General features: G+C 63.1%; 103 protein-coding genes, 2 tRNA genes and 2 pseudogenes (2 of these 107 only partly in view). 51 read left to right on the top strand and 56 right to left on the bottom strand.

All coding sequences use genetic code 11. From position 1 onward, the window contains the following. Positions 1–219 carry the final stretch of a purine-nucleoside phosphorylase gene (locus tag X730_RS161600; protein WP_023698753.1) on the top strand. 600 nt of this gene lie to the left of the window's left edge, so only the last 219 of its 819 coding nucleotides appear in the window; its start codon lies beyond the left edge, outside the window; the stop codon is at positions 217–219. After that, complete coding sequence (deoA, locus tag X730_RS161605) at positions 219–1,538, top strand: thymidine phosphorylase (RefSeq protein WP_023825481.1); 1,320 nt, start codon at positions 219–221, stop codon at positions 1,536–1,538. The genes X730_RS161600 and deoA overlap by 1 nt, the downstream gene beginning before the upstream one ends. A 9-nt stretch (positions 1,539–1,547) precedes the next feature. Here the strand turns inward: deoA and X730_RS161610 are convergent, their stop codons facing one another. The 3 genes from X730_RS161610 to X730_RS161620 form a co-directional block, all read right to left on the bottom strand. Further along, positions 1,548–2,111: a TIGR02281 family clan AA aspartic protease gene (locus X730_RS161610; RefSeq protein WP_023825480.1), complete on the bottom strand. Its 564-nt coding sequence runs from the start codon at positions 2,109–2,111 to the stop codon at positions 1,548–1,550. A 129-nt stretch (positions 2,112–2,240) separates the two neighbouring features. Beyond that, the gene (upp, locus tag X730_RS161615; RefSeq protein WP_023671129.1) at positions 2,241–2,870 is read right to left on the bottom strand and encodes a uracil phosphoribosyltransferase; all 630 of its coding nucleotides are present in this window, start codon (positions 2,868–2,870) and stop codon (positions 2,241–2,243) included. Positions 2,871–3,005: 135 nt separating this feature from the next. Continuing rightward, positions 3,006–3,977: an adenosine deaminase gene (locus tag X730_RS161620; RefSeq protein WP_023825479.1), complete on the bottom strand. Its 972-nt coding sequence runs from the start codon at positions 3,975–3,977 to the stop codon at positions 3,006–3,008. 133 nt (positions 3,978–4,110) lie between these two features. Here X730_RS161620 and ubiE point away from each other — a divergent pair, with 133 nt between their 5' ends. The 3 genes from ubiE (at position 4,111) to coaBC (ending at position 8,027) form a co-directional block, all read left to right on the top strand. Further along, positions 4,111–4,887, top strand: coding sequence for a bifunctional demethylmenaquinone methyltransferase/2-methoxy-6-polyprenyl-1,4-benzoquinol methylase UbiE (gene ubiE, locus X730_RS161625; protein WP_023737606.1), 777 nt, complete (start codon positions 4,111–4,113; stop codon positions 4,885–4,887). 31 nt (positions 4,888–4,918) lie between these two features. Continuing rightward, a complete protein-coding gene (gene ubiB / locus X730_RS161630) occupies positions 4,919–6,493 on the top strand; it encodes a 2-polyprenylphenol 6-hydroxylase (protein ID WP_023755055.1) in 1,575 nt (524 codons plus the stop codon). 67 nt (positions 6,494–6,560) lie between these two features. Then, positions 6,561–8,027, top strand: coding sequence for a bifunctional phosphopantothenoylcysteine decarboxylase/phosphopantothenate--cysteine ligase CoaBC (gene coaBC / locus X730_RS161635; protein WP_023825478.1), 1,467 nt, complete (start codon positions 6,561–6,563; stop codon positions 8,025–8,027). 120 nt (positions 8,028–8,147) lie between these two features. Here the strand turns inward: coaBC and X730_RS161640 are convergent, their stop codons facing one another. The 8 genes from X730_RS161640 to X730_RS1000000168460 form a co-directional block, all read right to left on the bottom strand. Next, positions 8,148–9,584 (bottom strand): MFS transporter, encoded by a 1,437-nt coding sequence (locus X730_RS161640; protein ID WP_023825477.1) that lies wholly within the window; start codon positions 9,582–9,584, stop codon positions 8,148–8,150. Positions 9,585–9,777: 193 nt separating this feature from the next. Further along, a complete protein-coding gene (locus tag X730_RS161645) occupies positions 9,778–10,257 on the bottom strand; it encodes a DUF992 domain-containing protein (protein WP_023683192.1) in 480 nt (159 codons plus the stop codon). Positions 10,258–10,346: 89 nt separating this feature from the next. Further along, positions 10,347–10,820: a DUF992 domain-containing protein gene (locus X730_RS161650; protein ID WP_023671136.1), complete on the bottom strand. Its 474-nt coding sequence runs from the start codon at positions 10,818–10,820 to the stop codon at positions 10,347–10,349. A 258-nt stretch (positions 10,821–11,078) separates the two neighbouring features. Then, positions 11,079–11,933, bottom strand: coding sequence for a tetratricopeptide repeat protein (locus X730_RS161655; protein WP_023825476.1), 855 nt, complete (start codon positions 11,931–11,933; stop codon positions 11,079–11,081). A 203-nt stretch (positions 11,934–12,136) separates the two neighbouring features. Continuing rightward, the gene (gene rpsU / locus X730_RS161660) at positions 12,137–12,415 is read right to left on the bottom strand and encodes a 30S ribosomal protein S21 (RefSeq protein ID WP_023671138.1); all 279 of its coding nucleotides are present in this window, start codon (positions 12,413–12,415) and stop codon (positions 12,137–12,139) included. A gap of 176 nt (positions 12,416–12,591) precedes the next feature. Further along, complete coding sequence (locus X730_RS161665; protein ID WP_023671139.1) at positions 12,592–12,978, bottom strand: SET domain-containing protein-lysine N-methyltransferase; 387 nt, start codon at positions 12,976–12,978, stop codon at positions 12,592–12,594. A gap of 105 nt (positions 12,979–13,083) precedes the next feature. Beyond that, positions 13,084–13,842, bottom strand: a complete 759-nt coding sequence (locus X730_RS161670; RefSeq protein ID WP_023671140.1) for an SDR family oxidoreductase — start codon at positions 13,840–13,842, stop codon at positions 13,084–13,086. A gap of 133 nt (positions 13,843–13,975) precedes the next feature. Further along, entirely contained in the window at positions 13,976–14,572 is a 597-nt protein-coding gene (locus X730_RS1000000168460) for a YrdB family protein (RefSeq protein ID WP_245261282.1), read from the bottom strand. On the opposite strand from X730_RS1000000168460, the gene X730_RS161680 reads away from it, so the two are divergent. Genes X730_RS161680 through X730_RS161705 form a run of 6 tightly spaced genes read left to right on the top strand, consistent with a single transcriptional unit; the run spans position 14,547 to position 20,393 of the window. Further along, positions 14,547–15,800 carry a sarcosine oxidase subunit beta gene (locus tag X730_RS161680; RefSeq protein WP_023825475.1) on the top strand — a complete coding sequence of 418 codons (1,254 nt, stop codon included), beginning with the start codon at positions 14,547–14,549 and terminating at the stop codon, positions 15,798–15,800. The genes X730_RS1000000168460 and X730_RS161680 overlap by 26 nt on opposite strands. Further along, positions 15,800–16,222 carry a hypothetical protein gene (locus X730_RS161685; RefSeq protein ID WP_023671143.1) on the top strand — a complete coding sequence of 141 codons (423 nt, stop codon included), beginning with the start codon at positions 15,800–15,802 and terminating at the stop codon, positions 16,220–16,222. The genes X730_RS161680 and X730_RS161685 overlap by 1 nt, the downstream gene beginning before the upstream one ends. A 12-nt stretch (positions 16,223–16,234) precedes the next feature. Continuing rightward, positions 16,235–16,546, top strand: a complete 312-nt coding sequence (locus tag X730_RS161690; protein WP_023725215.1) for a sarcosine oxidase subunit delta — start codon at positions 16,235–16,237, stop codon at positions 16,544–16,546. Continuing rightward, on the top strand, positions 16,543–19,536 hold the full coding sequence (locus X730_RS161695; protein WP_023825474.1) for a sarcosine oxidase subunit alpha: 2,994 nt from the start codon (positions 16,543–16,545) through the stop codon (positions 19,534–19,536). Before X730_RS161690 ends, X730_RS161695 begins: the two co-directional genes overlap by 4 nt. Continuing rightward, positions 19,529–20,113: a sarcosine oxidase subunit gamma gene (locus X730_RS161700; protein WP_023671146.1), complete on the top strand. Its 585-nt coding sequence runs from the start codon at positions 19,529–19,531 to the stop codon at positions 20,111–20,113. Before X730_RS161695 ends, X730_RS161700 begins: the two co-directional genes overlap by 8 nt. 52 nt (positions 20,114–20,165) lie before the next feature. Next, positions 20,166–20,393, top strand: a complete 228-nt coding sequence (locus X730_RS161705; protein ID WP_023671147.1) for a hypothetical protein — start codon at positions 20,166–20,168, stop codon at positions 20,391–20,393. 123 nt (positions 20,394–20,516) lie between these two features. Here the strand turns inward: X730_RS161705 and X730_RS161710 are convergent, their stop codons facing one another. The 6 genes from X730_RS161710 to X730_RS161735 all read right to left on the bottom strand — a co-directional run bounded on the left by X730_RS161710 (position 20,517) and on the right by X730_RS161735 (position 24,870). Further along, positions 20,517–20,750 carry a DUF680 domain-containing protein gene (locus tag X730_RS161710; RefSeq protein WP_023671148.1) on the bottom strand — a complete coding sequence of 78 codons (234 nt, stop codon included), beginning with the start codon at positions 20,748–20,750 and terminating at the stop codon, positions 20,517–20,519. 186 nt (positions 20,751–20,936) lie between these two features. Then, positions 20,937–21,581 (bottom strand): TetR/AcrR family transcriptional regulator, encoded by a 645-nt coding sequence (locus X730_RS161715; RefSeq protein WP_023825473.1) that lies wholly within the window; start codon positions 21,579–21,581, stop codon positions 20,937–20,939. Positions 21,582–21,719: 138 nt separating this feature from the next. Continuing rightward, positions 21,720–22,496, bottom strand: coding sequence for an SDR family oxidoreductase (locus tag X730_RS161720; RefSeq protein ID WP_023695622.1), 777 nt, complete (start codon positions 22,494–22,496; stop codon positions 21,720–21,722). 12 nt (positions 22,497–22,508) lie between these two features. Beyond that, positions 22,509–23,546 carry a phosphotransferase family protein gene (locus X730_RS161725; protein WP_023825472.1) on the bottom strand — a complete coding sequence of 346 codons (1,038 nt, stop codon included), beginning with the start codon at positions 23,544–23,546 and terminating at the stop codon, positions 22,509–22,511. After that, complete coding sequence (locus X730_RS161730; RefSeq protein ID WP_280790513.1) at positions 23,543–24,058, bottom strand: MaoC family dehydratase; 516 nt, start codon at positions 24,056–24,058, stop codon at positions 23,543–23,545. The genes X730_RS161725 and X730_RS161730 overlap by 4 nt, the downstream gene beginning before the upstream one ends. Then, entirely contained in the window at positions 24,055–24,870 is an 816-nt protein-coding gene (locus X730_RS161735) for an SDR family oxidoreductase (RefSeq protein ID WP_023825471.1), read from the bottom strand. The genes X730_RS161730 and X730_RS161735 overlap by 4 nt, the downstream gene beginning before the upstream one ends. A 126-nt stretch (positions 24,871–24,996) precedes the next feature. On the opposite strand from X730_RS161735, the gene X730_RS161740 reads away from it, so the two are divergent. Both X730_RS161740 and X730_RS161745 read left to right on the top strand, forming a co-directional pair. Continuing rightward, a complete protein-coding gene (locus tag X730_RS161740) occupies positions 24,997–26,238 on the top strand; it encodes an acyl-CoA dehydrogenase family protein (RefSeq protein WP_023825470.1) in 1,242 nt (413 codons plus the stop codon). Positions 26,239–26,453: 215 nt separating this feature from the next. Further along, positions 26,454–27,491, top strand: coding sequence for a zinc-binding dehydrogenase (locus X730_RS161745; RefSeq protein ID WP_023825469.1), 1,038 nt, complete (start codon positions 26,454–26,456; stop codon positions 27,489–27,491). Positions 27,492–27,672: 181 nt separating this feature from the next. Here X730_RS161745 and X730_RS161750 read toward each other — a convergent pair whose 3' ends face one another. The 3 genes from X730_RS161750 to X730_RS161760 all read right to left on the bottom strand — a co-directional run bounded on the left by X730_RS161750 (position 27,673) and on the right by X730_RS161760 (position 32,963). Continuing rightward, complete coding sequence (locus X730_RS161750) at positions 27,673–30,804, bottom strand: efflux RND transporter permease subunit (RefSeq protein ID WP_023728436.1); 3,132 nt, start codon at positions 30,802–30,804, stop codon at positions 27,673–27,675. Continuing rightward, positions 30,801–31,964 carry an efflux RND transporter periplasmic adaptor subunit gene (locus X730_RS161755; protein ID WP_023825468.1) on the bottom strand — a complete coding sequence of 388 codons (1,164 nt, stop codon included), beginning with the start codon at positions 31,962–31,964 and terminating at the stop codon, positions 30,801–30,803. The genes X730_RS161750 and X730_RS161755 overlap by 4 nt, the downstream gene beginning before the upstream one ends. 171 nt (positions 31,965–32,135) lie before the next feature. Next, positions 32,136–32,963, bottom strand: coding sequence for a MurR/RpiR family transcriptional regulator (locus X730_RS161760; protein ID WP_023740936.1), 828 nt, complete (start codon positions 32,961–32,963; stop codon positions 32,136–32,138). Positions 32,964–33,110: 147 nt separating this feature from the next. On the opposite strand from X730_RS161760, the gene X730_RS161765 reads away from it, so the two are divergent. The 15 genes from X730_RS161765 (at position 33,111) to X730_RS161835 (ending at position 49,889) form a co-directional block, all read left to right on the top strand. Further along, the gene (locus X730_RS161765) at positions 33,111–33,929 is read left to right on the top strand and encodes an N-formylglutamate amidohydrolase (protein WP_023686445.1); all 819 of its coding nucleotides are present in this window, start codon (positions 33,111–33,113) and stop codon (positions 33,927–33,929) included. A gap of 17 nt (positions 33,930–33,946) precedes the next feature. Continuing rightward, positions 33,947–35,491: an amino acid permease gene (locus tag X730_RS161770; protein WP_023691842.1), complete on the top strand. Its 1,545-nt coding sequence runs from the start codon at positions 33,947–33,949 to the stop codon at positions 35,489–35,491. Between the two features lie 78 nt (positions 35,492–35,569). Then, positions 35,570–37,126: an amino acid permease gene (locus X730_RS161775; protein ID WP_023691841.1), complete on the top strand. Its 1,557-nt coding sequence runs from the start codon at positions 35,570–35,572 to the stop codon at positions 37,124–37,126. An 80-nt stretch (positions 37,127–37,206) separates the two neighbouring features. After that, complete coding sequence (locus tag X730_RS161780) at positions 37,207–38,577, top strand: glutamine synthetase family protein (RefSeq protein WP_023825467.1); 1,371 nt, start codon at positions 37,207–37,209, stop codon at positions 38,575–38,577. A gap of 90 nt (positions 38,578–38,667) precedes the next feature. Continuing rightward, on the top strand, positions 38,668–39,123 hold the full coding sequence (locus X730_RS161785) for a hypothetical protein (RefSeq protein WP_023695631.1): 456 nt from the start codon (positions 38,668–38,670) through the stop codon (positions 39,121–39,123). After that, entirely contained in the window at positions 39,120–39,539 is a 420-nt protein-coding gene (locus X730_RS161790; protein WP_031196520.1) for a type II toxin-antitoxin system VapC family toxin, read from the top strand. Before X730_RS161785 ends, X730_RS161790 begins: the two co-directional genes overlap by 4 nt. Positions 39,540–39,552: 13 nt before the next feature. Next, positions 39,553–40,938: an aldehyde dehydrogenase family protein gene (locus X730_RS161795; RefSeq protein ID WP_023701010.1), complete on the top strand. Its 1,386-nt coding sequence runs from the start codon at positions 39,553–39,555 to the stop codon at positions 40,936–40,938. Positions 40,939–40,956: 18 nt separating this feature from the next. After that, positions 40,957–42,129, top strand: coding sequence for an iron-containing alcohol dehydrogenase (locus tag X730_RS161800; RefSeq protein ID WP_023683212.1), 1,173 nt, complete (start codon positions 40,957–40,959; stop codon positions 42,127–42,129). A 239-nt stretch (positions 42,130–42,368) separates the two neighbouring features. Then, positions 42,369–43,475, top strand: coding sequence for an ABC transporter substrate-binding protein (locus X730_RS161805; protein ID WP_023671169.1), 1,107 nt, complete (start codon positions 42,369–42,371; stop codon positions 43,473–43,475). 63 nt (positions 43,476–43,538) lie between these two features. Continuing rightward, positions 43,539–44,453, top strand: a complete 915-nt coding sequence (locus X730_RS161810; protein ID WP_023671170.1) for an ABC transporter permease subunit — start codon at positions 43,539–43,541, stop codon at positions 44,451–44,453. Further along, positions 44,450–45,241 carry an ABC transporter permease gene (locus X730_RS161815; RefSeq protein WP_023825466.1) on the top strand — a complete coding sequence of 264 codons (792 nt, stop codon included), beginning with the start codon at positions 44,450–44,452 and terminating at the stop codon, positions 45,239–45,241. The genes X730_RS161810 and X730_RS161815 overlap by 4 nt, the downstream gene beginning before the upstream one ends. A gap of 30 nt (positions 45,242–45,271) precedes the next feature. Further along, a complete protein-coding gene (locus tag X730_RS161820) occupies positions 45,272–46,336 on the top strand; it encodes an ABC transporter ATP-binding protein (protein WP_023686439.1) in 1,065 nt (354 codons plus the stop codon). Positions 46,337–46,485: 149 nt separating this feature from the next. Further along, entirely contained in the window at positions 46,486–48,039 is a 1,554-nt protein-coding gene (locus X730_RS161825) for a sodium:proton antiporter (RefSeq protein WP_023695635.1), read from the top strand. 88 nt (positions 48,040–48,127) lie between these two features. Next, positions 48,128–49,036: an endonuclease/exonuclease/phosphatase family protein gene (locus X730_RS161830; RefSeq protein WP_023825465.1), complete on the top strand. Its 909-nt coding sequence runs from the start codon at positions 48,128–48,130 to the stop codon at positions 49,034–49,036. A gap of 7 nt (positions 49,037–49,043) precedes the next feature. Further along, positions 49,044–49,889, top strand: coding sequence for an EamA family transporter (locus X730_RS161835; RefSeq protein WP_023701015.1), 846 nt, complete (start codon positions 49,044–49,046; stop codon positions 49,887–49,889). A gap of 29 nt (positions 49,890–49,918) precedes the next feature. On the opposite strand, the gene X730_RS161840 is transcribed toward X730_RS161835, so the two are convergent. From X730_RS161840 to X730_RS161905, 14 genes are all read right to left on the bottom strand, one after another. After that, entirely contained in the window at positions 49,919–50,299 is a 381-nt protein-coding gene (locus X730_RS161840; RefSeq protein WP_023825464.1) for an MFS transporter, read from the bottom strand. A gap of 89 nt (positions 50,300–50,388) precedes the next feature. After that, complete coding sequence (locus X730_RS161845) at positions 50,389–50,706, bottom strand: Dabb family protein (RefSeq protein WP_023825463.1); 318 nt, start codon at positions 50,704–50,706, stop codon at positions 50,389–50,391. A gap of 20 nt (positions 50,707–50,726) precedes the next feature. Further along, entirely contained in the window at positions 50,727–52,355 is a 1,629-nt protein-coding gene (locus X730_RS161850; RefSeq protein WP_023825462.1) for a choline dehydrogenase, read from the bottom strand. Between the two features lie 12 nt (positions 52,356–52,367). After that, positions 52,368–53,129: a 3-ketoacyl-ACP reductase gene (locus tag X730_RS161855; protein ID WP_023825461.1), complete on the bottom strand. Its 762-nt coding sequence runs from the start codon at positions 53,127–53,129 to the stop codon at positions 52,368–52,370. Continuing rightward, complete coding sequence (locus X730_RS161860) at positions 53,126–54,628, bottom strand: GMC family oxidoreductase (protein ID WP_023825460.1); 1,503 nt, start codon at positions 54,626–54,628, stop codon at positions 53,126–53,128. The genes X730_RS161855 and X730_RS161860 overlap by 4 nt, the downstream gene beginning before the upstream one ends. A gap of 5 nt (positions 54,629–54,633) precedes the next feature. Continuing rightward, positions 54,634–55,749: an ABC transporter ATP-binding protein gene (locus X730_RS161865; RefSeq protein WP_023671180.1), complete on the bottom strand. Its 1,116-nt coding sequence runs from the start codon at positions 55,747–55,749 to the stop codon at positions 54,634–54,636. A 4-nt stretch (positions 55,750–55,753) separates the two neighbouring features. Continuing rightward, positions 55,754–56,698, bottom strand: coding sequence for a carbohydrate ABC transporter permease (locus X730_RS161870; protein ID WP_023704034.1), 945 nt, complete (start codon positions 56,696–56,698; stop codon positions 55,754–55,756). Beyond that, positions 56,695–57,645 (bottom strand): sugar ABC transporter permease, encoded by a 951-nt coding sequence (locus X730_RS161875; protein ID WP_023820636.1) that lies wholly within the window; start codon positions 57,643–57,645, stop codon positions 56,695–56,697. The genes X730_RS161870 and X730_RS161875 overlap by 4 nt, the downstream gene beginning before the upstream one ends. A gap of 255 nt (positions 57,646–57,900) precedes the next feature. Beyond that, a complete protein-coding gene (locus X730_RS161880) occupies positions 57,901–59,154 on the bottom strand; it encodes an ABC transporter substrate-binding protein (protein ID WP_032888198.1) in 1,254 nt (417 codons plus the stop codon). A 58-nt stretch (positions 59,155–59,212) separates the two neighbouring features. Beyond that, the gene (locus X730_RS161885; RefSeq protein ID WP_023701022.1) at positions 59,213–60,724 is read right to left on the bottom strand and encodes an aldehyde dehydrogenase family protein; all 1,512 of its coding nucleotides are present in this window, start codon (positions 60,722–60,724) and stop codon (positions 59,213–59,215) included. A gap of 10 nt (positions 60,725–60,734) precedes the next feature. After that, complete coding sequence (locus X730_RS161890; protein WP_023825459.1) at positions 60,735–61,511, bottom strand: enoyl-CoA hydratase/isomerase family protein; 777 nt, start codon at positions 61,509–61,511, stop codon at positions 60,735–60,737. Next, complete coding sequence (locus X730_RS161895) at positions 61,504–63,105, bottom strand: acyl CoA:acetate/3-ketoacid CoA transferase (RefSeq protein ID WP_023695641.1); 1,602 nt, start codon at positions 63,103–63,105, stop codon at positions 61,504–61,506. Before X730_RS161895 ends, X730_RS161890 begins: the two co-directional genes overlap by 8 nt. Then, positions 63,102–64,112 carry a Gfo/Idh/MocA family oxidoreductase gene (locus tag X730_RS161900; protein WP_023695642.1) on the bottom strand — a complete coding sequence of 337 codons (1,011 nt, stop codon included), beginning with the start codon at positions 64,110–64,112 and terminating at the stop codon, positions 63,102–63,104. Before X730_RS161900 ends, X730_RS161895 begins: the two co-directional genes overlap by 4 nt. Beyond that, entirely contained in the window at positions 64,109–65,167 is a 1,059-nt protein-coding gene (locus X730_RS161905; RefSeq protein WP_023695643.1) for a LacI family DNA-binding transcriptional regulator, read from the bottom strand. The genes X730_RS161900 and X730_RS161905 overlap by 4 nt, the downstream gene beginning before the upstream one ends. Positions 65,168–65,396: 229 nt before the next feature. On the opposite strand from X730_RS161905, the gene X730_RS161910 reads away from it, so the two are divergent. The 7 genes and pseudogenes from X730_RS161910 (at position 65,397) to X730_RS161930 (ending at position 70,838) form a co-directional block, all read left to right on the top strand. Then, the gene (locus X730_RS161910) at positions 65,397–66,551 is read left to right on the top strand and encodes a dihydrodipicolinate synthase family protein (RefSeq protein ID WP_023804702.1); all 1,155 of its coding nucleotides are present in this window, start codon (positions 65,397–65,399) and stop codon (positions 66,549–66,551) included. A 104-nt stretch (positions 66,552–66,655) separates the two neighbouring features. Continuing rightward, positions 66,656–67,726, top strand: coding sequence for a GDP-mannose 4,6-dehydratase (gene gmd / locus X730_RS161915; protein ID WP_023825458.1), 1,071 nt, complete (start codon positions 66,656–66,658; stop codon positions 67,724–67,726). Between the two features lie 9 nt (positions 67,727–67,735). After that, positions 67,736–68,704 (top strand): GDP-L-fucose synthase, encoded by a 969-nt coding sequence (locus X730_RS161920; RefSeq protein WP_023825457.1) that lies wholly within the window; start codon positions 67,736–67,738, stop codon positions 68,702–68,704. Between the two features lie 81 nt (positions 68,705–68,785). Beyond that, positions 68,786–68,992 carry a hypothetical protein gene (locus tag X730_RS1000000165700; protein WP_081731494.1) on the top strand — a complete coding sequence of 69 codons (207 nt, stop codon included), beginning with the start codon at positions 68,786–68,788 and terminating at the stop codon, positions 68,990–68,992. A gap of 406 nt (positions 68,993–69,398) precedes the next feature. After that, a pseudogene (locus X730_RS1000000168455) lies at positions 69,399–69,951 on the top strand (Hsp20 family protein). Positions 69,952–70,133: 182 nt separating this feature from the next. After that, positions 70,134–70,436 carry a DUF982 domain-containing protein gene (locus X730_RS161925; RefSeq protein ID WP_023683230.1) on the top strand — a complete coding sequence of 101 codons (303 nt, stop codon included), beginning with the start codon at positions 70,134–70,136 and terminating at the stop codon, positions 70,434–70,436. Between the two features lie 114 nt (positions 70,437–70,550). Continuing rightward, on the top strand, positions 70,551–70,838 hold the full coding sequence (locus X730_RS161930) for a DUF982 domain-containing protein (RefSeq protein ID WP_031197745.1): 288 nt from the start codon (positions 70,551–70,553) through the stop codon (positions 70,836–70,838). A 207-nt stretch (positions 70,839–71,045) separates the two neighbouring features. On the opposite strand, the gene X730_RS161935 is transcribed toward X730_RS161930, so the two are convergent. Continuing rightward, positions 71,046–71,120, bottom strand: a tRNA-Val gene (locus tag X730_RS161935). A 112-nt stretch (positions 71,121–71,232) separates the two neighbouring features. Next, positions 71,233–71,595, bottom strand: coding sequence for a response regulator (locus X730_RS161940; protein ID WP_023671195.1), 363 nt, complete (start codon positions 71,593–71,595; stop codon positions 71,233–71,235). A gap of 164 nt (positions 71,596–71,759) precedes the next feature. On the opposite strand from X730_RS161940, the gene X730_RS161945 reads away from it, so the two are divergent. Beyond that, positions 71,760–72,701, top strand: coding sequence for an N-formylglutamate amidohydrolase (locus tag X730_RS161945; protein ID WP_023733490.1), 942 nt, complete (start codon positions 71,760–71,762; stop codon positions 72,699–72,701). A gap of 337 nt (positions 72,702–73,038) precedes the next feature. Then, positions 73,039–73,812 carry a histidinol-phosphatase gene (hisN, locus tag X730_RS161950; RefSeq protein WP_023671197.1) on the top strand — a complete coding sequence of 258 codons (774 nt, stop codon included), beginning with the start codon at positions 73,039–73,041 and terminating at the stop codon, positions 73,810–73,812. 12 nt (positions 73,813–73,824) lie between these two features. Here the strand turns inward: hisN and X730_RS161955 are convergent, their stop codons facing one another. From X730_RS161955 to X730_RS161965, 4 genes are all read right to left on the bottom strand, one after another. Next, complete coding sequence (locus X730_RS161955; protein WP_023755027.1) at positions 73,825–74,655, bottom strand: AraC family transcriptional regulator; 831 nt, start codon at positions 74,653–74,655, stop codon at positions 73,825–73,827. Positions 74,656–74,781: 126 nt separating this feature from the next. Further along, the gene (locus X730_RS161960; RefSeq protein ID WP_023686421.1) at positions 74,782–75,021 is read right to left on the bottom strand and encodes a DUF1127 domain-containing protein; all 240 of its coding nucleotides are present in this window, start codon (positions 75,019–75,021) and stop codon (positions 74,782–74,784) included. 3 nt (positions 75,022–75,024) lie between these two features. Then, the gene (locus X730_RS1000000168040; protein ID WP_023683236.1) at positions 75,025–75,195 is read right to left on the bottom strand and encodes a hypothetical protein; all 171 of its coding nucleotides are present in this window, start codon (positions 75,193–75,195) and stop codon (positions 75,025–75,027) included. A 161-nt stretch (positions 75,196–75,356) separates the two neighbouring features. Beyond that, positions 75,357–76,316, bottom strand: a complete 960-nt coding sequence (locus X730_RS161965; RefSeq protein ID WP_023686420.1) for an alpha/beta hydrolase — start codon at positions 76,314–76,316, stop codon at positions 75,357–75,359. Between the two features lie 458 nt (positions 76,317–76,774). Between X730_RS161965 and X730_RS161970 the strand changes: the two genes are divergently transcribed. Then, on the top strand, positions 76,775–77,242 hold the full coding sequence (locus X730_RS161970) for an Hsp20 family protein (RefSeq protein ID WP_023671202.1): 468 nt from the start codon (positions 76,775–76,777) through the stop codon (positions 77,240–77,242). Positions 77,243–77,399: 157 nt separating this feature from the next. Continuing rightward, positions 77,400–78,164, top strand: coding sequence for a sulfite exporter TauE/SafE family protein (locus X730_RS161975; RefSeq protein ID WP_023825455.1), 765 nt, complete (start codon positions 77,400–77,402; stop codon positions 78,162–78,164). Here the strand turns inward: X730_RS161975 and X730_RS161980 are convergent. Together X730_RS161980 and X730_RS161985 are read right to left on the bottom strand one after the other, a co-directional pair. After that, positions 78,161–79,057, bottom strand: a complete 897-nt coding sequence (locus X730_RS161980) for an MBL fold metallo-hydrolase (protein ID WP_023747133.1) — start codon at positions 79,055–79,057, stop codon at positions 78,161–78,163. The two genes, X730_RS161975 and X730_RS161980, sit on opposite strands and share 4 nt — an antisense overlap. An 18-nt stretch (positions 79,058–79,075) precedes the next feature. Next, entirely contained in the window at positions 79,076–80,125 is a 1,050-nt protein-coding gene (locus X730_RS161985) for a low specificity L-threonine aldolase (RefSeq protein WP_023686416.1), read from the bottom strand. Positions 80,126–80,633: 508 nt separating this feature from the next. On the opposite strand from X730_RS161985, the gene gltB reads away from it, so the two are divergent. Together gltB and X730_RS161995 are read left to right on the top strand one after the other, a co-directional pair. Continuing rightward, complete coding sequence (gltB, locus tag X730_RS161990; protein ID WP_023825454.1) at positions 80,634–85,385, top strand: glutamate synthase large subunit; 4,752 nt, start codon at positions 80,634–80,636, stop codon at positions 85,383–85,385. Positions 85,386–85,524: 139 nt separating this feature from the next. Then, positions 85,525–86,979: a glutamate synthase subunit beta gene (locus X730_RS161995; protein ID WP_023683242.1), complete on the top strand. Its 1,455-nt coding sequence runs from the start codon at positions 85,525–85,527 to the stop codon at positions 86,977–86,979. Here the strand turns inward: X730_RS161995 and X730_RS162000 are convergent. Together X730_RS162000 and X730_RS162005 are read right to left on the bottom strand one after the other, a co-directional pair. Further along, on the bottom strand, positions 86,976–88,181 hold the full coding sequence (locus X730_RS162000; RefSeq protein ID WP_023704017.1) for a DUF459 domain-containing protein: 1,206 nt from the start codon (positions 88,179–88,181) through the stop codon (positions 86,976–86,978). The two genes, X730_RS161995 and X730_RS162000, sit on opposite strands and share 4 nt — an antisense overlap. A gap of 104 nt (positions 88,182–88,285) precedes the next feature. Then, positions 88,286–89,509, bottom strand: coding sequence for a lytic murein transglycosylase (locus X730_RS162005; protein ID WP_023825453.1), 1,224 nt, complete (start codon positions 89,507–89,509; stop codon positions 88,286–88,288). Between the two features lie 207 nt (positions 89,510–89,716). Between X730_RS162005 and galU the strand changes: the two genes are divergently transcribed. Continuing rightward, a complete protein-coding gene (gene galU / locus X730_RS162010; RefSeq protein ID WP_023671956.1) occupies positions 89,717–90,622 on the top strand; it encodes a UTP--glucose-1-phosphate uridylyltransferase GalU in 906 nt (301 codons plus the stop codon). On the opposite strand, the gene X730_RS162015 is transcribed toward galU, so the two are convergent. Then, positions 90,623–92,407, bottom strand: a complete 1,785-nt coding sequence (locus tag X730_RS162015; RefSeq protein ID WP_031196517.1) for an outer membrane beta-barrel protein — start codon at positions 92,405–92,407, stop codon at positions 90,623–90,625. A 150-nt stretch (positions 92,408–92,557) separates the two neighbouring features. Between X730_RS162015 and X730_RS162020 the strand changes: the two genes are divergently transcribed. After that, positions 92,558–93,553, top strand: a complete 996-nt coding sequence (locus tag X730_RS162020; protein ID WP_023825452.1) for a KpsF/GutQ family sugar-phosphate isomerase — start codon at positions 92,558–92,560, stop codon at positions 93,551–93,553. 87 nt (positions 93,554–93,640) lie between these two features. On the opposite strand, the gene X730_RS162025 is transcribed toward X730_RS162020, so the two are convergent. The 11 genes and pseudogenes from X730_RS162025 to X730_RS162070 all read right to left on the bottom strand — a co-directional run bounded on the left by X730_RS162025 (position 93,641) and on the right by X730_RS162070 (position 107,930). Beyond that, positions 93,641–94,105, bottom strand: coding sequence for an NfeD family protein (locus tag X730_RS162025; RefSeq protein ID WP_023671953.1), 465 nt, complete (start codon positions 94,103–94,105; stop codon positions 93,641–93,643). 37 nt (positions 94,106–94,142) lie between these two features. Beyond that, positions 94,143–95,093 (bottom strand): SPFH domain-containing protein, encoded by a 951-nt coding sequence (locus X730_RS162030; RefSeq protein ID WP_023671952.1) that lies wholly within the window; start codon positions 95,091–95,093, stop codon positions 94,143–94,145. A 158-nt stretch (positions 95,094–95,251) separates the two neighbouring features. After that, positions 95,252–96,316: a ferrochelatase gene (gene hemH, locus X730_RS162035; RefSeq protein ID WP_023686407.1), complete on the bottom strand. Its 1,065-nt coding sequence runs from the start codon at positions 96,314–96,316 to the stop codon at positions 95,252–95,254. Between the two features lie 155 nt (positions 96,317–96,471). Next, positions 96,472–98,499, bottom strand: coding sequence for a bifunctional UDP-sugar hydrolase/5'-nucleotidase (locus X730_RS162040; RefSeq protein WP_023744199.1), 2,028 nt, complete (start codon positions 98,497–98,499; stop codon positions 96,472–96,474). A 197-nt stretch (positions 98,500–98,696) separates the two neighbouring features. Next, on the bottom strand, positions 98,697–99,074 hold the full coding sequence (locus tag X730_RS162045) for a hypothetical protein (protein WP_023683250.1): 378 nt from the start codon (positions 99,072–99,074) through the stop codon (positions 98,697–98,699). Between the two features lie 188 nt (positions 99,075–99,262). Continuing rightward, positions 99,263–100,708 carry a homospermidine synthase gene (locus X730_RS162050; RefSeq protein ID WP_023751329.1) on the bottom strand — a complete coding sequence of 482 codons (1,446 nt, stop codon included), beginning with the start codon at positions 100,706–100,708 and terminating at the stop codon, positions 99,263–99,265. Positions 100,709–102,095: 1,387 nt separating this feature from the next. Beyond that, positions 102,096–102,989, bottom strand: a pseudogene (locus X730_RS0133015) (DUF3445 domain-containing protein); the annotation flags it as partial. 52 nt (positions 102,990–103,041) lie between these two features. Then, positions 103,042–103,704: an aminotransferase class IV family protein gene (locus X730_RS162055; RefSeq protein WP_031192935.1), complete on the bottom strand. Its 663-nt coding sequence runs from the start codon at positions 103,702–103,704 to the stop codon at positions 103,042–103,044. After that, positions 103,653–104,798 (bottom strand): aminodeoxychorismate synthase component I, encoded by a 1,146-nt coding sequence (locus X730_RS162060; protein ID WP_023751324.1) that lies wholly within the window; start codon positions 104,796–104,798, stop codon positions 103,653–103,655. The genes X730_RS162055 and X730_RS162060 overlap by 52 nt, the downstream gene beginning before the upstream one ends. 163 nt (positions 104,799–104,961) lie before the next feature. Continuing rightward, positions 104,962–105,678: a protein in NADH-ubiquinone oxidoreductase complex gene (locus X730_RS162065; RefSeq protein ID WP_023751323.1), complete on the bottom strand. Its 717-nt coding sequence runs from the start codon at positions 105,676–105,678 to the stop codon at positions 104,962–104,964. A 413-nt stretch (positions 105,679–106,091) separates the two neighbouring features. Next, on the bottom strand, positions 106,092–107,930 hold the full coding sequence (locus tag X730_RS162070; RefSeq protein WP_023686397.1) for a M3 family oligoendopeptidase: 1,839 nt from the start codon (positions 107,928–107,930) through the stop codon (positions 106,092–106,094). A 146-nt stretch (positions 107,931–108,076) separates the two neighbouring features. On the opposite strand from X730_RS162070, the gene X730_RS162075 reads away from it, so the two are divergent. From X730_RS162075 to brxF, 8 genes are all read left to right on the top strand, one after another. Further along, entirely contained in the window at positions 108,077–109,615 is a 1,539-nt protein-coding gene (locus X730_RS162075) for a sigma-54 dependent transcriptional regulator (protein ID WP_023825450.1), read from the top strand. 389 nt (positions 109,616–110,004) lie between these two features. After that, positions 110,005–111,831, top strand: a complete 1,827-nt coding sequence (locus X730_RS162080; protein WP_023817275.1) for a DUF882 domain-containing protein — start codon at positions 110,005–110,007, stop codon at positions 111,829–111,831. A 120-nt stretch (positions 111,832–111,951) separates the two neighbouring features. Next, a tRNA-Gln gene (locus X730_RS162085) sits at positions 111,952–112,025 on the top strand. A 654-nt stretch (positions 112,026–112,679) separates the two neighbouring features. Continuing rightward, positions 112,680–113,027: a hypothetical protein gene (locus tag X730_RS1000000167330; protein ID WP_196814786.1), complete on the top strand. Its 348-nt coding sequence runs from the start codon at positions 112,680–112,682 to the stop codon at positions 113,025–113,027. Positions 113,028–113,058: 31 nt separating this feature from the next. After that, positions 113,059–113,517, top strand: coding sequence for a hypothetical protein (locus X730_RS162090; protein WP_023825447.1), 459 nt, complete (start codon positions 113,059–113,061; stop codon positions 113,515–113,517). A 119-nt stretch (positions 113,518–113,636) separates the two neighbouring features. After that, positions 113,637–114,206, top strand: a complete 570-nt coding sequence (locus X730_RS162095; protein WP_023825446.1) for a hypothetical protein — start codon at positions 113,637–113,639, stop codon at positions 114,204–114,206. Between the two features lie 660 nt (positions 114,207–114,866). Then, positions 114,867–115,049, top strand: a complete 183-nt coding sequence (locus tag X730_RS162100) for a helix-turn-helix domain-containing protein (protein WP_023825445.1) — start codon at positions 114,867–114,869, stop codon at positions 115,047–115,049. A gap of 1 nt (position 115,050) precedes the next feature. Next, positions 115,051–115,343 carry the 5' portion of a BREX-3 system P-loop-containing protein BrxF gene (brxF, locus tag X730_RS162105; protein WP_023825444.1) on the top strand. It continues 226 nt past the right edge of the window, so only the first 293 of its 519 coding nucleotides appear in the window; its start codon is at positions 115,051–115,053; its stop codon lies off the right edge, out of view.

The following is a 115,343-nucleotide window of genomic DNA, read 5'->3' as shown; positions in this document are numbered from 1 at the left end:
GTAGGGATGTCGACCGTGCCGGAGGTCATTCTCGCCCGCTTCCTTGGGCTTCGCGTAGCCGCCTGTTCGGTGATCACCAATCTCGCCGCCGGGATGACCGGGGCGGAACTGTCGCACCAGGAGACCAAGGACATGGCGCCGATCGGCGGCGCACGGTTGGCGACGATCCTTGCGCATGTGTTCCAGGATGGGTTGCCGGAGCCGAAGGGCGACGCCTGATGCTTCCCCAGGAAATCATCCGCCGCAAGCGCGACGGCCAGAAACTGTCGGCGCAGGAGATTTCGGCCTTTGTCGCCGGCGTAACTTCGGGCAGCGTCTCGGACGGTCAGGTCGGCGCCTTTGCCATGGCGGTGTACTTCAACGGCATGAACCGCGACGAGGCGGTGGCGCTGACGCTCGCCATGCGCGATTCCGGCGATGTGCTCGACTGGTCGGATCTGCCGGGTCCGGTCACCGACAAACATTCGACCGGCGGCGTCGGCGACAATGTCTCGCTGATGCTGGCGCCGATCGTCGCCGCTTGCGGCGCCTATGTGCCGATGATCTCCGGCAGGGGCCTTGGGCATACCGGCGGCACGCTGGACAAGATGGATGCCATCCCAGGCTATATCAGCCAGCCGGATATCGCGTGCTTCCGCAAGACGGTGCTCGAGACCGGCTGTGCCATCATCGGACAGACCGCCGATCTCGCGCCCGCCGACCGTCGCCTCTATGCGATCCGTGATGTGACCGGAACGGTGGAATCGGTGCCGCTGATCACTGCCTCTATCCTGTCGAAGAAACTCGCGGCCGGCCTGCGGTCGCTGGTGCTCGACGTCAAGGTCGGCAATGGCGCCTTCATGGAGAAGTCGCGCGACGCGACAGCACTGGCCAACAGCCTGGTCGAGATCGCCAACGGCGCCGGCCTGAAGGCCTCGGCGCTGGTCACCGGTATGAACGAGCCGCTGGCGTCGGCGGCCGGCAACGCGGTCGAGGTGCGCAACGCCGTCGATTTCCTCACCGGAAGGTTCCGCGACAAGCGACTGGAGGATGTGACGCTGGCGCTGGCCGCCGAGATGCTGCAATCGGCAGGGCTGGCGTCGTCCAATCAGGACGGTCTCAGGCGCGCGGCCGAGACGCTGGCCGGCGGCCGCGCGGCGGCCGCCTTCGCGCGTATGGTCGCAGCCCTTGGCGGTCCCGCCGATTTCGTCGAGAAGCCGGAAAAATACCTGCCGAAAGCGGCGGTGGAGTTTGCGGTCAAGGCGACAGGCAACGGTTTTGCCACCGCTATTGCCACCCGCGATATCGGCCTTGCTGTGGTCGGGCTCGGTGGCGGGCGCACGCGGCCGGACGACAGGATCGACCATGCGGTCGGCATCACCAGGCTGCTGCCGCTCGGCGCCGAGGTGCGGGCCGGCGAGCCGCTGGCGCTGGTCCACGCCCGCACGCAAGTGGAGGCCGAAGCGGCCGCAGCCGCCGTGCTTTCGGCCTATACGATCGGGGCGTCGAAACCAGCCGCCGACAAGACTGTCATCCGGCGCGTGCTGCCGCGCGGGTAGCGGAACGCGCTACTGCACCAGTAACAGTGTGCCGTTTTCGACCTGGTATTTTGCCAGCCGCTGCAAAAAGCTCATGCCAATGAGGTTGGTGCGCAGAGCCTTGTCGTCGAGCACTACCGCCTGGACGTTGTCGACGCTGATCTTGCCGATCTGCAGGCGATCGATGTTGACCACGGCGGCCCTGATCGCGCCATTGGCGGTGTTGACCTGCTGGTTGAAGTCCGACGGGTTGAGCGAGATGCCGATGCGGCGCGCCGTCGAGGTGTTGATGGCGACCAAAGTGGCGCCGGTGTCGATCATGCCGTCGACCTGGCGGCCGTTGAGCTTGAAGGCGGAGGTGAAATGGCCGCGCTCGTCAGCCGCCACCAATACTTTGCGCCCAGTGGGCAGCGGTGCGGCCGGCTTGCCGGGAACCGAGGCCATGTTCAGTTCGGGCTGAGGCTGCGCGGACGGCTTGCCGGCGACGGTCGACTTCGACAGGTTGTCGAGAATCTGCGGATTCGACTGATAGACGATCGGGATCGATGCCGACGTTCCGGCGAACACGCCCAGAATGACAAGCTTGCGCAGCATGAATGGACCTTTGTGAAGGCCCATTCTTGCCCACGTATGGTGTGTGCCGCTTTAACGCCAACCCGAAACCGCGGCTTTGCGTAAACGGGCGGTAAACGACTGGATGTCAGCTGGCCTTGCCAGCCGCCGTCATTTGGTTCCGTACATGCGGTCGCCGGCATCGCCGAGGCCGGGCATGATGTAGCCCTTCTCGTTGAGCTGGCGGTCGATGGAAGCGGTAAAGACCGGGACATCCGGATGCGCCTTGGTGAAGCGCTCGATGCCTTCTGGCGCCGCCAGCAGGCAAAGGAAACGGATGTTGGTGGCTCCGCGCTCCTTCAGCTTGTCGATGGCCGCGATGGCCGAGTTCGCGGTCGCCAGCATCGGATCGACGACGATCACCAGCCGGTCGGCGAGATCGCTCGGCGCCTTGAAGAAATATTCCACCGCCTCCAGCGTTTCGTGATCGCGGTAGAGGCCGACATGCGCGACGCGGGCCGCCGGGACCAGGTCGAGCAGGCCTTCGAGCAGGCCATTGCCGGCGCGCAGCACCGAGGCGAAGACCAGCTTCTTGCCCTCCAGCGTCGGCGCTTCCATGGTTTCCATCGGCGTTTCGATGGTCGTCGTCGTCAGTTCGAGGTTGCGGGTGACCTCGTAGCCGAGCAGGAGCGAGATCTCGCGCAGCAGCCGCCGGAAACCAGCGGTCGACGTCTCCTTCTTGCGCATGATGGTGAGCTTGTGCTGGACAAGCGGGTGGTCGACGACGGTGACGCCCTGCATGGGTTGCTCCAGTGAATGGTGAATAGTGAATAGTGAATAGTGAGCAGGTTTGCGAGTCCCGATGGATCGATCATTGCCGTTGACAGGCCGAAGCGCCGGCAAACCAATCACCAATCACCAATCACCAATCACCAGTCACCTCTTCGCATCGAGCCGGGCAAGCAGCGCGCTTTTCGTCTTCCTGTCGACGAAAGCCGCCTCGATCGCGGTTCGGGTGATGGCGGCCAGCGCCTTTTCGTTCATGGCGAAATGCTCGGCGGCGATGTCGTATTCGCGCTTCAGCGAGGTCCAGAAATAGGGTGGGTCGTCGGAGTTCAGCGTCACCTTGCAGCCGGCCGCCTGCAGGGCAGGCAAAGGGTGATCGGCGAAACTGTCGTAGACTTTGAGCGCGATGTTGGAGCCGGGGCAGCATTCGAGCACGATGCCCTCATCGGCGATGCGGCGCACCAGGTCGGGATTTTCGATGGCGCGCACGCCATGGCCGATGCGCGAGGGGCGGATGTGGTCGAGTGCGGCCTGCACCGTCTCCCAGCCGGTCAACTCGCCGGCATGGATGGTGATACCAAGACCCGCTTCACGGGCGATCTCGAAGGCCCTGACATAATCCTCCATCTCGCCCATGCGTTCATCGCCGGCGACGCCGAAGCCGGTGACCAGCGGATTTCCGCAGCGCGCCGCAAAACGCGCCGCCTGCTCGATCGATTCGACGCCGACATGGCGTACGCCGGTGACGATCATGCGGCCCTCTATGCCGGTCTTGGCTTTGGCGCGCAGCATGCCTTCGCCGAGCGCATCGGTGTAGGCCTTGGGCGACAGGCCGGCCCTGACGGCATGGTCGGGCGAGGTGAAGACTTCGGAATAGATGGCGCCGTCGCGGGCAAGGCTGGTCAGATAATGGTCGGCGAGGCGGGCATAATCCTCCTCGGAGCGGAACAGGTCGGCGGAAAAGTCGTAAGCCGCGAGGAAAGAGGTGAAGTCGTGCCAGACGAACGAGCCGTTCTGGATATAAAGCGAGGTGTCCTTGCCGTATTTCTGCGCCTGGCGGACGACGAGTTCGGGCGCCGCTGCCCCCTCGATGTGGCAGTGCAGTTCCGCTTTCAAAGGCATGCAGTTATCCCGTCTCATCAGTCCAGGCCGTAAGCCCACCACCTGGAAGCGCGGCCGAACACCGCGCCTTAAACAATAGCGCCCGCACCATCGATCGGCTATGGTCCCGCCGGTTTTATGACGGATCAAAATAATGTCAGTTGAGAGAACCACGGCCGCGGGCGGCATGGAAACCTCCTATGGTTTCAAGAAGGTAGGGCCAGGCGACAAGCAGCCTCTGGTCAATGAGGTTTTCCACAAGGTGGCGAACCGCTACGACCTGATGAACGACCTGATGTCGGCCGGGCTGCACCGGCTGTGGAAGGATGCCATGGTGACATGGCTCAATCCGCCGAAACGTCCGGGCTGGAAAGTGCTCGACGTGGCGGGCGGCACCGGCGACATCGCCTTCCGCATCGTCGACGCCAGCCATGGCAACACGCATGCCACGGTGCTCGACGTCAACGGCTCGATGCTCAGCGTCGGCCGCGACCGGGCGGAAAAGAAGGGCCTGTCCGGGAATACCGATTTCGTCGAGGCCAATGCCGAGGAACTGCCTTTCACCGATAGCACCTTCGACGCCTACACCATCGCATTCGGCATCCGCAACGTGCCGCGCATCGATGTCGCGCTGACGGAAGCCTTTCGCGTGCTGAAGCCCGGCGGACGGTTCCTGTGCCTGGAGTTTTCCGAGGTCGAGATGCCGCTGCTCGACAAGGTCTACGAAGCCTGGTCGTTCAACGCCATTCCGCAGATCGGCAAGATGGTGACGGGCGACGGCGAGCCCTATTCCTACCTGGTCGAATCGATCCGCAAATTTCCCAACCAACAGAATTTTGCTGCCATGATCACCCGCGCCGGCTTCGAGCGCGTGTCGTTCCGCAACTATTCCGGCGGCATCGCAGCGCTTCATTCGGGCTGGAAGCTTTGAGGCCGGACAGTTTGCAGCAGCAGGGTAGACGATGAGCAGCGTCGGCGCCGCCTTTCGGCTCGCGCGGGCCGGCTGGGTGCTGGTCCGCGAGGGCGTGATCGCAGCACTGCCGGGGGACGAACTCAGCGGCCTGCCGAAATTCGGCTGGCGCATGGCCCGGCTGTTCACCCGCCGCCGCGCGCTCGCTTATGAGCGCAGCGACCGGCTGGCCAAGGCGGTGGTCCGGCTCGGACCCTCTTATGTCAAGCTCGGCCAGTTCCTGGCGACGCGGCCCGATGTCGTCGGCAACGACATGGCGCTCGACCTCGCCATGCTGCAGGACAAGATGCACACTTTTTCGCAGGCGGAAGCGGTGGCGGCGATCGAGGGCTCGCTCGGGCGCAAGATCGGCGAACTCTATACGCAGTTCGGCGGGCCGGTCGCGGCGGCCTCCATCGCCCAGGTCCATCCCGCGCAGGCCATGCATGACGGTGTCGATACCAAGGTGGCGGTGAAGGTGATCCGGCCTGGCGTGCGCCGCCGCTTCTTTCAGGATCTCGAAAGCTATTTCCTCGCCGCCCGGCTGCAGGAGAAATACATCCCGTCGTCGCGCCGGCTGCGGCCGGTCGAGGTGACCGAGACGCTGGCGCAGACCACCAAGATCGAGATGGATCTTCGCCTCGAGGCGGCCGCACTTTCGGAACTGGGCGAAAACACCAAGGACGATCCGGGCTTCCGCGTGCCGTCCGTCGACTGGGAGCGCACCGGGCGCGATGTGCTGACCATGGAATGGGTCGACGGCGTCAAGATGAACGACATCGCCGGCCTCGCTGCGGCGGGGCACGATCTGAAGGCGATCGCCACCAACCTGATCCAGTCGTTCCTGCGTCACACGCTGCGGGACGGCTTCTTCCATGCCGACATGCATCCAGGCAATCTGTTCGTCGAGGCCAATGGCAATATCGTCGCCGTCGATCTCGGCATTGCCGGACGGCTCGGCAAGAAGGAGCGCCGGTTCCTCGCCGAAATCCTCTACGGCTTCATCACCCGCGACTATTTGCGCGTCGCCGAGGTGCATTTCGAGGCCGGCTACGTGCCGCGCCAGCACAATGTCGCGGCTTTCGCGCAGGCGATCCGCGCCATCGGCGAGCCGATCCACGGCCAGCCGGCCGAGACCATTTCGATGGCCAAGCTTTTGACGCTGCTCTTCGAGGTCACCGAACTGTTCGATATGGCCACGCGGTCGGAACTGATCCTGTTGCAGAAGACCATGGTGGTGGTGGAGGGCGTCGCGCGTACGCTCGACCCGGCCTTCAACATGTGGAAGACGGCCGAGCCGGTGGTCGGCCAGTGGATCGCCGGCAATCTCGGGCCGAGCGGCCTGCTGATGGACGCGCGCGACGGCGCCAAGGCGCTGCTGGCGCTCGCCCGCCAAGCGCCGGACCTTGCCGCTCGCACCGAGCGGCTGTCACGCGAGATCGATTTTATGGCGGAGCACGGCCTCCGCTTCGACGAGGCGACATCGCGCGCCATCGGCAAGGCCGAAGCCCGCTACACCCGCTCGGGCCGGCTGGCGTTATGGGTGATCGCGCTGACGCTGGTTTACATCGCGTGGAAGCTGCTCTGATCGCTTGCAACGCTAGCAATTGTGGTGCTAGCGTTGCAGTCGCGCTATTGATGTCGCGGAGCAAGTCATGGGCACCATTACTGTCCGCAATCTAGCTGACGACGTGAAGCAGAAATTGCGTGAGCGCGCTGCGGCGCGCGGGGTGTCGATGGAGGAAGAGGCGCGTGATGCGCTTGCCAAAAGCGTGCTGTCGGCGGAAGCCGGCATGCCCGAGAGCGAAACCCTCTATGCAACAATCCGCCGCCTGGTTGAGCCTCATGGAGGTTTTGACATCGATCTGCCCGAGCGTGGTCAATCCACAAAAACGCACAAAACCCTCGACGGCAGGCGCATCCTGCTGATCATCGGCGGCGGCATCGCCGCCTACAAGGCGCTGGACCTGATCCGCCGGCTGCGCGAGCGCGGTGCGGCGGTGCGCGTCGTGATGACATCGGCGGCGCAGGAGTTCGTCACCACGCTTTCGGTCGGCGCGCTTTCGGCCGACCATGTCTTCAGCGAATTGTTCGACCGCAATGACGAGCACGATGTCGGCCATATCCGCCTGTCGCGCGAGGCCGACCTTCTGGTAGTGGCGCCGGCCACTGCCGATCTGATGGCCAAGCTCGCCAACGGCCATGCCAACGATCTGGCCTCGACGGTGCTGCTCGCCACCGACAAGAAGGTGCTGATGGCGCCGGCGATGAACCCGAAAATGTGGTCGCATGCCGCGACGAGCCGCAACCGGGCGACGCTCGCCAAGGATGGCATCGCCTTCGTCGGCCCGGCCAAGGGCGAGATGGCGGAAAGCAACGAGGCGGGCGAGGGCCGCATGGCCGAGCCGCTGGAGATCGTGGCAGTGATCGAGGCACTGCTCGACAGCAGGCCGAAGCCGCTGGCCGGCCGCAGGATCATCGTCACCTCGGGGCCGACGCATGAGCCGATCGACCCGGTGCGCTACATCGCCAACCGCTCTTCGGGCAAGCAGGGCCATGCGATTGCGGCAGCGCTGGCAAGACTGGGCGCGGATGTACGCCTGGTCTCCGGTCCGGTCGGCATTGCCGATCCGGCCGGCGTTGTGACGACGCATGTGGAGACCGCGGCCGAGATGAAAGCGGCCGTCGAACAGTTGTTGCCGGCGGACGCCGCGGTCTTCGTAGCTGCCGTCGCCGACTGGCGCACCGCTGGCACGGCCGGCGAGAAGATCAAGAAGGTGGCGGGCCAGGGCCCACCGGCGCTGCAAATGGTCGAAAACCCCGACATTCTCGCCAGTGTTGGTCATCACGGGCAACGGCCGGGGCTGGTTGTCGGCTTCGCCGCCGAGACGCAGGACCTGATTGCGAATGCCGAGGCCAAGCTGAAGAAGAAGGGCGCCGATTTCATTGTCGCCAACGATGTCTCGCATGAGAGCGGCGTCGGCCCCACCGGCGTCATGGGCGGCGACCGCAACAAGGTGCGCATCGTCTCGAAGGACGGTGTCGAGGAATGGCCTGAGATGGGCAAGGACGAGGTGGCGGCGCGGCTCGCCGCGTTCATCGCCGAGCGTTTGCAAGCCTGAGCGGCCGCCGGTTCCGCAATCGGGCAGGCCATGGTCTTGCAGGCAGCCTTGTGGCCGAGGGCATTTGACGCCGACAGCGCCGGCGGAATGCTGTCGCCAAATTCTCGATCGGCCGTGCCCTCAGCCTGGCGCCAGTTGCGGCCGGCGTGCCTCCAAAGCCATCTTCAACGCCGCCAGGCAACCGACAATGCCGAGTGGCACGAAGGCCAGGTACAGCCAGCCGGCGACGTGCGCTGCTGCCTCGCGGTTCAGTCCGTCCGAAAAGCCGCTGGCATTGGCGATGATGCCGGCCATGGCGGCGCCCACGGCGTAGCCGATGCGCTGCATGGTCGGCACGGCGGCCGAGGCGATCGTCTGCTCGCCGTCGCGGGCCGAGGCGACGATGATGCGGGTCAGGAAGGGCCATGACACGCCGAAGCCACCGCCTTGCAACAAAGCGCAGAGCAGGATCATCGGGATCGAGCCGGCGGGGATGGCATAGGCGAAACCCCCGAGGCCGGCTGCAATCATCAGCGCGCCGATGACGAGGATCTGCCGTTCGCGGTGCAGCGGCGCATTGGCGACGGCGATCGACAGGATCGACCAGGCGATCGATTCGGCGGCGATGATGTAGCCTGTGGTCAGGATCGGGATGCCGTGCAGCGTGGTAAGCAGAAGCGGCCCGTAGATGGAAAAAGAGACTGTCGCCACCGAGAAGGCGGCAACCATGGTCATGCCGCTGCCGACCGGCGAGCGCCATGAGAACAGGCCCGACGGGAACAGTCGCGATTGCGGCTTCATGGCGTCGACGAAAACGAACAGCGCCAGGCCGGCGAGGCCGAGGGCCAGCAGCAGCGACGAGCGCAGCAAGGCGACGTCGACGCCTGCGGTGGCGATCAGCACGACGGCGATGGCGAGGCAGCCAAGTGCTGCATAGGGGAAGGGCGGCGATGTGCCGGCGGCGGCCTGCGGCTTCGCCGCTTCCGGCGTGTTCAGGACGATGAAGCTTGCCGATGCCATGGCAATGCCACCCAGCACGAAGACGCCGAAGGCCCAGCGCCAGGACAGGAGCTCGACCATGATCGCGCCGAGCATCGGGCCGCTGAACGCGGCGACGCCCCAGATCGCCGACATTATGCCGAACAGCTGTGGCCAGATGTTGCGGTTAAACAGCCGCTCGACCGAGACGAAGGCCAGCGACACCAGCGCACCGCCGCCGAGCCCCTCGACCAGACGGCCGGCAAGAAACACCGGCATGGACGGCGCGGTGGCGCAGATCAGGGCGCCCACGGCATAGAGCAGGGCGGCGACCGTGACGTTGGAGCGTAGAGCGACATAGCTGACCAGCCGCCCCGCCGCAGCGCCGGCGACAATGGCGCCGAGCTCGTAGACGGCCAGCGACCAGCCGACGAACTGCACACCGGCGAGGTCCCCGACCATGGCCGGCATGACCGTCGCCACCATCGTCTCGTTGGTGGCGTGCAGCAGGATGCCGAGGCTGATGAAGCAGAAGCGCGCGAGGTCGCCGCTTGCCCACAATGCCCGCCAGTCGACCTTGTTGCTGGTGATTTCAGTCATTCTTTTACCCTGCCTTTGCATATCTCGATGCCGGCGCATGGCGCCAGAAGCCAGTCGGGCTTTCCGGCGGGGCCATGCGCGCTGTTTCAGTCAGGCGAGTTGTAAAACCTCAAGCGCAGTTGAGCTCAAGTGGCTTTTTATCGAAGTGCAAACGGTCGAGATTGGCCGGAAGCCTCTCCGCTTGATGCGCCGGTCAGTTCTCAATGCTGCGCAGCTGAAACTGGCTGACGCCGATGGCAATGTTGATACCGGTCTGCGTCTGCAGGCTGAGCGGCTGCAGGGTGAAGGCCTGCGAGGAGCCGCCGACCAGGAGATTGGCGCCGGCGCCGACCGCCGCCGTCACTTCGGCGCTGGCCCCGATATAGTCGCCGGCCAACGCGCCGGGCGCATAGATGTTCCTCAGCGGCGTCAGCACCAGCCATTGCATGACGGTCTGCTTGGTGGTGCCGATGTCGAGCCCGTATTTGTTGACGGCGCCGAAATAGGCTTCCGGCGAAAAGCTCTTGTCGGCCGGCGTGAAGGTGCAGCTCAGATCCTTGCTGGAGCCGAAGATGAAGCCGGTGCCGCCGCCGATGGCGCAATCGAGCACACCGAGTTCGATGCCCTGGTCTTGCGCTTGGGCCTGGGCGGTACAGATGATGGTGATAGCGGCGGCGATGGCTGGTTTCAGCACGGCGGATCCCCCAAAAAGCATGCGGCGCGAAACAGTAACCTGTTCCGCGCCGCGCGTAGAGGGATCAGTCGATACTTATTTGCCGATGCTTATTTGAACGAGTGGATCAGCTCCAGGGAGGTCACGGCGACCGCTACATTGACGCCGGTCTGCGCCTGGACGCTGAGCGGCTCCAGCACAAAGGCGCCGTCGAGCCCGCCGACCAGCAGATTGGCGCCGCCGCCGGTCACCACGCTCGCCTCGGCGTTGACGCCGTAATAATGGCCGGCAAGGTCGCCCTCGTCATGGCCGCGGGTGGCGGCCAGAACCGCCCACACCAGCTGGCCCTGATGCGTCTGGCCGAGATCGACCCCGAGCTTGGAGATCATCCCCGTGTATTTCTCGGACGGCCCATGGTGATAAGGGCGGAACGTGCAGTCGACGCCCTTGTTCGACGTGATGACGTAACCGACGCCGCCGTCGATGGTGCAATCGAGCGTGCCGAGCTGAAGCTTGCCGGCGCTGGCGGGAACGGCAAGCAGCGTCGTGGCAAGTGCCGCGGCACAGATGATTTTCTTGATCATGGGTCAGTCCTTTCGAAAATGCCTTCAACAACGGTTGAATGGCCCGGAGCGTTCCGCTGAAAACTTGGCGCGATCAAGGCAAGGGTTAGCGCTTTGCCCCCGGTGGTTAAGATTGGGTGATAGTGGGGTTTTCTGGATACGCAATCCCTAGGGGAAGGGCTCTGCGCTTTCCCTTGGGAGAAACCGCTCACGCGGCGCACTGCATCAGGAATGGAACGTTGTATAAAAGGCCGCCGATGGCGGCGCGCCGGCCGCATCTCAGCCGGCCGTGGCGCCCGATGTGCGAGACAGGCCGTCCTTGGCCGGCTGGTAGGTCGGGTCGAGATGGACGGCTTCGCGGTAGGCCTTCGAGGCCTTGACCTTGTCGCCGCGGCGCTCGTAGATCAGCGCCTGGTTGGACCAGGCTTCGGCGTTCTTGCCGTCGAGCTTGATGGCCATGTTGAAGTCGGAGAAGGCGTTGTCCTCGTCATTCATGGCGAGATAGGAGAGGCCGCGGCCGTTGTAGGGTTCGGCGGCGTCCGGCGCCAGCGAGATGGCGGTCGAGAAATCCTCGATGGCAAACTTGTGCTGGCCTTGGCTCTGATAGATCAGGCCGCGATTGTGATAGGCGCGGGCATCCGTGGTGTCGAGCTGGATCGCCTTCTGGAAATCGTTGAAGGCCTGCTGGGTCTGGCCAGCCTTGCGATAGAGGTTGCCGCGGCCGATATAGGCGGCGTCATAATTTGCATTGATCTGGATCGAGCGGTTGTAGTCGGCAAGGGCGGCCGCCTGGTTGCCGAGGAAGCGCTGGATCAGTGCCCGGTTCGAATAGGCCTGGTAGAAATTCGGGTTGAGCTGGATGGCGGTGTCGAAATCCTTCAGCGCCGCCTGGTACTGGCCGCCACGGCCATAGGCCGAGCCGCGCACATTGTAGCCTTCCGGATCCTGCGGATTGCGCTGGATCACCGCCGACAGCGAGGAGATGTTCTCGGTTGAGCCTTGCGCCTTGTCGATGTTGTTGAATTCGCCGGTCGGAACGCTCTGGCAACTGGCAAGCACCAGGCCGGACATCAGGGCTGCCGCCAGGGCCAAACCGCGCATTGTGGTTTTGCGCTCTACGCCGATTGCGTTCATGTCTGCCCTGTCCTCACTTCAGCCGCGCCGTCCAGGTCCCCCTCCGGGCCGGGTCACAGATTGTCGTAACAAAATCTAGAACGCCGTTTGCGCGTTCAAGGGAACGGCCTCCAACAGAATGGCGGCGCTCCAAACAAAAAGGTGGCGGCGATTCCGCATCGCGCCACCTCAGAGTATCCTTCGAAAAGGACGAAAAATTGGCGTCAGAACCGCGGCGGACGCGGAGCACCACCAGGACCACCGGCGGCGCCGGCAGCAACCGGGCGCGGCGTCATCGGCAGCAGGCCTTCGCGCTGGGCGCGCTTGCGGGCCAGCTTGCGGGCGCGGCGAACGGCTTCGGCCTTTTCACGGGCGCGCTTCTCGGAAGGCTTCTCGTAATGGCCGCGCATCTTCATTTCGCGGAAAATGCCTTCGCGCTGCATCTTCTTTTTGAGAGCGCGAAGCGCCTGATCAACGTTATTGTCGCGGACGAGTACCTGCACGGGCAATCCTGTCTTTCGGGTTTGATATCAACAGGCAAGTGACCATAGCCACATGCCTCCGCGGCGCTTTACACCACGAATTGTGGCGGCTGATAGCAGAATCAGGCCGCGCTGTCCACACTGGAAATGAAGGACAACCGCCAATTTGCCACGGCAGCCCCGAGATAGGGCGCCAACTAGGCGCTGGCCAGATGGAGCCGTGCGAAATCCTCGAAGAATTCGCCGTAATCGCAGGTAATTTCCTCGCCGGCTGATATATCTCGAGTGGCGGTGGCGCCGCCATATTGCGAAAAATCCGTGTTCGGCCGCTCGGCGTGGTTCATGAAGCGGCCATTATCGACTTCATAGACCATGAAGCCGGGACGGTCGGGGCTCGGATAGGCATAGCGGTCGAGCAATTCCTTGAGGTGCGGCGGCGCCGCCTCGTATTTGTCCATCGGGATCAGCCGGTCGAAATCCGGATCGAGCCGCCAGATCGAGGCGCCCTTCCTGATCGGCTCGGCGGCGAACACGCCGACGCCTTCGATTGCGCTCTGGGCGACATAGGTCCTGATCAGCAGCATGTCCGTCCTCCTCACCCGAAACCGAATCGCCAAATCGCGAGGAAAAAGCAAGTCCGGTTTCGGGTTCTATGGCTGATCGGCGCGGGCGATGACCCGCGAAATGCTTCACGTCCGGGTGATCGAGACGCCGCCATCGGCAAACAGCGCCGATCCTGTGGTGAAGCTCGACGCATCCGATGCCAGGAAGAGCGCAGCGCGGGCGATCTCTTCAGGCACAGCGACACGTTTCAAGGCATGCAGGTTTTCCACGAAAGCGCGTGATTCCGGCGTCTTGAATGTTGCCGACGGGGTGTCGGTGCCACCCGGCATCAGCGCGTTGACCCGCACGCCCCTGGGGCCGTATTCGGCGGCCAGCACCTGCGTCAGGCCGATCAGTCCGGCCTTGCTGGCGGCATAGCTGGTCATGCCCGGCATGCCGACTGTGTGACCGACGAAGGTCGAGGTGAAGATCAGCGATCCGCCGCCGCGTTCGACCATCGCCGGCACCTGGTATTTCGCGCCGAGAAAGGCGCTGGTCAGATTGGCGTCGAGCGTCTCGCGCCATCCGTCCAGCGACAGTTCCGAAATCGGACCCATCGTTCCGACGGAGCCGACATTGTTGAAGGCGATATCTAGCCCGCCGAATTTTTCGACGGCGAGATCGACGAGGGCTTTTGCATAGGCTTCGTCGCGGACATCGCCGGCAAGCGCGACTGCCGTGCCGTCGGCGTCCTCGATTTCGACGACCAGCGCATCGAGTTCGGCCTGGCGGCGGGCGGCGATGACGACCCTGGCGCCTTCTTCGGCGAAGAGTTTTGCGGTGGCGCGGCCGATGCCGGAACTGGCGCCGGTGACGATCGCTATTTTATTGGTGAGTGCGAACATTTTTTGCATCCTTTCATCGCGCCGGCTGTGCCGGCACCCGGGATGTTGATCGCAGTTCGGGACGGTGCTAGCCACCCGATACGTGCTCGACTTGCTGAATGGCTTCGCAGCGGCACAAGCGCCGCGCGCCGGACTATTGCTTCAGCAGCCAGCCGAGGCGATCGAGCGAAAATGCGTAGCTGATGGCGATGAGCAGCGTGATGACAACGCCCGTGGTTGTGTGACCGGCGGCATAGAATCCGGCTGCACCGCCAAACAGGATGGCCAGTTCAAGCACCAGCCTGACTGCGCCTGGTACAGGAACCGGCGCGCGTCCGGACCGGCTCGGATCGCCGCGCACCGCGAAGGTTCCCCACAGCGCAGCTGCAATGAACGGCAAGGCCAAGGCGAAGAGCCAGCGCCACCATCCGCCGGAGAGGCTCCAGCCGGCAAAGCCGAGGCCAAGCAAGGCGGCAAGTTCCAGCAGGAAACGCAAGGTTAGATTCCACCAGGCGTTGCCCATATCCGTCCTCCAGAGTCTCGCGATCGCCAGTGTGTCCGAACGCAGCCATGCCTGCCAGCCCGGGCAGGTCTTTTCCACCGCGGCGCAAAACGGCAAGCGCCGTCGCAAACAGCGCAAGGGTGGAAGCGCCGTTTCGCTAGTGATACACCTCGCGCGCCGGGGCTGCGTAAAATACCCCATCGCCATTTGCGAGGCTGGAACGTTGAAAAAATATTCGGTATTCGCCATCGCCCGCGAGGCCATGCGCGGCCACAAGGGCTGGGAGGAACAATGGTCCTCGCCGGAGCCGAAGAAGGAATATGACGTCATCATCGTCGGCGCCGGCGGTCATGGCCTGGCCACCGCCTACTATCTCGCCACCGTGCACGGCATCACCAATGTCGCGGTGCTGGAAAAGGGCTGGCTAGGCGGCGGCAACACCGGGCGCAACACCACCATCATCCGCTCCAACTACCTTTACGACGAGAGCGCCGGCATTTACGACCATGCGCTGAAGCTGTGGGATGGGCTCTCCCAGGAACTCAACTACAACGTCATGTATTCGGCGCGCGGCGTCATGATGCTGGCGCACAATGTGCACGACATCCAGGTGCTGAAGCGCCATGTCCATGCCAACCGTCTCAACGGCATCGACAATGAATGGCTGACGCCTGAGCAGGCGAAGGAATTCTGCCCGCCGCTCAACATTTCCAGGCAGGCGCGCTATCCCGTCGTCGGCGCCGCCTTGCAGCGGCGAGGCGGCACGGCGCGTCACGATGCGGTGGCCTGGGGCTATGCGCGCGGCGCTTCGGCGCGCGGCGTGCACATCATCCAGAATTGCGAGGTCACCGGCGTCAAGCGGGCGGCCAATGGCGCGGTCATGGGCGTCGACACGACGCGCGGCTTCATCGGCGCCAAGAAGGTCGGCGTGGTGGCTGCAGGCCACTCCTCGGTGATCATGAACATGGCGGGCGTGCGCATGCCGCTGGAAAGCTATCCGCTGCAGGCGCTGGTGTCGGAGCCGGTCAAGCCGGTGGTGCCTTGCGTGGTGATGTCGAACACGGTGCACGCCTACATCTCGCAGTCCGACAAGGGCGAGCTGGTGATCGGCGCCGGCACCGACCAGTATGTCTCCTATTCGCAGACCGGCGGCCTGCACATTTTGCAGCATACGCTGGACGCCATCTGCGAGATGTTCCCGATCTTCACCCGCATGAAGATGCTGCGCTCGTGGGGCGGCATCGTCGACGTGACGCCCGACCGTTCGCCGATCCTGGCCAAGACGCCGGTATCAGGCCTCTACGTCAATTGCGGCTGGGGCACGGGCGGCTTCAAGGCAACGCCCGGCTCAGGCCATGTCTTTGCCCACACGATTGCCAAGGACGATCCGCATCCTATCAACGCGCTCTTCACCATCGAGCGCTTCCGTACCGGCCGCCTCATCGACGAGGCAGCGGCGGCGGCGGTGGCGCACTGATGATGGTGGAGTTGGCTGTAGCGGTGCCGCTGGTGCTGGCGGGGGAGCAGGACCTGTTCCACTTTCCGTCACCGGACGAAGTGCGCACGCAGCCGATCAGCCGCGCCGGCAACGAAGCCAATTGGCCGTTTTCGATCGACGCCGGCATTCTGGGATGCGTGTGGAGTGGTGGCCAGAAGGTGGTCATCTTCATGGAGAACAGGCCCTCCGATCTCGGCGAGGACGACACATTCGAGCCGCGCAGCGTCATCGTGACGACCGATCCGTTTCAGCTCACGATCGGCAACATGGCGTATCGCGAGCTGTTTCGCCCCGCCGCAAGCGTGGAGGAGCGCATTCGGCTCGTCGCGCCTTTTGCTGCGATGGGCCAGAGGCTTTGCAACCAACCGGCCGGCGCGCATGTCGGCCACGGCGAATTGTAGGAACGAACGATAATGCTTCTCATCCGCTGCCCCTATTGCGAGGAAGAGCGCCCGGAGCTCGAGTTCCGTAACGCCGGCGAGGCGCATATTGCGCGCTCGGCCAACATGGCGGGCGAGAGCGACGACGATTTTGAAAAGTTCTTCTTCATCCGCTCGAACCCCAAGGGCATCATCTATGAGCGCTGGCGCCACATCCATGGCTGCGCACGCTTCTTCAATGCGGTGCGCGACACCGTCACCGACAAGTTCGTCATGACTTACAAAGCCGGCGAGCCGAAGCCGTCCAAGCTGCCCAAAAACTCCAACGAAGTGGCATCCAAATGAGCGGCGCGTTCCGCATTCAAAGCGCCGGCCGTCTCAGCCAGGCCAAGACCGCGCGGTTCTCTTTCGACGGCCAGTCTTACACCGGCATCGAAGGCGACACGCTGGCCTCGGCGCTGCTTGCCAATGGCGTGCATCTGGTGGGACGTTCGTTCAAGTATCACCGTCCGCGCGGCTTCCTGTCGGCCGGAGCGGAAGAGCCCAACGCGCTAGTCGAGGTCAAGCGCGACGCGGCACGCAAGGCGCCCAACATCCGCGCCACGGTGCAGGAGCTCTATGACGGGCTTGTTGCCAACTCGCAAAACCGCTGGCCGTCGCTCGCCTTTGACGTCGGCGCGGTCAACGACATTGCATCGCCGCTATTTTCGGCCGGCTTCTACTACAAGACCTTCATGTGGCCGAAGGCAGCCTGGAAGAGCCTCTACGAGCCGAAGATCCGCGCCGCGGCCGGCCTCGGCCTTTCGCCTGACAAGCCAGATCCCGACCATTATTCGTCGCGCTATGCGCATTGCGACGTACTGGTGCTGGGCGGCGGTGCGGCCGGCATTGCGGCAGCGCTCGCCGCTGCCGAAACCGGCGCGCGTGTCATCCTCGCCGATGAACAGGCCAGCTTCGGCGGCAGCCTGCGCTTCGAGAGCGGGGCGAAGATCGACGGCCAGGACGGTTATGCCTGGGCGCAAGGCGCGGTGGCCAAGCTCACCGCCATGGACAAGGTCCGCGTTTTGTCGCGCACGACGGCGTTCGGCTACTACGCGCAGAATTTCGTCGGCCTGGTCGAGCGCGTCAGCGACCATCTGCAGAACCCCGGCCGCGATCTGCCGCGCGAAAGGCTGTGGCAGGTACGCGCCAAGCGCGTGGTGCTGGCGACCGGCGCCATCGAACGCCACATGGTGTTTGCCGACAATGACCGGCCCGGCATCATGCTGGCCTCGGCGGCGCGCATCTATCTCAACCAGTACGGTGTCGCGGTCGGCAAAAATGTCGGCCTCTACACCGCCAATGACTCGGCGTACTCCGCTGCGATCGACCTGAAGAAGGCCGGCGTCAACGTGGCGGCGATCGTCGACCTGCGCGACCATCCGACCGGACCTGTGATCGACGAGGCGAGGGCGCTCGGGATCGAGGTCAATTTCGGCCGCGCGGTGATCCGCGCCGGCGGCAAGTTGCGCGTGACCTCGATGACGGTGCAGCCGAAAAATGGCGGCGGCGAGCGCACCATTCCGGTCGACGCCATCCTGATGTCGGCCGGCTGGACGCCGTCGGTGCATTTGTTCTCGCAGTCGCGCGGCAAGGTCGCCTTCAATGACGAGACCAAGCGCTTCGTGCCGGGCATCTATGCGCAGGACTGCGTTTCGGTCGGCGCCTGCAACGGCACGGATGGGCTCTCGGCGTCGATCGATGAGGCCTATGCGGCCGGCGCCAAGGCGGCGAAGGATGCGGGCGGCAAAGTGGCCAAGGGCGTTAAGCCGAAGGTCGACGCGTCGGAAAGCTGGTCGCGCGGCATGCTGGGCGCGGCGCCCGGCGCCGGGCCGGACAAGACGGTCAAGGCCTTCGTCGATTTCCAGAACGACGTCACCGCCAAGGACATCCGCCAGGCGGTGCATGAAGGCATGCGCTCGATCGAGCACGTCAAGCGCTTCACCACCAACGGCATGGCGACCGACCAGGGCAAGACGTCCAACATGCACGGCCTGGCGATTGCCGCCGAGACGCTTGGCAAGCCGATCCCCGAGGTCGGGCTGACCACGTTCCGCGCGCCCTATACGCCTGTCACTTTCGGCGCGATCGTCAGCCATTCGCGCGGTCCGCTGTTCGACCCGACACGGAAGACCGCGATGCATCCCTGGGCCGAAGCGCAAGGCGCCGTGTTCGAGGATGTCGGCCAGTGGAAGCGCGCCTGGTATTTCCCCAAACCCGGCGAGGACATGCACAAGGCGGTCGACCGCGAATGCGTCGCGGTGCGCAGCAATGCCGGTCTGTTCGACGCCTCGACGCTGGGCAAGATCGAAGTGGTAGGACCGGATGCGGCCAGGTTCATGGAACTGCTCTACACCAATCCGTGGGAGAAGCTGGAACCCGGCCGCTGCCGCTATGGCATCATGCTGCGCGAGGATGGTTTCATCTATGATGACGGCGTCGTCGGCAGGCTGGCGCCGGATCGTTTCCATGTGACGACGACAACCGGCGGCGCGCCGCGCGTCATGAACCACATGGAGGATTATCTCCAGACCGAGTTCCCGCATCTGAACGTCTGGCTGACCTCGATCACCGAACAGTGGGCGGTCATCGCCGTGCAGGGGCCGAAGTCGCGCGACACCATTGCACCGCTGGTCGAAGGAATCGACATGTCGGACGAGGCGCTGCCGCATATGTCGGTGCGCGAAGGCAAGATCTGCGGCGTGCCGACCAGGCTGTTTCGCATGTCGTTCACCGGCGAGCGCGGTTTTGAAGTCAACGTGCCGGCCGATCACGGCCAGGCCGTCTGGGAAGCGCTGTGGGCCGAAGGCCAAAAGCATGGCGCCGCCGCTTACGGCACCGAGGCGATGCACGTGCTGCGCGCCGAAAAGGGCTACATCATCGTCGGCCAGGACACGGACGGCACGGTGACGCCGAACGATGCCGGGCTCGACTGGGCGGTCGGCAAGAAGAAGACCGACTTCGTCGGCATCCGCGGCCTGACGCGGCCCGATCTGGTCGCCAAGGGCCGCAAGCAGCTGGTCGGCTTGAAGACCAAGGACCCGAAAGTGGTGCTTGAGGAAGGCGCGCAGATCGTCGCCGACCCGAAGCAGGCGATCCCGATGAAGATGATCGGTCACGTCACATCCAGCTACTGGTCGGAAAATTGCGGTCGCTCGATCGCGCTGGCGCTGGTTGCCGACGGCCGCGACCGGATGGGCGACACGCTCTATGTGCCGATGCCGAACGGGGTGATCGAAGTGGAGGTTACCGGCATGGTGTTCTTCGACGAGACGGGAGGGCGCCTCAATGGCTAAGGCTGCTGCAAAGAAGACGGCCCCAGCTGCAGCGGCGTCGGTCGAGCGCCGCCCGGCCCTGGCTGGACGCGTCGTTTCCGCAACGGATGTCAAGGTCGAGGTGCTGCCGCCGGCGGAGCGCATGTCGCTGCGCGCGCCGGAGGCTTCCGTGGCGGCGCTGTCGAAGGCGCTCGGCCTGACCTTGCCGAAGCAGCCGAAAACTTCGGCGTCGAAGACAGGGCGCACGGCGCTGTGGCTTGGCCCTGACGAGTGGCTGGTCATCGATGAGGCTGGCAAGGATCCGCTGGCCGATCGTGCTGGGGTTGCCGCATTGCATTCGGCGGTCGGCATCTCGCACCGCAACGTCGCCTTCGCCGTCACCGGCCCGGCGGCTGCCGCCGCGATCAATGCAGGCTGCCCGCAGGATTTGTCGCTCGAGGCTTTTCCGGTGGGCGCGGCGTCGCGCACCATTCTCGGCAAGTGCGAAATCCTGCTGTTGCGCACGGCAGCCGACGCTTTCCGGGTCGAGTGCTGGCGTTCCTTCTCGGACTATGTCTTTACTTTCCTGTCGGAAGCAGCCAGCGACGCGGCGGCGTAGGAACGTTTGACGGGTCAAGCCGTTCTGCTTCCCCCATCAGGGAGAACATACGATGCCGTCGAAAGCGCCGCCGAAGTCAGCTGGCAAGACGTCCGCCGTGCGCTCACTCGAACATGAGCAGCATCACGAGGTGACTGCCGAAGAGGAACTCGAGGAAGGCCTCGAGGACACGTTTCCGGCCAGCGATCCGGTGTCGATCACCTCGACCGCCATCCCAGGCGCGCCGGCAAGACCCGGCAAGGCCAAGACGGTGCCGGGTCGCAAACCGCGCAAGAAATAACCCGTTCGGCTACGCCAGGTTTGAACTCAGGAAAAGCCGGCTTGCGCTGAGGAAAAAACGGGCGGCCGGGATTATCCTGCCGCCCTTAAATTAGTCGTTGTGCTGTGGTCGAGCCCGATCAACTTAGAACGTGCTCGGCACGATCCATGGGTTGATCTCGATGCCGAGACGCGGGCTCTTGGCCTTGACGTCGGACTTTTCGACCGAGCCGGTCACGGCGCAATCGAGCTTGGCATTGGTCGTGGTGTCGACGCAGGTGGCGGCGGGGGCCTGCTTGGTCGAGTGTGTGTTGTTGGCGGCGAAAGCCGAGCCGGAGAGAGCCAGCACGGTGGCGAGAGCGAGAAGGGTCTTGTTCATGTCTGTCTCCATCGGTTAAATTTTTTTCGTACATGTACGATACAACGTACACATACGTCCACCGAGATGGGTTTTCAAGTCGGAAAACGTACGCGTACGAAAAATCTTTTTGAACGCCGAAAATTGCGGCGCACTGACACAGCCGAAGCTGTCAGGCCGGACGTTGAATTGGAGGGGCGGGGATGCTCAGCAGTCGGCCGGGGTCTCGGTCAGCGGCGGCACATTCTGAGTGCTGAGCGTGGCGAGTGTGAAATCGCACATCCGCGTCACGAAAGCCTGCGGGTCGCCGAAGGGGTAGAACGGGAACGTGATCAAAAGCGAGATGGTGCCGTGGCCGACTGCCCAAAGCATGGTGGCGATGGCGCGCGGATCGCCCTGCAGCTTGCCTGCAGCAACGCAGGCCTCGACCCTGGATATCAGCGCTTTCATCGCCGGGTTGGCCTCTTCCATGTCCTCATAGCTTCTGCCTTCCGGCAGCTTGGTCTTTTCGGTCATGAACACGGTGCGGTATTCGTTGGGGTTGCCGAGCCCGAAGGCGGCATATTCGGTCATCACCGCACGCAAGGCCTCGATCGGATCGTCGGAAGGATGCTCCTCGATGCGGCGGGCAAGTGTTTCGAAGGCATCCTCGGCCAGCGCAAACAGGATGTCTTGCTTGTCGGCGAAGTAGGAATAGACCGACATCGGAGCATAGCCGACCCGCTTGGCCAACTTGCGGATGGTCAGGCCTTCATAGCCCTCTTCCTTGACGAGCTTGTGGGCTGCGTCGAGCAGTTCGGAACGCAGTTCGGCCTTTTGTTTCTCGCGGCGTTTCTGGACGCTCAGCGGCACTTGAGTCTGCCTTCATGTGGTGGGTGTTGGCTAAATTATATACGCTGTACGGAAACGAACAAGGGCGCCGTAGGTTCCCCACCGGCAATGGTTACCAAATCGGGGGTTATCAAATCTGGGGTTGCCAAATCGGGGCTATCAAATTGCACCGACGCCGCCATCCACGGCCAGTGTGTGGCCAGTCATGAAGGAATTCGAGGGGTCGGCGGCAAACAGGATGGCGGTCACGACTTCGTCCACTTCCGCCACCCGCTTCATCGGCACGCCGCGCGTCAGTTCGGCCAGCGCTGCGGCTTCCGGCGCGCCGGACATGCGCACGAAACCGTCGACCATGGCGGTCCGCGTGTGCGCCGGGCACACGGCATTGATGCGGATGCCCTTGGTGGCGTATTCGGCGGCCGCCGATTTGGTCAGTCCGACCACGCCATGCTTGGCGGCGGCATAGACCGACAGTTTCGGCGCGCCGACCAGGCCGGCAACCGAGGCGATGTTGACGATGACGCCGCCCTTGCCCGTGGCCTTGAACTGCCGCTCCATCTGCGGAATCTGGTGCTTCATGGCGTAGAAGACGCCGAGCAGGTCGATTTCCAGCACGCGGCGCGCCTCGTCGGAGGCCACTTGCGGCAGGCGCACGGAACTCTGGACAATACCGGCATTGTTGATGGCGATATCCAGCCGGCTGAATTTCTCCGCCGCCAGTTTCACCAGATCCTCGGACAGTTTTTCATCGGCTATGTCGCCGGCACGGACGGCGGTTTCAGTCTGCAAAGAGCCGGCGAGCTCGGCCAGCGCCTTGTCATCGATGTCGGACAGCACGAGGCGGGCGCCTTCGGCGGCAAAGCCCTTGGCCGCGCTGCGACCGAGGCCGCCGGCGGCGCCGGTGATCAGCACGGTCGCTCCATCGAAACGGCCCATCATGCCTCCCCTTTATGCCTGCTTGTCGATCAGCTTGCTAGCGACATGCGACAGCAGTTTCACCGCCTCGCCATAGGTCTTGGCCTTCTCGGGATTGGAGGCGTTGCCGTCCAGCGCCCGCTTGTAGACGCCTTGGCAGATCGCTGCCAAACGGAAGAAGGAGAAGGCGAGGAAGAAACTCCAATTGTCGATGCCGACAAGCCCGCGCCGCCGGCAATACGCCGCGACATAGGCTTCCTCCAAGGGCAGGCCGAGGGCAGCGCGGTCGACGCCGCCAAGACCGCGAAAGCCCGAGGCGTGCGGCAAGCGCCATTGCATGCATTGATAGGCGATGTCGGCGAAGGGGTGGCCAAGCGTCGACAGTTCCCAGTCGAGCACCGCCAGCACTTTCGGCTCATTGTGCGCGAAGATCATGTTGTCCAGCCGGTAGTCGCCATGCACCAGCGAGACGCGACCGTCATCGGCCGGCATATGCGTCTCCAGCCAGGCGATCAGCCGGTCCATGTCGGCGACCGTGCCGGTCTCCGAGGCGCGGTACTGGCTGGTCCAGCGTGCCAGCTGGCGTTCGAAGTAATTGCCGGGTTTGCCGAAATCGCCGAGCCCGACCGCCTCGACATCGACATCGTGCAGGGCCGCCAGCGTGGCGTTCATGGCATTGTAGAGGGCGGCGCGCTCATCGTTGCCAGCGGCCTCCGGCACTGCCGGATCCCAGAAGATGCGGCCGTCGAGAAAATCCATGACGTAGAACATGCGGCCGATCGGCGTCGCCTCCGCCGACAGATGCAGCATCGCCGGCACCGGCACGGCGGTGCCGGCCAGCGCCTTCATGACCGTGAATTCGCGGTCGACCTGATGCGCCGATTTCAGCAACTGGCCCGGCGGCTTGGCGCGCAGGACATAGCGGCCGCTGGCTGCGGTCAGCAGATAGGTCGGGTTCGACTGGCCGGATTTGAATTTTTCGATGGAATGAAGCCCGGCAAAACCCGGGATGTGCGCCTCGAGATAGGGCGCTAGTGCCGTCTGGTCCAGCGCGTTGGCGTCGCCGCTCATGCGGTCTCCGGCTCACGCTCGATCAGCGTCAGCGTCAGCCAGCGCGCCGTCAGCGCCGGCTTCTTCGAGCCTTCGATCTCGATGGTCACGTCATGCGCCGTCTGCACCCAGCCCGACGGCCTGACCTTGACGTCGGCCAGCACGAAGCGGGTGCGGATGCGCGCGCCGGTCTTCACCGGCGCCAGGAAGCGCAGCGAATCGAAACCGTGGTTGACGCCCATCTTGCCCTTTTCCAGCGGCGGCATGGTCTCGAAGGTCATCGCCGAGAGCAGCGACAACGACAGGAAGCCATGCGCGATGGTGCCGCCGAACGGCGTCTCGTTTTTGGCCCGCTCGGGGTCGCAATGGATGAACTGGTGGTCGTCGGTGGCGTCGGCGAACTGGTCGATCATGGTCTGTGTGACCTCGCGCCATGGCGAGACGCCGACTTCCTTGCCGACGCTGGCCAGAAGCACATCGAGACTGATCGGTTCCACTGCGGTGTCCTCCCCTTGCCGCCGACCGCGGCTCATTCCTTGAACAATGTCAGCCCATGCTGCACCGACTGCCCGCCGTCGATCGGCAGGATGGCGCCGGTGACATAGGAACCGGCACGGCTGCACAAATAGAGCGTTGCGCCGCCGATGTCATCCGCCACGCCGATACGTCCGATCGGCACATGGCTGCCGACATGTCTGGCCTTTTCTTCGGTGCCGGTGGCAAAGGCGGTCATCCGGCTCTGGAAGGGACCGGGCGCGAAGGCGTTGACGGTGATGCGCCGCGCCGCGAGTTCGATCGCCAGCGTGCGCGTCAGGTGGTGAACGGCGCCTTTGGACGCGGTGTAGGAATAGGCATCGTCGGCCAGCGGCTGTGTGCCCATCACCGAGCCCAGATTGATGACGCGGGCCGGATCGGCATCGCTCGCGGCGCCTTCCAGCAGCGGCAGCAATTCGCGCGTCAGATGGAAGACGGCCGTGACGTTGACGGCGAACACCTTGGCCCAGCCGCTATAGGGAAAATCCTCCAGGGAGGCACCCCAGGATATGCCGGCATTGTTGACCAGAATATGCAGCTTCTCGGTGCGCGCCTTGACCTCGCCGACCAGCGCGGCAATGCCTGCTTCGCTCGAGACGTCACCGGCAAAGCCTTCCGCACTGCCGGAGCCGCCGAGCCCGTTCAACTCAGCGGCGACCTTGATGCAATCCTCGCCCTTGCGTGAAGCGATCATCACGGTGGCGCCGGCTTGGACCAAGGCGGTCGCCACCATGCGGCCGATGCCGGTCGCGGCTCCCGTCACCAGCGCTGTCTTTCCGGCGACTGAGAACAGTTCTTCCAGATAGCTCATCGCAATTCCTCCGCGCCTTTCTGCTCACGGTCCGGGGCGAAAGGGCTCGCGTTGACAAGGCTACCCGAAGTACGGTCATCCTTGCCACGGATAAAGTGCCCCAGATGCGTGAAAGGGTTGAGACCGATGAGCGACATGAATCTCGGCATGACCGAGCGGCTGAAGCCGATTCACGCCCGCGTCGCCACCATGGTGCGCGATGAGATCATGCCGCTCGATCATGAGTTTTTGAGCGAGGTCGGCAAGGGCGGCGACCGCTGGGTCTACACCGCGCGGCAGACCGAGATCCTCGAAGGGTTGAAGAAAACGGCCAAGGAGCGCGGCCTGTGGAATTTCTGGCTGACCGGCTCCGAGCGCGGCTATGGGCTGTCAACCGTCGAATATGCCTGTCTGGCCGAGGAGATGGGCAAGGCGCATCTCGGCGCGGAGACCTTCAATTGCTCAGCGCCCGACACCGGCAATATGGAGGTGCTGGAGCGCTATGGCTCGGAGGACCACAAGCAGGCATGGCTGGCGCCGCTGCTCGAGGGGAAAATCCGCTCGGCCTATCTGATGACGGAGCCGGATGTCGCCTCCTCCGACGCCACCAACATCGCCATGCGCTGCGAAAAGCAAGGCGACGACTATGCACTCAACGGCGAGAAATGGTGGGCGTCGGGGGCCGGGGACCCGCGCTGCGCCATCTACATTGTCATGGTTCGGACCGGCGGCGAAGCCGAGCCGCAGCACCGCCGCCATTCGATGATCTTGGTGCCGTCCGGTACCAAGGGCGTGACCAAGCTGCGGCCGATGCAGGTTTATGGCGACGACGACGCGCCGCATGGCCACATGCATCTTCGCTTCGACAATGTGCGGGTGCCGGCCGGAAACCTGATCCTCGGCGAGGGCAGGGGGTTCGAGATCGCCCAGGGGCGGCTCGGCCCCGGCCGCATCCACCATTGCATGCGCGCCATCGGCCAGGCCGAAATGGCGCTGGAGCTGCTGTGCCAGCGCTCGGTGCGCCGCGAGGCCTTCGGCCAGCCATTGGCCAAGCTCGGCGCCAATTTCGACATCATCGCCGAGTGCCGCATGGAGATCGAGATGGCGCGGCTGCTCTGCCTCAAGGCGGCGTGGATGATCGACCAGGGCGATGCGCGCGCAGCCGCGCCCTGGATCAGCCAGATTAAGGTCATCGCACCGCGCGTCGCGCTCAAGGTCACCGACGAGGCAGTGCAGATGTTCGGCGCGCAAGGCATCAGCCAGGACACGCCGCTGGCACGCTCGTGGACGCATCTGCGAACCCTGCGCCTCGCCGACGGGCCGGACGCCGTGCACCGCCGGCAGGTGGCGCGCATGGAGCTCAGGAAATACACGCAGGAAAAGGTCTGAGTGGATGAAAACCCTCATCGCCCGCGATCGCGCCGCTCGGCCACCTCGTCTATGCCGACAATCTGAAGGAGCTGGGTCGGCTGGCATCGCGCCGGCAAGGTTCGGCCGGTCATCGAAGGCACTTATCCGCTGGCCGATGCCTCCGCAGTGCTGACGCGCGTGCTTGGCCGTGGCGCATCCGGCAAGCTCATCCTCAAACGTTAAGGAGCCCCGCCATGGCGATACCTTCAGACATGAGAGCACTGCTGCTGACCGGCGACGGCTACACCAGGACGCCCTCCGGCAGCGTGCTGGAGGCGATGGAGCCGTATGTCAAGCTGGGCAGCATCGGCGTGCCGACGCCCGGACCGAGCCAGGTGCTGATCAAGGTCAGCCTCGCCTCGATCAACCCGTCCGACGTCATGTTCATCAAGGGCCAGTACGGTCAGCCGCGCGCCAAGGGCCAGCCGGCCGGCTTCGAGGGTGTCGGCACGGTCGTTGCCAGCGGCGACGAGCCCTATGCGAAAAGCCTGATCGGCAAGCGCATCGCCTTCACCACCGGCGTCACCAATTGGGGCGCGTGGGCGGACTATGCAGTTGCCGAAGCTGCCGGCTGCATTCCGCTGCTCGACACGGTCCGCGACGAGGATGGCGCGGCGATGATCGTCAACCCGCTCACGGCGCTCGCCATGTTCGACATCGTCAAGGAGACGGGCGAAAAAGCCTTCATCATGACCGCCGGCGCCAGCCAGCTTTGCAAGCTGATCGCGGGTCTCGCCAAGGAGGCTGGGTTCCGGCCGATCGTCACCGTGCGCCGCGACGAGCAGATTCCGCTGTTGAAGGAGATCGGGGCTGCCCATGTGCTCAACGAGAAGGCGCCGGATTTCAAGGCAGCACTACGCGATGTGGTCAAGGCCGAGCAGCCGCGCATCTTCCTCGATGCCGTGACCGGGCCGCTGGCCTCGGCGATCTTCGACGCCATGCCGAAGCGCTCGCGCTGGATCATCTATGGACGGCTCGATCCGGACACTACTGTCATCCGTGAGCCCGGCCAGATGATCTTCCAACACAAGCACATTGAAGGCTTCTGGCTGGTCGAATGGATGCGCCAGTTCCGCGACAAGCGCGGCCCGGCGATCATGGAAGCACAGAAGCGCTTTTCGGATGGGCGCTGGTCAACCGACGTGACGGCGGTGCTACCGCTGGATGAGGCGATGGCGAAGGCCCCGGCGGAGCTGGCCAAGCCGAACGGGAAGGTGTTTATTAGGCCGTGACTTTCTACCCTCCCCCTTGTGGGGAGGGTCGACGAAAGAGCAATTTTGCTCGTTCGTCGGGGTGGGGGTCTTGGCTCCACCTCTGTTATTCGCGGGAGCGCTGGACCGACGTTAGTTGGCGCTGCACCCCCACCCCGGACCCGCGGTCCGACCCTCCCCACAAGGGGGAGGGTAAGCGGAGCTACTCCGCCGGCTCGACATTGGCGTACGCCGCTTCCTCAAGCTCCCGCTTCAGCCTCGCTTCCTCATGCGCCTTCGGCGTCACGAAGCGGCCGAGCAGGAGGTAGGCGACCGGGGTCAGGAACAGCGTCGAGACGGTGGCGAGACCCAGCCCGCCGACGATGACCCAGCCGAGCGCGATGCGCGCTTCGGCACCGGCGCCGGCGGCCAGCACCAGCGGGACCCCGCCGAGGATGGTGCAGATCATCGTCATCATCACCGGCCGCAGGCGGATGATCGAGGCCTGCTCGATCGCCTCGCGCACGCCGAGGCCGCGGTCGCGCAGCTGGTTGGCGAATTCGACGATGAGGATGCCGTTCTTGGCCATGACGCCGACCAGAAGCACGAGGCCGATCTGGCTGTAGGCATTGAGGCTGGTGCCTGACAAAAGCAGCGCAAAGATTGCGCAGGCAAGGCCGAGCGGGACCGTCGCCATGATGATGACGGCGCTGACGAAGCTTTCGAACTGGGCGGCAAGCACCAGGAGGATGATGACCAGCGCGAAGCCGAAAATGGTGATCATGGCACTGTTGGTCTCGCCGAGCGTCGCGGCTTCGGCCAGCGGCAGGACGTGGCTGCCCGGCGGCAGCAGCGGGGCGGCGATCTGCTCGGCAACGCCGAGCGCGTCACCCAGTGCGAAATTGCCGTTCAGGTTCGAGGTGATCGCCACCGAAGGCTGCTGCTGTTCGCGGGTCAGCGACGGCGGCACGGCGCGCTCGGTCAGCGTGGCGATGGTCGACATCGGCACGAAGCGGCCGTCGGCGGTCTTCAGGAAGATGTTTTCCAGATCGGTCGGATCATTGATCGGGTTGGTGGTCGAGACCAGCTTCACGCCATAGCTGCGGTCGGCGATGTAGACATCGACGACATCGTTGCCGTCGAGCATCGCCTGCAAGGTGTTGGCGAGCCCCGATATGTCGATGCCGAGATCGGAGGCGCGCTCGCGGTCGATGGCCACCGCCAACTGCGGTTGCGTCGGGTCGATGGAAAGCCGCGGCGTCTGGAAGCGCGGATCGGCCTGCATCCGGGCGATGATCTTCACCGCCGCGTCGCCGAGCGCCTTGCGGTCGTTGCCGACCAGCGCGAATTGCAGGCCGTTGCCGGCGCCGCGAATGCCGAGGCTATTGGCCTGCACCGGGAAGATGCGCACGGATGGCACCTGCCGGGTCAGCTGGCTTATCTGCGCCATGATCTCCTGCTGGCTGCGCGTGCGCTCGTCCCACGGCGCCAGCGTCATAACCATGAAGCCTGAATTATAGGCGCCGTTCTGGCCGGCATTTTCGAAGGTCGAGACGATCTCGCCGGAATCGCGCAGCGGCTGGATCAGCCGCTCGATCTTCTGCATTTGCTGGGTGGTGTAGTCGAGGCTGACGCCTTGCGGCGCGTTGATGCGCAGAAGCACGACGGCGCGGTCCTCGCTCGGCGTCAGCTCCTGGCGGATGGTGCCGAACAGCATGAAGGCGATGCCTGCAAACAGCACCGCGACCAGCAGCACGATCCACGGCGCGCCAAGGCAGGCATGCAGGGCGCGTTTGTAGGCCGCGTTCAGCGCACCGCCGATGCGCGCGCCAATGTCGTGACCGCCTTCATGGTGGAGCGATGCGCCGGTCAACATGCGCGAGGCCAGCATCGGGCACAGCGTCAGCGCGACCACGCAGGAGAGCAGCACCGACATGGCGAGGACGAAGCCGAATTCGCGAAACAGGCCGCCGGTCTGTCCCGGCAGGAAGGAGATCGGCACGAAAACGGCAACGAGCGTCAGCGTCGTGGCGATGACGGCGAAGAACACTTCCTGGGCGCCGAGCACGGCGGCGGCACGAGGCCCCATGCCTTCGTTGCGCCGTCGCACGATGTTTTCCAGAACGACTATGGCGTCGTCGACGACAAGGCCGGTTGCCAGCACCAGCGCCAGAAGCGTCAGGATGTTGATCGAGAAGCCGGCGAGATAGATGGCGGCGATGGTGCCAATCATGGCGACCGGCATCGACAGACCAGGGATCAGCGTCGCGCGCCAGTCGAGCAGGAAGATGTAGATGACGATCAGCACCATGGAGATCGACAGGCCAAGCGCGATCTCGACCTCGTGCACGGCGCCGTTGACGAAGACGGCGTCGTCGCTGGTGATCTTGATCGACATGCCCTTGGGCAGGTTTTCCTGCAGCTTGGCGACGGCTGCCTTCACTCCGGTGGAAATATCCAGCGTGTTCGATTCCGCCTGGCGGATGATGCCAAGGCCAATGCCGGTCTTGCCGTCGGAGCGCAACGAGGTCTGGCCGATGTCGGGGCCGAGCGTGACGGTGGCGACGTCGCGGATGCGCGTCGTGCCGCCGATGATGATGTTTTCGAATTCTTCCGGCGTCGTCACATCGGCCGTGGTGCGGACGATGAGATCCTGGTTGGTGGTGGTGATCGAACCGGCCGGTGAATCGAAAGCCACCGAGGCAAGCGCTGCCCTCAGATCGGCGACAGTGAAGCCGAGGCTGGCGAGCTTGTTCTGGTCGACATCGATGCGGAAGATCTTGTCGCGGTCGCCATAGACCTGAACGTCGGCGACGCCGGGCACCGCGGCCAGTTCGTCCTCGATCTGGTCCTGGACGATCACCGTCATGTCCTGCACCGACATGGTGTCGGAGGTGACGGCCAGTCGCATCACGGCATCGGAATTGGCATCGGCCTTGACGATGCGCGGCGGATCGGCGGTCTCCGGTATCATGTTGGCGACACGGCCGACCGCGTCGCGCACGTCGGAAGCGGCGACGTTCAAATCGACGCCGTCGTTGAACTCGATGGTGACGCGGCTCTGGCCGAAGGACGAGGTCGACGAGATCGACTTGACACCGGAGACGCGGGCTACCGCACCCTCGATGGTGTCGGTCAGTTCACGGTCGACGGTTTCGGCAGCGGCGCCCTCGAAAGCCGTCGACACGGTGACCACGGCGCGGTCGACATCGGGCAGTTCGCGGATCTCGACGCCGTAGAAAGCGGCAAGGCCGGCCACTGCGATCAGCGTGTTCAGCACGAAGGCCATGACCGGCCTGCGGATGAAAAGGGCGGTGAAGCCGGTTTCGCTGGCGGTGCTGACAGGCGCGGTCATGAGCCTTCGGCCGCGTCCGCGGCGCGCTGATCCTGGCCGGCGATGCGGACCGCGCCGCCTTCGCTGACGCTCTGGGTGCCTTCCGTCACAACCATGTCGCCATCCTCGATCTCGGCGTCGATCAGCACCGTCTCGGTGTTGCGCTGGATGATGCGCACGGGAACGCGCCTGGCCTTGCCGTCCTCGACCTGCCAGACATAGGCGCCGTCGGAACCCCACAGGATCGCCAGCGGGCTGACGGCCGGATAGGTGTCGCCGGGGAAGCGCATGGTGATGCCGAATGACATGCCGGCGCGCAGCGAATCCGCCGGATTGGCGATTGCAGCCTTGACCAGCAGGGTGCGGCTCTTTTCGTCGATGTGGTTGTCGATGGCCGACACGGTGCCGGTATAGGCCTTGCTCGGATTGGCGATCGGCGTCGCCGACAGTTGCGCGCCGACCTTGACGGCGGCGGCGAAGCGCTCGGGCACCAGGAAATCGACCAGGATGGAGGAGCGGTCGTCAAGCGTGGCGATCGCCGACTGGCTGGTGACGTAATTGCCGGCCGATATCGGCAGGATGCCGACCGTGCCGGCGATAGGGGCGACGATCGAACGACGCTGCAAGGCGAGTTCGGCATCCTGCAGCGCCAGTTTGGCGCCGGCTAGCACCACTTGGGCATCGGCGACGGCGACCGGAGTCGCGGCGTTGGAGGCCCTCAATGATTTCACCCGCTCGAGCTTGTCATGGGCATCCTGCAAGGCAAGCTTGGCACGATCTTGCGAGATCACCTCGGTCTCGGAATCGAGAACAGCGATGATCTGCCCCTTGTCGACGCGGGTGCCGGATTGGACGAGAAATTCAACGAGGCGCCCAGAGCTGTATGGGTTGACCGTCACCGAGGCGTTGGCGCGGCCGGTGCCGATCGCCTGCAGGCGATCGTTGATGGTGGCGGTGGCCGCAGGCAAGGCGACGACATTTGCCGGGCGGCCGGCAGCGTTGCGGCCGCCTGCCTGTTTTGTCGTGTCGACCGCACCGGTTGTGGCGGGCGCCGAAGCATAGGTCCAGTCGATGCCCCAGCGTGCCAGAACCTCCGGCGCGCCCGGGAAGAATCGCGCCCAGGCGAGGACAGCCGCGACCAGGATCACAAGCGCAAAAACGATCTGTTTCCAGGCGACCATCGACACTCCGGTTGGCAAAACGTCTACCGGTTTCACCAAGCAAAAAAACGCGCAGCGACGCACCCGGTATGTGCGAAGCCGCCGCAATATCATGGCTTTATGGCAATTCTGCCGCTTCCATGCACATTAAATCTGCGTAATTCTGCGCACCTGCGGCCGGGATTGAGCGTGTCAGCGCAGGCTTTCCAGGTCGCGGATGCGCCTGGCGCTGTCGGCCTCGAGCTGCCTGGTGACGGCGCCGATCAGCGTCTCGGCGACAACGAACAGAGCGGCGGAAGAGTCCCACGCCGAAGGCACGGCGGTGCGTCCGGCAATGACATGGCGGGCGAAGCGGGCGATCGGCGATAGCCACTGGTCGGTGAACAGCACGATCTGAACGCCGCGCTGATGCGCGGTCTGGGCAAAGCGGACCAGACTGTCCTGGTAGCGCCTGATGTCGAAGATCACCAGCACGTCGCGCTTGCCCATGTCGATCAGCCGGTCGCGCCAGATGCTCTCCTGACCGGCGAGGTGATAAACGTCGGGCTGGATGATGGCGAGGTGGGCGGCCATGTAGCGCGCCAACGGATCGGTGAAGCGGCCGCCGATCAGGAATGTCTTGCCGCGCCGTTCGGCGAGCCTTTCGGCGATGTCGGCAAGCTGCCTGTCGGACAGATGCCTGAAGGTCTCGCGCATATTGTCCAGCGTCGCCTCCAGCATTGGCGACACGGCACTGCTGCCCGGTGAGGCCGGATTGAGCGTGCGCGATGCCGGCGACTGCAATTGCGCCGCCAGTTCGTCCTGCAGCGCCGACTGGAATTCGGGATAGTTCTGGAACCCCAGCCTGGAGACAAAGCGCAGGATGGTCGGCGACGATACGCCGGCGGCGGTCGAGAACTCGGCGACCGTCTTCAGCCCGATCAGCGGATAGTTGGCAATCAGCGTTTGCGCGGCGCGGCGCTCGCCGGCCGGCATCGTGCCGATGCGGTCCGAAATCAGTTCGGCAATGCTGGAAATCATCGTTTTCCCCACCCCTGAGCCCGTCCAGACCGCTTCCCCGAAATCGCGTTTGACAAAGCCGGACAAACTGTATGAAATCATCCACAGGGACGCAATGACGCAAAATACGTAACATAAGATACAGCGCTCCCCAGGGGACGGCAGACTATGGAGAGAGCACGGCCCGCCAGCCTTGCATCGTCTGATACCGTAGGGGTGACGAACCCCGGCGGGTCCAGCCCTTTCGTGCTGACCTGCGACCACGCTTCCAACTTCCTGCCATCCGAATTCGGCACGCTTGGCCTGCCGGCCGAAGATCTCTCCCGCCACATCGCCTGGGACCCCGGCGCGCTGCCGGTGGCCCGCCGCATCGCGACCGCCCTCGATGCGACGCTCATCGAAACCCGCATCTCGCGCCTGATCATCGACTGCAACCGTCCGCTCGACGCACCGGACCTGGTGCCGCCGGTCAGCGAGACGACGGCCATTCCGGGCAATGCCGGCCTGTCGGACAGTGAGCGCGCCGAGCGCATCGCTTTGTCGTGGCGGCCGTTCCACGACACGATCGCATCGATCATCGACGACCGGCAGGCGCGTGGGCAGGAGACCCGGCTGGTGTCGGTGCATTCCTTCACCCCGGTCTACAAGGGCAAGAACCGGCCCTGGCATATCGGCATCATCCACGATGACGACCGCCGGCTGGCGTCGCCGCTCATAGCGGCGCTGCAGCGGCTCTCCGGCGTCAGTGTCGGCATCAACGAGCCCTATTCGCCGGCCGACCGCGTCTATTTCACTTTGGAGCGCCATGCACGCTCGCGCGGCCTTGCCTGCGCAATGATCGAAATCCGCAACGACGAGATCTCCGGCGAGACCGGGCAGCGGAAATGGGCGGATCTGCTCACAGGCATTTTTTCTGACCTGGAACCCGAGGAGGCCAAGGGTTCCCGGCGACACGCAGTGGGAAAGTCAGTTCAATCGGCCAGCTAGAAAAACAGGGGACGAAAATGGCAGGACCGGACAAATCAGACGCTGAAAGATCGGAGGATGTAAAAACCCTCCATAGCATGGGCTATGCCCAGGAGTTGGCTCGCCGCATGAGCGGCTTCTCGAACTTCGCTATTTCCTTTTCGATCATTTGCATTCTGGCGGGCGGCATCACGTCCTTCCCGCTGGCCATGGCGACCGGCAGCGGCTTCGAGGCGACTGTCGGCTGGGTCATCGGCGGCGTCTTTGCACTTGTCGTTGCCGCGTCCCTTGGCCAGATCGGCTCGGCCTATCCGACGGCCGGCGGTCTCTACCACTGGTCGTCAATTCTCGGCGGGCGCGGCTGGGGCTGGGCCACGGCCTGGATCAACCTGCTCGGCCTGGTCTTCGTCGTCGCCTCGGTCAATGTCGGCGTCTACGCGCTGTTCAAGGACCTTGTCTGGTCCGGCGTGTTCGGTAACGACGTCTCCGCGTGGGGCTATCAGGAGCAGGTGATCGGCGTTGTGATCATCACGGTCGCGCAGGCGCTGATCAACCATTTCGGTATCAGGCTCACCACCATGCTGACGGATTTCTCGGGCTACCTCATTCTGGTCGTCGCCGTCGTGTTGACCGCGATGTTCCTGATCTGGGGCGCAAGCTGGGATTTCTCGCGGCTCACCACCTTCGTCAACAACACCGGTGATCCAGGCGCAGGCTACGTTCCGACCGCACGGACGGCACTCGTCGCCTTCCTGATCGGCCTGCTCTACCCACTCTACACCATCACCGGCTTCGACGCTTCGGCCCACACGTCCGAAGAGACCCACAATGCCCGCGTGGCGGTGCCGCGCGGCATGATCCATTCGGTTCTGTGGTCGCTGGTGTTCGGCTTCGTCATGGCCGTTTCGTTCGTACTGGCCAGCCCCGATCTGGCAGCGACGGCCAAGGATGGCGCCAATGCCTGGTTCAATCTCTTCAACAATCTGCCGGCGCCATTCCTGCTGAAGAGCATCATTGCCATCGCGATCGTGCTGGCGAACTTCATCTGCGCGCTCGCCGGACTGACGTCGACCTCGCGCATGATCTTTGCCTTCGCGCGTGACGGCGGCCTGCCGGGTTCGTCGGTGTGGAAAACCGTCAGCCCGACATGGCGCACGCCCGTGGCGGCGATCTGGCTCGGAGCGGTGCTCGCAGTCGCAGCGACATTGTACTCGCCGGCTTTTGCCGCACTGGCGGCCGGCTGTGCATTGTTCCTCTACGTGTCCTACGCCATGCCCGTGGCCGCCGGCCTGCTTGCCGAGGGCAAGAGCTGGACCGAATTCGGCCCGTTCCGCCTCGGCATCTGGTCCAAGCCGTTCGCCGTCATCACGGTGCTTGGCGTTCTGGTGCTGATGTATGCCGGCATCCAGCCGCCCTTCGACATCCTGATCAACTATGCCATCGGCCTGATCGTTCTGCTGGTGGTTCTGTGGTTCGGCATCGAATCGCGCCGCTTCAAAGGCCCGCCGATCGGCGCCGACATTGCTCGCCGCGCTTCCGAGATCGCGGCCGCGGAAGCAGCCGTCGGCCAGACGGCAGGCTAACAGCAAAGACTAGATGCTCCGGCCGGCGCAAGCCGACCGGGGCAGGGCCGGCCAGCTAAGAATGCAAAGGGGACTACAATGGCAGCACCGGGTTATTCAGACACAGACAAGGCGGAAGACGTAAAGCACCTCCATTCCATGGGCTACGCCCAGGAACTTGAGCGGCGGCTAAGCCGCTTCTCCAACTTCGCCGTTTCCTTCTCCATCATCTGCATCCTGTCGGGCGGCATCAATTCGCTGGCGCAGGCAACGTCGGGCGCCGGCGGTATCGGTATCGGCATCGGCTGGCTGGTCGGCTGCTTCGTTTCGCTCACCTTCGCGGTCGCCATGTCGCAGATCAGCTCGGCCTATCCGACGGCCGGCGGCCTCTATCACTGGGGTTCGATCCTTGGCAATCGCGGCACCGGCTGGGTGACGGCCTGGCTCAACCTGCTCGGCCTGATCACCGTGCTCGGCGCCATCAATGTCGGCACCTGGACGTTCTTCATCGGCGCCTTCGGGCCGACGCTCGGCATCGAGGGTACGCTGACCAATCAGATGATTTTCCTGGTCATCATCACCGGCGCCCAGGCCCTGATCAACCATCTCGGCATCAAGCTGACTGCGAAGTTGACCGACTTTTCGGGCTACCTGATCTTCTTCGGCTCGATCCTGATTGCTGTCGTCTGCCTGTTCTCCGCCGAGACCTGGGATTTCAGCCGGCTCTTCACCTTCCACAACTACTCGGGTGAGGCCGGCGCCAGCGTCTGGCCGTCCGTCTCGAACGCCTGGGTGTTCGCTCTCGGCCTTCTGCTGCCGATCTACACCATCACCGGCTACGATGCTTCGGCACACACTTCCGAGGAAACCATCAAGGCGGCCTCATCGGTGCCGCGTGCGATGGTGATGTCGGTTATCTGGTCGGCGGTCTTCGGCTATTTGTTCCTGGCCGCCTTCGTACTGATGATCCCCAACATGGACGACGCCGCCAAGCAGGGTTGGAACGTGTTCTTCTGGGCCTTCGACCAGCGCGTCAGTCCCGGCCTCAAGGAGTTCGTCTACCTCGTCGTGTTCATCGCCCAGCTGTTGTGCGGCCTCGCAACCGTCACCTCGGCTTCGCGCATGATCTTTGCCTTCTCGCGTGACGGCGGCCTGCCGGGCTCGTCTGCACTGGCCAAGGTCAGCCCGACCTATCGCACGCCGGTGGCGGCGATCTGGACGGCGTCGGTCCTGTCGGTGCTGTTCGTCTGGGGTTCGACGCTGGTTTCGGTCGCCGGCACCTCGGCCTACACCATCGTCGTGTCCTGCACCGTCATCTTCCTGTTCCTGTCCTTCACCGTGCCGATCGTGCTCGGCATGGTGGCCTGGGGAACGCCGAAGTGGGACAAGATGGGACCGTGGAACCTGGGCCGTGGCATCTTCATGCTGTTCGGCGTTCTCTCGATCGTGTCGATGATCCTGATCTTCATCATCGGCATCCAGCCGCCGAACGACTGGGCGCTGTACATCACCGTCGGCTTCTTCATCCTGACGGCGATTGTCTGGTTCGCCTTCGAGCGCAATCGCTTCCAGGGCCCGCCGCTGGGGGACATCATCGCGGCACGTCAGGCAGCGATCAAGGCCGCCGAACAGGCGGTCGGCGAAACCGGCCACTGACGTCACCATCATGGCCATGGCCGGCGTGCAGCCGGCTATGGTTTCGTCCTCAACGACCAAGCACTGGAGTGCCAAAGGAAATGGCCGGAATTTTCTCGTTCGATCAGTTGAAGAAAGCGGTCTCCAGTGGCGAGATCGACACGGTGCTGGCCTGCATCGTCGACATGCAGGGGCGGCTCGCGGGAAAGCGTTTCCTGGCGCAGTACTTTGTGGATTCTGCTCATGACGAGACGCATGGCTGCAACTATCTGCTCGCCGCCGACATCGATATGGAGCCGGTGCCGGGCTACAAGGCGGCAAGCTGGTCGAAGGGCTATGGCGACTTCGTCATGAAGCCGGACCTTGCGACGCTGCGGCGGATTCCGTGGCTGGAAAAGACCGCGCTGGTGATCTGCGACGTGCTCGACCACCACACCCATGACGACCTTCCGCATTCGCCGCGCGCGATGCTGAAAAAGCAGGTCAAGCGGCTCACCGAACGCGGCTATATCGGCTACTTCGCCTCCGAGCTCGAATTCTACCTGTTCAACGAGACCTATGATTCCGCCCGCAAGAAGCACTGGCAGGGCCTCGATACCGCTTCGCCCTATATTGGCGACTACCAGATCGGCATCACCACCAAGGAAGAAGGCGTCATGCGCCGGCTTCGCAACGAGATGGAAGCGGCCGGCATTCCGATCGAGAATTCCAAGGGCGAATGGGGCCCAGGCCAGGAAGAGATCAATGTGCGCTATGCCGAAGCGCTCGACATGGCCGACCGCCACGTCATCCTGAAGAACGGCGCCAAGGAGATTGCCGAGTCCGAAGGCAAGTCGATTTCCTTCATGTCGAAATACAATTACGGGCTCGCCGGTAATTCCAGCCACATCCACAATTCGCTGTGGAGCGCCGACGGCAAGACGCCATTGTTCTTCGACAAGAAGGCGGACTGGACTTTGTCCACGCTTGGCCAGCAATGGGCGGCTGGGCAGCTCAAATATGCCAGGGAGTTTACCTGGTTCCTGGCGCCCTACATCAACTCCTACAAGCGCTTCCAGGCCGGCACCTTCGCACCGACCAAGATCATGTGGAGCGAGGACAACCGCACCGCCGGCTTCCGCCTGTGCGGTGAGGGCACCAAGGGCATCCGCATGGAATGCCGCATCGGCGGCGCCGACCTGAACCCCTATCTCGCTTTCGCCGCGCTGATCGCCGCCGGCCTTGCCGGCATCGACGAGAAGCTCGAACTGCAGAAGCCGTTCGTCGGCGATGCCTACCAGGCCTCGCGCCTGCCAGAGATCCCGAAGACGCTTCGCGACGCCACCGAGACGCTGGCCAAGTCGAAGATGCTGAAGCAGGCGCTCGGCGATGACGTGCTCGAACATTATGTCCACACCGCAAAGTGGGAGCAGTTCGAATACGACCGCCGGATTACGGATTGGGAACTGCACAGGGGGTTCGAGCGGTATTAAAACTTTATACAGCTTTAATGTTGACAATGTAGTGAAGTTAGTACCATATGGTACCTGTAAATTGCAGTGCGCTACATTGAGGAGTTTGCAATGTCCAAATATGCGCCGCTCAAGGACTTCCTCATTGCCCAAAATGTCGATCGCGTTCCGATGTCATTCGCCGAAATCGAGAGAGTGCTCAATCTGCCGCTGCCCGCATCGAAGCAATACCCTGCATGGTGGAGCAACAATCCGAGCAACAATCCCATGACAAGGGAGTGGCTTGAGGCCGGGTTCGAGACCGAATCCGTCAATATAGGGAGTGGGAAACTGGTATTTCGCCGCGTTCGCAAAGTGCCCATTTCGGCGCCGCCCAGTGGTAGCGTGCCTGCCGCGCCAAAGGAGGCGCGCGCGGATCGCCACCCCGGTTTTGGTTTCATGAAGGGCCTGATAACAATCGAAGCCGGATTTGATATCACCAAACCTTTCGATGACGAGCCATGGGACCGGGGCTATCTGGGCGGTGAGGCTGACGCGCGCGACGGCAAACTTGCGGTGCGTAAATGAGCGAAGAGCCAAACCTGCTTCTGGATACATGTGCGATGATCTTTGTCGCCAACGATAGTCTGATCGATCCGCACGCAAGCCGGGAGATTTCGGAAGCGGCCTATGACGGCCGTCTGTATCTTTCGCCGATGTCGGCATGGGAGATCGGAATTGGCGTAGCCAAGGGCCGGCTCAATCTGCCATTGGCGCCACTCGACTTCGTGGAGCGATTCATCGAGCGAATGTCGGCAAAGCTCAGCGCTATCTCACCAGCCATTCTGATTGCGTCATCCAACCTGCCCGGTCCGCCTCATGGTGATCCCATGGATCGGATACTGATGGCAAGTGCGAGAGCGTTGGACATGGTTCTGGTGACGCGTGACGAGCCCATCCTTCGCTATGGCCGCAATGGCCATCTGCGCACCCTAGCCTGCTAACTTGGAGTATCCTTTGGAAACCGTAAAACTCAAATCGCCCATCGATGGTTCGATTTACGCCGAGCGGCCGATCGCGACCGACCAGGCGATCAATGCCGCGGTCGAGCGCGCCAAGGCGGCGCAGGAGAAGTGGGCGCTGACGCCGATCGTCGAGCGCGGCAAATTTATGCTGGCGATGCTCGAAGCGCTGGTCGCGATGACCGACGAGATCGTGCCGGAGATCGCCTGGCAGATGGGGCGACCGGTGCGCTATGGCGGCGAGTTCGGCGGCGTCAGGGAACGCACCAATTACATGGTCGAGATCGCTGAAGCCGCGCTGAAATCCGTGCCGGCATCCAACCCGAAGGACGGCTTCCGACGCTATGTGAAGAAGGATCCGCTCGGCGTCGTCATGGTGATCGCGCCGTGGAACTATCCCTATCTGACCGCCGTCAACACCATCGTGCCGGCACTGATGGCCGGCAATACCGTTATCCTCAAACATGCGGCGCAGACGCTGCTGGTTGGCGAACGGTTCCAGCAGGCGTTCGACAAGGTTGGGCTGCCCAAGGGCGTGTTCCAGAATGTCGTGCTGAACCATGCCCAGACCGAGAAGCTGCTCGGCTCGGGCAAGATCGACCATGTCAATTTCACCGGTTCGGTCGGCGGCGGCCGCGCCATCGAGAAGGCGGCGGCCGGCACCTTCATGACGCTCGGGCTCGAACTCGGCGGCAAGGACCCGGCCTATGTGCTGCCCGACGCCAAGCTCGACCATGCGGTGGCCAATCTGGTCGACGGCGCCTTCTACAATTCCGGCCAGTGCTGCTGCGGCATCGAGCGCGTCTATGTGCATGAGAAGGTCTACGACCAGTTCGTCGAAGGTTTCATCGCCGAGACGAAGAATTATGCCGTCGGCAATCCGCTGGAACAGGCGACGACAATGGGGCCGATGGCTCAGGCGCGCTTTGCCGACCTGATCCGCGAGCAGAAGGCCGAGGCGCTGCGCAAGGGTGCAATCGCACACATCAATATGAAGGTGGCTAACGACAAGGCCGGCTCGCCCTATCTGGCGCCGGAAGTGCTGACCGGCGTCGACCACCAGATGAGCGTCATGCGCGAGGAAAGTTTTGGCCCGATCGTCGGCATCATGAAGGTGCGTAACGACGAGGAGGCGATCGCGCTGATGAACGACAGCCCCTACGGGCTGACCGCTTCGATCTGGACCGGCGATATCGAGCATGCGGTGGCGATCGGCGACCGCGTCGAGACCGGCACCGTGTTCATGAACCGCTGCGACTACCTCGATCCGGCGCTGGTCTGGACCGGCGTCAAGGACACCGGCAAAGGCGTTGCCCTTTCGGCGCTCGGCTACGACAATCTGACCCGGCCGAAATCCTTCCATCTGCGCGAAGCCATCTGATTTTTTGAAAGACAAGACATGTCCAAGCTGATCTCCAAATGGAACTACCCGACCACCGTCCGCTTCGGCGCCGGGCGCATCAAGGAACTGCCTGAGGTGCTCGCTGCCACCGGCATTAAGCGGCCGCTTTTCGTCACCGATCCGGGGTTGGCGAAACTGCCGGTCGTCGCTTCGACGCTGAAAATCCTCGACGACGCCAAGGTATCCTATGGCGTGTTCTCCGAGGTGAAGCCGAACCCGGTCGATTCCAACCTCACCGCCGGCATCGCCGTGTTCAAGAAGGGCAAGCATGACGGCGTCATCGCCTTCGGCGGCGGTTCAGCGCTCGATCTCGGCAAGCTGATCGCGTTCCAGGCCGGCCAGACGCGGCCGATCTGGGACTTTGAGGATGTCGGCGACTGGTGGACGCGCGCCAATTCGGATGCCATCGCGCCGATCATAGCCGTGCCGACCACTGCCGGCACAGGCTCGGAAGTCGGGCGTGCCGGCGTCATCACCAATGAGGCGACGCACACTAAGAAGGTGATCTTCCATCCGAAGCTTTTGCCGGCAATCGTCATTGCCGATCCGGAACTGTCGGTCGGCATGCCCGGCTTCATCACCGCCGGCACCGGCATGGATGCGCTGGCGCACTGCCTCGAAGCCTATTGCGCGCCGGGCTATCACCCGATGGCCGACGGCATTGCGGTGGAAGGTGTGCGCCTGGTGTTCGAGAACCTGCCCAAGGCCTACGCCAACGGCAAGGACCTTGTCGCGCGCGCCCACATGATGAGTGCGGCCGCCATGGGTGCTGCCGCCTTCCAGAAGGGTCTTGGCGCCATCCACTCGCTGTCGCATCCGATCGGCGCGCTCTACGACACCCATCACGGCATGACGAATGCGGTGTTCATGCCCTATGTCTTGGCCTTCAATCGCGACTCCATCGAGGAGCGGATTGCCCGGCTCGCTGCCTATTGCGGCATCAAGGGTGGCTTCGACGGCTTTGCCAAAGCGATCATCAAGCTGCGCAAGGAATTGAAGGTGCCGCATGCGCTGCCCGATCTGATCAAGGGGCTCGACATGGACAAGAAGCGCAAAGGGCTGATCGCCGACATGGCGGTGGTCGATCCGACCGCCGGCGGCAACCCGGTCAGGCTGACCAAAAAGGCGGCGCTGACGCTGCTCGAGAACACTATCGCCGGCACTGTCTGAGGCGGTTTCTGCGCCGGACGTGATCTAAAAACGAAGGGAAAGGAAGGGCAAGGGGGCAAAAAGCAAGGCAATAAACCATTAGCCGGGAAATTAAGTCGAGGCTAATTGCTACAGCCGGTTAAAAAGAGTTAACTTTTCGTACCGCCGGGGGCCAGTTTCAAAAAGCTTTCATCTGGCTGTCATATGAAACCGATACCGCATCGCAGGCGTCCAGGACGCCAGTTCAACGGAGAGAACACATGTTCAAGTTCACAGGGAAAGTGCTTTCCCTTTCGGCCGTCGCCCTCATGGCGACCTCTGCTATCTCGTCGGCCCAGTCCATGGATGAACTGGTTGCCGCTGCGAAGAAGGAAGGCCAGCTCACGACCATCGCGCTGCCGCATGACTGGTGCGGCTACGGCGCCGTCATCGACGGCTTCAAGGCAAAGTATCCTGAGATCACCATCAACGAACTCAACCCCGATGCCGGCTCCGGCGACGAGGTCGAGGCGATCAAGGCCAACAAGGACAACAAGGGCCCGCAGGCGCCCGACGTCATCGACGTTGGCCTGTCCTTCGGCCCGACCGCCAAGGCTGACGGCCTGATCCAGCCCTACAAAGTGTCGACCTGGGACTCGATCCCCGACAGCGCCAAGGATGCCGATGGTTACTGGACCGGCGACTACTATGGCGTGCTATCCTTCCTGGTGAACAAGGACCTCGTCAAGGAAGCGCCTGCTGACTGGGCTGACCTGCTGAAGCCGGAATTCGCCAACACCGTGGCGCTTGCCGGCGACCCGCGCGCCTCGAACCAGGCCATCCAGGCCGTCTACGCGGCCGGCATTTCCGGTGGTGCGGCTGCCGGCGAAGCTGCTGGCACTGCTGGTCTCGACTTCTTCAAGAAGCTTAACGCCGCCGGCAATTTCGTGCCGGTCATCGGCAAACCGGCGACCCTGGCACAAGGCCAGACGCCGATCCTGGTGACCTGGGATTACAATGCACTTGCCGGTCGCGACACGCTGAAGGGCAATCCGCCCGTCGACGTCGTCGTGCCCAAGACCGGTGTCGTTGCCGGCGTCTATGTGCAGGCGATCAGTGCTTTCGCACCGCATCCGAACGCTGCCAAGCTCTGGCTGGAGTATCTCTACTCCGACGAAGGCCAGATCGGCTGGCTGAAGGGCTATTGCCACCCGATCCGCTTCAACGATCTTGCCAAGAACGGCAAGCTCCCGGCGGACGTGATGGCCAAGCTGCCGCCGGCCGAGGCTTACGCTGCCGCGGTGTTCCCGACGCTGGACGAGCAGGGCAAGGCAAAGGAAGCCGTCACCAAGAACTGGGATGCCGTCGTCGGCGCCAACGTCAAGTAAGGCTTGAAACCAACCGGGCGGCCTCGCGGCCGCCCGGTGTTCCTCGGAGACGGTAGCCGGCGCATGACAGATATCTCGCTTTCCGATCACGCAGTTGCCGGGAAGACCGCGCCCCCCAGCGAGGCGCGTGCAATGCGACTGCCGACGCAATGGCTCGGCGTTGCGCCATTCTTCATCTTCGCCATCATGTTCCTGATCCTACCCACGCTCTATCTGATGCTGGGTGCATTCCAGAACGATGCCGGCGAATTCACGTTCGAAAACATAGCAGCACTGGCGCAGCCATCGATTGTCGCCGCCTACTGGATCTCGCTCAAGGTCAGCCTTTCCTCGTCGCTGATCGGCGCCTTCGCAGGTCTCGGCATCGCCATCGCCATCGTGCGCGGCGGCCTGCCGGAGTGGATACGTTCGGCGACGCTGACATTCTCCGGCGTGGCTTCCAATTTCGCCGGCGTACCGCTGGCCTTCGCCTTCATCGCCACGCTCGGACGCCTCGGTCTCGCCACGGTGCTGCTCAACACCGTGTTCGGCCTCAACATTTATGCGCACGGCTTCAACATCCTATCGTTCTGGGGCCTGACGCTGACCTATGTCTATTTCCAGATTCCCCTAATGGTGGTCATCATCACGCCGGCGATCGACGGCTTGAAGAAGGAGTGGGGCGAGGCTGCGGCGACGCTTGGCGCCACCCAGACGCAATACTGGCGCATGGTGGTCATCCCGGTGATCTGGCCGAGTTTCCTCGGCACGGTCATCCTGCTCTTCGCCAATGCCTTCGGCGCCATCGCCACCGCCTATGCGCTGACCGGCTCTTCACTCAACATCGTACCGATCCTGCTCTATGCGCAGATACGCGGTGACGTGCTGCACAATGCCCATCTCGGCTATGCGATCGCCTTCGGCATGATCGTCATCACCGGGCTGGCCAATGTCTTCTACATTTGGTTCCGGACGCGCTCGGAGAGGTGGCTGAAATGAAGTCCGGAAAATTCTGGGCCTGGGTCGTCTTCGGGCTGGGCGCGGCCTATTTCTTCATTCCGCTGATCGCGACGGTGGAATTTTCCTTGCGCATGCGGCGCGGCGCTTATTCCTTCGACGCCTATCAGATCGTGCTTGGCGACCCTCGTTTTCAGGCGACCTTTGGCTACTCAGTGCTTGCCGCCATCTTCACCATCATTCTGGGCGTGTTGATCGTGGTGCCCGCCGCCTACTGGATTCGACTGCGCCTGCCGCAACTGCGGCCGATCGTAGAGTTCATCACGCTGCTGCCGCTGGTCATTCCCGCCATCGTCATCGTCTTCGGCTATATCAGGATGTACGGTTCGAATTCGACGCTGCCGTTCCTGGCGACCGACATGGGCACAAATGCCTTGCTGGTCATCGGCTATGCAATGCTGGCGCTGCCCTACATGTATCGCGCGGTCGATACCGGACTGCGCACCATCGACGTCAGGACGCTGACCGAAGCGGCGCAGATCCTTGGCGCCGGTTGGGGCACGATCATTGGTCGTGTGATCCTGCCCAATGTGCTGATCGCCGTGCTGTCGGGCGCCTTCCTTACCTTCGCCATCGTCATTGGCGAATTCACCATGGCCAGCTTGCTCAACCGGCCCGCCTTCGGCCCCTATCTGCAAAACGTTGGCGCCAACCGCGCCTATGAGCCGGCGGCGCTTGCCATCATCGCCTTCGCCATCACCTGGGGCTGTATGTCGCTGATCCAGATCCTGTCCCGTTTCGCGCCGAGATCGGCGAACCGCCCGAACTGATCGACAAAGTACTGATCGAAAGAAAAAGCCATGGCCGAACCATTCCTCTCCATCCAGCATGTGCGAAAATCCTTCGGCGCCACCACCGTGGTCGAAGATTTCAATCTTGATGTCGAGCCGGGCGAGTTCGTATCCTTCCTTGGGCCATCGGGTTGCGGCAAGACCACCGTGCTGCGCATGGTCGCCGGTTTCGAAGAGCCGTCGGCGGGCAAGATCGTCGTCGCAGGCAAGGACATCACGAGGCTAAAGCCCAACCAGCGCAATGTCGGCATGGTGTTCCAAGCCTATGCGCTGTTCCCCAACCTGACGGTGGCGCAAAACATCGGCTTTGGCCTGAAGGTCGCCGGCATGCCCAAGGCGGACATCGACAGACGCGTGGCCGAGATGCTCGACATCATCAAGCTGCCGCAGATGGCCGACCGCTATCCCTACCAGCTCTCCGGCGGCCAGCAGCAGCGCATCGCGCTGGCGCGTGCCATCGCGCCGAAGCCGAAGCTGCTTTTGCTCGACGAGCCGCTGTCGGCGCTCGACGCCAAGGTACGTGTGTCGTTGCGCGAGGAAATCCGCTCGATCCAGAAGAAGCTCGGCATCACCACCATCTTCGTCACCCATGACCAGGAAGAGGCGCTGTCGATCTCCGACCGCATCGCGGTGATGTATGGCGGCAAGGCCGAGCAGGTCGGCACGCCGTTCGAGATCTACAACCGGCCGGCGACCAAGTTCGTCGCCAACTTCGTCGGCACGCTGAACGTGCTCGAAGGCAAGGTCACTGACGCCGCGGCCGGCACGGTGCAAGTCAACACGCAGGAAGTCTCGCTCAAGGGCAAGCTCAACGGCTCGAAGTCGGGCGACACGCTGTCGCTGGCGCTGCGTCCCGAGGCGATCTCGCTCGGACGCCAGCCCGGTCGCGATTCAAGCCTGTCGGGCGAAATCTCCGAAGTGCACTTCCTCGGCTCGGTCATTCGCGTTCGCGTCGGCATCGGCGGCAACACGGTGTCGCTCGACACCTTCAACAGCCCGGCAACGCCACCGCCGGCTGTCGGCGAGAAGGCCGACATATCGTTCTCATCGAGCGATATGCTGGTGCTGCACTAGCAAAGCAGCATCCTGGGGCGACCGAGGCGGTCGATTCAAGCTGGCGCGATGAACGGCCGTATCATTGCCGGACCCCGAGTGCTGGATAATCAACAGCATCTTGCCATCCAGCCACTGCCCATGATGCCGCTTCGCCGCTACGATGGGCCATGGCGCTATTCGAACTTACCCTCATCCTGCTTCTGGCTGCCGTCGCGCTGACGGCGCTGTCGCGGCGGCTGGAAATTCCCTATCCGTCCCTGCTGGCTCTGGCCGGCGTCGCGATTGCCTTCGTACCCGGTGCGCCGACGATCGAGATCGATCCGGAGCTGGCGCTTGCCCTGTTCATCGCGCCGGTGCTTCTCGACGCCGCCTATGACACGTCGCTGCGCGACCTCAAGCGCTACCGGCTGTCGCTCGCGCTGCTGGCGCTAGGCGCCGTGGTCTTCACCACCGTGGTGGTTGCCTTGGTCGGCTGGAAGATGGCCGGCCTGCCGATCGCGGCGGCAATCGCGCTCGGCGCCATCGTCGCGCCACCGGATGCGGTGGCCGCATCCGCCGTGCTCAGCCAGTTCAAGGTACCGCACCGCATTACCGCCATCCTGCAGGGCGAGAGCCTGCTCAACGATGCCACGGCGCTGCTGATCTACCGGCTGGCGGTTTCGGCGGCGCTTGGCACGATCATGCTCAGCAACGCCGTTCCGGTGATCCTGCTGGCAACGATCGGCAGTGTGATCGCGGGCTATCTGTTTGGCCGCGTCTCGCTGCTGTCGCTCGGCCGCATCGAGGATGCGGCGAGCAGCACGGTGGTGCAGTTTGCCGGAACCTTCGCCGTGTGGATCATCGCCGACAGGCTGGGCCTTTCCGCCATCATCACCATCGTCGTCTATGCCATGACCATTGCGCGCAGGGCGCCGCGCCAGTCGTCGGCGAGACGCCGCGTCAGTACCTATTCGGTCTGGGAGTCGGCCGTGTTCGTGCTCAACGTGCTGGCTTTCGTGCTGATGGGCCTGCAGGCACGCACGATCGTTGGCAGGCTGGCCGGCGACGGGCAAGGCGAAGCATTCCTTTTCGCCGCAACGGTGCTGGTCGTCGTTATCGTCGCGCGCCTTGTCTGGGTGGCGAGTTACGTCGCGATCATCCGGTGGCTTGCCCGCTTCGGCAGCCAAGAGGCAAGGCGGGAATTGCCGACATTCGGCGGCGCCGTCATTGTCGGCTGGTGCGGCATGCGTGGGTTGGTGACGCTGGTGGTCGCCATTGCGCTGCCGGCCGATTTTCCCGGCCGAGACCCGATCGTGCTTGCCGCCTTCGCGGTGGTGCTGGGCACGCTGGTGCTGCAAGGCATGACGCTGAAGCCGCTGCTGCGCTGGATCAACTTCGACCCCGATAGAACCGTCGACAATGAGGTGGCGCAAGCGCGCGTCGCCATCATGCAGGCAGCACTGGACGTGCTGAGCCGCAAGACATCTGCGGCCGCCGCCGTCGTGCGCGAACAGTATGAAGCGCAGCGCCTGATTGCGGAAAACCCGGAGGACGCTCAGGCCGCGACCGAATACGACCGGCTGCGCCTCTATGCCATCAACCGCCAGCGCGACACGCTCGAGGAGTTGCGCAGCAACGGCACGATCGGCGACGAAGCCTACCACCGGCTGGAGGAAGAGATCGACTGGGCCGAACTGGCGGCATCGCCGGCGGGCCGGTTCCAGCCGCTGACCACATCATAGACGCTGGCCCAGTTCCGCCGTCGTGCCGGTACATTGCAACCCATCTGCCGAACCGCTACTGCCAAAGCGAAATTGAGCCGGATAAGCAATGAAGCTGGTCAGCTACAACATCCAGTACGGGTTCGGCGGCGATGGCCGTTACGATCTTTCGCGCTGCACCAAGCTGGTCGACGGCGCCGATATCATCGCGCTGCAGGAGGTCGAGCGGCATTGGCAGCGCACCAATGAGGACGACCAGCCGGAGGTCCTGTCCAAGCTGCTGCCTAGCTATTACTGGGTCTATGGCCCGGCCTTCGACATGGACGCCAGTGAGCAGCGCGACGGCCGGGTCGTCAACCGCCGCCGCCAGTTCGGCACCATGCTGCTGTCGAAGCTGCCGATCGCCTGGTCGCGGCTGCACGCGCTGCCCATGCGCCGCACGCTGCGGCCGCTCAACACGCGCAACGCCGCGCTCGAATGCATGATCCGCACGCCGGCCGGACCGGTAAGGGTCCTGTCGCTGCATCTCGCCCATATCGCGGCGGAGGAGCGTCTGGAGCAGATCGACTATCTCTTGGCCGAGCATCGCCGCGCGCCGTCCGAGGGCGGCCCGTGGAGCGGCGCGGACGATGAGCTTTCGCGCAACTGGACCAGTGGCGAGGCCGAGCCGGAAAACCCGACAGCTGCGATCTGGATGGGCGATTTCAACATGGAGCCTGGCAGCGCCGAATACAGCCGCATCGTCGGCAGCACGCCCTATCATCGCGGGGCAGCTTATCTCGACGGCTTTGTTGATGCCGCTGCCGTCGCTAGCGAGCCGGCTGCCGATTTCCACACCCATGTGAAAACGATCGACGGGAAAGTGGCAAAACGCCGGCTCGACCATTGCTTCGTCGGCGGTATGTTCGCGGACCGTGTGCGCTCGGTCAGTGCCGATATAGGCGAGATCGCTTCAGACCATTTTCCGGTCCGGATCGATATCGATCTCGAAACGCCTTTGAGCTCAGGAGATCGGTGAGCCCTCGATGACGCTTTTCGTCTTCTTCGCGGTGCTAGCCGCCGCCGCCATGCACGCGATCTGGAACGCGCTGGTCAAGGTCCATCTCGATCGCTTCCTGTCGATCACGCTGATGACACTGGGCATGGGGTTTGCCGCGCTTTTCGTGCTGCCCTTCGTCGAGTTTCCGAAGGCCGAAGTGTGGCCTTTCATCATCGCCTCGGTGATTTTCCACATGGGCTACCGGACTTTCCTGATCGGCGCCTACAAGGCCGGCGATTTCGCCCAGACCTATCCGCTGGCGCGCGGCACGGCGCCGCTTTTGACCGCGCTCGGCGGCGTTGTCGTGGTGCAGGAGATGCCGGCGCCGTTCGCCATCCTCGGCATCCTGCTGCTGTCGGCCGGCACGCTGGTGATGTCGTTTCGCGGCGGCGCGCATCTGGAGCGGATCAATGTGCGGGCGGTCGGCTTTGCGCTCGGCACTTCGATCTTCATATCCAGCTATACGCTCTCCGACGGCAGCGGCGCGCGGCTGGCCGCAACGGCAACGAGCTATGCCGCATGGCTGTTCATCTGCGATGCCACGTGGGCGCTGGTGCTGTGCCTCATCTTTCGCGGGCCCAAGGCGCTGCCCGTGCTGGCGCGTGACTGGAAAGCAGGCCTGTTCACCGGCGTGCTCAGCGGCGCGGCCTACTGGATCGTCATGTGGGCGATGACCAAGGCGCCGATCGCCTCGGTGGCGTCGTTGCGGGAGACGTCGATCCTGTTTGCCATGATGATCTCGGTTTTCGCGCTCGGCGAGAAAATGACAGGCTGGCGCGGCGCCGCCGCGCTCAGCATCGTCGCCGGTGTCGTGGCCCTCAGACTGGGCTGAGAGCCTGATACTTCAGCCGAGCACCGTCATCACCTGTCCGCGCCGTTCCGGACTGAAGCGGATGACGACGATGATGCAGACGGCGACCACGCCGGCAAACAGCGCCAGCGCGTAGCCACGAGATTGGGCGAGAAGGCAGCCAGCGCGCCGACCACCGAATAGCTGACGATGTTGAGCATCAGAATGGGCTTGCGGCCATATTTGTCGGCCAGCCTGCCGAAGAAGAAGGCGCCGATGAAGCGTGTCGCCAGCGTCAGGAACAACGCTTTGGAGACTGCCGGGACGTCAGTGTTGAATTCGGTTGCGATATCGGTGAGCAGGAACGTCAGAAGGAAGAAATCAAAAGCGTCGAGCGTCCAGCCGAGGAAGGAGGCAAGGACGGTTTTCTTCTCCTGCGCGGTGAGAGCCACGACGTTCCTCCTAAACGCCCCCGGGGAACGATATGTTCCTTGGGGCGCAAAAGAGAACAGGCGTCAGCCGGCTTTCGAAAGAAGCGCGGTCACTTTTTCGTAATGTCGAGATCGAACACCATCAGCCCGTCGGTGCCGCCTTCGAGCGCTGCGACCAATCGGGCGCCGGCGCGCTGATGCGCTTCATGCACGAGATAGGCGTCGCGGGCGGCGGCATCGCGGAAGTCGATGGTGAAGGCATGGCTGAAGCCGCGCGCGAACGGCTCCGGGCTGACATTGGTGCTGAAATGGACCGTGTCCATGCCGTCGACAACGGAGCGCAGTGCTTCGAGATCGGCGTGGATTGCCGTGCGCTCGGTGGCGGGCACATCGCTGAGGAAGCGTACGAAGACGCAGTGTCTGATCATTGGTTCGTTCTCCTAAGTGGCTATGCGGCCCGATTGCCGGAGAACACCGCCGGCGGAAGCGGCTCGCGGCCGAGGATGATGTCGGCGCCTTTTTCGCCGACCATGATGGTCGGCGCATTGGTGTTGGAGGAAGGCACGCGCGGCATCACCGAGGCATCGCAGACGCGCAGGCCCTCGATGCCGCGCAGGCGCAGGTCCGGTGTGACCACCGCCATATCGTCATGGCCCATGCGGCAGGTACCCACGGGGTGATGGTCGGTCTTGGCGGTGCGGCAGGCATAGTCGATCAGCTCGTCATCGCTGGCGAGCGATGGTCCGGGCAGCACCTCGCGCAACACGTAAGGTGCAAGCGCCTTCTGCCGCATGATCTCGCGCGCAAGCCTGAGGCCCTTGATCGACATGGCGCGGTCATAAGGGTCCGACCAATAGTTGGGATCGATCAGCGGGTGGTCGGCCGGGTCGGCGCTGCTCAGCCGCACCGTGCCGCGCGAGCGCGGGCGCAGGAAGGCCGAGTTCAAGGTCACGCCGGGGTTCTTCAACCTCTCGACGCCGGCCTCGATGCCGGAGCCCAGTCCCAGATGGAACTGGATGTCGGGCGAGGCGGCGGTCGGATCGGCGTACCAGAAGCCGCCGGTCTCGAACAGGCTGGAGGCGACCGGCCCTTTCTTCAGCAGCAGATACTGCAAGCCGGCCCACGCGGTGCGGTGCAGCTTGGCGTAGTTGTCATAGGTGTGGTCGCCGGTGCATTCGGCGATGACGAACAAATCGAGATGGTCCTGCATGTTGGAGCCGACACCGGGCAGATCATGCACCGGCGTCACGCCGACCGATTTCAGGTGATCAGCCGGGCCGATGCCCGACTGCATCAACAGCTTCGGCGAACCGATGGCGCCCGACGAGACGATCACTTCGCGCTCGGCGCGCATGATGGTCTTCTCGCCGCCGGGCCTGTCGACGATCTCGACGCCGATGGCGCGGCCTTTCTCGACGACGATGCGGGTGACCAGCACATCGGTTCGGACTGTCAGGTTCTTGCGGGCGCGGATGGGCTTCAAATAGGCGACCGAAGCGGATGAGCGCCGGGCGTCCTTCTGGGTCAGCTGGTAGTAGCCGACGCCTTCCTGGCTAGCGCCGTTGAAATCCGGGTTGAAGGGGATGCCCATCTCTTGGCCGGCGCGGAAATAGGCCTCGCAAATCGGCAGCGGCGAAATCGGGTTCGACACGCCGAGCGGCCCCTGGTCGCCGTGAAAATCGTTGGCGAAGCGCTGGTTGTTCTCGGCGCGCTTGAAATAGGGCAGCACGTCGCGATAGCCCCAGCCCGCGAGGCCCTCTTCCTTGTCCCATGCGTCGTAGTCGCGAGCGTTGCCGCGCGTGTATATCTGGGCATTGATGGACGAGCCGCCGCCGACCACCTTCGCCTGCGTATACCAGAAGACGCGGTCCTGCATGTGCCTCTGCGGCACGGTCGACCAGCCCCAGGAAGCGATGCCCTTGGTCATCTTGGCAAAGCCCGCCGGCATGTGGATGTAGGGGTGCCAGTCCTTGCCGCCGGCCTCGAGCAGCAGCACGGAATTCGCTGGATCCTCGCTCAGCCGGTTGGCCAGAACGCAGCCGGCCGGGCCGGCACCTACGATGATGTAGTCGGTCATAACCCTATCCACCTACAGTCGAGGCACGGAGAGCGCGCCGTCGACATTGATAATTGAGCCTGTGGAAAAGCCGAGCTTGCCGGCGGCAAGCGTCGCCACCACGGCGCCGATGTCCGATGCTTCGCCCCAGCGTTTTGCCGGCACCAGGCCGCTGTCGATAAGCGCGTCGTATTTGGCTGATACGCTCGCGGTCATGTCCGTGCGAATGATGCCCGGCCGCAGCTCGAACACGCCGATGCTTTCCGGCGCAAGCCGCAGCGCCAGGTTCTTCACCCACATCGAAAGGCCGGCTTTCGAGATGCAGTAGTCGGCGCGTTCCGGCGAGGCCATATCGGCGCTGACCGAGGTGATGGTGATGATCGAGCGCGGATGATTGCTGGGAGCCCCCAGCATCGCCTTGGCGACGGCCTGGCTAAGGAAGACTGTGCCGCGCAGATTGACGTCCAGCGCACGGTCGAAATTCTCGGGCTTCAGCTCCAGCAGATCGCCGCGCACCATGGCGCCGATGCCGGCATTGTTGACGAGGCAGTCGATTCGGCCGAACGCATGCGTGGCGGCGTCGATAAGCGATGCGTGATCGGGAAGGCTGGCAATGTCGCATCGGTGGTAAGCGAACTTTGAGCGGCGCGCGATGATGTTTTCAACAAGCCGTTTGGCGGGGTCGTTGGCCAGGTCAGCGACGAGAATGTCGAAGCCTGCATCGGCCAGCGCCTCGGCGCAGGCCAGTCCAATGCCGCGCGCGCCGCCGGTGACGATGGCTGCGGGGCGGGTCATGCTGCGAGGTCCGTCCGGCGAATATGCTCGGCCACGCGCAGCGCCTGTGCCGCAATCGACAGCGCCGGATTCACGGCGGCCGAGTTCGGCAAAAAACTGGCGTCGACAACGAACAGGTTCGGGTGGTCGAAGGCGCGGCAGAAAGGGTCGAGCGGCGACGTCGCCGGATCGTCGCCCATTTTCACCGTGCCGCACTGGTGCGAGGGCGTGCGCTTGTCGAAGGGACGCGACAGCACGATGGGATAACCGCAGGCGCGGAAGTTCTCACGCATCACCCTGGTCAGCCCGTCCAGCGACTGCATGTTGGAGCGCCGCCATTGCATGACGATGTCCTTGCCGTCGACCATGATGCGGCTTTCCGGATCGGGCAGATCCTCGCACATCAGATACCAGTCGACGGCGTGACCGGCCATGTAATCGAGCGCGAATTTCGGCACGCGTTTGACGTTGGCCTTCAACATGTTGCCGTCGATCTTGCCGAGCAGCTGGACGTTGCCGAGCGGCTTGCCGCCTTTGCCGTCGGAGAGATAGTAGTCATTCAGCATCAGCGTCTTCTGGTAGACGCTGTCGTTCCTGCGGCGCGGATCGATCGCCAGCATGGCGCTCGAATTATGGTTCATGAAATTGCGGCCGACCTGGTCGGAGCGGTTGGCGAGGCCTTTGCCATCTGGTGAAGGCGAGCGCAGCAGGATGACGGCGGAATTGACCGCGCCGGCGGACAGGATGACCAGCTTCGGCGCGACTTTCTTCAGCTCGCCATTCTGACGGTAGTGAACGGCAGCGATGCTTTTGCCGTCGGACGACGCTTCGAGATATTCGACATGGCAGCCGGTTTCGAGTCGGATATTGCTGTCCTTAAGTGCAGCCGTCAGCGGTCCGGTCTGCGCATCAACCTTGCCCTGGGCGGTGTTGGGGAATGCGTCCCAGCCGGTCTTGCCCTCTTTCAGCCAGGTGTCGATGTCGACGCCGAGCGGCAGCGAGGCGGGGTGCAGGCCCAGTCCCTTCAGCTCGGCGCGGGCGCGCGCAATCGGCGCTTCGTCGGGCACCGGCTTGAAAGCATAGGGGATCGAGTGGAACGGTTCGGTCGGGTCCTCGCCGAGTGAGCCGCGGACGCGAAACAGCTGCTCGGCTTTCGAATACCAGGGCTCGAATTCATCGTAGGAAAACGGCCATGCCGGCGAGACGCCACCGAAGTGCTCCATGGCGGCGAAATCCTCTTTGCGGTAGCGGATCAGCACCGCGCCGTAGAATTTCGAATTGCCGCCGACATAGTAGTAATTGCCGGGGTTGAAGGCGCCGCCGCCGGCCTCGCGCCACATCTCCTTCGGACGGTAGTGGCCATCGACGAAGATCGAGCGCGTGTCGCGGGCATGCGGCGTTGCCGGCAAGGGCTCGCCGCGCTCCAGCATCAGGACCGAGGCGCCGCTGCCGGCCAGGCCGGAAGCGATCGTAGCGCCGCCGATGCCGGAGCCGATGATGACGATATCGGGGCTGACCATCTCGATCAGCGGATGCGGTGTTCGGTCGCCGGATCGAAGAACACGGCCTTGGTCAGGTTGAAGGCGAGCGGCGTGCTGGTGCCCGGCTGGATGTTGGCGTCGGCCCGCAACCGCGCCACCACGCCCTTGCCGCCGAGGTTGGTCACCGCGAAAGTGTCGGACCCTGCCGGCTCGACCACTTCGATGTGCAGGTCGGCAGTGGCAATGTTGGAGGCGTTGCGTTCCGCACCTTCCGGATCGGTCAGCGCTTCCGGGCGCACGCCGAAGATGATCGGCTTGCCCTGGAACGCCGACAGGCCCGCCGGCGCATTGGCCATCGGCAGCGTAATGGGCTCGCGCGCCTCGCGCTCCAACACGACGGACAGCGCATTGCCCGACGTGGCAATGGTCGCCGGGATCAGGTTCATCGCCGGCGAACCCATGAAGTCGGCGACGAACAAATTGGTCGGGTTGTTGTAGATCTCGGCCGGGGTGCCGAACTGCTGCACCTCGCCGTCGCGCATGACGGCGATCTTGGTAGCCAGCGTCATCGCCTCGATCTGGTCGTGGGTGACGTAGACGATGGTTGTGCCGGTGGTGGCATGCAGGCGCTTGATCTCGATGCGCATGTCAACGCGCAATTTGGCGTCGAGGTTGGACAAAGGCTCGTCGAACAGGAACAGCTTAGGGTCGCGCACCAGCGCCCGGCCCATGGCGACGCGCTGGCGCTGGCCGCCGGAAAGCTGGCTCGGCTTGCGCTGCAGGAGGTGGCCGATCTGCAGGACCTTGGCCACCTTGTCGATCGCCTTTTGGCGTTCGTCGGCCGGCACGCCGCGCATCTCCATGCCGAAGGAGATGTTTCCGGCCACCGTCATGTTCGGATAGAGCGCATAGCTCTGGAACACCATGGCGATGTCGCGCTTGGATGGGTGCAGATCGTTGATGGCGCGGCCGTCGACGCGGATTTCGCCCTCGGTGATCTGCTCTAGGCCGGCAATCGTGTTGAGCAAGGTGGACTTGCCGCAGCCGGACGGGCCGACCAGCACCAGGAAGCCGCCCTTTTCGAGCTCGACATCGATGCCCTTCAGGATCTCGACATTCCCGAAGCGCTTCTTCAGCCCATCAATTTCCAGAAAAGCCATCAGATTATCCTTTGACCGCGCCCGCCATCAGGCCACGCACGAAGTAGCGGCCGGCGACCACATAGACGAGAAGGGTGGGCAGGGCTGCGATCATCGCCGCAGCCATGTTGACGTTGTATTCGACGACGCCTGTCGAGGTGTTGACGACGTTGTTGAGCGCCACCGTCATCGGCATCACGTCGCCGGAGCCGGCATAGGCGGAGGCGAACAGGAAGTCGTTCCAGATGTTGGTGAACTGGTAGATCACCGTCACCACGATGATCGGCAGCGAGTTGGGCAGCATGATGCGCCGGAAGATCTGGAAGAAGCTTGCCCCGTCGATCTGCGCCGCCTTCACCAGCTCGTTCGGAAACGCTTCGTAGTAATTGCGGAAGAAGAGGGTGGTGAAACCGATGCCGTAGACGACGTGAACGAACACCAGGTTCACGGTCGGATTGCCAAAGCCGAAGGTGAAACCGGTCGCGTTCTGCAGCTTGACGCCGAACCTGCCCAAGCTGCCGAGGATCGTTGCCATCGGCAGCAGTACCGACTGGAACGGGATGAAACAGGCAAACAGCATCAGCCCGAACACCAGCGTCGCCCCGCGAAAGCGCCATTTGGTCAGCACATAGCCGTTGAGCGCGCCGAGCAGGGTCGAGATGATGACTGCCGGAACCACCATCTTGATCGAGTTCCAGAAATAGCCCTTCATGCCGACGCAGGTCAGGCCCGAGCAAACTTCGCTCCACGCCTTTATCCATGGGTCGAAGGTCGGCGCCTGGGGCAGCGCCAGCATGTTGCCGTTCTGGATCTCCTCCATGGTCTTGAACGAGGTCACCAGCATGACGAACAGCGGCATCAGGTAGAACAACGCAAACAGCGCCAGCAGTCCGTAGATGACGATGCGGTTGAGGGTCTTGGTGCTCATGCCGCTAGAGGCCTGGCGGGCAGGGGTGGCAACGGCGCTCATTGCGGCTTCTCCCGCAGTTCCGAATAGAGATAGGGCACGATGATGGCGACGATGGTCATCAGCATGATCACGGCACTCGCCGAGCCGACAGCCATTTCGTTGCGCTTGAACGTGTACTCATACATGAAGTTGGACGGCAGCCAGGCCGAGCCACCGGGGCCGCCGCTGGTCAGCGCAACCACGAGATCGTAGGACTTGATGGCAAGGTGCGCGAGCACGATGAAGGCCGACAGGAAGATTGGCCGCAGCAGCGGAATGACGATGCGGCGGTAGAGCTGGAAGGTGGTGGCACCGTCGATCTGCGCCGCCTTCATGATCTCGCCGTCAATGCCACGCAGGCCGGCCAGGAACATCGCCATGATGAAGCCGGAGGCCTGCCAGACGCCGGCAATGACCACCGTGTAGATGACGAAATCCTTGTTCTTGATCCAGTCGAAATGGAAGCTCGTCCAGCCCCACTGATGCAAGGTCTGCTCAAGACCGAGGCCGGGGTCGAGGAACCATTTCCAGGCGACGCCGGTGACGATGAAGGACAGCGCCATCGGGTAGAGATAGATCGGCCGCAACACGCCTTCGCCGCGAATCTTCTGGTCGAGCAGGATGGCCAGGAACAGGCCGAGCGCCAGGCAGATGGCGATGTAGAGAAAGCCAAAAATGCCCATATTGACGATCGACGTGTACCAGCTCGATGGCGGGTCGGAGTCGAACGTCCAGCCCCACAGCCGTAGATACGCGCGTGGTCCGGTAATGACATAGGACGGGAAGGTCTTGGAATTGGTGAAGGACAGATAGACCGTCCACAGGATGAAGCCATAGACGAAGACGATGGTGATGGCGAAGCTCGGCGCCAGCACGATCTTCGGCAGCGCGTCCTGCAGTCGCGCGCGCACGGAGGGGCGAGACCGCTCGGGTGTCAGCTTGATCTGGGTCGTCGCTACACTGCTCATGAGGCTCCTCCCGTTCGGGTCGTCCGTGCTCTGCCGTCAGGCGGCAAGGCGGCCCCGTGCATACGGGTCTCTGGTCGGCATGGTGTTCAAGAGTGCTTTCACCGTTTCACGGAAACGGCGAACCTCTCTAACTCTTTCTTTTACGCAATTCCGGCCGGAAAACCGCTCACACTTTTCCTGGAATTGCGCCAGCTGGCCAATCCTTAGGTGACACCTTCCCCGCCGAAGCGGGGAAGGTGTGTTTCTGGCCAGCGCTTACTTGGCGTCGTCGATTGCCTTGACCAGTTCGGTCACGGCTTCGTCCGAGGTCTTGATCTGACCGTGGACGAACTTCGAAACGACGTCCTTGTAGGCATTGGCGACCGCCGGAGGCGCGCCATAGCCCTGGGCAAGCGAGCCGAACAGTGTGCCGCCTTCGTTGGCAGCCTTCAGGTCGGCGATGCCCTTCTTGCCGCACGCGTCGAAGTCGGTGTCCGGAACGTCGGTACGGGCGGGAACCGAACCCTTGACGACGTTGAAGGCCGACTGGAAGCTCTTCGACAGGGTGGCGGTGGCCAACGCGACCTGGGCGGCCTTGCGGTCGTCCGGAACGTTGAACATGCCGAACATGTCGGAGTTGTAGACCACCGAGCCTTCCGTGCCCGGGAAGCGATAGCACAGGAAGTCGGTGCCCGGCGTTTTCTTGGCGGCGTTGAACTCGCCCTTGGCCCAGTCACCCATCACCTGCACCAGGGCATCGCCCTTGATGACCATGGCGGTGGCAAGGTTCCAGTCGCGGCCCGAGAAGTTCGGGTCGACATAGGTGACGAGCTTGGCGAGGTTGTCGAACGACTTCTTCATCGTGTCCGACTTGAGGGACTCGTCGTCGAGGTCGTTGAAGGCCTTCTTGTAGAACTCAGGTCCGCCGGTCGACAGCACAACCGAGTCGAACATGGTGGCTTCCTGCCAGTTCTGGCCGCCAAGGGCGAGCGGAATAACGCCAGCCGCCTTGGCTTTGTCGAGCAGGGCGACGAAGTCGTCGAAGGTCTTTGGCTCGGTGCCGCCGATCTTGTCCATCACCGCCTTGTTGATCCACAGCCAGTTGACGGAGTGGACGTTGACTGGAGCAGCGACCCACTTGCCGTCATAGACGGAGAACTTCTGCAGGGCTGCCGGAACCGACTTGTCCCAGCCTTCCTTCTTCGCCGTCTCGGTCAGGTCGCCCATGACGCCGGCCGCCGCATAGTCGAGCACGGTGTAGCCGAGCATCTGCGACGCGGTCGGGTAATTGCCGGCCGCGACCATCGCCTTCAGCGCAGTCATGGCGGCGTCGCCGCCACCACCGGCCACCGGCACGTCCTTCCAGGCATAGCCTTCCTTGGCAAGGTCGCCCTTGAGGACGTTGAGAGCAGCCGCTTCGCCGCCCGACGTCCACCAATGCAGCATCTGCACTTCCTTGACGTCCTCGGCATGGGCCGAGAAAGCAAAGGCCGTCGCCAGAGCCGTTCCGATAAGCATTTTGCGCAACATGTTCTACCTCCCTTGTTGCATTACACGACCGGTGGAAGCCCACCGGGTTCTTCCAAACTCAGCCGACCCACCAACCGGTGCGCTGGCCGCGATGAAACTGGATTGTCTTTTCCTCGGTATAATCCTCGACAGCGCGTTTGCCGAGTTCGCGTCCGATGCCGGACTGCTTGTAGCCCCCGAATGGCAGCTCGGGAAAGCCTTCCATGAATGTGTTCACCCAAACGGTCCCCGAACGCACACCACGCGCCACCGACATACAAGTGTCGATGCTGGCGCTCCACACCCCTGCCGACAGACCATAGGGCGTGTTGTTGGCGATGTGCAACGCCTTTTCAATCGATCCAAAAGTCAGCACGGAGAGCACCGGGCCAAACACTTCCTCGCGCGCAATAGCCATGTCTTCGGTAACGCCGCGAATGATGGTCGGATCGAGGTACTGGCCGGCATTGGACGCCAATTGGCCGCCACCGCTATAGACATTGCTGCCGTCTTTTGCTGCTGCCGCAACGTAATCTGCGACCTTGGTCAGATGGTCGGCGGAAATCATCGCGCCAACCTTGGTTCGGTCGTCGAGTGGGTCGCCGACCGTTACCTTGGCGGTCAGGGCCTTGACAGTGGCGAGGAAATCGTCGGCGATGGCTTCATGCACGATCAGCCGACTGCCGGCATTGCAGCATTCGCCGGCGTTGAAGAAGCCGCCGAACACTGCTGCGTCAGCGGCCGCCTCGAGATCGGCATCGGGGAAGACGATCTGGCCGTTCTTGCCGCCGAGCTCCATCGAGACTTTCTTCAGCGACTGCGCGGCGGAAGCCATGGTCATCTTGCCGACGCGGGTAGAGCCGGTGAACGACACCATCTCGACCAGCGGATGGCTGACCATCGGCCCCCCGACATCGGCGCCGAGGCCGGCCAGGATGTTGACGACGCCCGCGGGCAGGCCGGCCTGCATCAGGATGTCGCCGAGCACGAAGGTCGAGGCCGAGGTCATTTCGCTCGGCTTGACCACCGCGGTGCAGCCGGCGGCGAGCGCGAAGGGCAGTTTCTGGCTGACGATCAGGAACGGGAAATTCCACGGGGTGATGATCGAGACGACGCCGATCGGCTCGCGCAGGACCACGCCCAGCATGGCGTCGCCGAGATTGGCGTAGCTTTCGCCGTGCAGCGTGCGGGCGAGCGAGGCGGCATAGCGCCAGATGTCGATGGCGCCGCCGATCTCGCCGCGCGCCTGGGCGATCGGCTTGCCGGATTCCAGCGCATCGAGTCGGGCGATGTCTTCGAGCTGGGCCTCGATCAGGTCGGCCGTCTTGAGCAGGATGGCGGCGCGCTCGGCCGCCTTCGTGCGCGGCCACGGGCCGGTCTCGAATGCCTTGTGCGCGGCCTGCATGGCCGCCTCCACCTCGGCCTCGCCGGCCTGCGCATAGCGCGAAACGGTGAAGCCATGGCCGGGGCTGTTGCGCGCAATCGTGCGGCCGTCACGGGCATCGACATGCTTGCCGTCGATCAGGAGCTTGTAAGCCTTCGGCGCCTTGGACGCCTCGGCCGGCATGGAAATGTTGAGCGGTGCGTTCATCATGCTTTCTCTAGGATCTTGAAAAGGCCGGCTTCTGCTTGGCCTTGAAGGCGCTCACGCCGGCTTTGAGGTCGCCGGTCAGCGCAACGAAGCCGCTGGCGAGCGCCTCGGTGGCGGCCGCACTTTCCTCGCCTTCGGCGACTGCGATCATCAGCTTGGCGGCTTCGGTTGCGAGCGGCCCGCGCCCGGCGATTTTTTCGGCCCAAGTCCTGGCCTCTGCCAGCGCCTGGCCGGTCTCGACCACGCGGTCAACGACGCCGAGTGCAAGCGCGTCGGAGGCGGCAAAGAGCTCGCCGCCGAGCGCCATGCGGCGCACGATCTGGGCCCCAAAGCGGCGCACGGCGCGCTGCGTGCCGGACCAACCGGGGACGACGCCGATCGATGTCTCGGGAAAGCCGAGCTTCACCTGCGTTTCGGCGACACGGAAGTCGCAGGCGACTGCCAGCTCCAGCCCGCCACCCAACGCATGGCCGGAAAGCACCGCGATGGTCGGCTGCCGCAGCCGCGCCAGTCGGTCGAAGACACGGTGGCCGTAGCGCACCCATTGCACCTGAAAGTCGGCAGCGCTCATTTGTGCCAAGGCCTCGACGTCGCCGCCGGCGCAAAAGCCTTTGCCTTCGCCGCGGATCAGCACGACGCGCACGCCTTCAGCCATTTCGGCTTCGTCGAGCGCTGTCTCGAGCGCGCGCAGCATCGGAATGTCCAGCGCGTTGAACTTCTCCGGCCGGCGCAGCGTGACGATGCCGATGGCGCCGTCCTGCTCGAAGGTGACGAGGCGCTCAGCCATGCGCGCCTCCGAGCGAAGCGCCACCATTCAGCGACAGGCCGATCGGCCGGTCCTGATAGAGAGCCGCCGGCGTGACCTTGAGATCGTTGGCGATGCCGAGCGGAATCTCTGACTGCGCCAACACATCGCGCTCGAGGTCGACGCCCGGCGCAAGTTCCGTCACCATCAGACCGTCCGGCGTCAGCTTCATCACGCAACGCTCGGTGACGTAGGTGATGTCCTGGCCTTGAGCGACGGCGCGCTTGCCGGAGAAGGAGATGTGTTCGACCTCGTTGACGACCTTCTTGACCTTGCCTTCCGCGTCGATGCGGATGCCGCCATCGGCGAGCGAAAGCTTGGCGCCGGCATTGAAGAAGCCGGAGAAGACGATCTTTTTCGCCCGTGCCGTGATGTCGACAAAGCCGCCGGCCCCGGCGGTGACATGTGGCCGGGCCGAGAGTTTCGACACGTTGACGGAGCCATGGCGGTCGATCTGCAAGAAGGAGAGCAGCGAGGCATCGAAGCCGCCGGCCTGGAAATAGATGAACTGGTGCGGCGAGGGCATGATCGCCTCGGCGTTGGAAGCGCAGCCGAACTTGAAATCGAGCAGCGGCACGCCGCCGACCGCGCCCTGCTCGATCACCCAGGTGACCTTGCCGTGCTGGCCTTCCTCGAGAAGGATACGCGGCACATTGGCCGAGATGCCGAAGCCGATATTGACGGCCATGCCATCGCGCAACTCCATGGCGACGCGGCGCGCGATTACTTTCTGGACGTTCATCTCGGCGTTGCGAAAGCTTGACAGCGGGCGGAAGATCTCGCCCGAAATCGCCGGGTCGTAAGGCGTCAGCGTCGTCTGCAACTGGTCCGGCGCCACCACGATGTGGTCTACCAGCACGCCGGGCACGCGCACGTCATGCGGCCTCAGCGTGCCGTTCTCGACGACGCGCTTGACCTGCGCAATGACGATGCCGCCATTGTTGCGCGCGGCGAGCGCCTGTTCGAGGCCGCCGAGATAGGCGCCTTCATGTTCATAGGTCAGGTTGCCGCGCTCGTCGGCGGTGGTGGCGCGGATGATCGAAATGTCAGGCACGATCGAGCGGAAATAGAGCCATTCCTCGCCGTCGAACTGCTGCACCGAGACGATCGGCTCGCTTGCCGCCGCGTTCATGGCGCAGCCCTGGTGGCGCGGGTCGGCAAAAGTGTCGAGGCCGACCTTGGTCAGCACGCCCGGCCGCTTGGCGGCGGCCTCGCGGTGCATGTCGAACAGGATGCCGGAGGGCACGTTGTAGGCGGCGACCGAATTGTCGCCGATCATCTTCCATATCTGCGGCGGCTCGGACGAGGAGGGGCCTGAGGGATAGGAGCCGCAGAGCGTGCGCTTCAACAAGCCGGGCTTGGCCAGATGGTCGATGCCCTTGATGCCATACATGTCGCCGGCGGCGATGGGGTGCAGCGTGGTGATGTCTTTGGGATGGCCTTCGGCGTCGAAGCGCTCGCCGATGGCGGCCAGCACGGCATCCGGGCAGCCGAGGCCGCTCGACGACGAGACGGAGACGGTCATGCCGTCCTTGATCAGGCTTGCTGCTTCAGCGGCGGAGACGAGCTTGCTCACGCGACACCTTTCGGATCGATAGTGACGGCCTTGCCGGATTTTGCCGACTGCAATGCTGCTTCGGCCGACGCCAGGGACCAGACGCCGTCCTCGCCGGTGGCGGAGGGCTGGCCTTCTCCACGCATGGCCGCATGGAACTGGCGCAGCGACCTGGCGTAGAGGTCTTCGCGGTCGAAGCTCAGTTCCTCCTCGCCTTTGGCGGTGCGTAGCAGCACCGAGCCGACTGGCTTCTGCGTCATCACATTTTTTGCGATCAGCGAACCTTCGGAACCATGCACCTCAAAGCCGGTATCGGCGAACTTGGTTGTGAAGCCTTCATGCGACTGGGCGATGATGCCCGACCCGAAGCGCCAGATGCACATGGCGCCGTCTTCCAGCCCGCTGCTGGCCATGCCGGCCAACTGGGTGAAGGCCGAAATCTCGACCGGGTCGTCGCCGAGCACGAAGCGCAGCGTGTCGGCATCATGCACGGTGATGTCGAGCACCACGCCGCCGCCGGCCTCAGGCTTGGTAATGCGCCAGCCCTGCAGGTTTTCCGGCAAATAGACGGAATGGAAGACGCGCGCGGCAATCGGCTTGCCGATATGGCCGGCTGATATGGCGTCGCGCATGGCGCGGTGGGCGCCGGCATTGCGCAGATGATGATTGGTGCCAAGCACGACACCGGCTTCCTTGGCGGCGGCGACCATTGTGCGCGCGTCGGCGCTGTTCAGCGCCAGCGGCTTTTCGCACAGAACATGCTTTCCCGCCTTGATCGCAGCCAATGCCTGTTCGAGATGCAGTTCATTGGTGGTCGAGATGTAGACGGCGTCGATTTCGGCGCCGAGCAAATCGTCCAGCGTCGAGACGGCAAGCGGAATATTCTGTTCCGCGGCATAAGTCTTGGCGCGCTGCGGACTGGAGCTCATCACCGCCGCGATCTCGCCACCCTCTTGCGCGCGGATGGCGTTGATCATGAACTGTTTGGCGATCGTGCTGGCGCCGATCAGTCCCCATTTGACGCTCATGCCGCGTCTCCCATTCCTGCTGATGTGTCCTGGGCGCCGCGATCGGGACCGCAGCTGTCCCTGACGACCAGATTGACGGCGCCGATATGGTCCTCGGCATGCGTGATGCGCGACTGGATCATCTTCAGCATGACGTGGGCGGCGCGTTCACCGAGGCCGGGTGTGTCGACCGAGACGCTGGTCAGCGCCGGCATATAATGCTCGGCCTCGACCACGTCGTCGAAGCCGACGACGGCAAAGTCCGCGCCGGGCTCCAGCCCGCGCTTGCGCAGCGCCAGCATGACGCCGAAGGCGACGGCATCGTTGAAGCACAGTGCCGCCGTCGGCGGCTCGGCCATGGCAAGGGCGGTTTCCAGGCACGCGATGCCGCCCCTGCGGCTGGTCTCGCCTTCGACGACAAGCACGTCGCGCCTGGCAATGCCCAATGTTTCGCAAGCTTCACGAAAACCGCCCAGGCGCTCCTGATAGACGACCAGGTCGGAGGTGCCGCCGAAGAAGGCCAGCCGGCGATGGCCCTTGCCGATCAGATGGGCGGCGGCGAGATACGCGCCGCGATGGTTGTCAGGAGCGATCACCGGGATGCGGCTGTCCGGCAGGCGGCGCATGGCGAAGACGACCGGCACGCCCGCCATCTCGAGGCGACGGAAGGCGCCCGGCGTGGTGCCGCGTGCCGGTGACACGATCAGGCCTGCGACGCCCTGTTCCATCAGCGACTTCAGCACTTCTTCCTGGCGCACCGGGTTCTCCGCCGTGTTGGCGATGAAGGGCACGATGCCGGCCGACTGGAAGACGCGCTCCATGCCGACCGCCAGCTCGGCGAAAAAGGGGTTGGTGAGATCGTTGATGACCATGCCGATGACGTTGGAATGGGCTTTGCGCAGATTGGCGGCGCCGCGGTTGTAGACATAGCCGACATCCTCGATCGCCTTGCGAACCTTGACCGCGGTTTCAGGCCGGATCAGCCCTGAGCCTTGCAGCACAAGCGACACCGTCGATTTGGACACACCAGCCTCGCGGGCGATGTCCAGGATCGTTGCCTTGGCCCGGCTGGCCATGTCGGTGGTTTCCTCCGCCTGAATGAGAAAATCTATTGGAACGTTCTAATCACTCTGCCAAACGAGAGTCAATCGGGATTCTTGCGGAGATCGAAAAGGTGATGAATGTGGTTCCTAGCAAGGACTCTTAGCCTTCTTCAACGTTTGGGCCGGTTCAATCGCCGGAATCATAAAGTTTCTTGATTTATTGGAACGTTCCATTTATAGGATGCCGAAAACGGAGGTTGCCATGGATATCACCCTGCCTACGCAGAATGGCGGCCGCGTCAGCTACAAGCTCGCGGGCAGTCCGGTCGAGCCCGTAATCGGTGCGGTTTTCCCGCGCATCGCCTATGCCGCGGCCCATGTCGTCGCCGACCCTTTCGCGATGACCGACCCCTGGTCGAAGCCTGCGGTCGACTGGGACAAGACGATGGCGTTTCGGCATCATTTGTGGCGGCTTGGCTTCCGCATCGCCGAGGCGATGGACACCTCGCAGCGCGGCATGGGTTTCGACTGGGCGAATGCGCAGGAATTGATCCGGCGCTCGATCGCCGAGGCGCGCAGCGTCGAATGCGCAGACCTCGCCTCGGGCGCCGGCACCGATCATCTGGCGCCGGCCAATTCGAGATCACTCGAAGATGTGATCGCCGCCTATGAGGAGCAGTTCGCTTTCATTGAAGGCGAGGGCGGCAAGGCGATCATGATGGCCAGCCGGGCGCTGGCAGCGGTCGCAAAGGGGCCGGACGACTATATCAGGGTCTACGATCGCATCCTCAGCCAGGCATCCGGCAAGGTCATCCTGCACTGGCTGGGCGACATGTTCGATCCTGCACTGAAAGGTTATTGGGGCAGCGGCAATTTCGAGGCCGCGCTCGACACCGTCGTCGCCATCATCGAGCGTCATGCCGGCAAGGTCGAGGGGATAAAGATTTCCCTGCTCGATGCCGGCAAGGAAGTTGCCTTGCGCAACCGGTTGCCGGAAGGCGTCGTCATGTTCACCGGCGACGATTTCAACTATCCCGAACTGATTGCCGGCGACGGGAAGCGGCACTCGCACGCCTTGCTCGGCATATTCGACGCCATCGCGCCGGTCGCCAGTGCGGCGCTCGCGAAACTGGCTGACGGCGACCGCGCCGGCTTTGACGCGCTGATGGCGCCGACAGTGCCGTTGTCGCGCAAGATCTTCGAGGCGCCGACGGAGTATTACAAGGCCGGCATCGTCTTCATTGCCTGGCTCAACGGCCATCAGGACCATTTCGCCATGGTCGGCGGCATGCAGTCGGCGCGCGGCATCCTGCACTATGCCGACATCTTCCGCCTTGCCGACCAGGCAGGGTTGCTCGCCGATCCCGAGCTTGCGCTGGCCAGGATGAAGCATTTCTGCGCGGTTGCAGGTGCCTGAGAACGACACAATCGCCGGCTGAAACCTGTCCCCCGTATGGGGGATTTGCGTTCTCGCGCCAAATCTGTATTCGGTTGCCGGGATTGGATGCGGACGGAGCGGCAATGACGGAAAAAGTGGCGCTCATCACCGGGGTTACCGGGCAGGACGGGGCCTATCTCGCAGAATTGCTTCTGCAGAAGGGCTATATTGTCCATGGCGTCAAACGCCGCTCGTCCTCGTTCAACACCGAGCGCGTTGACGACATCTATGTCGATCCGCACGAGCGCGGTGCGCGTTTCTTCCTGCATTATGGCGACCTGACCGACGCGACCAACCTTATTCGCCTGGTGCAGGAGACACAGCCCGGTGAGATCTACAATCTCGGCGCCCAGAGTCATGTCCAGGTGAGTTTCGAGACGCCGGAATACACCGGCAATGCCGATGCGCTGGGAACACTCAGGCTGCTCGAGGCGATCCGCATCCTGCGCCTGGAGAAGTCGGTGCGCTTCTATCAGGCATCGACGTCGGAGCTTTACGGCAAGGCGCGCGAGGTCCCGCAAAGCGAGACCACGCCCTTTCATCCGCGCTCGCCCTATGCCGCGGCCAAGCTTTACGCCTACTGGATCACGGTCAATTACCGCGAGGCTTACGGCGTGTTCGCCGCCAACGGCATCCTGTTCAATCACGAAAGCCCGACACGCGGCGAGACCTTCGTCACTCGCAAGATCACACGGGCCGTCGCCTCGATTCATCATGGCCTGCAGGACACGCTCTATCTCGGCAACATCGATGCCAAGCGTGACTGGGGCCATGCGCGCGACTATGTAGAGGGCATGTGGCGCATTCTGCAGCACAGCGAAGCCGATGACTTCGTGCTGGCGACCGGCGAGGCGCATTCCGTGCGCGAATTCGTCGAACTGGCTTTTGCCGAGACCGGACGCAGCATCCGCTGGCAAGGCGAGGGTGTCGATGAAGTCGGTGTCGATGCCGGTTCGGGCACTGTCCTGGTCCGTATCGATCCGCGCTATTTCCGGCCGACCGAGGTCGATCTGCTGCTCGGTGACCCCGCCAAGGCCAAGGCAAGACTCGGCTGGTCGCACACGACCGGCTTCAGGGATCTGGTGACGGAAATGGTGCAGGCCGATCTGGCACGCGCGGCCGGCGGCACGCGGCAGAACAGCCGTTCTGCGTGAGGCAGGCCGATGGACGCGACATTTGAACTGAAGGGCAAGCGTGTCTTCGTCGCCGGGCATCGTGGCATGGTCGGTTCGGCCGTCGTGCGCCGGCTGGCGAGCGAGGACTGCGAGATACTCACCATATCGCGCGACAAGCTCGACCTGCTCGACCAGGCGGGGGTGCGGCGCTGGATGGCCGACCACAGGCCGGATGCGGTGGTGATGGCGGCCGCCAAAGTCGGCGGTATCCTGGCCAATGACCGGTTCCCTGTCGATTTCCTGCAGCAAAACCTGGTTATGCAGGGCAATGTCATTGACGGCGCCTTTCGCAGCGAGGTCGGCAAGCTTTTGTTTCTCGGCTCGTCCTGCATCTATCCAAAGCTCGCGCCGCAGCCGATCAGGGAAGACGCGCTGCTGACCGGTCCGCTCGAACCCACCAATGAATGGTATGCGATCGCCAAGATCGCCGGGCTCAAACTGTGCCAGGCCTATCGGCGCCAGCATGGCGTCGACTACATCTCGGCGATGCCGGCCAACCTTTACGGTCCTGGCGACAATTTCGACCTGCAGAGCAGCCATGTCGTACCGGCGCTGATGCGCAAGGCGCATGCGCTGGCACTGAGCGGTGGCAGCAGCCTGGAGGTCTGGGGCTCGGGCACGCCGCGGCGTGAATTCCTGCATGTCGACGACGCCGCCGATGCCTTGGTCTGGCTGTTGAAGAATTATGCCGGCGACGGCCACGTCAATGTCGGCTCGGGAGAGGATGTCACCATTGCCGAGCTTGCCCAGACCGTCGCATCGGTCGTCGGCGTCGAGGCTAATATCGCCTTCGATACGACCAAGCCAGACGGCACGCCGCGCAAGTTGATGGATGTTTCGCGGCTGTTTGCAACGGGATGGCGCCCCCGCTACGCGCTTCGCGGTGGATTGGAACAGACATATGCGTGGTTTCTCAACCATGTTGAGAAGGGTGATGTCCGCCGCGGCGCGGCCTGATTCCAATTTTCCTTGAACCATTTCGCTGCCGCCCGCGACCAAGCGGTGTGTAGCAAACACGGTCCATCAAGGAGAACGTCAATGTTTATCACTTCAAGAAACGTCTTTCTCGCCGCCATCGCGGTTTCGGTGCTGGCAGGGTGTCAGACGGCACCGCCGAGGGAATGCGAGAAGACCAAGCCCGGTGTCACTTACAACGGCAAATGCTGCGGCATCGGCACACAGTGCCGTGAAGGCAACAACACCCCTCATGACAAGCCCGACAGGCCCGATCCGCGGCCACAGTGATCCGCGAGCCAGAAACGTCCCGGCACGTGCCGGGACGTTTCGTCCCCCGACAGGGTGGATTTACGGATCGGAAGGCCGCTACCCGGTTCCTTGCTGGCCGGCATTTGAATACGAAACGGGACGGCGGGGCAGTAGACGATGCGGTCGCGCAGATCGCGCGAAAACTTCCCGCCGGATCTGTACTTCAAGGGGCTGTTCGACTGTTCGAAGGGAAGGTCCCGGAGAAACTCAGATTCGCTTTCCGTCGATGCGAAGGATGCTACTAAAAAAAATTCGAGATGCTCTTGAACTCATTTGGGGCGCCTCCTAATTCGATTCCCGCCAAGGCCATAAGGCTCGGCAAAAAATGGCGGCGCCGCACGGGGCGGCGTCCTTGTACCCATGTTGCTTCAAGGAGGATGTGGCTATGAGAACCTTTGATACCCTCTATCGGACCACCGTCGGTTTCGACCGGCTTTTTGACATGCTCGACAGCGGCACGCGTCCAGACTGGCCGCCCTATAACATCGAGAAGGTCGACGAGAACGATTACCGTATCTCGATGGCCATCGCAGGCTTCAGCCAGGATGAGGTCGAGCTTACCCAGCATGGACCCGAACTGGTCGTGGTAGGCCAGAAAGCTGATGATCAGAGCGGACGCCAGCTGCTGCACCAGGGCATCGCCTACCGCAGTTTCAGGCAGACGTTCAAGCTTGCCGACCACATGAAGATCAAGNCAGAGCGGACGCCAGCTGCTGCACCAGGGCATCGCCTACCGCAGTTTCAGGCAGACGTTCAAGCTTGCCGACCACATGAAGATCAAGGCAGCCAAACTGGAGAATGGCCTCCTCTCGATCGACATCGTCCGCGAGATTCCCGAAGAGCTGAAGCCGCGCCGCATCAGCATCGGCGTGGGCGACACGCCAACGGCCGCCACTCAGATCACGCAAGACACGGACCGCGCGCGTAAAGCCGCGTAATCCTGTCGATCTGTCACTTTGAACTGCGGGTCCGCCTCCCGGTTTCGGCCGGGAGGCCGTGATTGCGGAGAAACGAAGATGATCACTGCAGGACGTACTGGCGCGCCTCTGTAGCGCGCCCGCAGTTGGCCTAGACCGCGCAAACCATGAAACTCAATGGTTCGTTCGATTTGGAGGATCATATGAACGATCGGATGTTCGACAGCGCCGTGTTCGTGAAAAGCGGCGACAACCTTGTTCAGGAAATCACGTGTCTCGAGGATGCTCTGGAGTTCCTCTATGAATGGCCAAAGGACAGGCGCGGCCCCATTCACCAAACCGCATTGCGGGCCTGCCAGCGAGCTTTCGATAGCGATTATCCGCTTTCCGCAGCCAGAGAAGCGTTCAGCGGTTTTGCGAAAGCAGCCAGAATCCTTGAAGAAGTATCCACGACAATGCCGTGGATGATGGGCAGAGGTGGCGAAGGCGGAGGAGTGACTGCCTAAGCGCGTCGCGCTGAAACGGATTCATGCGACACGCTTTAAGTCTTTGTTTTGATGCATGTCGTTGTCCCAGAACCGCGGCACACTTCTGGGTGACATGCATTAGGAAAGGAGGTCATGATGCTATCGAAACCTTTTGAAAAGCCAGTCCGGGTGTGGGTGGGATTGGGCTTTCCCCGCCAACTCAACACGGTCGCAGATGCCTATCAATTCGCATCCGAATGGTGTGGCAACAGCCCGGAGCAGAGAGCTGCTATTCGCGCTTGCAAAGCCGCTCTGATTGGCGATGTGGAACCCGAGACAGCACGAGGCGTCTTCGTCGCGTTCGCTCGCAAGAAGGATATTCTTATGGAGGACGGCATCGAGCCTGCGCCTTCAAGGACGCTAAGCCCGCACCACGTCTAAAGCGCGTCGCGTTTGAAGGGACTCAGACGACGCGCTTTAGGTCTTTGTCCTTATGCATGTCGTCGTCTCAAAACCGGGGCCACTTTTGAGCGCCATGCATTCGAATGTCCACAAACACGAGGCGGCTGCCACAAGCGGTGGCCGCCTTACCCGCTAAGTCGTCGAAGGGGTGCGCCAAAAACGGGCTTGGCCAAGTTATCGAAAGGATGGTGGGCGTGACAGGGATTGAACCTGTGACCCCTGCAATGTCAATGCAGTGCTCTCCCGCTGAGCTACACGCCCATCCGAAGCCGCGCATACACCATTTTTGGTCCAGCGCGTCAATAGCCGGAAAGGGAAAGAAAGGCTCGTTTTGTTCGCGCCGCCGAAGCGGCGAGATCACACTGTGCGTGCTTCAGGCGGCCTGCAGCATTTTTTCGACCTCGTTGACGAGATCGCGCAGGTGGAAGGGCTTGGACAGCACCTTGGCGTCTTTCGGCGCCTTGGAATCGGGGTTGAGCGCGACGGCCGCGAAACCGGTGATGAACATCACCTTCAGGTCGGGATCGATCTCGGTGGCGCGGCGAGCGAGTTCGATGCCGTCCATCTCCGGCATGACGATATCGGTCAGCAGCAGGGAGAAAGGTTCTTCGCGCAGCCGCTCGTAGGCGCTGGCGCCATTGTCGAAATCGCTGACGTGGTAGCCGGCCCGCTCCAGTGCCTTGACCAGGAACCGGCGCATGTCGTCGTCGTCTTCCGCCAGCAGAATGCGTGCCATCTTGTCCCGTCCGAATCACCCCAGCCAAGCCTGCCGTCCGGCAAGCCCGTTAACCATCCTGTATATGAGGAGCTGACGGTAAACATCAAGTGAACGTTGGCGGCATTAATCCTGATTTGACGGGGTTCCTGACATGCCGAAATGCTGGACATGCGGCCGATGAGGTGGCAGTTTCCCATCATGATGCATTGCTGTTTCCGGGTTCGTTCAAATTGACGACGGCAGCCGAAGATTTTTCGGTCGTTCCACCCTTCGAAATCCGATCGGGCGCCGAGCAGCGCGTTCCCTTCGTCTTCAACTCACCGCATAGCGGCCGCTATTATCCAGACCGCTTCCTGGCCATGGCGCGGCTCGACCGGAGCGCCATCCGCCGCTCCGAGGATTGCTATGTCGACGAACTGTTCGGCGGCGCGGTGGCGCTGGGCGCGCCGATGCTGGCGGCGAATTTTCCGCGCGCCTATCTCGACGTCAATCGCGAACCCTGGGAACTCGACCCGCGCATGTTCGCCGAGCCGGTGCCGTCCTTCTGCAACATCCGCTCGGCGCGCGTTGCCGGCGGGCTCGGCACCGTGCCCAAGCTGGTGGGTGAGGGGCTCGACATCTATTCCGGCCGTCTGCCGCTGGCGGAGGCCGTCCAGCGCATAGAGGCGGTCTACAAACCCTATCACGAGACGCTGAAGCGGCTATTGACCAGAACCCATGCCAGGTTCGGCTATGCCGTGCTGATCGACTGCCATTCGATGCCGGCGAGCATCAGGGTGGGCGACAGCGGCCTGCGGCCGGATTTCATCGTCGGCGACCGTTTCGGCATCTCGGCCACGGCGGCCCTGACCGAGACGGCGATCGGCCTGCTCATCGGCATGGGCTACACCGTCGCCCACAACAAACCCTATGCAGGGGGTTTCATCACCGAGCATTACGGCCGGCCGGCGCGCCATCTGCATGCGCTGCAGATCGAGGTCAATCGCGGCCTCTACATGAATGAGCGGACGTTCCAGAAATCGGCCGGCTTCGATGCGCTGGCCGACGATATGGCGCGCTTTTCGGCCGACCTGATGGCGATGCCCGACCACCACTTCATCGACCTGCCGCTGGCCGCCGAATGACGCCGGAGCGGCGGCTGTTCATGAGATCCCGCGCTGGCCATCCCGCAGCGTAAAAAAAGACCGCATCGTTTGCACGACACGGTCGAAGTCTAGGGAGGAAACGCCCAAGGAGGGCATGGACAGGAAAACCTGTCCGAGAACAAATTTATTGTGCGATGCACAAATGTCAATCGATCCCACGCTTTTTTAATTCACTCTGATGTGGAAATGCGTTTCGATGGTCCCGATGTGTGACATTTCGGCAACGCTGATGTCTCTGATAAATCGATAAACCGGCTTGTTTTGGCGGGAAAGTGCCGGCAGACCGGGTTGGCACTCTGTAATGCGGGAGAATCACGTGGACATCAGCATCGATTTCATGCGCCGGATCGCGCAAGCGGCGGCGGCTGAAACCTTGCCGCGTTTCCGCGCACAGGGCGCGGTGGCCAACAAGGAAAAAGGCAGTTTCGACCCGGTCACCGAGGCCGACCGCGAGGCCGAGCGCGCCATTCGGGCGCTGATCTCGGCTGAGTATCCCGATCACGGTATACTTGGCGAAGAACATGGCAGCGAAAACATCTCCTCAAGGCATGTCTGGGTGATCGATCCGATCGATGGTACCCGCGCCTTCATCTCAGGCTTGCCGGTGTGGGGAACGCTGGTCGGATTGACGGTCGACGGTGACGCCGTCGCCGGCATGATGGCGCAGCCGTTCACCGGCGAGCTGTTCTACGCCAACGCTTCCGGCTCCCACTACGAAGGCCCCGGTGGGCCGCGGAAGCTGTCGACCCGCAAGAGGACGAAGCTTGACGAGGCGACCTTGTTCACCACCACGCCGGCGCTTTTCAAGGGCGAGGCGCGCACCCGCTACGACGCGTTCGAGAAACAGATCCAGCTCGCCCGCTACGGAGCCGATTGCTACGCCTTTGCCATGATCGCGTCCGGCAGCGTCGACATCGTCGCCGATCCCGGATTGAAACCCTACGACATCGTGGCGCTGATCCCGATCATCGAAAAGGCCGGCGGCGTCGTCACCACATTCGAGGGCGGTCCGGCGGAAAAGGGCGGCGACATCCTGGCCGCCGCAACGCCGGAGCTTCATGCGGCTGCAATGGCAGCCCTGCGGGGCTGATAGTCGACCCGATCAGCGCGGCTTGATCGAGCGCTGGAATTCCGCCGGCGTTCGCCCGTAGACCTGCCTGAACGCTGAGCTGAAATGGCTGTGGCTGGAGAAGCCGAGGTCCAGGCCGAGCGTGGTCAGATTGTCGTAGCGGCCAAGCAGGTCGAGCGCGCGCGCCAGCCGCAGGCGCAGATGGTAGCGATAGAGCGGCATCGCCTCGACCTGCTGGAAAACCTGCGTGAGATAAACCGGTGATACCCCGACTTCAGCGGCGATCTCGGCCAGCGTCCAGCGCCGCGAAAGATCCGAGGACAGGACGAGCTTGGCGCGATCGACCAGCTTCTGCCGGCCAGCGCTGGCGCCGGCGGCATGCGAGGTGCGCTCGCCGAGGGAGCGCCGCACCAGCGTCAGCGCCAGGGTTTCGGCCTCCAGCGTTTCGGCAATGTTGCGGCTCAGGCTGTGGCGCAGCACCGCCACCAGCGCCTGAGCCCGCGGGTCGATGCGGCGGCGCTGACGACGAAACGCCACGGCGCTGCCCGAGCGCAACTGCTCCTTCGGCGTCAACTCCTGCAGTTGCGCCTCCTCGATAACGAGATCGAGGCAGGAATCGCCACCCTCGACGGGATGGCTGATCCGGTAGCCTTCGGCGTTGTTGAAGAACAACAACTGGTTGGCTTCGGCGACCGCATCGTTGCGGCCGACATGGCGCACGAAGACGCCGCGATAGGGAAACACAAGATGCGTGGCAGCGGTGCACTCTTTTTCGCTCTTGTGCCGGCATTCGCCGCTGCAGAGGACATCCCTCACCCTGACGGTGCCGGTGTCCAGAAGCGTCTGTACCGTGAACTGCGACATGGTGAGCTGAGACATGGCCGTTGCATTCTACCCTTGCGCCGAAAGCTGCTCCGGCACATTAGGCGATTGGCTTGTCCAAACCTGTCAGGAGACTTCACCTGTCGGGCCCTTCGTAACGGCCATGGCTCAGTCCCACAAACGGCGCATGTATTCGCAGTGAGCGTCGCTGCGCGACAGGCCGATGTCCTTGAGCTGTTCGTCGGTCATTTCGAGCAAGGCAAGGCGGCTTCGGCGCCTTTCCAGTTGACGGCCGATCCAGTTGGCCGCCGCGATGCCTTGTGTCCGCAAGGACCGCCGGAACGTCGCGGTTTGAGTTGTCGGCTGATGTGCGAGGCATTGCGCCGCCGCTGCATGATCGGGGCGCATCGCTCAGGCTTCCCCGTTGCCGGCCACTGATGCGCCGGCCACTGAGGCGCCGGCTTCGTTCAGCGCAATCGCGCATTCCTCGCAGCAGACCTCGACGGTCTTGCCGCCGACCTTGACGCGGATCGGGTTGGCGTCCAGCTGGCAATCGCAGGCAGCGCAGGTTTTCTCGGTCATGACGTCATCCCCTTGGCGTTCAGTATGCGGAGAGATGAGCATTCCGGGGCGGCACCGGCTGTCAGAATCTTTAGCTCTTTGGGTGCTGCCGGCGCTGCTCCTGACAGAAGGCTGTCAGCAGGCGCAAGCTCAAGGCGCCGCAACATGCAGCGCCGGCGGCATCAGGCTGTTGGGTCGTCGTTGCCGGGTATGAAGGCGTCGAAGGCGGCGAGCAACTGCTCGCGATAGACATCGGCCTCCTGCAGGATCTCGTGTTTCGAGCCATCGATCATCAGCAGCGAGCCGAGGCGCAGACGCCTGGCATAGGCTTCCACGGCCTTGGTCGAGACGACCTGATCGGCGCCGGCGGCGATCATCAGCAGCGGCACCTGGATCCTGGCCATGAAGTCGGGCTCACTGATGGCTTCGCCTGCCTTGATTGCCGCCTGCAGCCAGCGGATCGTCGGCCCGCCGAGCGCCAGTTGCGGATAGTGCTCGTAGATTTTCGTGTTGCGCTGATAGCGCCCGGGGTCCGATGTCACCTTGTTGAGGGCGAAGGGCAGGGTTTCCCTGGGACGCGGACCCCAGGCGGCGTAGAGCCGGCCGAGGCCGAGAAAGCACAATATCGAGCAGACGCGGCGCGCGGTTTTTGCCGACACGGGCGAGTCGGGCACCGTCAGGAAAGGCGCAATCAGCACCATGCGACGCACCCGGTTGACCATCGACGGCGCCGCGAGCAGCGCGATCACGGCGCCCATCGAATGGGCGAGGATGTAATACGGGCCGCGGCAGTCGGGCAGCACGATATCCTCGAAGAACTGTTCGAGGTCGCCGGTGTAATCGTAGAAAGAGCGGACATAGCCGCGTTGCGGATCGGCGATCAGCCGGTCGGAATCGCCCTGGCCGCGCCAGTCGAGCGTGGCGACGCCGAGGCCGCGGTCGGTCAGGTTGCGGATGGTTTCGAAATACTTCTCGATGCACTCGTTGCGGCCGGGCAGCAGCACGACGGTGCCTTTCAGCGGCCGGGTGATCGCGGCAAACAGGCCGTAGCGGATCTTCTTGCCGTCGCGCGTGGTGAAAAAGCCGCCGGCGACATTTTGCGGCGGCGGATTGCCTGGCGTGGGATGGAAGAGATCCGTCATTAGGCGCTTGCGTCTTCGTGGTGTCTCACCCGGCAGGGCGTCGGCATGGTGATAGACGCCAATGGATGAAAAGCAAAGGGAGGACGCCAAGGGGGCGGACGAACGACAAGCAAGGCCGGAAGCAGCCTGCGGCGGCGTGCTTCCGGCCTCTGTCGATCCGGGAGGAAGGGACGTTACACCCGGTCGGCCTCGTCGCGGCGCTTTCATCCGGCGCCGCCTGGTTCTTTATCCTGGGGGCACTCTAGCGCCGGCCGGCTGAACGGGCGCCGAAGCAGCGGTTCATCTGCCGTTCATCGACGCCTCGATTGGCGCTCTTCAAAAATCCTTGAAATGCGCTTTTGCGCTCCCCAAATGTCGGATGCAGCCGCCGATGTCGGGGCTGCTGGTCCACCCGAAACGCCTTTCCAGGGTTTCGCACCGGCCACACGCAAACATGTTGCTCAACAGGAGAACACCTCATGCGTCACGTTGATTTTTCCCCGCTCTATCGCTCGACCGTCGGCTTCGACCGCCTGTTCACCATGCTCGACTCGCTGGCCCAGCCCGATGGCGCGCAGACCTATCCGCCCTACAACATCGAGCGCACCGGCGAGGACGCCTATCGCATCTCGATGGCGGTTGCCGGCTTCTCGGACGAAGAGATTTCGATCGAAGCCCACCGCAACGTGCTGACCGTCAAGGGTGAGCGCAAGGAAGAGGGCAATGGCGAAGGCTCCGAGCTGCTCTACCGCGGCATTGCCTCGCGTTCGTTCGAGCGCCGCTTCCAGCTTGCCGACCATGTCGAGGTCGTCGGCGCCACCCTGAAGAATGGCCTGCTTTTCGTCGACCTTAAGCGCAACATCCCCGAGGAGCTGAAGCCGCGCAAGATCGCGATTACCGCCTCTTCGGCCAACGCCAAGCAGATCGAGGCCAAGAACGCCGCGTGATCAAGACGGCGGCGTCACAACGCCCAAGGTTGAAAGCGTCTCCTCCCGAGACGAAAGCGGCGCCGCGAGGCGCCGCTTTTTTTCGCCGCAGCCTCTGTCACCCCAACCGAAGAGTTCTGGCTCTTTTGCGGCGGGCGCCGTCTTCCCATGAAGGGCGATGTCTGATCTTTCGGCTGATTTTTCCCTGGCCCTACCGGCAACCATTGCGGTGACCTTCCTGCTGGCCGGCATCGTCAAGGGCGTTACCGGTATGGGACTGCCGACGTTGGCGATGGGGCTGCTGGGCACAATCATGCCGCCGGTCGCCGCGGCTTCGCTGCTGATCGTGCCGTCCTTCGTCACCAATATCTGGCAGCTGTTTGCCGGCCCGAGCTTCGGATGGATCCTCAGGCGGCTGTGGCTGATGATGGTCGGCATCGTCGCCGGCACGCTGGCCGGCTCATGGCTGCTGGCCAGCGACAATGTCAAATGGACGACGGCCGGCCTCGGGGCGGCGCTGATCGTCTATGCCGTCTATACGCTGCTGGCGCGGCAGTTGACGGTTCCCGCGTCAGCCGAGCGCTGGTCGTCGCCCATCGTCGGTTTCCTTACCGGCATCGTCACCGGCGGCACCGGCGTGTTCGTCGTGCCCGCTGTACCTTACATTCAGGCGCTGGGCTTGAGCCGTGGCGATCTGATCCAGGCGCTCGGCCTGTCCTTCACCGTGTCGACGATCGCGCTCGCTGCCGGCCTTGCCTCGCACGGCGCGTTCCAGGTCGGGCATGTCGCCATGTCGTCGCTGGCGGTTGCGCCGGCCTTGCTCGGCATGTGGCTCGGACAGTTGCTCCGGCAGCGGATCAGCCCGGCGACCTTCCGGCGCTGGTTTCTTGTTTTCCTGATCTTGCTTGGCCTCGAGCTTTTGGCGCGGCCTTTCCTTGCTTAGCGATCGGTGCCGGTTGCGAGAACGGCCTCGACGTTTTGCCGGTGGACGGGCTCGTACAGCGCGAAGTACTCGACCGCGCCCGTGGCGAATATGTCGGCGCCGCAGGTTTTCAGATCCTGCTTCGCAAGATCAGGCTCACGCCGGCAGCGAAGCAGTTTTTGAACGTAGGCTTGCGTCGCGGCGATGAGGCCTTTGTCGTAGCCGCCTCGCTCAATCGCTTCGAGCGAGCCGTGATTGGGCAAGATGCGGTCTATCGACCAGCCGGCCATGCGTTCGAGATCGACCAGATGTTGCGCCAGCCGATCCGCCTCGCTGACATAGGTGATCGGATCCTCGAGCGTGTCGCCCGCCAGGAGCAGGCCGGTTTCGGGCATGAACAGCACCGTGCCGTCATGGCTGTGGATTTCGACCTGACGCAGTTCGACGGCGATCGATCCAACGGCGAGGTCAAGACTGCCTGCGAAGGTCCTGTTCGGCAGCACGAGAGGCTTGATCGGTGGAACACCGCTTTCGATCTCAGCCCGGTTGTTCGCGAGCGCCGAGGCGGTGAGCGTGTTGGCGATAATCTCGCAATCCTGAAACACCTCATTGCCGGCAATATGATCGTCATGCCAGTGGCTGAGCACGACCCGGATCGATGTTGCGCCCATGTCTTCGAGCGTCTGCCTGATGAAGCGCGCGTGAGGCAGCGAAATATGCGTGTCGTAGACAAGCGCCTGCGAACCATCGACGATCGCATAGGTGCAGATGCCGAGGGCATAGGCGCCGTCGTCCAGCCAGTTCGGCTCGTCCGACCAGGCGCGAACGCCGTCAACGCGGCCATCGTAGAAGCCGAGCACGTTTGGCGCCGGGCGAACCAGCCGCATGGTTGAGCCGAGAGGTGGCTTTGTCATTGGCGCGGTCTCGCGGGTTCAGGCGATCATCTGGCCGAAGCGATCGACCTCATCTGAAGTCGTGGCAAAGCTGGTGACGAAGCGATAGAGCAACTCGTCCTCGCCGACATGGCCGTCGAAGCCGTGCGGCCTGTGCCAGTCGTAAAAGGCTGCGCCGACGGATTGCAGCCTTTCGGCTTCCGCCTTTTTCATCACCGCGAACACCTCGTTGGCCTGCGGCAACCAGGCGAGCTTCGCCGTTGCCGAATCCTCGATCGCAGCCGCCAGGCGCGCGGCCATGGCATTGGCATGACGGGCCGTGTCCAGCCACAGGCCGTCTGTGAAGTAGGCGTCGAACTGCGCTGCGATGAAGCGCGACTTGGAGAACAGCTGTGCGGCGCGCTTGCGCAGGAAGGACAACTCCTTGGCGCGGTCTAGATCGAACAGCACCACCGCTTCGGCGCACCAGCAGCCGTTCTTGGTGCCGCCGAACGAGACGATGTCGACGCCGCGCTTCCAGGTCATTTCGGCCGGCGTCGTCTCAAGCGCGACCAATGCGTTGGCAAAACGGGCGCCGTCCATATGCAGCGGCAGGGAAAAGCGTTTGGCGATCTCCGAAATGGTGGAAATGTCGTCGAGCCCGTACACTGTGCCGACTTCGGTCGATTGGGTGATCGAGACGGCCGTCGGGCGTCCCCAATGGACGATTTCGGGTGCGAAACGGGCGACGGCGCGTTCAAGATTGTGCGGATCGATCTTGCCCAGGGCGCCGTCGACAGCATGGAGACGCGAGCCGCCGCTGAAATATTCCGGCGCGCCGCATTCGTCCTCGATGATGTGCGATTCGCGGTGCGCAAAGGAAATGCCGCCGGGCTTGTTGTAAGCGGCCAGGGACAGCGAGTTGGCCGCCGTGCCGGTAGCGACGAAGAACACCGCGACCTCGCGTTCGAAGATCTCGCTGAAACGCTGGTAGACGGCGCGGTCGAGATCGCCATCGCCATAGGCGGTCGAAAAGCCGCCGGCATTGGCTGACAGCCCGGCGGCAATGTTGGAATGGACGCCCGCCCAGTTGTCGGATGCAAAGAACATCAGGAAAGTCCCTGCCTGGTTGAGAAGTCTGGTTGCGACAAGAGCGCGACCATGGCCGTTTCGGGGTTTGACGCGCAAGGGCCAAGGGCTGAAAAAGCGGTAAAGCCAAAGGCGATCACGAAGGAGTGCCGGGACCGAAATTTCGTTTCGACAGCGCCCGACGTAATTTTCTGTCGCCAAACGTCCAAGAATTTGGTGAATCGGTCTTGTGTGCGCCCAGGATTTCTGCCATAAAAATTTAGGACAGTAGTGCTGTCTTATTTTGTCGCACAAGTCAGGCTGGATTGGCGTATCATTTGGGCCACTCCGGCCGTTGCCGCGAGCGACGGGTAGACGGCTCGGCTGTGGCCTGTACGATACCGGATACGAACCGGCGGTGCACCGCACGGTCCGCCAAGGATTTCGAAAAGACGTGCCGCAAGAATGAGAGCGGAAGCCAGTCGCTTCCCAAGGTAGACCAGCGCCCCAAATGCTAGACGTGCAAGGGGCCGGAACGGAGGACAGGACGATGACGGAACTGACGCCATCTGCGATTATCGGCCAGGCCGCGCAGACGAAAGCGGCAGCCGTTAAAAATACCGTTCTGACCAAAGAAGGCCAGACCACCAACGGCCTGACCACCAATGGCATGGCCGCGCAGGGTCTCTACGATCCGCGCAACGAGCATGACGCGTGCGGCGTCGGCTTCATCGTCAACATGAAGAACGTGAAGTCGCACCAGATCGTCAAGGACGGGCTCTTCGTGCTCGAAAACCTGACGCATCGCGGCGCTGTCGGCGCCGATCCGCTGATGGGCGACGGCGCCGGCGTGCTGGTGCAGATTCCCGATCATTTCTTCCGCGAAGAGATGGCGGCCCAGGGCGTCGAACTGCCGGCGGCAGGCCAATACGGCGTCGGCCACTGGTTCATGCCGCAGGATGCGGCACTGCGCGCCCATATCGAAGAGATCATCGCCGAATCGGCGCTGTCAGAAGGGCTGCCGCTTTTAGGCTTTCGCGACGTGCCAGTCGACAATTCATCGCTGTCGAAGGCGCCCGATATTGCGGCCTCCGAACCGTTCCATCGCCAGGTCTTCATCGGCCGCACATCGGACATTCCAGATGACGAGGAATACGAGGCCAGGCTGTACCTGCTGCGGAAGGTGATTTCCGGCCGTATCTACGCCGAGAACAACAACAAGGATATCGGCGCCTACTGTGTGTCGCTATCGGCGCGTACCATTGTCTACAAGGGCATGTTCCTGGCCTACCAGGTCGGCGCCTATTACAAGGATTTGTCGGATCCGCGTTTCGAGACCGCGCTGATCCTCGTCCACCAGCGCTTCTCGACCAACACCTTCCCGTCCTGGAAGCTGGCGCACCCTTACCGCATGGTCGCGCATAATGGCGAGATCAACACGGTGCGCGGCAACAACAACTGGATGGCGGCGCGCCAGGCCTCGGTCGATTCCGAACTGTTCGGCAACAACATCTCCAAGCTGTGGCCGATCTCCTATGACGGCCAGTCCGACACGGCGTGCTTCGACAATGCGCTCGAATTCCTGTTCCAGGGCGGCTACAGCCTCAGCCATGCCATGATGATGCTGATCCCCGAAGCGTGGGCCGGCAACAAGCTGATGGATGCCGACCGCAAGGCTTTCTACGAATACCATGCAGCCCTGATGGAGCCGTGGGACGGGCCGGCCGCGGTCGCCTTCACCGACGGCCGCCAGATCGGCGCCACGCTCGACCGCAACGGGCTGCGGCCGGCGCGCTACATCGTCACCGACGACGACCGCGTCATCATGGCGTCAGAGGCCGGCGTGCTGCCGGTGCCGGAGGAGAGGATCGTCAAGAAGTGGCGGCTGCAGCCCGGCCGCATGCTTCTGATCGACCTCGCCAAGGGCCGCATCATTTCCGACGAGGAGATCAAGTCGGAGATCGCCACCAGGCATCCCTACAAGACCTGGCTTAACAACACGCAGCTGATCCTCGAGGATCTGAAGCCGGTCGAGCCGCGCGCGCTGCGCAAGGATGTCAGCCTGCTCGATCGCCAGCAGGCTTTCGGCTACACGCAGGAAGACACCAAGCTGTTGATGTCGCCGATGGCGACCACCGGCCAGGAAGCCGTGGGTTCGATGGGCACCGACACGCCGATCTCGGCGATGTCGGACAAGTCGAAGCTGCTCTACACCTATTTCAAACAGAATTTCGCCCAGGTCACCAACCCGCCGATCGACCCGATCCGCGAGGAGCTGGTGATGAGCCTTGTCTCGTTCATCGGGCCGCGGCCCAACATCTTCGACCTGGTCGGCAATTCGCGCCGCAAGCGGCTCGAAGTGCGCCAGCCGATCCTGACCAATGGCGATCTGGAAAAGATCCGCTCGATCGGCCACACCGAGGACCGTTTCGACACCAAGACCATCGACATCACCTACGGGTCGAGCGAGGGCGCGGCCGGCATGCAGGGCGCCGTCGAGCGTCTGTGCGAGCGCGCCGAGGCGGCCGTTGCCGGCGGCTACAACATCATCATCCTGTCCGACCGCCAGGTGGGTCCCGACCGTATCGCCATTCCGGCACTGCTGGCGACGGCTGCCGTGCACCACCATCTGATCCGCAAGGGTCTGCGCACCGCGGTCGGCCTGGTTGTCGAATCCGGCGAGCCGCGCGAAGTGCATCATTTCTGCTGTCTCGCCGGCTACGGCGCCGAGGCGATCAACCCCTACCTTGCCTTCGACACGCTGCTCGACATGCACAAGCGTGGCGAACTGCCGGCGGAGGTCGACGCCTACGAGGTGGTCTCGCGCTACATCAAGTCGATCGGCAAGGGCATCCTCAAGGTGATGTCGAAGATGGGCATCTCCACCTATCAGTCCTATTGCGGCGCGCAGATATTCGACGCCATCGGGCTGAAGTCGGATTTCGTCGAGAAGTACTTCACCGGCACAGCGACGCTGATCGAAGGTGTCGGCCTGGACGAGGTCGCGGCCGAGACGCTCAGCCGCCACACCGACGGTTTCGGCAACGATCCGGTGCTGCGCAACAGCCTCGAGGTCGGCGGCGAGTACATGTACCGCATGCGCGGCGAAGCCCATATGTGGTCGCCCGACGCCGTCGCCACCTTGCAGCACGCCGTGCGCCAGGGCTCGTGGGAGACGTTCAAGGAGTATTCCGCGCAGATCGACAGCGAGACGGCCCGTGCTCAGACCATACGCGGCCTGTTCAGGATCAAGCTTGCGGAAGAGACCGGCCGCAAGAAGGTGGCGATAGAGGACGTGATGTCGGCGGCCGATATCGTCAAGCGCTTCTCGACCGGGGCGATGTCGTTCGGCTCGATCTCGCGCGAGGCACACACGACGCTGGCGCGCGCCATGAACCAGATCGGCGGCAAGTCGAACACCGGCGAGGGCGGCGAAGAGGCAGACCGCTATCTGCCGCTGCCGGGCGGCGGCAAGAACCCCGAACGTTCGGCGATCAAGCAGGTCGCCTCGGGACGGTTTGGCGTCACCGCCGAGTATCTCGTCAATTCCGATGTCATGCAGATCAAGGTCGCGCAGGGCGCCAAGCCCGGTGAGGGCGGCCAGCTGCCCGGCCACAAGGTCGACGCCACCATCGCCAAAGTCCGGCACTCGACGCCTGGCGTCGGCCTGATCTCGCCGCCGCCGCATCACGACATCTATTCGATCGAGGATCTGGCGCAGCTGATCTACGATCTGAAGAACGTCAACCCGGCGGCCGATGTCTCGGTAAAGCTGGTGTCGGAAGTCGGTGTCGGCACGGTCGCGGCGGGCGTCGCCAAGGCGCGCGCCGACCACATCACCATCTCCGGCTATGATGGCGGCACCGGCGCGTCGCCGCTGACCTCGCTCAAGCATGCCGGCAGTCCATGGGAAATGGGCCTTGCCGAGACGCACCAGACGCTGGTGCTGAACGGGCTGCGCTCGCGCGTTGCACTGCAGGTCGATGGCGGCTTGCGCACGGGGCGCGACGTCATCATCGGTGCGCTGCTCGGTGCCGACGAGTTCGGCTTCTCGACCGCGCCGCTGATCGCGGCCGGCTGCATCATGATGCGCAAGTGCCACTTGAACACCTGCCCGGTCGGCGTCGCGACGCAGGACCCGGTTCTGCGCAAGCGTTTCAAGGGCACGCCCGAGCATGTCATCAACTTCTTCTTCTATGTTGCGGAAGAGGTGAGGGGGCTGCTGGCCGAGATGGGCTACACCCATATGGACCAGATCATCGGCGACAGCGACCTGCTGGAAAAGCGCGAGATGATCCAGCATTGGAAGGCGCGTGGGCTCGATTTCGGCAAGATGTTCTTCAAGCCGGACGCGCCGCATGAGGCGGTGCACTGGACCGAACGGCAGAAACACCCGATCGACGATGTACTCGATCGCAAGCTGATCGAACTGGCGAGGCCCGCGCTCGAAAGCAAGCAGCCGGTCAAGATCGAGGTCGACATCCGCAATGTCGATCGCTCCACGGGCGCCATGCTGTCGGGCGAAGTCGCCAAGCGCTTCAGGCACAAGGGCCTGCGCGAGGACACGATCCAGGTGAAGCTGACCGGCACCGCCGGCCAGTCGTTCGGCGCCTTCCTGGCGCGCGGCATCTCGTTCGATCTCGTCGGTGCGGCCAACGACTATGTCGGCAAGGGCCTGTCGGGCGGACGCATCGTCATCCGGCCGCCGGAGGAGTCCAGGATCGTCGCGGCGGAATCGATCATCGTCGGCAACACCGTCCTCTATGGCGCGACCGAGGGCGAGGCCTATTTCGCAGGTGTCGCCGGCGAGCGCTTCGCGGTGCGCAATTCGGGCGTCGCCGCCGTCGTTGAAGGCGTCGGCGATCATGGCTGCGAATACATGACCGGCGGCATCGTCGTCGTCATCGGCCAGACCGGTCGCAACTTCGCTGCCGGCATGTCGGGCGGCGTGGCCTATGTTCTGGATGAGGCCGGCGATTTCGCCGCGCGCTGCAACATGGCGATGGTCGAGCTGGAGCCGGTTCCGGAAGAAGACGATCTGATGGAAAGGCTGCTGCATCATGGCGGTGACCTCGACCACAAGGGTCGCGTCGACGTCTCGGGCGACATGACCACCCATGACGAGGAACGGCTCTACCAGCTTATCTCGAACCACGTCCATTTCACCGGTTCGGTACGCGGCCGCGAGATACTCGACGACTGGACGACCTTCCGGCCGAAATTCCGCAAGATCATGCCGGTCGAATACCGCCGCGCGCTGATCGAGATGGAACGCATGCGCATGGGCGTGGCGGCGGAATAGTTTTTCGACTTGCCGGGAGGCGCAGGCTTCCCGGCGGAACTTTCAGCGACAGTTTGACCTCGGATGCAAGGTTGCCACGGCTGCCTCAAGGGGTTAACGGGTGCGAAAACCGCACCATCTGGACAGCAGGAACTGGACTATGGGCAAGGTAACAGGCTTTCTCGAAATCGACCGGCAGGTGCACAAGTACCAGCCGGCCTCCGACCGCATCCGGCATTTTCGTGAATTCACGCTGCCGATGTCGGACAAGGAGGTCGAGAAACAGGCCGCGCGCTGCATGGATTGCGGCATCCCGTTCTGCCACGGGCCGACCGGTTGCCCGATCCACAACCAGATCCCGGACTGGAACGACCTCGTCTACAATGGCGACTGGGACAATGCGATCCGCAACCTGCATTCGACCAACAATTTCCCCGAGTTCACCGGCCGCATCTGCCCCGCGCCCTGCGAGGAAGCCTGCACGCTGAACCTCGAGGACATTCCGGTTGCCATCAAGACCGTCGAACAGGCAATCGCCGACAAGGCTTATGAAACCGGCCATATCCGGCCTTATCCGCCAGAGAAGAAGACGGGCAAGCGGGTCGCTGTCATCGGCTCCGGCCCGGCAGGGATGGCGGCGGCGCAGCAGCTTGGCCGCGCCGGCCACGAGGTCAGCGTTTATGAGCGTGAGAGCCGTCCCGGCGGGCTGATGCGCTACGGCATTCCCGACTTCAAGATCGAGAAGCACTATATCGACCGCCGCATCGAGCAGATGCAGGGCGAGGGCGTGACCTTCCATTGCGGCGTCAATGTCGGCGTCGACAAGCCGGTGGCAGAGTTGCTCGCCGGATACGATGCGGTGCTCTATTGCGGCGGTTCGGAATCGCCGCGTCCGGCCAACATTCCGGGCGACGATCTCGGCGGCGTCTATGACGCCATGCCCTATCTGGTGCAGCAGAACCGTCGCGTCGGCGGCGAGCCGATCCAGTCGGTGGCCTGGCCGTCGCATCCGATCATCGCCGGCGGCCAGCATGTCGTCGTCGTCGGCGGCGGCGATACCGCGTCCGACTGCGTCGGCACCGCCTTCCGCCAGGGCGCGGTGCGCGTCACCCAGCTCGACATCCGCCCGCAGCCGCCGGAGAAGGAAGACAAGCTTTCGGTCTGGCCTTACTGGGCGACCAAGATGCGCACCTCGTCCTCACAGGCCGAAGGTGCGGAGCGCGAATTCCAGGTGGCGACGCTCGAATTCATCGGCGAGGACGGCCAACTGACCGGCGTCAAATGCTGCGAAGTCGACGAGAAGCGCAGGCCGATCGCCGGCACCGAATTCGTCATCCGTGCAGACCTCGCCTTCATCGCCATCGGCTTTGCCGGACCGGCTGCCGCCGGCGTCGCGAAAGAGCTGGACGGTGAGATGAAAATCACCACCGACAGCCGCCGTTCCCGCAATGTCGAAGCCAACGATCGCGACTACAAGACCAGCGTCGACAAGCTCTACGCCGCAGGTGATGTGCGCCGCGGCCAGTCGCTGGTTGTGTGGGCGATCCGCGAAGGCCGCCAGGCCGCGCGCTCGATCGATGAAGCGCTGATGGGGTCGACGGTACTCCCCCGTTAACGGTTGATCGCCGTCGTCGTATCCGTCGCGGCAGCGGCCTTGGGCGGCCACGAGAAGTCGTCGGCGCGGCCGGGCGAGGCCTCGGGCGCCTTGCCTTCGAGGATTAGTTTTTCGCCGGGCAGATCCGGATTGGCTTTCGGCGCCGCCGCCGCACCGAGAAGTTCGGTACCGCCGTCGAGCGCCGGATCGTTGAGCAGCATCGGAACGGTGCGGTCGACCACGATCGGGGCGGCGGGCAGCGACGGCGCCTCGACCGGGGCGCCGGCCGGTGCGGCAGCCGTCACCACGCTTCCCGGCGCTGCCAGGCCGAGGATCTTGGCCAGCGGCTTTTCGGTGTAGAAGGCGAGCTTTCGCTTGCCGGCTTTCGAGACGTTGATGCCGTCGTCGGAGCGCAGCCGCACGGCCTGGCCGTTAATGTCGGGGCCGGTCGAGACAAAGGCGCCGTTCTCGTCGACGAACCCATCCCAGACATCGACGAATTCGCCGCCGTTCTTCTCGGCAGCCGAGTGGTAGATGTCGTTGAATGCCAGCATGTCGGAGGTCATCTTCGGCGTCTTGAAGGCTGGCATGCCGACCCACAGATAAGGCACCTTGGTCGCCGCCAGTGCCTTTCCCAAGGCTTCGGTCCGGCGTTCGTATTCCTTGGTCCAGTTCTCGGAGCGCGGCTGCTCGCGCACATCGTTGACGCGCATCTGCTGGCGGTCGTTGGAGCCGAGCATGACGACGACCACGGAGGGTTTTTCGGTCTCGACCAGCGATTTGACCTGTTCGGGCCAGTTGTAGACATCATCGCGCACGAAACCCGAAGAACCGTTGGCGCGCTCGACGATCCTGACGTTGGCATTGTCGGCAAAGGCTGTTTCGAGGCCTTCGGCCAGGCCGTTGGCCATGAAATCGCCGATCACCAGAATGACGCGGGCATCCGGTGTCTTCTCGACAATCGGAGCGGAAGGTTCAACCGGTGCACGGGGCTTCTTCTTGACCTTCGGCTTTGCCTTGCGGACGTCGAGCGGCGGCTCGATGCGTTCGCTGCGGCGCGGGAACAGAAGGTCGCGCAGCGACCAGCCGCGGTTCTGCGGTTGTTCCTGCGCCAAAGCCGGTGTGTGGAAAGTGCCGGCGACCCCCGTCGCCAGGACGACGATGGCCAGAATGAGGATCGGCAAGCGGAAAACGATCACACGGATACGCGCTGCCGGAACCAAGCACCCTCTCCATCCCTTGGTGCATGGCCCTCGCAGGGGATCATGCACAGACCGATGCTACGGCATCCCTTGCGCGTCGCAGATGCGCGCTGCCGTCGCCGGCTCTATTTCTTTCTGAGCCATTTGAGCACTTCCATGCTCGGATACCCGTCCTGGGTCAAGCCGACCGTTGCCTGATAGGTCATGATGGCGGTTTTCGTGCCGTCACCGATCTTGCCGTCGAACTTGCCGTCGTAAAGTCCGTGCTGCGAAAGCCGCTTCTGCAACTCCTGCCTTTCCTCGAAGGACAGTTTGGTGAAGGGCCGCTTCCAGTCCTGCACCAGACCATTAGAGCCGGCGATTTCGTCGGCAAGAAGGCCGACGGCCAGGGCATATTTGTCGGCGTTGTTGTAGGCCTTGATGACGGAGAAGTTCTTGATCATCAGGAATGCCGGTCCGCCGCGGCCGTCCGGCACTTTCAGCGTCGCCTTGTCGGTTGCGTTCTTGAACGGCTTGCCATTGGCCCTGGCGACGCCGAGCGCCTGCCACTGCGCCAATGTCTTCGAGCCGGCAGGCAGTTTGCCGGCTGGAATGGTGACCTCGTAGCCCCAGGTCTTGCCGCCCTGCCAGCCATTCTTCTTCAGCAGATTGGCTGATGTCGCCAACGCATCGGGGATCGAATTCCAGATGTCGCGCTTGCCGTTGCCGTCCATGTCGACGGCATAATGCTGGTAGCTGGTCGGGATGAACTGGGTCTGGCCCATGGCGCCGGCCCAGGAGCCCATCAGGTGGCTTTCGTCGATGTCGCCGGTCTGCAGGATTTTCAGCGCGGCGACCAATTGGGTGCGGGCGAATTTCGAACGCTTGGCGTCGCCATAGGCGAGGGTTGCCAGCGAGCGGATGACATTGCGCATGATGTCGTCGCGCTTGAGGATCTCGCCGTAATTCGATTCCATCGACCAGATGGCGAGCAGGATGTAGCGGTCGACGCCGAACCTCGCCTCGATCCGTTCCAGCCACGGCTTCCATTTCCTGGCCATCTGCTGGCCGACGGCAACGGACTGGTCGTGGACGCGGTTGTCGAAATAGTCCCAGGCAGGTGCGGTGAATTCGGGCTGGGTGCGTGCCTTTTCCAGCACCACCGGGTCGGGTTCATTGATGCCCCGGAACGCCCGGTCGTAGACCCCGCCGGAAACGCCGCCCGCCACGGCCGTGGCGCGGAAGCCGGCGACCCATTGCCGAAAACCGGCATCGGCGAAGGCCGGTCCGGCCGGCATCAGCAAGGCGAGCGAGAGGCTGGCCGCCGTCAGCACGCTGGTAAAGAGTTTTGCGGCACTGCGAACGGACATATTTTCCCCTTTCTCTATCTCAGGAAAGACCATTCATCGCCGAACCGGGTTAGCAATTGGTTTACCATAGGCGGCGCCTGGAACGAAAAGACAGCTGGATGCTTTACCGGTTGATGTTTCCCTCAATGGCCCGATAATCCCCAATTCCGGCGCGAAAATGTCGCGAGGCGGGATTGCCGGGCACGCCCTCAAACGGATAATTGACGCATGAAGCGAGTTCGCAAGGCAGTTTTCCCGGTCGCCGGTCTCGGCACACGGTTTCTCCCGGCCACCAAGGCCATTCCCAAGGAGATGCTGACCGTCGTCGACCGGCCGGTCATCCAGTATGTCGTCGATGAGGCGCGCGAGGCCGGCATCGAACATTTCATCTTCGTCACCGGCCGCAACAAGGCGGTCATCGAAGACCATTTCGATATCCAGTTCGAGCTCTATGATACGCTGGCACAGCGCGGCAAGGACGATCAGCTGGCCCGCTTGCAGCGGCTGCAGCCGGCGCCGGGGCAGACCTCCTTCACCCGCCAGCAGGTGCCGATGGGGCTCGGCCACGCCGTCTGGTGCGCCCGCGAACTGGTCGGCGACGAACCCTTCGCGCTGTTGCTGCCCGACATGATCATGCAGTCGGAGAAGAGCTGCACGAAGGCCATGGTCGAGCTCTACGAGGAGACGGGCAACAACATCATCGCCGTGCAGGAATGCGATCCGGCCGAGACCCACAAATATGGCATTGTCGGCCGCGGCGAGGACACGCATCACGGCTTCCGCATCACCGAGATGGTCGAAAAGCCGAAGACCGGCACCGCGCCGTCCAATCTCTACATCAACGGCCGCTACATCCTGCAGCCCGAGATTTTCAAGATCCTCGAAAGCCAGGAAAAGGGCGCCGGCAACGAGATCCAGCTCACCGACGCGATGCTGAAGCTGGAAAAGCAGCAGCCCTTCTTTGGCTACCACTTTCAGGGCCGCACCTTCGATTGCGGCTCGCCGGAAGGCTTCGTCGAGGCCAATGTCGCCTTCGCGCTGTGGCGCAGCGACATGAACGAGAACATGGCCGGCGTCATCCGCACGCTGCTCGATGAGATGAAGCCGTCCGAGCGTCGCGGCGCTGCTTTTTAGCTACCGCTGCAGCTTCAGCCCCAAATAGATGCTGTTGGCGGTGTAGTTGCGCCCGGGCAGATTGCTGGTCAGCTTTTCGGTGCGGGCGCGGCTGGTGAGGCCGACATAGCGGTTCAGCCACCAGGTCAGCCCGGCCTCTGCACTCAGCGTCATGTCATGGCCGTCGGAGCCGGTGTAATTGCGCCAGTCGAGCCCAAGGGCTGCGTTGCCGGTCAGGTCGGCGCGGATCTGCCGCTCGCCGGTGAGGCGGCCGGAATAGAGGATGTCGCCGCTCTTACCGGCATTCGTCGTGCCTTCGACCGTGGTTCGCCCGGTGAGGCCGATGATGGTGCCGCGCTCGGGCGACCATTTGAGGTCGGCATTGATGGTGGCTCCCGAAATAGCCTCCAGGTTCTTGTCGTCGATCGCCTCCCTCAGCCAGCCGGCCGAGAACTCACCCTTGAGCTTCTCGCCCATGTCGACTTCGATACCGGCGCGCGCGCCAAGCCGGGTCGAAGAGCGCTCGAAGCCCTTGTTGTCGATCCGTTGGTCATATACCCGGCGGCCGAGCTCAATCTCAGCAAAGGGCGTCAGAGCCGGGGAAATTTCATAGCCGGTCCGCAACGTTGCAGTGTAGAGCGTGTTGTCCTGGTCCTTCTGCGACAGCGAGGTGCCATCGGTAAGTTCGGCATCGCCATAGATGTCGTGGGAGACCGCACCGGTCAGCGCAAAGCGCAGCTTGCCGACATCCTTCTCGACGGCGAGGCTGCCGTCGACAGTCTGGCGGATCGGCTGCGAGGTGACGCCGGCAATGGCGTCGGGCGCGGAGGCCGATTCCGGCGCAATCTCGTAGCCGAGCTTGGCGATGGCGCGCAGTTCATTGTCGAGGTCGACATTGTACGTGCCTTGGATACGGCCGCGTGCCTCATTGATCTTCTGGCCCGAAATGGTGTTGCGGAAATTGCCGTAGCCGTCGATGACCGCCGAATTCTCGCGCCAATCGGAGGCGGCGGAGAAACGGAGCGCCGTTTCGGACAGCACCGCCGACTTGCCGCCAGCGCTGGAATCGGCGTTCGACGTGACGGCAACGCCCTGCTCGAGCGTCGGCCGCAGCAGGAACGAGCCGACCTTGATGCCGGTTGCCGCGTACGGGTCGTCCTCGAGCTTCTTCTTCTGGCCCTCGATGGCGCCGGTGCGCTCGGCGCCGGGGTCGAGCTTTCGTCGGTCGACACCGCCGACGGTGAGGACACGGCCGTTCGCTGTGTCCTGATCGGCGTCGCCTGCCGCAGTGCCGTCCGGAGTCGCGGCGGTGGTGGTCTGGTCCGTGGCTTTGCCAGGCTTCTTCTTGTCGGCAGCCTTGGTTTTGTCCTTGGCCTTGTCTGCATCCGCGGCGGCGCGTTGTTTTGCCGTCGATGGCCGGCGTGGCTGGACGGTTGGCGGCTTGTCGGCGAACGAATCGTCGATGGTCGCCGGCGGGTCGAAAATGCTGTTTGCGCCGGCCTGTGACGGGTCGGTGTCGTCAGGCAAGGCGCCATCGCTGGCCGGCACATAAGCGGTTGGCGTGTTTCCCGTGGGGGCGGTGTCGGCAGGGGCGGGCTTGACCTGCGTGTTGGCCTTGCTCAATTGCCTGGCCCGGCGCTGCTGGTCGGACAGGATCGCCGATTCCGAAACTTCGCCGCGCAGCTCGGTCTCCTGGGCATGAAGCGCAGTTGGCCGCAGCAAAGCGAGCACGCTCGTCGCCAGAAGCAGAGCGCAAAAGGCTCTGCCCGTTCGACCTTTTTTCTCTTGAGGCTGGGCCCGCGACATCGTCACCACTGCTTGCGCGGCGCAAGCGCGCCATACTTACCGAACCGTAAACGGGGATGGTTAACGGAGGGTTGAAGGTGTGCCTATACGACATGGCTGGACGGCAATTCTGTTGGACAGGCGAACGGCAAAGCGCTAATCGCATCAGCCATGCATGCGGGATCCCCAGAAAAGAAGCCTTTGGAGGCTTCGGTCGCCTCGGCGCTGAGAACGGTAGCCACGGAACAGGCCGGCGTGGCGGCATTGGCCGCCGCGCTGGAGAACGAACTGGCCGAACCTTTCGCCCGCGCCGTCGACATGGTGTCGCGCATCAATGGCCGCGTCATAGTCACCGGCGTCGGCAAAAGCGGCCATATCGGCACTAAGATCGCGGCTAGTCTGGCTTCGACCGGCACGCCTGCCTTCTTCGTCCATCCGGCGGAGGCCAATCATGGCGACCTTGGCATGATCGCCAGAGACGATGCCATCATCGCCATGTCATGGTCCGGCGAGAGCAAAGAGTTGATGGGCATCGTCGCCTATTCCAGGCGCTTCTCGATCCCGCTGATTGCGATTACCGCGGGCGCGGCCTCGGCGCTGGCGCGCGCGGCCGACGTGGTGCTGCTCCTGCCGTCCGCGCCGGAAGCCTGCCCGCACGGTCTGGCGCCGACGACATCGACCCTGCTGCAACTGGTGGTCGGCGATGCGCTGGCCATAGCGCTGCTCGAAGCGCGCGGCTTCACGCCCGACCATTTCCGCACGTTCCACCCCGGCGGCCAGCTCGGCGCCAACCTCACGCAGATCCACGAGATCATGCATGTCGGCGACAGGCTGCCGCTGGTGGCTTCCGGCACGGGCATGCGCGAGGCGATCCTCGAATTGTCGAACAAGGGCTTCGGCTGCGTGGCGATCGCGACGGCGGATGGCGCGTTGGTGGGCATCATCACCGATGGCGACATCAGGCGTCACATCGGCAGCAATCTCATGGAAATGAGCGTCGATCAGGTGATGACGAAAAAGCCGAAGACGGCCACACCGGACACGCTGGTGGCGACGGCGCTGCAGATTATCAACAATTCGGCCATTACGAGCCTGATGGTGGTCGAAGGCAGGCGGCTCGTGGGACTGGTTCATCTGCACGACCTGCTGCGCATCGGCGCCGCCTGAAAAAATCAAAGGACGCGTCGCGTTCGGGAAGCCCTAGGCGACGCGGCCTGATTTTCCGGATCGAAAGCGCCATGCGCTTTCGAAATGTCAAACTGCCTCGACGGTCAGTTCCAGATCGGTGTCGGCCGAACTGACGACGCGCACCTGCGTGCCGGCCGGCAGGTCGGGACCGGAGACGCGCCACAGTGTGTCGCCGAGTTTGATGCGGCCGCGACCGTCCTTGATCGGCTCGGCCAGCGTTGCCATCCTGCCGACCAACTGCGCGCCGCGCCGGTTGAGCAGCGGCTGGTCGCTAGGGGTATTACGCCCACCAACCAGCTTCTTTCCGGCAAAGGCCGAGACCAGCGACAGGGCCAGGAAGGCGAGGACCTGGACTTCCCAGGCCCAGAAGCTTGCGTCCCAGACGAGCAGGGAAATCACACCGATCACCAATGCGGCGATGCCGATCCACAGCATGAATATTCCTGGCGCGATGACCTCCATCACCAGGAGGACGAAGCCCAGAACCATCCAGTTCCACGGACCAAGTTCGGAAATGATGCGGTCGAACATGGGAGTGCGCTCCTATGATCTCAGTTCTCAGCTAGCCTCAATTCTCGCTTGGGCGAACCACCGGAGGGCGGGCGGCTTGCCTGGCGGCGCCGGCGGTACCTTCGCTGCGGAACACCTCCCTGGCGATCTCGCTTATGCCGCCGAGCGTGCCGATCAGCGCCGAGGCTTCCATCGGCATCAGCACGACCTTGCTGTTGTTGGCGGTGCCGATCTTGCCCATCGCTTCAGTGTATTTCAGCGCCACGAAGTAGTTGAGTGCCTGCACGTCGCCCTTGGAGATGGCTTCCGATACAACCTGGGTGGCTCGCGCTTCGGCTTCGGCCGAGCGTTCGCGCGCCTCGGCGTCGCGGAAGGCGGCTTCCTTGCGGCCCTCGGCCTCGAGGATCTGCGACTGCTTGAGGCCTTCGGCGGCGAGGATCTGCGCACGCTTGTTGCGTTCGGCGGTCATCTGACGGCCCATCGATTCGATGAGGTTGGCCGGCGGATTGATGTCCTTGATCTCGACGCGGGTAATCTTGATGCCCCACGGATGCGCCGCTTCGTCGACGACGCGCAGCAGCCGTTCGTTGATGGCGTCGCGGTTCGACAGCAGTTCGTCGAGGTCCATCGAACCCATGACGGTACGGATGTTGGTCATCGTCAAATTGAGGATGGCGTTCTCCAGGCCGGCGACCTGGTAGGCGGCCTGGGCCGCATTGAGGATCTGGTAGAAGGCGATGCCGTCGACGCCCACAATGGCGTTGTCGCGCGTGATGATTTCCTGGCTCGGAACGTCGAGCACCTGCTCCATCATGTTCATCTTGGCGCCGATTCGGTCGACGAACGGCACGATGAGGTTGAGGCCGGGGCTTAGTGTTTTGGTGTAACGACCAAAGCGCTCCACCGTATAATTATAGCCTTGCGGGATTGTCCGGATGCCTTTGATAAGAAGCACCAATACCAGAAAGGCAAGCGCACCAATCGCAATACCGAAACCACTGAAGTCCATTTGAATCTCCCTCAGATGCCGGCCATGGCGTTGATTCCATGCAACCGACTTCACCAAACACTTAGGTGTGTTTCAATAATGTTACAATCAGGTGATCGTTGATTATTAGTGCATGGAATAGCGCAACTGCGGCGATCGATCGCCGCAACGTGGCGGCCTCAGACCCAGCCCGACAGCTCGCGCCGCACCATCGCCTCGATCACCGCCATGCCTTCTGCACTGTCGTTGAGGCACGGGATGTGGGCGAATTTCTCGCCGCCGGCGTGATGGAAGGTCTCGGCCGCCTCGCGGCCGATTTCGTCCAGCGTCTCGATGCAGTCGACGGAAAAGCCTGGGTTGACGATGGCGATCGATTTCACGCCGTCCTTCGCCAGTTTCTCGACCGTCTTGTCGGTGTAGGGCTGCAGCCATTCCTGGGCGCCGAAGCGCGACTGGAAGGTGATGATCAGCTTCTTTTCATCCCACCCCAGTCGTTCACGCAACAGCCGTGTCGTCTTCTGGCAGTGGCAGTGATAGGGATCGCCCTTCTCGAAATAGGGCTTCGGGATGCCGTGATAGGAGGTGATGACCACCTCGGGCTCGAAGTCTAGCGTTGCCAGATGCCGTTCGATCGAATGGGCGAGCGCCTCGATGTAGACCGGCTCGTCATAGTAGGGCGGAACACTGCGCACGGCAGGCGCGCGGCGCATCTTCATCAAGGCGCGAAACAGCTGGTCGTTGGCGGTCGCGGTGGTGGTCGCGGAGTATTGCGGGTAGAGTGGGAACGACAGGATGCGGTCGCAGCCTTGCTCGACCAGCCTTTGAGCGACGCTCGCGGTCGAGGGGTTGCCGTAGCGCATCGCCCAGTCGACCACGACATCGGGTAGGTCGATGAGCGCTGCGGCCAGCTTTTCGCCCTGCGCGCGGGTGTAGGTGCGCAGCGGCGACTCGTTCCTCTCGCGGTTCCATATCCTGGCGTAATTGGCGCCGGACTTCTTCGGTCTGGTGGTCAGCACCAAGCCGTAGAGGATCGGATACCAGATCGCCTTGTTGAGTTCGATGACGCGCGGATCGGACAGGAATTCGCGGAGATAGCGCCACATCGGCTTGAAATCGGTACCGTCCGGCGTGCCGAGATTGACCAACATGACGCCGATCTTGCCTGCCTTTACCGGCGGATGTCCGGCCGGCAGCGGGTCGAGCGCTTTCGCGGCTTTGGGGTCGACAGGCGTGGAAAGCGTCATGAAGGTCTCCCGACACCGCGAAACCGACGATGTCGGGCGAACCTAGCGATGTGGCGCGAGTTTTCAATGCCGCGTCTGGCCGCACCTTACCCTGAAAGCCAAAAACCCGTCCGGTTACCCGGACGGGTTTTGCTGGTCGCAAGTGCGAAGCGAGGTTACTTCGCCGGAATGGTCAAGGTCGCGCCGACAGGAAGCCGGCGTGGTTCGTAGCCTTTGTTGGCCTCGGAGATCACCTTCCACTTGGCGCCGTCGCCGTAGGCCTTCTTGGCGAGATCCCAATAGGTATCGCCGGCGACGATGACATGGCTGGCTTCGGCCGGGGCGGCGTCAGCCGGCTTTGCCGGAGCAGGTGCGGCTTCGGCCGGTTTTGCCGGTTCGGCCGGAGCCGGCGTTGCCGGGGCGGTTTCCGCCGGGACAGTCGGCGGCGTGGTGGTGATGTCGCCGGAGCCTGCCGGCAATGCGGGCATCGCCGGCTCCGCCGGTGCAGCCTCGGCCGGTTTTGCCGGTTCCGCTGGAGCAGGTGCCGGTTCGGCTGGTTTTGCCGGCTCGGCGGCCGGGGCAGCCGCTACGGTTGCCGCGACCTCGGTGATGCGGCCGTCGAGCTTCGGCGTATAGGGCCGGTGCGCCGCGAGATAGTCGGCAACCACCTGTTCGAGGCCGGGGCCGTAATCGTAGGCGTTCTTGGCCTTCTCGGCGAAGACCTTGTAGCCGTCGCCGCCCTGGCGGACGTAATTGTTGGTGGCGACCAGATAGTCCTTGTCCGGATTGATCGGCGCCCAGGCACCGTTCTGCATCACCTCGACCGACTTGACTCGGCCGGCATTGGGCGCGACCGACTTGTCGAAGGAGTATTTGAGACCTGCCACCTGCGGGAAGCGGCCGCCGCCGTCCTCGACCTGGCTGACGCCGTTTTCCAGCCCGGCAACCAGATCCTTGCCGGAAATCTGGAAGGTCGCCAGCGTGTTCTGGAAAGGCAGCACGGTCAGCACCTCGCCCATGGTGACGGTGCCCTTGTCGATCGAAGCACGCAGGCCGCCGCCATTGGAGACGACGATCTCGACGCCCTGTCCCTTGACGCGGTCGAGAATGGCGTCGGAGACGAGATTGCCCATCGCGCATTCCTTGGTGCGGCAGCTTTCGCGGCTGCCGTCGATGGCCTCGGTGGTCTCGGCCACTTCCTTGTTCTTCAGCGCCTCGATCGGCGCGCCGAGCTCCTTGATGCGGGCAAGAACGGCCGGATCGGGGATGATCGACTTGTCGAGGAAGATCGGGTCGCCGCTGGCTTCCTTGACGTTGCCGTTGTCGTCGAACACGACCTTGAATTCGCCGAGATATTTCGAATAGGACGCGGCCTGCACGACAGGCACCTTGGAGCCGTCGGGGTTGTCGACCATCGTCGGATAGGGGCCTTCCCCCTTCGGGTCGGTGTTGGACAGAAGCGAATGGCTGTGGCCGCCGACCACCACATCGATGCCCGGGATCTTGGCGATGACATCGCGCTCGCGCCTGTAGCCGATATGGGTGACGGCAATTATCTTGTTGACGCCTTGCGCCTTCAGCTTCTCGACCTCGGCGGTGATCGACTTGACGTCGTCCTCGATGGTAATGTTGGGGCCGGGAGAGGCGAGTTCCGGCGTGTCGTTGGTCACGGCGCCGACAATGCCGATCTTCTGGCCGCCGACCTCAAGCACAATCGACGGCTTGATCTTGCCTGCGGCGCCGGACTTGTCGTTGGGCACGACATTGGCGCTGACGATCGGGAACTTCGCCTTGTCGAGATAAGGCACCAGCGCGCTCTCGCCATCGTCGAATTCGTGGTTGCCGAGCGTCACCGCGTCAGGCTTGATCTGATTGAGGAATTCCTCCTCCGCCGTGCCCTTGTAGGTGATGTAGAACAGCGATCCCTGAAAGCTGTCGCCGGCATTGAGCAGCAGCACGTTCTGGCCTTCGAGCTTCTTGCGCTCCTGTGCGATCGCGGTGACCAGCCGGCCGGCGCCGCCGATGCACTCACCCTTGGTCTCTTCCTCGGCCGAGCAGGTCGACTCGTATTTGTTGTTGCCTTCGATGCGGCTGTGCCAATCGTTGAAATGCAGGATGTTCAACGTGTAGTCGGCAAAGGATGGTGCGGCCGACAGGCCGAGTGTCGAGGCAGAGAGGGCGGCAATGGCGGCGAGCTTCTTCATCTTCGTCTCCCGGATATGATCAAAGGCGTTTAACGCTCTTGCCCGACTGCAGGATAACAGCCAGCATTTCGGGTATGTTCACATCGCGGTTGTGGCGATGCAAGAAGAATCAGGGCGGATAACCGGCATCGGTTTGCCGGCATAAAAAAGGCGGCGGCATCGCGCCGCCGCCATCCGCAAAGCCGCATGGGAAAGGTTCAGCCGCGCCTGGTCAGCACGAAGTTCTGCCCGGCGGAGCTGGTGCAATTCAGCTGGTTTATGGACACCAGCAGGCAGTTGAAAGCGATTGGCTGCTGCCGGATCAGCGAGGTTCCGTTGATCTCGACCGAGGTGGCGCCGGTCTTGGTGTAGCTGCCGTCAGCGAATTTCTCACCGGTCTCCGCCGAAACGGTGGTGAAGACGCCGCCGTTCAATGTCGAGACCGCCTTGCCTTCGGCGTTCAGCCATGAGCCTTCGACGCCTCGCGCCTGCGATGAGATCGGTGGCCCGTCGGAGCCGCCGGTGGTGCAGGCGGCAAGCATCGTCGCAAGAGCGCCCGCCGCGCCCGCAGAAAGAATTTTGCGCGCAATCGTCATATCAAATCCTCTCCTGACGCATCGGCCCAATCGTCAAACGACGTTTTGGAGCACACGATGTGCGTGGCCTCAAGTTTCCAGAGCCGTCCCTCGCGCGTCCAAATGGATGCACACTGCTCTCGTCCGCATCCCTTCAATCGCCCGATTTCCGGGCGATTGCAAGGCAGTGGGGCAGGGGTATGGAACCGCTATCGAACGAGGATGTTGCGGAATTGCCACGGGTCGCTTTTGTCGAGGTCCTCGGGAAACAGGCCCGGACGGTTATCGAGCGGCGTCCAGTCGGTGTAGTAGCCCTTGACCGGTCCGAGATACTGGGACTGCACTTCCAGGCAGCGCTTGTAGTCCATCTCGTCGGCCTCGACGATGCCGGCCTCCGGGTTTTCCAGCGCCCAGACCATGCCGGCGAGCACGGCCGAGGTGACCTGCATGCCGGTAGCGTTCTGGTAGGGCGCCAGCTTGCGGGCTTCGGCCAGCGACAGCTGCGAACCGTACCAGTAGGCGTTCTTGGCATGGCCGTAGAGCAGCACGCCAAGCTCGTCGACGCCGTCGACCAGTTCGTTTTCGTCAAGCACATGGTGGACCGGCTGCGGCTTGCCGGCAGCGCCGAACATTTCGTGGAGTGACAACACGGCGTCGTTGCAGGGGTGATAGGCATAGTGGCAAGTCGGGCGGTATTGCACCTTCCCCTTCTTCGACCGCACGGTGAAGAAGTCGGCGATCGAGATCGCCTCATTATGCGTCACCAGGAAACCGTATTGCGCGCCCGGCGTCGGGCACCAGGAGCGCACGCGGGTGTTGGCGCCGGGCTGTTCGAGATAGATCGCAGCCTTGGAGCCATGCTTGTGCTCCTTGCCGTTCTTCGGCATCCATCTCTCATGCGTGCCCCAGCCGAGCTCGGCCGGCTGCAGCCCTTCCGAGATGAAACCTTCGACCGACCAGGTGTTCCAGAACACGTTCATCGGCTTCGGCTTCTTGGTGCGCTGGGTGTCGCGCTCGGCGATGTGGATGCCCTTGACGCCGGCCTTTTTCATCAGCTTGGCCCAGCGGTCACGGTCGTCCTGCGCGGGTTCGGAAAACTCGAGGCCGAGGTCGCCGGCAAGGTTCAGCAGCGCCTGCTTGACGAACCACGAGACCATGCCCGGATTGGCGCCACAGGTCGAAACCGCGGTAGCGCCGCCGGGCTTGTCGTGCTTCTCCTTGATCAAGGCTTCGCGCAGCGCGTAGTTGGTGCGGCTGGCATTGTCGGCCCTGGCGTCGAAATAGAAGCCGAGCCACGGCTCGACGACGGTGTCGATGTAGAGCACGCCGAGCTTGCGGCAGAGCCGCATCAGGTCGACCGAGCCGGTATCGACCGACAGATTGATGCAAAAGCCCTGGCCGCCACCATTGGTCAAAAGCGGCGTCAGCAGTTTCTTGTAGTTTTTCTCGGTCACGTGCTCCTGGACGAAGGCGATGCCGCGCTCGTCGAGCAGCTTGCGGTCGGTGTCGAGCGGGTCGATGACCGTCATGCGCGACTTGTCGAATTTGAAATGGCGCTCGATCAGAGGCAGCGTTCCCCGTCCGATCGAACCAAAGCCGATCATCACGACAGGGCCGGTGATTTCACCGTAAACGGGCCAGTTTTCATTCGCCATTTTATCGAGCACTCCTTCAAGCAACGCGCCAAAACGGCCGTTCGACCGCCGCGCGACAAACCATAGATCATTGTCACAATAAAGCGAAAAGCAGGGATAAGGTTAGTTCCCGACGGCGCAGATGCGCCTACGGTTCGAGCAGTTTCGCGAATTCCGGCGTGAGCAGCGCTTGTGCTTCGGAGTCCGGGATTTCAACGAGATCGCCGCCGCAAGCCTGGATGACGTTGGGCAAACCTTGCAGGCCGAAGACCAGAACCTGCCTGTCGCCATCGCGCTTCAGGCTGGCGCCGAGATAGTCGCCGATCAAATCGTCGATGCCGCATTCGGCCTCGTAATCCACCTCGGTCTGGTCCCTTGGCTTCTTGCGCTTCTCCTTGACGAAGGTGGCCAGCGAGGGGCCTGGCTTGCCGTCGACCGTATCGGAAAACATGTCCTGAAGGGTAAGCAAGGCGCCACGGCGCACGTCCATGACATAGGCGTCGGAATAGTTGTTCGGATGCGCACCGCCGCAATAGAGGCTGCCGGATTCCGACCAGCTCATCAGCTTCGGCGTCAATGACGTAACTTTGGACGTCGTGTCTTCATAGCCGCCAAGCGAATCGTCGTCCATGCCCTCCATCGGCGGCCCGTCGTGGAAACCGGCATATTGCAGCGCCGCGCATGTCAAGGCGCTGAGGCTGTCATGCCAATGGCGGTTCTGCAGCAAGGCATTGGCGGCTTCGATCGGCGCACTGCCGGCGAGATCGACGATGCGCGGCCTGGCGAATTTGGTGCGCGGATCGGTGACATAGTTGTAGGCTGCATCCGGCCAACCTTCCTTGGCGTCTGCCTTGGGCGCGAAATCCAGCTTGAGATAGTCGTAGGGCGATGCCGCCATGGTGATCGGCGCATCGTCGCCCGAGAATGTCATGTCGGTGAAATCATAGAGATCGCGTGGCGTCGTCGCCGGCGTCTCCGTCTGGGCACGGCTGGCGATCCTTGTCAGCTTCAGCGGCAGGGTCTTTTTGGCCGTCCAGGTGCCTTCCAGCGTCTTGCCCTTGTCGGCGGAACTCAACCGCCAGACGGCGCCGATGGGTGGAGCCTGGCCGTCGCCGCACTTCTTGGCATCGCAGGCTTCTTCCTCGGCCAATTGAAAGGTGGCGCCCTTGCTCGACTTCGCCTGCAGAGGAATATCGACGCCCTTGGAGCGGTAGAAATAGCGGCCCGCCAGTGCCTCTCCAGCCGTCGCCGGATCACCGGTAAACTCGACGACGATGTCGATGTTGCCGAGCTTCCCCGCATAGGTCACCGGTTCCGCATGCGCTGTTGCCGGCAACGCCAGCAATGCACCGAGCAGGACGGCTAGCTTCAGAACATGTCGGATCCGAGCCATGGTTTGCAGGCGTTGCATCAGCCGGTCACGGTCTGATGTCATCCCCTTATAGTCGAGTTGAGCCTCATCCAGCGCCTGCAATTGCGCCGCGAAAGAGGCGGCAAGCGTTGCCCGGTCGGGATGCCGCGCCAGCACTTTCAGCGGGTCGAGATGGATGCGGATGGTGAACAGGATGTCGCGCGACAGAGGCAGTTTGCGCAGCGTCTGGCGCTCGACGCGGATGAAGGCGTGGGCGTTGACGTCGCCGTCGGGAAATCGCGAGGGGCGGTTGGTGGCACGGTCGATGCGCTCGACATTGGAGAGCGGATGATAGAGCGCGTCGCCGGCCTGGATCGACCAGTTGAAGCGTTCGACGGCCTGGCCCTGCAGGCCGTCGAACATGCGGTTGATGAGCTCCGCCGGCCTGGTGCCCGGACCGAAGCCCGGCACCGGTGCGTGGATCTGCTGCAGCGGCCGGCCGAACTTCTCGACCAGCGACCAGGATGACGGGAAACACAGCGAGCCGGCGGCGAGCCGCCAGCCGGTGTCGTCACGGCGCATCAGGATCAGGTCTTCCTGGACGAGCAGCGACGCTGCGACCAGCGGGGCATCGTGGAAGGTGGCGTCAGAGTCGGCTTTGGCGCCAATGACCTCAACCCCGGCATTGGTGCGCCGGTACATCCCGGGAAATGTCGACAGCAGATGTGCTTCGATGAGGCCGCGCACTTCGCGCTGGGTGTCGCGCGTGCCGTCTTCCTCGACAAACACCTTGTCGGGAATTTCGGCATAGAGCCGGCGCTTTTCGGCGAGATGGTCGAAGAGATACCGGTCGACCTCGATCCACTTGTCGAGCTCGAGCGGCTTCAGCCCGATGGTGAAGAGCTTTGAGGAGCCATCATAGGGCGTGTGCGTGGGCTGACGAGAATTCATGCTTCGCTAGAAAGTGTCCAATGCCGGCGGTTATTCTCGCAGCCGCTTCGTATCAGGCCAATGTTGCCGGGATCAAGCCGCGCAGAGAATTGCCGACGAACAGTGTTTTGGCGGATTTCAACTCGTCATAGCTGTGGATCGCCTCCTGGGCGCGCCCTTCGTCCAGCAGCTCGGCGCGCAATACGCCAGGCAGCAGGCCGCAGTCGAGCCTGGGTGTCATCAGCATGCCATCACCGAAATCGGCGAAGACGTTGGTGATGGTGCCTTCGCAGATTTCACTGCGCTCATTTGCGAGCAACACTTCGTCGGCCTGGGTGATCAGATATTCGGAGCGGGCGTGAGTGTAGACTTGCCGCCGGCCGGTCTTGTGGCGCAGCAGCGTGTCGGTGGAGGAGAGCCGGACCCGCGCCAGTCGCAGCCGCCAGACCTTGTCGGCGGCGAGTGGCTCGTAAGGCTGAACAGAAACCGTCACCTCGCCATTGCGCTGCAGGACGAGCCGGGTGCGCAGCGCCGTCTGCTGCGCCCCGATAGTATTCGCCAGCACCTCGCCGATCCGCTGCGGATCGCAGGCAAAGCCGAGTTCTTCCGCCGACCCGTAAAGGCGTGCGAGATGGCGTTCGAAACGCAGAAAGCCCTGGCCGGGCTCCCAGCGCATCGTCTCGATCAGCTCGAAATCGGCGGTGTCCCCGTCGCGAAGCGCGCCTTCAGCAGACACTCCTGATACTCCTCTTGCGCGGTCGAATCGAAGACGACGCCGCCGCCGACATTGTAAACTGCCTCGCCACTGGAAAAGAGCGATATGGTGCGGATCGCCACCGAAAAGCGCATCATGCCGCCAGGCGCGATCCAGCCGATGGCGCCGCAATAGACGTCGCGCGGTGTGTCTTCCAGCTCGTGCAGGATTTCCATCGCGCGGATTTTCGGCGCGCCGGTGATCGAGCCGCAGGGAAACAGCGCGCCAAAGATTTGGCGGATGCCGAGATCAGGCAGAAGCTTCGCCCGCACACGGCTCACCATCTGATGGACGGTCGGGTAGCTCTCGATGCGGAACAGTTCCGGGACTTCCAGCGTGCCGACCTCGCTGATCAGCGAGATGTCATTGCGCAGGAGATCGACGATCATCCGGTTCTCGGCCTGGTTCTTTTCGTCGCTGCGCAAGAAGGACTTCAACCGCGCGTCCTCGGCCTTGGTCGCGCCGCGCGGTGCGGTGCCCTTCATCGGATGGGTTTCGATCATGCCTAAGGCATTGATCTCGAAGAACAGCTCGGGCGAACGCGATAAGACGATGGGATCGCCGAGCGAAATCAGTGCGCCATACTTGACCGGCTGGCGTCCTGTCAGTGCGTCGAAGGCAGCAACCGGATCGCCCGACCATTGGGCACGGACCGGAAAGGTCAGGTTGCCTTGGTAGCAGTCGCCCTTGCGGATGTGGTCGTGAAGGCGCGCGAAGCGTTTGGCGTAGTCCTGAGCGGACCAACTGGCCCTGGCGTCGAAGATGGGGCCATTGGTGGCCGGCGCATCGTTGCGCGGCACGGCCTCTTCGGCCGGAGCATCGAAGACACCCAGACAAACCAATGGCGCGCGCCGGCCTTCAGGCAGCAGCGGCACGAGTTTCGGTTCGAGCAGATAGCCCGCTTCGTAGGAGAAATAGCCGGCCAGCCATTTGCCGGCATCGCTCGCCGCCTGCGCAGCCGCCAGCGCCGGCAGAAAATCCTTGGCATCATAGGCAATGATGATGTCGGCCGGGTGGTCGAAGACCAACTGACGGCCGCTTTCATCGTTGCGGAAAATGGCAGAGGGCAGGGGCATGGGGCTCGGGTACTGCGGTCGATGACGCCAGAACCGCTCTATATGGGGGCCGGGCGGCGTGCAATCGAGGGAGCGGCGTCGCAGGGCGCAAAGACAGTGGCGAATGCAAAAACAAAGACGGCGCCCGAGAGCGCCGCCTTCTGGTTATGTTGCCGATGACGGATCAGCTGTTGTTGGCGGTCCCGGCGCTCGGGAATTGGCGTGCGAACTCCTTTTCGTCGCCGGCGGCAAGCAGCTTGGCCTGCTCGACCCACTTTTCGCGAGCGATGCGGCCGTCGAAATTCAGCGTGTCCTCGATGCGCTTGACGTCGGCCGCGGTCCAGCCGGCGATCTGCGCGTAGGTCGTGACGCCAAGTCCCTTGAGCAGTTTGTCGTTGACCGGGCCGATACCGATCAGGCGGCGCAGATTATCGGCCTTCCCAGCTGCCGGGGCGGCCTTCTTCGGGACGGCGGCGGGCTTTGAAGCAGCGGCTTTGGGCGCGGCCTTGGCGGCGGCAGGTTTGCTGGCCGCTGGTTTTGCGGCCGCGGATTTGGCCGCAGCTGGTTTGGCCGCGGCGGGTTTGGCGGGGGCCGGTTTCGCGGCCGGGGCGGACTTGGCCTTTGCCGCTGTCGATACCAGCGCGGCCGGCGCCGAACTTGAAGGCTTGGCGGATGGAGCTGATGTTTCACGCAGCCGGCGTTCGAGATCGGCGCGGGTCTTGCCGCAGGCGTCGAGTTCGCCAGTCAGGCGATCGGCGTCGGCGCGCAGTCTGTCACGCTCGCTGCGGGTGCGGTCGAGATCGCCGCGCAGGCTGTCGAGTTCGCCGCGCAGCCGGCCCCAGATAAACCAGCCAACCAACACACCTACAAGGAACGCCAGGACAATGTAAAAGAAGGTCATCGTCTCTCTCCAGTCGGATCCGTCCGCCGCCGTCCCAAGTCATGACCTTGGCAGATCGGATCATCCAATGTGGTTCGGCGGCTCAGGGAACAGCCGGTCTGTCGTCGAGTGTCGGCGTTCGGCTTTGCCGCCCATTGCCAACCGTCGCTGTCGCATTCGTCAGACCGCTGCCATGGGCCGGGATGCTGTCCGGCCTTAAGCCGCGCGCCCGGCTGAGCTTCGGTCGGAAAGCTATCATACGGCTTCGGGAAAGCTAACGGAATTTTCGCCGGAGAGTTATTCAAGAACAGATATTTAGAACAAGAACAGAGCTGCCGTCACATGCATTCCGGCTAAACTGTTCTGCGATTCTGCAAAGTCGAGGCCGCTGCTGAACCTGCCACTCTGCGCCATCGGTCCAATGGGTGCGCGCATTAACTGTCGAGCGCTTCCAGCTCGTCGATCAGGCCGCCGATCACGCCAAGCCCTATCTGCCAGAAGGCGGGGTCGGTGGCGTCGAGGCCGAAGGGGGCGAGAAGCTCCGAGTGATGCTTGGTGCCGCCGGCGCGCAGCATCTCGAAATACTTGTCCTGGAAGCCGTGCTCGGCGTTCTGGTAGACCGCGTACAGCGAGTTCACCAGGCAGTCGCCAAAGGCATAGGCGTACACGTAGAAGGGGGAGTGGACGAAGTGCGGGATGTAGGTCCAGAAGACCTCATAGCCCTCGCGCAGCTTGATCGCCGGCCCCAGGCTTTCTGCCTGCACCTCGAGCCAGAACTGGCCGAGCTTGTCGGAGGTCAGTTCGCCGTTCTTGCGCTCTGCATGCACCTTGCGCTCGAACTCGTAGAAGGCGATCTGGCGCACGACCGTGTTGATCATGTCCTCGACCTTCTGGGCGAGCATCGCCTTGCGCTCGCGCTTGTCGGTGGTCTGGTCGAGCAGCGAACGGAAGGTCAGCATCTCGCCGAACACCGAGGCCGTCTCGGCCAAAGTCAGCGGCGTCGAAGCCATCAGCGCGCCCTGGCCGCCGGCCAGCACCTGATGCACGCCGTGGCCGAGTTCATGCGCCAGCGTCATCACATCGCGCGGCTTGCCCATGTAGTTGAGCAGCACGTAAGGGTGCGCCGAAGGCACGGTCGGATGGGCGAAGGCGCCGGGCGACTTGCCGGGCCTGACCGGCGCGTCGATCCAGTTGCGGTCGAAGAAGGTGCGGGCGATCTCCGCCATGTCGGGGGAAAAGCGCTGATAGGCCGACAGCACAGTATTCCTGGCGTCGTCCCAAGGGATCACGGCCTGCGGCGTCTCGGGCAAGGGGGCGTTGCGGTCCCAGTGGTTCATCACCTCCATGCCGAGCCAGCGCGCCTTCATCGCGTAGTAGCGATGCGACAGGCGCGGATAGGCTTCGCGCACGGCCGACGCCAGCGCATCGACCACGCTGCGCTCGACACGGTTGGCGAGATGGCGTGAATCGGCGATGTCCTCAAAGCCACGCCAGCGATCGGAAATCTCCTTGTCCTTGGCCAGCGTGTTGGTGATCAGCGTGAAGGTGCGCAGGCTCTTGCGGAAGGTTGTGGCCAGCGCTTCGGAGGCGCGGCGGCGGACCTCGCCATCGGCGTCCTGCAGGCGGTTCAGCGCCGGCTCCAGCGTCAGTTCCTCGCCGTCTATGTCGAAGCGCAGATCGGTCATCGTCTCGTCGAACAGCCGGTTCCAGGCACCGCGCCCGGTGATCGACTTCTCATGGAACAGCTGCTCGACCCGATCCTCGAGCTGGTAGGGCTTGTCCATTCTGAGGTCGAGCACCCAAGGCCGGTAGTGGGCAAAGCCGGCGTCGGCGGCGAGGGCGGATTCGAGCGCCTTGTCGTCGATCAGGTTCAGCTCCAGCGCGAAGAACAGAAGATGCGCGCTGGCGTCGGTCATCTTTTCCTGGATGTCGCCATAGAGCTTTGCGCGCTGCGGATCGGCGGTGTTGCCGGCATAGATCAGGCCGGCATAGGAGACGATGCGGCCGATCAGTTCCTCCAGCGCCTCATAGGCTGTCAGCGCCTCGCCAAGCCTGCCGGCGCTGCCGCGCTCGGCCTCCGCAGCCAGCGTGCCCTTCCAGCGGTTCTCGAAGGCGACGGCATCGGCCGCCGCCTTGGCAAGGTCGCGCTTCAGTTCGGGTGCTTCCATGCCGGAATAGAGGTCGGCGAGATTCCATTCCGGTAGGTCGCCGAGTTCCGCCGCGCCCTGACCGGACGCTACCGCCGTAAGCTGCCGACCGAGAATCCTGCTCATCAACAATTACCTTCTGGAATCAAGGGGAAAGGACAAGCCGGTCAAATCCTAAGGAATTCGTTCACCGGGTTTTTTGAAACCTTGTTTAGAACCCTGTGCCAAGATGATCCATGGGAATTTCCCAAGGCGGGCAACTCAAATCAGTCATGACAGGTTCCATTCTTATAGTCGATGACGATCCCGTGCAGCGCCGGCTGCTCGAGGCGGCGGTGACGAAATTCGGCCACAGCGCCATCGTTGCCGATGGCGGCGAGGCCGGTCTGAGCGCGCTTGACGGACCCAATGCGAGGGATATTTCGGCAGTCATCCTCGACCTTGTCATGCCGGGCCTCGACGGCATCGGCGTGCTGAAGGCGATGCGCGAGCGCGGCATCACTGTTCCCGTCATCGTGCAGACTGCGCAGGGCGGCATCGAAACGGTGGTTTCGGCGATGCGCCACGGCGCCTTCGATTTTGTCGTCAAGCCGGCGTCTCCCGACCGGCTGCAGACCGCGATCGGCAACGCGCTCAAGGTCGAGGCGGTCGAGGACGAGGTCAAGCGCACGTCGCGGCGTCGCGGCGGCCACCTGACCTTCAAGGACATGATCACGCACAGCCCGGCGATGGACCGGGTGATCCGCCTCGGCCAGAAGGCTGCGGCCTCCAACATCCCGATCCTGATCGAGGGCGAATCAGGCGTCGGCAAGGAATTGGTGGCGCGCGCCATCCAGGGCAGCGGCGAACGCCGCACAAAACCGTTCGTCACCGTCAATTGCGGCGCCATCCCCGACAATCTGGTCGAATCGATCCTGTTCGGTCACGAAAAAGGCTCGTTCACCGGCGCCACCGAAAAGCACACCGGCAAGTTCGTCGAGGCGCATTCGGGCACGCTGTTCCTGGATGAGATCGGCGACCTGCCGCTCGACGTGCAGGTCAAGCTGTTGCGCGCCGTGCAGGATGGCGAGGTCGATCCGGTCGGTGGCCGTTCCACCGTCAGGGTCGACATCAGGCTGATCTCGGCCACGCACCGCAACCTTCTGCAGCAGGTCAAGGACGGCAAGTTTCGCGAGGACCTGTTCTACCGGCTCAACGTTTACCCGATCGTCGTGCCGCCGCTGCGCGACCGCCGCGACGACATCCCCTATCTGGTCAAGCATTTCATGGACAAGGTGGCGCCGGCGGGCAATCGCCTGCACGGCATCTCGGATGCCGCACTGGCCATGCTGCAGGCCTATGATTGGCCGGGAAACATCAGGCAGCTGGAAAACGCCGTGTTCAGGGCCTCGGTGCTTGCCGAAGGCGATGTGCTCACGACTGACGAATTTCCGCAGATCCGGGCGCAGGTCGACGGCACCGTCAATCTCGACGCCGATGCGTCCTTGTCGGACCCCGGCATGGCCTTGAGCACCGGATCGCAAGGCGATGGCGCGCAGACTGACGACGCCGGTACTGCAGCTGCCGAGCCCGCCCCTCCGGCGAGGCTGCTTCAGCGTTTCGGCACGCTGCGGGCGCTGGACGAGCGTGGCAATGTGCGTGCGCTGGCCGATGTCGAACTCGAAATGATCAAGCTCGCCATCGACCATTATAACGGCCAGATGAGCGAGGTCGCGCGGCGTCTCGGCATCGGCCGCTCGACGCTCTACCGCAAGCTCAAGGAATACGGCATCGACCCGGAAACCGGCCGCCTCGACCGCCTTGCCTCCTGAACGCCGAATTCCACAGCTTGCCAACGCAAGGCCGGGACCAGCTTGCCATGCCACATCCGGCGCTGCATAAGGGTTGGGGCGGGAATATGACTGATGCGGACAGCGTTGTTCACGCATTAAGGCCAGCGGTAACAGATCGTGTAGCGGGAAAAGGCTGAATCTTGATCTAAACCAGCAGTTTACCAAGAAATCCTGTGTATTATTTTTGACGGGATATCGCCACGGTGTTACCGCATTTCGGCTTCAATAAGCGATGATTAACCATTAGGATCGATATTCGGATGTAAGAACCACGCATCCGTTTGGACAAATCCGGGGACAAACGGCAGCCTGCAAGGCCTTTTGATTTGAACAAAGTCGAACGACACAGAAACGGGCGGCGCGATCACATGGGCGTCTGGCCGAGATGGCTGGCAGCGGTGATCGTTGCGTTCGCTTTCCTTGCCGCTACTGCTGCCGGCGCCAGCGCTGAAACGCGCTCGCTCAAGCTCTATCACCTCCACACGCACGAAAAGGCCGAGATCGTCTACAAGCGCAATGGCCGCTACGATCCGGCAGGCCTCAGGAAGATCAACATCATCCTGCGCGACTGGCGTCGCAACGAACCGACCAAGATGGATCCGCGCCTGCTCGATCTGGTGTGGGAAGCTTATCGGCAGGCCGGCGCCACCGACTATATCCAGGTCGTTTGCGGCTATCGCTCGCCGTCGACCAATTCGATGCTGCGCAGCCGCAGCCGCGGTGTCGCCAAGGAAAGCCAGCATATGCTGGGCAAGGCGATGGACTTCTACATTCCGGGTGTGCCGCTGAAGAAGCTGCGCAACATCGGCCTGAAGATGCAGGGCGGCGGCGTCGGCTACTATCCGTCGTCGGGTTCGCCCTTCGTCCACATGGACGTCGGCAATGTGCGGCACTGGCCAGGCATCAGCCGCCAGGAACTGGTCAGCCTGTTTCCCAATGGCAAGACGCTGCATGTGCCGAGCGACGGCAGGCCGTTGCCGGGTTATGACCAGGCGCTCGCCTCCTACAAGGCGCGCAAGGGCGCCGGTTCTCCTGCCATCATGATGGCCAGCGCAGGCGGCAGCACCAAGAAATCCGGTGGCTTCCTGTCCGCTTTCTTTGGCGGTGGCGGTGAAGACGAAGCCGACGACAGCGCCGATGTCGCTACCGCCGCGCCGCCGCCGAGAAGCGTGAAGCCGGTGCTGGCTGCCACGAGCAACAACAACAGCAATCTGCCTGGCATCGCGATCGTGTCGCCGCAGAACGCCAAGCGCGCCAACATTCCGCAGCTTGCCGACGACAGCGCTGACGATGCGGAGCCGCAGGACACGCCGGAGACGATCATCGCCGCGCTGCCCGCCAAGGAAGTGCCGCTGCCCGCTTTCGCACCGCGGCCGAAGGCCGATGTCGGCGCGCAACAACCTGAGACCGTGCCGTTCGGCGTGGCCGATGCCACCACCGAACAGACGGTGGCGACGGCGCAGGCGCCGGCCAATGTGCCGTTCGGCACGGCCGATGCGAGCAATGCCGACCAGGGGGCCGATCAAGCTGCCGCTCCGGCGCAGGTCGCGGTCAACGTCCCGTTGCCGACCTGGCGTCCCGACCGCTCTTCGCCGCCGGCTGAGCTTGCGCCGCAGGACAAGGGCGTTCTGCTGGCGCTGGCCGATACGGCTGCCCACAAGCAGACCGCAACCGACGCGTTCTCGGTGCTGCCGTCGCAGCGTCCGGACGAGGTCAAGGCGGTTCTCGAACAGGCCAGCGCCGCCGATACAGCCGGTGCTACCGACGACTATCAGGTTGCGTCGCTTGAGCCGCGCTCGGCGTTCAACGATCCGTCAGGTGTCGATGCCGCATCGCCGCGCGGCGCTATTGCTGCCCGTCCCGCCGGTACCGATCCAGCCTCGGTGATCGGCGCCGGCGTCAAGACGACACGCAAGGAAGCCAGGGCTTCGGCCCGCGACCTGAAGCCAGGACCGAAGGCAGTGGTGATGGCGGCCGAACCGCAGGCGGCCCGCTGGGCGCTGAGCAGCGGCGACAACATCGCCACCGTTTCCAGCCCGACGACAGCGCCGCGCTATGCCTACAACATCGTGCATACGCCGCCGAGCGAGGTCTACACCGCAGGCTTTCAGGCGGACAACCAGATGGCCGATGCCAACCGCTTCACCGGCAATGCCGTAAAATTCCTTTCGGTCGCCCGCTTCCAGACGAAGTAAGGGCGTGACCGGGGCGTTATCGACTCGAAGCCGCGCTGGGCAACCTGTGCGGCTTTTGTTTTTAGCGAGATCTCGAGCACTGGCTTCCATCGCCACAGAATGCTAACCACCAAGCTGCATTCCCGCTTCGTCTAATGGTAGGACAGCGCCCTTTGAAGGCGTGAATCGTGGTTCGAGCCCATGAGCGGGAACCAAAATTTCAATGCCTTAGCTGTTTTTCGGCCATTTCTGTCCAATATCTGGCCAATATGCGCTTAGGGCAGCGCCGCGGCGGCGATAAACAGCTAGGTGCCGACCAAATGAGACGACCACGCGGACGGCCCGTGGCGAGCCTGCTTGGCTCCTGCACCACAATTCAAGTGCGCTCCGCCACCTGATGTAGGATCAAATCTATGGTGGGGGTACGGCACTCGTAATGTTTTCTCCGCCATCCCAAGCTGGCTGAGCAAAATTCAGCCATCAGAAGGGCCGAATCAAGCCAAAGGTTGGTGCGCCGACTTCGCAAGGTGGGCGATCCGGTGCCCTCGCAAAGTATGCATGGGACTGGATGAGGCCGCTCCTCTGCATAGATATTCAATCCGTCCCAGGTGGGCGGGCGTGGCGACTCATCCAGAGCGACGGGAGGACAACCATAACCGCTCGCGTCGATTCAGGGACTGAGCTTGCAAACAACTGACCCTGCTGTGAACATAGGAGCTATCGCTGAGGAGACTTCCGTCCGCCATATACTCATGCAATTATTGTGGTTTCTGCTGCATTCTTGATAGTGCGTAAAAAATTGCGCATAGGCGCCAAGAGTGCAGTTCGGCAAGGATGTCGCTTAGGGGTTAACTTAGAGAGGGGTTTGTATGGTGACTGCAAAAGCCAAGGGCCACCGGGGATCATGGTTCGCTACTGTCGACGGGGAGGATCTTCCCTGCGTCCATAAACATTGGGTCAAAGGTCTCCTCCATCACGACCGTTTCCAACGACATGGCTACGGCAACTCGCCGCAAATTCTAGAATTGGCCCAAGCAGTACAGAGCGGAAAGCGCGTGATCCTCACCGACGATAAACCACTCTTCGATGGTTCCGGTAACCTGATCGGGTTCGAACGCAAAGGCTATATTGCGATCTACGAGGTCGATGATGTGACTTATATCCCGGAGGAGGGCCTAAAGTTTCGGCTGGTGAAGCGAATTCGAAACCTCGAATAACCGGTCCTTTTAACAAGGGAGGCGCACTTCAATGCAAATGACGATCGACAAGCTTAGGACAATGTCGCCTCAGGACCGAGCGACGCTGTATGAAAATGCTCGGAAGCGGATTACGCAGGGAGGCCAAGAGGTCATTGACCTTATCGACTCATCTGGCCTCTCCCTCCGTTCTGGTGGCATCACATTGTCCGATCCGGTTCACATCCGGATGGAGGAGATCATCTGGTCGTCGGAAGGCAAAAAGCTGCTAGTGGAGGCGACGGAGGCAGGATTGCCGGCCCTCGCCGGCGTCGAGCCGCTAATCGTGGTGGATCTCGGCGCCCAATATAGTCCCCATGATCTGGGAACAGTCGACGCGGGCGCAATCGTCGGCGCAGTCATGCGTCATTTGGGCTACGAACTCGGCGGCCGAGCCGACATGCCGGCCGGTTCTGTGGCAAAGACCGCGGCTACTTGGCACGACCGTGGAACACAAAAGCCGCGCGGTTAGCCTACTGCGCAGGCATTCGGCCAGACAATCAAATGCCATGCAACGCGAACCCCTGCCATCGGAAGGCCATATCAGGTTTAGAGATCAATCGCCGACCAAGACAACTCGCAAGATGGACGATGCCGGTGCCCCGCAAGAGCAAGCACCCGCCTGAAGAGGAATATACCCATCTCGCCATTAAAGTCGCGAACTGCGAGGCGAGCGTCGAAACTCGCATCGAACCTGAGATCTATCACCCTGAGTATGCTTGGAATTTGGATGATGATGCGCCTCTGTACCGGATTATAACCCGACTGACATTGGCGGGCGTCGCGACTTACCCAGAAGGACGGGCGGGCGAAGCTTATGAGTTGACAATCTATGGATCGAATTCGGATTCGCGGCGCATTAAGGCGACGGTCAAGGATGTTCAGGCGAAAGACGAACGAGGGTCGCCCAAGTTTCGTTCATACCGCGGCAGACAAATTCCCATCTACAATCCCCCCGCAGGCATCGGACTCATCGAGAAGGAACGCGGCGAGCCACGCTGGACAGCGTGGCTTCGGGTATCCCCGCTTTTTGCGAGCGACGCGCTCGCCTTGGTGAACAGCGGACGATCACTGTTCCTGGCGATAGACGAACGTCGGTCCAAACGCGCTCGCTGGATACAGGGAGTAAGCTTGCAAACGACTGATCCGGCTGACGAGTAGCCAAAAGAAGCCGAGGACGCTCTCTCCGCCACAACCAACTGATATACATATCTATTTTTAATTGTTACGCACAAAATGCGCACATGGCTATTCGAGCTGTTTTAGACCTGTCTATGCCAAAGGTGCGCCCATGGCCCAGCTTCGAACTGGCCAAAAACGCTCGGACTTCTCGTCCAACGTGAAATGAAAAATCCTTGAAATTGTTGGCTTCGAGCCGTGGGACCGTGTCAGAGAACTGCGCTCGGGTGACTTCCAAGGAAAGGCTCAGTGATGGCATCATATCGTTCTGAAAGAGTGTACCGCCATCAGGGAATTCTGTCTTCATAGGCGTTGGGGCAGAGATCATGACCACGCCCGGCCACCGGAATGCCGTGTTCGGCATAATCAGAGTGACGGGCAGAATAATGTAAGTAACTCGACTGACTGGCGGGGCAGGCCCGGCTGCACGATGTGCCCGAAATTGACGGTAGGCGCGCCGACAATTTGCCCGCGACGATCGATGGCAGCCCAAGTCGTCCGGCTCTTCTGCGATCGATCATTTTAGCCTGCGAACTCCCGACGGCGGCATGTTTCGAGGCCGGCGTCCTGAAGTCATGTCCGCTGGTGCCAGTGTGTTTTCTCTGTCATCTCTTGCTATCGATTCCCACTAAGCACTTTTGCATGCTAGACGAAATTCTGATGCCGAGAATGCTCAAAGTCGCCGCACAGACTGTTCACACCATAGCTCGCAGGGGTCTGCAAACGGCCTTCAAAGTGCGAGGCCAATGGCGATTCAAGGGTGTAGATCTCGACACCTGGATCGAGGAGCAAAAAGAAGCCATGCGCGGCGAAGGTCAGACCTGACGTGTCCAGATCACTTGCTTCTCAGATCCAGGATGTTCTACCCAAGACGCTGGACACCTACTACAATCTGATTTTGACGGTAGGGCCGGCACGCGCCGGCAAGACCGCCGCTCTCGCCGAGCTTGCCGCCAAGCACAAGTGGCCTCGGGTTAATGTCAGTCTCTCTTTAGCGGAGCAGCTCCTCGGGCTGACGCATCGGCAGCGAGCTGTTCGAGCCGCGGGCATTCTTGACGACATAATTAGCATTAGCGCCCAGAATTCCGAAGTTGTCCTGCTTGACAATATCGAGCTGCT

The organism is Mesorhizobium sp. L103C131B0 (genome assembly GCF_000502275.1).
Classification (GTDB): domain Bacteria; phylum Pseudomonadota; class Alphaproteobacteria; order Rhizobiales; family Rhizobiaceae; genus Mesorhizobium.
The sequence above is the reverse complement of the archived record's forward strand: the minus strand, read 5'-3'. Positions and strand labels throughout refer to the sequence as shown.

Excerpts from the sequence above, each read along its gene's own strand:
- deoA (WP_023825481.1), top strand. The coding sequence starts at position 219 with ATGCTTCCCCAGGAAATCATCCGCCGCAAGCGCGACGGCCAGAAACTG.
- X730_RS161610 (WP_023825480.1), bottom strand. The coding sequence starts at position 2,111 with ATGCTGCGCAAGCTTGTCATTCTGGGCGTGTTCGCCGGAACGTCGGCA.
- upp (WP_023671129.1), bottom strand. The coding sequence starts at position 2,870 with ATGCAGGGCGTCACCGTCGTCGACCACCCGCTTGTCCAGCACAAGCTC.
- X730_RS161620 (WP_023825479.1), bottom strand. The coding sequence starts at position 3,977 with ATGCCTTTGAAAGCGGAACTGCACTGCCACATCGAGGGGGCAGCGGCG.
- ubiE (WP_023737606.1), top strand. The coding sequence starts at position 4,111 with ATGTCAGTTGAGAGAACCACGGCCGCGGGCGGCATGGAAACCTCCTAT.
- ubiB (WP_023755055.1), top strand. The coding sequence starts at position 4,919 with ATGAGCAGCGTCGGCGCCGCCTTTCGGCTCGCGCGGGCCGGCTGGGTG.
- coaBC (WP_023825478.1), top strand. The coding sequence starts at position 6,561 with ATGGGCACCATTACTGTCCGCAATCTAGCTGACGACGTGAAGCAGAAA.
- X730_RS161640 (WP_023825477.1), bottom strand. The coding sequence starts at position 9,584 with ATGACTGAAATCACCAGCAACAAGGTCGACTGGCGGGCATTGTGGGCA.
- X730_RS161650 (WP_023671136.1), bottom strand. The coding sequence starts at position 10,820 with ATGATCAAGAAAATCATCTGTGCCGCGGCACTTGCCACGACGCTGCTT.
- X730_RS161655 (WP_023825476.1), bottom strand. The coding sequence starts at position 11,933 with ATGAACGCAATCGGCGTAGAGCGCAAAACCACAATGCGCGGTTTGGCC.
- X730_RS161665 (WP_023671139.1), bottom strand. The coding sequence starts at position 12,978 with ATGCTGCTGATCAGGACCTATGTCGCCCAGAGCGCAATCGAAGGCGTC.
- X730_RS161670 (WP_023671140.1), bottom strand. The coding sequence starts at position 13,842 with ATGTTCGCACTCACCAATAAAATAGCGATCGTCACCGGCGCCAGTTCC.
- X730_RS1000000168460 (WP_245261282.1), bottom strand. The coding sequence starts at position 14,572 with ATGGCGAATACCGAATATTTTTTCAACGTTCCAGCCTCGCAAATGGCG.
- X730_RS161685 (WP_023671143.1), top strand. The coding sequence starts at position 15,800 with ATGATGGTGGAGTTGGCTGTAGCGGTGCCGCTGGTGCTGGCGGGGGAG.
- X730_RS161690 (WP_023725215.1), top strand. The coding sequence starts at position 16,235 with ATGCTTCTCATCCGCTGCCCCTATTGCGAGGAAGAGCGCCCGGAGCTC.
- X730_RS161695 (WP_023825474.1), top strand. The coding sequence starts at position 16,543 with ATGAGCGGCGCGTTCCGCATTCAAAGCGCCGGCCGTCTCAGCCAGGCC.
- X730_RS161700 (WP_023671146.1), top strand. The coding sequence starts at position 19,529 with ATGGCTAAGGCTGCTGCAAAGAAGACGGCCCCAGCTGCAGCGGCGTCG.
- X730_RS161705 (WP_023671147.1), top strand. The coding sequence starts at position 20,166 with ATGCCGTCGAAAGCGCCGCCGAAGTCAGCTGGCAAGACGTCCGCCGTG.
- X730_RS161710 (WP_023671148.1), bottom strand. The coding sequence starts at position 20,750 with ATGAACAAGACCCTTCTCGCTCTCGCCACCGTGCTGGCTCTCTCCGGC.
- X730_RS161720 (WP_023695622.1), bottom strand. The coding sequence starts at position 22,496 with ATGGGCCGTTTCGATGGAGCGACCGTGCTGATCACCGGCGCCGCCGGC.
- X730_RS161725 (WP_023825472.1), bottom strand. The coding sequence starts at position 23,546 with ATGAGCGGCGACGCCAACGCGCTGGACCAGACGGCACTAGCGCCCTAT.
- X730_RS161730 (WP_280790513.1), bottom strand. The coding sequence starts at position 24,058 with ATGAGCCGCGGTCGGCGGCAAGGGGAGGACACCGCAGTGGAACCGATC.
- X730_RS161735 (WP_023825471.1), bottom strand. The coding sequence starts at position 24,870 with ATGAGCTATCTGGAAGAACTGTTCTCAGTCGCCGGAAAGACAGCGCTG.
- X730_RS161740 (WP_023825470.1), top strand. The coding sequence starts at position 24,997 with ATGAGCGACATGAATCTCGGCATGACCGAGCGGCTGAAGCCGATTCAC.
- X730_RS161745 (WP_023825469.1), top strand. The coding sequence starts at position 26,454 with ATGGCGATACCTTCAGACATGAGAGCACTGCTGCTGACCGGCGACGGC.
- X730_RS161750 (WP_023728436.1), bottom strand. The coding sequence starts at position 30,804 with ATGACCGCGCCTGTCAGCACCGCCAGCGAAACCGGCTTCACCGCCCTT.
- X730_RS161755 (WP_023825468.1), bottom strand. The coding sequence starts at position 31,964 with ATGGTCGCCTGGAAACAGATCGTTTTTGCGCTTGTGATCCTGGTCGCG.
- X730_RS161760 (WP_023740936.1), bottom strand. The coding sequence starts at position 32,963 with ATGATTTCCAGCATTGCCGAACTGATTTCGGACCGCATCGGCACGATG.
- X730_RS161765 (WP_023686445.1), top strand. The coding sequence starts at position 33,111 with ATGGAGAGAGCACGGCCCGCCAGCCTTGCATCGTCTGATACCGTAGGG.
- X730_RS161770 (WP_023691842.1), top strand. The coding sequence starts at position 33,947 with ATGGCAGGACCGGACAAATCAGACGCTGAAAGATCGGAGGATGTAAAA.
- X730_RS161775 (WP_023691841.1), top strand. The coding sequence starts at position 35,570 with ATGGCAGCACCGGGTTATTCAGACACAGACAAGGCGGAAGACGTAAAG.
- X730_RS161780 (WP_023825467.1), top strand. The coding sequence starts at position 37,207 with ATGGCCGGAATTTTCTCGTTCGATCAGTTGAAGAAAGCGGTCTCCAGT.
- X730_RS161785 (WP_023695631.1), top strand. The coding sequence starts at position 38,668 with ATGTCCAAATATGCGCCGCTCAAGGACTTCCTCATTGCCCAAAATGTC.
- X730_RS161790 (WP_031196520.1), top strand. The coding sequence starts at position 39,120 with ATGAGCGAAGAGCCAAACCTGCTTCTGGATACATGTGCGATGATCTTT.
- X730_RS161800 (WP_023683212.1), top strand. The coding sequence starts at position 40,957 with ATGTCCAAGCTGATCTCCAAATGGAACTACCCGACCACCGTCCGCTTC.
- X730_RS161805 (WP_023671169.1), top strand. The coding sequence starts at position 42,369 with ATGTTCAAGTTCACAGGGAAAGTGCTTTCCCTTTCGGCCGTCGCCCTC.
- X730_RS161810 (WP_023671170.1), top strand. The coding sequence starts at position 43,539 with ATGACAGATATCTCGCTTTCCGATCACGCAGTTGCCGGGAAGACCGCG.
- X730_RS161815 (WP_023825466.1), top strand. The coding sequence starts at position 44,450 with ATGAAGTCCGGAAAATTCTGGGCCTGGGTCGTCTTCGGGCTGGGCGCG.
- X730_RS161820 (WP_023686439.1), top strand. The coding sequence starts at position 45,272 with ATGGCCGAACCATTCCTCTCCATCCAGCATGTGCGAAAATCCTTCGGC.
- X730_RS161825 (WP_023695635.1), top strand. The coding sequence starts at position 46,486 with ATGGCGCTATTCGAACTTACCCTCATCCTGCTTCTGGCTGCCGTCGCG.
- X730_RS161830 (WP_023825465.1), top strand. The coding sequence starts at position 48,128 with ATGAAGCTGGTCAGCTACAACATCCAGTACGGGTTCGGCGGCGATGGC.
- X730_RS161835 (WP_023701015.1), top strand. The coding sequence starts at position 49,044 with ATGACGCTTTTCGTCTTCTTCGCGGTGCTAGCCGCCGCCGCCATGCAC.
- X730_RS161845 (WP_023825463.1), bottom strand. The coding sequence starts at position 50,706 with ATGATCAGACACTGCGTCTTCGTACGCTTCCTCAGCGATGTGCCCGCC.
- X730_RS161850 (WP_023825462.1), bottom strand. The coding sequence starts at position 52,355 with ATGACCGACTACATCATCGTAGGTGCCGGCCCGGCCGGCTGCGTTCTG.
- X730_RS161855 (WP_023825461.1), bottom strand. The coding sequence starts at position 53,129 with ATGACCCGCCCCGCAGCCATCGTCACCGGCGGCGCGCGCGGCATTGGA.
- X730_RS161860 (WP_023825460.1), bottom strand. The coding sequence starts at position 54,628 with ATGGTCAGCCCCGATATCGTCATCATCGGCTCCGGCATCGGCGGCGCT.
- X730_RS161865 (WP_023671180.1), bottom strand. The coding sequence starts at position 55,749 with ATGGCTTTTCTGGAAATTGATGGGCTGAAGAAGCGCTTCGGGAATGTC.
- X730_RS161870 (WP_023704034.1), bottom strand. The coding sequence starts at position 56,698 with ATGAGCGCCGTTGCCACCCCTGCCCGCCAGGCCTCTAGCGGCATGAGC.
- X730_RS161875 (WP_023820636.1), bottom strand. The coding sequence starts at position 57,645 with ATGAGCAGTGTAGCGACGACCCAGATCAAGCTGACACCCGAGCGGTCT.
- X730_RS161880 (WP_032888198.1), bottom strand. The coding sequence starts at position 59,154 with ATGTTGCGCAAAATGCTTATCGGAACGGCTCTGGCGACGGCCTTTGCT.
- X730_RS161885 (WP_023701022.1), bottom strand. The coding sequence starts at position 60,724 with ATGAACGCACCGCTCAACATTTCCATGCCGGCCGAGGCGTCCAAGGCG.
- X730_RS161890 (WP_023825459.1), bottom strand. The coding sequence starts at position 61,511 with ATGGCTGAGCGCCTCGTCACCTTCGAGCAGGACGGCGCCATCGGCATC.
- X730_RS161900 (WP_023695642.1), bottom strand. The coding sequence starts at position 64,112 with ATGAGCGTCAAATGGGGACTGATCGGCGCCAGCACGATCGCCAAACAG.
- X730_RS161905 (WP_023695643.1), bottom strand. The coding sequence starts at position 65,167 with ATGGCCAGCCGGGCCAAGGCAACGATCCTGGACATCGCCCGCGAGGCT.
- X730_RS161910 (WP_023804702.1), top strand. The coding sequence starts at position 65,397 with ATGGATATCACCCTGCCTACGCAGAATGGCGGCCGCGTCAGCTACAAG.
- gmd (WP_023825458.1), top strand. The coding sequence starts at position 66,656 with ATGACGGAAAAAGTGGCGCTCATCACCGGGGTTACCGGGCAGGACGGG.
- X730_RS161920 (WP_023825457.1), top strand. The coding sequence starts at position 67,736 with ATGGACGCGACATTTGAACTGAAGGGCAAGCGTGTCTTCGTCGCCGGG.
- X730_RS1000000165700 (WP_081731494.1), top strand. The coding sequence starts at position 68,786 with ATGTTTATCACTTCAAGAAACGTCTTTCTCGCCGCCATCGCGGTTTCG.
- X730_RS161925 (WP_023683230.1), top strand. The coding sequence starts at position 70,134 with ATGAACGATCGGATGTTCGACAGCGCCGTGTTCGTGAAAAGCGGCGAC.
- X730_RS161930 (WP_031197745.1), top strand. The coding sequence starts at position 70,551 with ATGATGCTATCGAAACCTTTTGAAAAGCCAGTCCGGGTGTGGGTGGGA.
- X730_RS161940 (WP_023671195.1), bottom strand. The coding sequence starts at position 71,595 with ATGGCACGCATTCTGCTGGCGGAAGACGACGACGACATGCGCCGGTTC.
- X730_RS161955 (WP_023755027.1), bottom strand. The coding sequence starts at position 74,655 with ATGTCGCAGTTCACGGTACAGACGCTTCTGGACACCGGCACCGTCAGG.
- X730_RS161960 (WP_023686421.1), bottom strand. The coding sequence starts at position 75,021 with ATGCGCCCCGATCATGCAGCGGCGGCGCAATGCCTCGCACATCAGCCG.
- X730_RS1000000168040 (WP_023683236.1), bottom strand. The coding sequence starts at position 75,195 with ATGACCGAGAAAACCTGCGCTGCCTGCGATTGCCAGCTGGACGCCAAC.
- X730_RS161965 (WP_023686420.1), bottom strand. The coding sequence starts at position 76,316 with ATGACGGATCTCTTCCATCCCACGCCAGGCAATCCGCCGCCGCAAAAT.
- X730_RS161970 (WP_023671202.1), top strand. The coding sequence starts at position 76,775 with ATGCGTCACGTTGATTTTTCCCCGCTCTATCGCTCGACCGTCGGCTTC.
- X730_RS161975 (WP_023825455.1), top strand. The coding sequence starts at position 77,400 with ATGTCTGATCTTTCGGCTGATTTTTCCCTGGCCCTACCGGCAACCATT.
- X730_RS161980 (WP_023747133.1), bottom strand. The coding sequence starts at position 79,057 with ATGACAAAGCCACCTCTCGGCTCAACCATGCGGCTGGTTCGCCCGGCG.
- X730_RS161985 (WP_023686416.1), bottom strand. The coding sequence starts at position 80,125 with ATGTTCTTTGCATCCGACAACTGGGCGGGCGTCCATTCCAACATTGCC.
- gltB (WP_023825454.1), top strand. The coding sequence starts at position 80,634 with ATGACGGAACTGACGCCATCTGCGATTATCGGCCAGGCCGCGCAGACG.
- X730_RS161995 (WP_023683242.1), top strand. The coding sequence starts at position 85,525 with ATGGGCAAGGTAACAGGCTTTCTCGAAATCGACCGGCAGGTGCACAAG.
- X730_RS162005 (WP_023825453.1), bottom strand. The coding sequence starts at position 89,509 with ATGTCCGTTCGCAGTGCCGCAAAACTCTTTACCAGCGTGCTGACGGCG.
- galU (WP_023671956.1), top strand. The coding sequence starts at position 89,717 with ATGAAGCGAGTTCGCAAGGCAGTTTTCCCGGTCGCCGGTCTCGGCACA.
- X730_RS162015 (WP_031196517.1), bottom strand. The coding sequence starts at position 92,407 with ATGTCGCGGGCCCAGCCTCAAGAGAAAAAAGGTCGAACGGGCAGAGCC.
- X730_RS162020 (WP_023825452.1), top strand. The coding sequence starts at position 92,558 with ATGCATGCGGGATCCCCAGAAAAGAAGCCTTTGGAGGCTTCGGTCGCC.
- X730_RS162025 (WP_023671953.1), bottom strand. The coding sequence starts at position 94,105 with ATGTTCGACCGCATCATTTCCGAACTTGGTCCGTGGAACTGGATGGTT.
- X730_RS162030 (WP_023671952.1), bottom strand. The coding sequence starts at position 95,093 with ATGGACTTCAGTGGTTTCGGTATTGCGATTGGTGCGCTTGCCTTTCTG.
- hemH (WP_023686407.1), bottom strand. The coding sequence starts at position 96,316 with ATGACGCTTTCCACGCCTGTCGACCCCAAAGCCGCGAAAGCGCTCGAC.
- X730_RS162040 (WP_023744199.1), bottom strand. The coding sequence starts at position 98,499 with ATGAAGAAGCTCGCCGCCATTGCCGCCCTCTCTGCCTCGACACTCGGC.
- X730_RS162045 (WP_023683250.1), bottom strand. The coding sequence starts at position 99,074 with ATGACGATTGCGCGCAAAATTCTTTCTGCGGGCGCGGCGGGCGCTCTT.
- X730_RS162050 (WP_023751329.1), bottom strand. The coding sequence starts at position 100,708 with ATGGCGAATGAAAACTGGCCCGTTTACGGTGAAATCACCGGCCCTGTC.
- X730_RS162060 (WP_023751324.1), bottom strand. The coding sequence starts at position 104,798 with ATGCCCCTGCCCTCTGCCATTTTCCGCAACGATGAAAGCGGCCGTCAG.
- X730_RS162065 (WP_023751323.1), bottom strand. The coding sequence starts at position 105,678 with ATGACCTTCTTTTACATTGTCCTGGCGTTCCTTGTAGGTGTGTTGGTT.
- X730_RS162070 (WP_023686397.1), bottom strand. The coding sequence starts at position 107,930 with ATGAGCAGGATTCTCGGTCGGCAGCTTACGGCGGTAGCGTCCGGTCAG.
- X730_RS162075 (WP_023825450.1), top strand. The coding sequence starts at position 108,077 with ATGACAGGTTCCATTCTTATAGTCGATGACGATCCCGTGCAGCGCCGG.
- X730_RS162080 (WP_023817275.1), top strand. The coding sequence starts at position 110,005 with ATGGGCGTCTGGCCGAGATGGCTGGCAGCGGTGATCGTTGCGTTCGCT.
- X730_RS1000000167330 (WP_196814786.1), top strand. The coding sequence starts at position 112,680 with ATGGTGACTGCAAAAGCCAAGGGCCACCGGGGATCATGGTTCGCTACT.
- X730_RS162090 (WP_023825447.1), top strand. The coding sequence starts at position 113,059 with ATGCAAATGACGATCGACAAGCTTAGGACAATGTCGCCTCAGGACCGA.
- X730_RS162095 (WP_023825446.1), top strand. The coding sequence starts at position 113,637 with ATGCCGGTGCCCCGCAAGAGCAAGCACCCGCCTGAAGAGGAATATACC.
- X730_RS162100 (WP_023825445.1), top strand. The coding sequence starts at position 114,867 with ATGCTAGACGAAATTCTGATGCCGAGAATGCTCAAAGTCGCCGCACAG.